The sequence below is a fragment of the Microbacterium sp. NPDC089186 genome (assembly GCF_040685115.1).
In the GTDB taxonomy this organism is placed as follows: domain Bacteria; phylum Actinomycetota; class Actinomycetes; order Actinomycetales; family Microbacteriaceae; genus Microbacterium; species Microbacterium galbum.
Genome location: NZ_JBFBHJ010000001.1, coordinates 1,092,179 through 1,206,545 on the forward strand (window position 1 = coordinate 1,092,179; position 114,367 = coordinate 1,206,545).

Consider the following 114,367-nt stretch of genomic DNA (forward strand, 5'->3'; position numbering starts at 1 on the left):
CCCCAAGCGCGGCAAGCCGCCGGTGCACCTCGCCGACCTGACCGCCGACGAGCGCGTCGCCAAGGTGAAGGAGCTCGGCCTGCCCGGCTTCCGGGCGAAGCAGCTCGAGAAGCACTACTTCACGCACTACACGTCCGACCCGGCCGCGATGACCGACCTGCCGGCATCCGGTCGCGAGGAACTCGTGGCGGGCATGCTGCCTCCGCTGCTCACCGAGGTGCGCCGGCTCGAGACGGACCGCGGCGACACCATCAAGTTCCTGTGGAAGCTGCACGACGGCGCCCTCGTGGAATCCGTCCTCATGCGCTACCCCGGTCGCATCACGCTGTGCGTGTCGAGCCAGGCCGGCTGCGGCATGAACTGCCCGTTCTGCGCCACCGGTCAGGCGGGGCTGACCCGTAACATGTCGGCCGCCGAGATCATCGAGCAGATCGTGCGCGCCAACGCGCTCATCGCCGCCGGCGGCCTGGGCGGCAAGAAGAGCTCCGACCACTCGCTCGACCGCGTCTCGAACATCGTGTTCATGGGCATGGGTGAGCCGCTCGCGAACTACGCGCGGGTCATGCAGGCCGTGCGCGTGATGGTCGACAAGGAGCACGGGCTCGGCATGAGCGCGCGCGGCATCACGGTGTCGACCGTGGGCCTGGTCCCGGCGATCAAGAAGCTCGCCGACGAGGACATCCCGGTCACCTTCGCCCTCTCGCTGCACGCGCCCGACGACGGCCTGCGCGACGAGCTCATCCCGGTGAACTCGCGCTGGAAGGTCGACGAGGCCCTGGATGCCGCCCGCGCCTACTTCGACAAGACCGGGCGCCGCGTGTCGATCGAGTACGCCCTGATCAAAGACATGAACGATCACGCCTGGCGCGCCGACCTTCTGGCCGACAAGCTCAACGCTCGCGGTCGGGGATGGGTGCACGTCAACCCGATCCCGCTGAACCCGACTCCGGGGTCGATCTGGACGGCATCCGAGGTGCCCGTGCAGAACGAGTTCGTGCGTCGTCTGAACGACGCCGGCATCCCGACGACCCTGCGCGACACCCGCGGCAAGGAGATCGACGGGGCGTGCGGTCAGCTCGTCGTGACCGAAGAAGACGAAGCCGTCGCCGAGGCGATGCCGGTCGGCTGAGCCGCGGTGCGGGGAGCGCTCGTCAGGCGGCGACGGCCGTCACGACGAGATTGTCGACATAGTGCCCGCTGGCCGGATCCCACGCCCCGGCGCACGTGACGAGCCGCAACTGCGGCGTCGGTGTGGGGGCGTAGATGGACTCGGTCGGGAAGCTGTCCTTCTCCACGGTCTGCAGGCCGGTGACGACGAAATTCGCCGTCGAACCGTCCGCGCGCTCGACCGCCACGGTGTCCCCCGGGGCGAGTCGGGGGAGGTCGATGAACACTGCCGGCCCGGTGGGGGAGTCGACGTGGCCCGCGATCACCGCCGGGCCCACCTCGCCCGGCAGCACGCCCTTCTCGTACCAGCCGACCGCGTCGTAGTCCGCGGGCGCTTGGATCCACCCGTCCTCGCCGCGGTCGAGGCCGACGAGGTCGCTGCTGACCCCGATGGAGGGGATGGAGATGTGCACCGGCGGCGCTGTGTTGGCCGACGAGGGAGCGACGGGGTCCTGGAACCCCGCCGCGGCACCGACTCCCGGCGCGGTCGTGCTCTGCACGGCCGCACCGCCGGCGTCGTCGGTGAGTGCCGGGCAGCCGCCCAGCACGTCACCCGAGAGCATGGCCGTGGTCAGGGCGTTCCACGCGGACCCGTAGTAGGTGGGGGTGGATGCCGCGGTGTCGGTCATACGCTCCAGGTCGGCGCGAGCGTCATCCGACCGTCCGTCCGCCGCCGCCGCGGCGGCCCGGGCGGCGTAGGCGACGGGGTGCTGATCGGTGGTGCGCGGCCCCGCGCCGGAGTCGAGCTCGGCGGGGAGGGCCTCGTCCTCCGGCAGGGCGGAGGAGACGCGTGCGGCCAGGGCGCGATCGGCGGGGTCGCAGGACTCGGCGAAACGGATCGCCGTGCGCGCCGCGTCGTAGCCGTACCCCGGTTCGCCGCCGCCTCCGGCGGATCCGGCGATCGCCACGGATCCGTCCGCGGCGACGGTGGCCCAGTCGGTGGGCAGGGCGTTGGCGTCCAGTAGCGCGGCGGTCGCGGCGCGACTGCCCTCGGCCAGCTCCGCCCACCGGGGATCGCCCGACGCCTGTTCGAGGACCGCGTATGCGGCCGGCGACGCGTACGACGGGTTGTAGGCGTGCGGGGAGGCCGTGGCCCACGGACCCGGGAGCAGGATGCGTCCGAGCGAGGTCTCGGCCGTCATCGCGTCGAGCACCGCCGCGCCCAGCGCCACGCCCTGCTCGCGCAGGTCGTCGCGGCCGAAGGCGTCGCCGGCGAGGACGAGGGCCCGCGCGGCGTCCAGATCGGCATCCGAGGCGGGTTGCTCGTCGACGACGCCGCCGTCCTTCCATTGCCACGAGAGGAGGAGGTCGTCGCGTCGGAGGTTCGCGGTGGTCCAGTCCCAAATGCGGTCGAAGCGCGCCGGATCACCCGCGGCCACCGCCAGGAGCATGCCGTAGGCCTGTCCCTCGCTCACCGTGTCACCGCCCTGGTCGGTGCGGACGACCCGTCCGTCCTCGACATAGGCGTCGAGGAACGCCGTCGCCGACGCGACGGTCGCATCCTCCGCGGAGGTGTCGGGTTCGGCGGGAACGCCGCACGCGGTCACCGTCACGACGACGGTGGCCGCGAGGGCAGCCCCGGCCAGGGCGCGGCGCGCGATGCTCACGCGCCCGCCCGCACCCGGCGACGGGCCAGGAGGCCGGCCACGGCGACCAGACCGAGCACGCCGGCGACGCCCGCCACCCCACCGAGGGGCGTGGCCGAGGAGGGCGCGGTACCGCCACCGCCGGTGTGGATGCCACCGACGGGCATGTCGGCGAGCGTCGCCGAGTCGGTGATGGCCTGCGCCGTCAGCGACCCCGTGGCGTCGTCGAGCACGAACACCGTCGACACGGAACCCGCGGGCAGGTCCACGGCCGAGGTGGCGGCCTCGTCGGCACCGGTGAGGGCGAGGTCCCACGAACCCGCGGGGACGGCGGCGTAATCGGTCGCGGCGCCGGCCGGCACGTCGCGCGCGATGACGCGTCCTTCGGCGGTGTCGACGTCGACGCTGGATTCGACCGTGGAGGCCTGCACCACGCGGACGCGTGCCTGGCCCTCCGCGGGCGCGGAGAGGTCGTCGTCGAAGACGGTGGTCTTCAGATCGGCGTTGCGGCCGTAGGCGGCTACGGTGAGGGGCTCGCCCTCGGCGATGTCGATCGACTGCTGCACGACGGGCTGGGTGCCGTCGGCCGCGTCGGAGGGGACCATCGACACGACGTAGGTGCCGTCGGCGAGGGGGATGTAGGGACTGACCGCGCCGTAGGCGACGTCGTCGAGTTCGTACACGACGGCGCCACCGGCGAGCGCGGTCAGCTGGACGCCGACGGACTTCGTGTCGGGCGAGAGGTGGGCCACGCGAGCCCATCCTCCCGGGGCGGAGTCGGCCGCGTGGGCTGCGGGGGCGACGGCTGCGGCGAGACCGGCGGCGACGAGGGCGGCCGTGGCTCCCGCGGCGATCCGTGTGACGCGGCGGCGGGGCGAGGTCGGTGAGGCGAAGCGGAACATGATGGTCCTTTCGTGGGGGGAGAAGGGGATCAGTCGGCGGGGCGGGGGAGGAGGTCGACGGGCTCGTCGGGCGAGAAGGTGATGACGACGCCCGCGTCGCCGCGTTCGACCGACACGGGTCGGAGGGGGCCGGTGAGAGATTCGTAGAAGCGCAGCAGGGCGTCGGCTCCGGCGGCATCCGCCCGAGCGTCCTGTCCGGCGTAGGAACTGACGATGAGTTGCCGATGCACGCCGGAGGGGTCGCCCTCGAGCTGCGTGATGTCGGCCACATCGACGCGCCCCGAGGCCGAAAGCTGGCCGAGGGTGAGCAGGATGCGACCGTCCACCACACCCGAGGTGAGCAGGTCCTGCTGCTCCGCGGGAACGCCGACGTCGGGATTCCTCAGCACCTGCTGGCCGGCGACCGACCGTGCGGCGTACAGACCGTCGTCGGCGGCCTGGGCCAGGGCGGCCTGGTCGGAGTCGACCAGGCGCACCTCGACCTTCTGGGCACCCTCGCCGAACGAGGCGACGACCGCGCTGTTCTCGATCGCCTGGCGCACGGTCGGGAATTCGGTGGGGAAGGTGCGCATCGAGTCGGTGGTGATGACGTAGTCGTAGTCGCGCCACCCGTCCGGGGCGAGCTCCTGCACGTCGGAGTCGGTGTCGGCCTTGTAGTACCAGACGACGTTCTCGCGCTCGAAGCCGGCGCGCACGAGGTCGACCCACATCGCATCGTCGACGAGCATGCGCGAGTCGGCGGGGGCGTTCTGGGTCATCCAGGACTCCGCGTCCCGGAGCGGTCGGTCGAGGTCGGCGAGCAGGAACCCGCGCAACTGCGCCGCCCATAGGGGACCCGCGGCGATGACGGCGACGACCAGCCCGGATGCCACGGCGACACCCCCGAGGCGGCGGAGGACGCCGTGCGCGCGGAGCGCCTCCACGGCGAGCTGTCCCATTCCCGCCACGACGATCGTGGCGAACGGCAGCAGCATGATCACGTAGGGGACGGGGAGGTACCCGCCGCGGAACATGAACGCCGTCAGGGCGAGCAGGGTGACGGCCCACGGGCGCAGGCGCCGGACGAGCAGGGCGGCGACCGCGGCGGCGAGGGCGGTCACGATGAGCACGGCGTCGAGCTGCCACCACAGACCCACGGTGCGCGACATGAGGCTCTCGGGGTCGAACAGCGAGCCGCTGCCCTCGCGCGACGCGAGCTGGAAGGCGAGGCCGTCCCACAGGCTCACGCGACCCGCTGCGGGCATGACCTCGCCCTTGACCGCGGCGAGGGCGACGTACGTGAGTCCGATCAGCCCCAGGACGGCGGCAGCGACCGACAGCGTGTACCGCCGCGTCGTGCGGTCCGCTCCTCGCCACATGAACCACGCGACGAGCGGCAGGGCAAGAAGGTAGGTCTCCTTGGTCAGCACGGCGACGCCGAAGGCCGCGGCCGCGCCGATGTAGCCGGCGAGCTGGGCGCGTCGGCTCAGGGCGAGCAGCAGGGCGGCGAGCAGCCACGCCGTCGCGATGTTGTCGAGGTACACCTGGCGGTGGAACTGCACAGCGAGCGGCGACAGCAGGAAGAGGGCGACCGCCACCGAGGCCGTGAGGCGTGCGAAGCCGATGCGCCGCACGAGGAACCACAGCAGCACCGCCGCGATCGCGCTGGCGACGAGCATCGCCTCGCGAGCGGCGATCACGGCCACGTCGTATCGGTTCCATGCGTCGGTGAGACCGGCCCACGCGGCGATCTGGATCCAGCCGAGCGGGGGATGGTCGTACCAGTAGGTGTAGTGCGTGAGCTCGCGCAGATTGCCGATGCTCCACGCCTGCGCGGCGTAGGTCCCCTCGTCGTCGATGCGCTGGGGCGAGCCGCCGAGGTTCGCGCCGTTGACGAGGAGTCCCAGGAGCAGGGGCGGCAACAGCCAGAGGGCGTCGCCGAGGCGCGATCGCCAGGCCGGAACGCGTCGACGCGCATGCGGGACGGCCCGGTCGTTGCGCAAGGGCGCCGCCGGGGAACGGTCGAGTGTCGCGGTCATCGGGTCGCCTCCGCAGCTGAGACGAGCTCGCGCTCGCCGGGTTCGGGGGTGGCGCCCTCGCGGTGGGCGCCGGTGTGCTCGGTCTTCTCCCAGCTGCCGTCACCGCGCAGCTGTCGAACGACGGAGCGCACGGCGGCCGCGGCGAGGAACACCTGGTAGGGCACGAGTCCGAGGACGAGGCGCACGTAGTCGCGCACGCGCACCTTCTTGCCGTACACGCGACCGAACTCCGTGAGCCCCGCGGCCTCCGCCACGAGGGTGATGACGGTGGGCACCAGCGGGAGGAAGGTGATGAGCGCCACGGGTGTGGGGACTTTGACCAGCAGGATGAACGCGACGGAGATCGGGATGAGCAGTCCCGTCGCCGCCTGCAGGAACGGCATGTTCAGCAGGTACCGGGCGTACATGCGCTGCTTGAGCGTGGGGAGTGCCTTCCACTCGCCCTTGCCGAGCACCTGCAGGAAGCCCTGGTTCCACCGTGTGCGCTGCTTGTACAGCGACTTCAGCGTCGGCGGGGTCTCCTCGCGCGTGACGTACTCGGGGTTGTAGGCGACGACGACCTTGGCGCCGTCGCTCGACAGGCGCACGCCCAGTTCGCAGTCCTCGGCCAAGCACTGGTCGTCCCAGCCGTGCGACCATTCGAGCCGGTCGCGAGTGACGAACACGGTGTTCCCGCCGAGGGGGATGAATTTCGAGCGCGCATGGAAGTGCAGGCGCGAGCGGAACCAGAAGTAGTACTCCAGGACATTGCGCAGCGACCACCAGCTGGTCTCGAAGTTCATCAGCTGCACGCCGCCCTGCACGACATCGGCGCCGGTCTCCTGGAACTTCGAGTCGACGACAGTCAGGAGCCCAGGGTGCACCTCGTCCTCGGCGTCGAACACGCCCACGACGTCACCCGTGGCGATCTGCAGGGCACGATTGAGCGCTTTCGGTTTGTTCTTGGGCACGCTGTCGTCGACGACGACCTTGATGAGCGCGGGATGCCGAGCGGCGGCCTGGCGCACGACCAGTTCCGTGCCGGGGTCGTCATGACCGACGATCGCGATGATCTCGAAGTCGGGGTGGTCCTGCTGGGCGAGCCGGTCGAGCGTCTGTCCCATCACCTCCTCCTCGTGGCGACCCGGGACCAGGAGGGTGAACCGGTGCCGCGCGGGGCGGGGTGTGGAGCTGAACTGCGTGGCCCGCAGGTCGTCGGCGGAACGCCACGCGTGCAGCATCCACCACAACGTCGTCGTGGCGACGATCGTCAGGGCGAGCGCCAGGACGATGATCCCGCTGTAGCCGAGCCACTCGCCCACTGACCAGTCGGGCAGGAATCCGCCCGACACGGTGGTCCCGGGCTGGGCGGGGAGGGGGACATCCGTGGTTCCCGCGGATCCCTGGCCGGGGGCCGGCGCGACGGGGGTGAGGAGCGGTTCAGGGGTGGGCTCGCCGGCGGCGGTGATCGGGTGCGCGTACGGGAACGACAAAAGTCAACCTCCAGCGTCCACGTGGACGGTTCGAGGGCGGTAAGGGGACGTGCGGAGACCGGGGGCGAATCTCCCCGCACGAGTGGTCATCCGAGGCGGGAAGGGGGGATGGTTTGGAGGAGTCAGGGTTCTCCCAGCCTGCTCTGCGGTGTTTCCCTGCCCTGCCCACGGGGGACGACGGGGCGTCGGGGGCGTCGCGACCGCCAGACTGGGCACATGAGCGATCACGTCGTGCGCGTCGAGAACCTGCGGAAGACCTACCGCGGCGGCGTCGAGGCGCTGCGCGGGGTCTCCTTCGACATCCGCCGCGGCGAGACGTTCGCGGTGCTCGGGCCGAACGGCGCCGGGAAGAGCACCGTCATCGAGATCCTCGAGGGCTACCGCGACCGCACGAGCGGCGAGGTGCGCGTGCTCGGCGTCGATCCGCACCGCGGCGGACTCGATTGGAAGGCGCGGCTCGGCATCGTGCTGCAGAACACCGGCGAGGCGCCCGCCGCCACCGTGCGGGAGATGCTCGCCCACTTCGCCTCGTTCTACCCGCGGCCCCGCGACGTCGACGAGGTCATCGCGTCGGTGGGGCTGACCGAGAAGGCCACGGTGAGTGTGCGGAAGCTCTCGGGCGGGCAGCGTCGTCGCGTCGACGTGGCACTCGGCATCATCGGTCGCCCCGAGCTGCTGTTCCTCGACGAGCCGACGACGGGCTTCGACCCCGAGGTGCGGCGGCAGTTCTGGGACCTCATCCGCCGTCTGCAGGGCGAGGGCACTTCGATCCTGCTGACCACCCACTACCTCGACGAGGCCGCCGAGCTCGCGGAACGAGCGGCGATCATCGTCGCCGGTGAGGTGGCATCCGTCGGCCGGATCGACGACCTCGGCGGTGCCGGGGCGCGCGTGCCGATCGTGCGGTGGCGCGAGGGCGGCGAGGTGCGCGAGGAGCGCACCCATGAACCCGGGGCGGTGGTCGCCGCGCTGGTCGCGCGCGGAGGCGAGCCCGAACGCCTCGAGATCGTGCGACCGAGCCTCGAAGACGTCTACCTGTCGTTCCTCGGCGACGAGGCGCGCCGCACGACCGCGGCCGGGGGCGCGGCATGAGCCGCATCCTGCGTCTGGGCGCCTCCCGCATCGCGTTCGAGGTGCGCTCGTACTTCCGCCAGGGCGACTCGGTGTTCTTCACGTTCCTGTTCCCCGTGATGATCCTGCTGATCTTCGCCGTCGCGTTCGACGCGCAGACCTTCGGTCCTCCGGGCGATGAGGTGGATGCCGCGCAGTTCTACCTCCCCGCGATGCTCGCCGCCGGCGTGCTGCTGTCGGGTCTGCAGAACATGTCGATCGACATCGCGATGGAGCGCAGCGACGGCACGCTCAAGCGCCTCGGCGGAACGCCGCTGAGTCCGGTGTCGTACTTCATCGGCAAGCTCGGCCAGGTGCTCGTCACGGGGTTCCTGCAGTCGGTGCTGCTCATCGTCGTGGCGGCGGTGTTCTTCGGCGTTCCCGTGCCGACCGAGCCCGAGCGCTGGCTGACGTTCGCGTGGGTGTTCCTGCTGGGCGTGACGACCTGCGCGATCCTCGGCATCGGCCTGTCGGCGCTGCCGCGCACCGGCCGCAGCGCGACCGGCGTCGTCATCCCGATCGTGCTGCTGCTGCAGTTCATCTCGGGTGTGTACATCAACTTCGCCGCCCTGCCGGAGTGGCTGCAGAACGTCGCGAGCGTGTTCCCGCTGAAGTGGCTCGCGCAGGGTTTCCGGTCGGTGTTCCTTCCCGAGGGCTTCGCCGCCGCCGAGCCGTCGGGATCGTGGGACCACCCGCTGATCCTGCTGGTGACGGCGCTGTGGCTGGTGGTCGGTCTCGCCGTGGTGCGGGTGACCTTCCGGTGGATCCGCAAGGACGCGTGAGGCGCCTCGCCGGCACCCCACTGATCGATAAACGCTCTCCGTGATGAGAAACGCCCTCCCTCCGCGTTTCTCATCACGGTTGGCGTTTATCGGGGGAGGGGGTGGACGCCACGGCCCCGGTGTCGGTGGCCGGGGCTAGCGTGGAGGGATGGTCGCTTATCGCTATCTCGGTAACAGTGGATTCAAGATCTCGGAGATCACCCTCGGCAACTGGGTGACCCACGGTTCGCAGGTCGGAGACGACGCCGCCATCAAGACCGTGCACGCCGCGCTCGACGCGGGGATCACGACGTTCGACACTGCCGACACGTACGCCAACACCGCGGCGGAATCCGTGCTCGGGAAGGCGCTCGAGGGGCAGCGGCGCGAGTCGCTCGAGATCTTCACGAAGGTCTACTTCCCCACCGGTCCCGGTGGCCCCAACGACACCGGCCTGAGCCGCAAGCACATCATGGACTCCATCAACGGGTCGCTGAAGCGCCTCGGCACCGACTACGTCGACCTCTACCAGGCGCACCGATTCGACTACGAGACGCCGCTCGAAGAGACCTTCCAGGCTTTCGCCGACGTCGTCCGCCAGGGCAAGGCGCTGTACATCGGCGTCTCGGAGTGGACCGCGGAGCAGCTGCGCGAGGGTCATGCGCTCGCGAAGCAGCTCGGCATTCAGCTCATCTCCAACCAGCCGCAGTACTCGATGCTGTGGCGCGTCATCGAGGGCAAGGTGGTGCCCACGAGCGAGGAGCTCGGCATCTCGCAGATCGTCTGGTCGCCCATGGCGCAGGGCGTGCTCAGCGGCAAGTACCTTCCCGGTCAGCCCGTGCCCGAGGGCTCGCGCGCGACGGACGAGAAGAGCGGCGCGAACTTCATCAAGAGGTTCTTGAACGACGACACCCTCGAGGCCGTGCAGCGCCTGAAGCCCATCGCCGACGAGGCCGGGCTCACGATGCCCCAGCTCGCGATCGCGTGGGTGCTGCAGAACCCCAACATCGCCGCCGCCCTGGTCGGCGCGTCACGTCCGGAGCAGCTGCAGGACACCGTCAAGGCGTCGGGCGTGACCCTGGATGCCGATTCCCTCGCCGCGATCGACGCGGCCCTGGGCGATGCCGTGTTCTCCGACCCCGAGAACACCTACGAGGTGTCGCCGAAGAAGCGCCTGGTCTGACGCGGTTCGCGCGGCGGGTCGGGCGTTCGCGCTCGGCCCGCTTTCGCGTGCGGCCCGCTCGGCGTGCCCGGCGCCCGGCGCCCGGCGCGGGCGGATCGGTCCGCGAGATGACCCGGGTTTCGCGAGAGCACACCCCATTCGGCGCAATCGCGGGTCATCTCGGGTGACACGCATCATGTCGGCGCGCGACGCGACAGCGGCGGCGGGGCGGAGGGCGGGTCGACCGGCCGGCAGGAGGTGCCCGCCGGAGCGCGGCCGGCGACGAGGGGCCGTGCCTCAGCCTGCGCACAGGAGAGGGCAGGGTCGACGTCGTACCCTCTGCGAATGTCCTTTTCCGCTCACCGACCCGGCCGTTTCGGCTCTGACGGTCGCATCGAGTTCACGACGGACGAGGAACGCGTGCAGTACCTCGACGACATCCTCGCCGCACAGAACGCGGCGAACCCCGACGCCGACGCGCGCGACCACACGTCCGAGCCGTGGGGCGCGCCGCCCGCCGACGACGAGTTGCGCGATCCCTTCCTCGACGACGTTGAGGGCGGAGTCCGTGGCACCGACCCCCACCGCGACCCGCGCGACGACGATCCGACCGACGCGCACGACACCCTCGTCATCGACCGTGCGCACGCCGACGCCGACGCCGAGACCGAGGTCGCCCCCGAGGCGGTCCTCGCGGCTCCCGCCGTGGCATCCATCCCGGTGACCTCCGAGCCCCGCCAGCCGCGCTTGCGGCGCCACGACCCCCGTCGACCGCGTCTGTCGCTGATCCGGCGCATGGCTGTGCTCGGCGGTGCCGACAACGACGTGCTCGACGAGGTGCCCGAAGAGGTGCCGCGCTTCGTGCAGATGTTCCTCGTGCTCGCCGGCACCGCGCTCGTGTCCGCGCTGTCGATGATGTTCGCGCTCCTCACGGGCGTTCGGGTCAGCATCCTGCTCGCGATCCCCCTCGCGATCGTGTGGGGCCTGATCATCTTCAACCTCGATCGCTTCCTGACCTCGACGATGCGCTCGACGAAGAACGTCTTCCGCCTGCTCGGGCTCGCGATGCCCCGCGTGATCATGGCGGCGCTCATCGGCGTCGTGGTCGCCGAGCCGCTCGTGCTGCAGATCTTCCAGAACGACATCAACCGCGAGGTCAACGCGACCAACATCACGCAGGCCCTGGGCGATCAGGATGCCGTGACCAACGGCCCCGAGAAGCAGGCCCTCGACGCGGCCACGGCCCAGGTCTCGGCGCTCGAGAACCAGGCCGCGACCGGCATCGTCACCGGCACCTCGTCGACCTCGGCCGAGTCGGCCGCCGCCCAGCAGACCGTCGACCAGCTCACGCAGCAACTCGCGGCGCAGCAGAGCGTGATCGACCAGGCGCGCGCGGTGTACCAGTGCGAGCTGACCGGGCAGGGCACCGGAACGGTCCCGGGCTGCACCGGTGTCGCCGGCGACGGCGCGAGCTCCGACGCCGCCCAGGCGCAGCTGCAGCAGGCGCAGACGGCGTACGACGCGCTGTCGACCCAGCTGCAGCAGGCGCAGTCGACGCTGGCCGCCGCCAACACCGCGGGCGCTGCGGCTGCGGCATCCTCCGCCGAGGCGAACAAGCAGCAGGCCGAAGACCAGCTGCCCGCCGCTCGCGCGCAGTACGAGTCGGCGCTCGCCGCGTACAACGCCCGGGCGTCGTCCGTCGCCGACGGCAACGCCGGCGCCGTGGGCCTGCTGAGTCAGATCACGGCGCTCGAGCGCCTGTCCGACCGCGAGCCGGTGCTGCGCTGGGCGCACTACCTCATCGCCGCGCTGTTCTTCATGATCGAGCTGCTGCCCGTACTCGTGAAGGTGCTGACCGGTTTCGGCGGCCCCTCGCTGTACGAGAAGGCGGAGAAGATGCGCGGGCAGATCGCCCTCGACCGGGTGTCGGCTCGCACCTTCCGTAAGCGCGCCGACATCATCGCCGACGAGGCCCACCGCGTTCCGGCGGTCACGGCCTGATGGTCGCCTGGAGCGCGGGGCTGCTGCTGTACCGCCTGAGCCCCGCGCCCCAGGTGCTCATCGCCCACATGGGCGGCCCGTTCTGGGCGAAGAAGGAGGCCGGCGCGTGGTCGCTCCCGAAGGGCGAGTTCGACCCCGCCACGGAGGGGGCGTTGGATGCCGCCCACCGGGAGTTCCGCGAGGAGCTCGGCATCGAGCCGCCCGAGACGGAGTGGGCGGAGCTCGGCACCTTCGCCTACAGCAGCGGTAAGAAGGTCGTCGTCTTCTGCGGCGACGGCGCCGGGTTCACGGCATCCGGAGACGACTTCGTCTTCGGGGAGTTCGAGATGGAGTGGCCACCGCGCTCCGGTCGCACGGCGTCGTTCCCCGAGGTCGACCGCGCCGAGTGGATGGGCCTGGATGCCGCGCGCGACGCGCTCGTGAAGGGCCAGCGCCCCGCGATCGACGCGCTCGAGAGGGCGCTGCAGGAACTCGCCGGCGCGTGACGCGCCTCTCCCGCTCCCGGGCCCGGCCCCCCGCGCGGCTGGTCGGGGCGCCGCTGCACCCGCTGTCGAGTGTCCAGAACACGCCGCTCCGCCTGGCGGGGCGCGGCGTGTCCTGGACACTCAACGAGGGTCGAGCCTCGCGGGGCGATGCGCTCAGGGGCGCAGCAGCACCTTGCCGACGCGGGGGGAGTCGCTCGCGCGGGCGGCCTCGCGGGCATCCTCGAGCGCGAAGGTCGCCGCGACCGGGAGGGTCAGGGTGCCGTCGGCGAGGTAGCGCGACAGCTCGCCGAACAGGGCGCCGCGGGTCTCGGCATCCATCGTCTTGCTGACGACGCTGCCCCAGAAGCCCTTCACGGTGGCCTGGCGGAAGATGATGTCGCCGGCCGAGAGCTCGAGTTTGCCGGCGCCCATCGAGCCGAAGATGACCAGGGTGCCGTTCTCGCTGAGCAACGACAGCACGTCGTTGCTGGCTGAGCCGCCGACCGAGTCGACGCCGGCGACGATGCGCGCGCCGTCGGCGAGGGCGAGCGCCGCGTCGCGCCACCCCTCGGCGTCGGTCGACACGACGTTGTCGATGCCCTGCTCCGCCAGCTCGGCGACCGCGCTCCGGCGACGCACGAGGCCGATCACGTGGATGCCGCGGGCCTTCGCGATCTGCGCGACCATGCGGCCGACGGCGCCGTTGGCGGTGTTCTGCACGATCCAGTCGCCCGCCTTCAGGTCGAGCGAGTGCAGCAGGCTGATGGCGCTGAACGGCATCGAGACCAGCTGGGAAGCGACCTCGTCGCTCAGTCCGTCGGCGACCGGGATGAGGCCGGCGGCCTTCGCGACGACCTGCTCCGCCCAGACGCCGAAGTTGCCGCCCGTGGCGACGCGCTGGCCGACGGTGAGGCCTTCGACGCCCTCGCCGAGCTCCTCCACCACGCCCACGGCCTCGGTACCGGCGCGCGCGGGCAGCTCGGGCTTGAAGCCGTAGGTGCCGCGGATGGTCCAGAGGTCGTGGTTGTGGATGGGCGACAGCAGCACGCGCAGGCGCACCTCGCCGGGGCCGGGGGTCGGGGTCTCGACCTCTTCGACGCCGAGGACGTCGGCGGGCTCGCCGAACTCGTGGTGGATCACTGCGCGCATGGAATGCCTCCGGTGGTTATTTTGTAACGACCGGTCTAATATAGACCTCGACGCTGCGAATGCAACCGGAAGGCGTCCGCGTCCGGTGGCTTCGACGGGCTCGGCCACCTCCGCCGGACGCCATCGCGAGGCACAGGGAGAGAACAGGGAACATGGGCAGGATGCCGAGCTTCGAGCGCTCCGCCGTCGTCGACGCCGCGCGCGACGTCTTCTGGCGCCGCGGCTACGCCGAGACCGGCATCGCCGAGCTCGAGGAGGCCACCGGGCTCACGCGCTCCAGCATCTACAACGCCTTCGGCAGCAAGCGCGGGTTGTTCGACGCCGTGCTCTCCGCCTACCTCGACGACGTCGTGCGCACGCGCCTGCGTCCGCTGGGCGGGGGAGATCCCGGCGCGCTCGAGGCGTACGTCGACGACATGCGCGCCGCCATCGACGCCGACGCCCCGCGCGCCCGCCTGGGCTGCCTGCTGCTCAACGCCGGGTCGTCGCCCCTCGCGAGCGACGATGCGGACGTGCGCGCCCTCGTGTCGGCTTACGCGGCCGAGATGCGTGCGGCCATCCGCGCCGCGGTCGCCGACCGGCGCCCCGACCTGACCCCGGATGCCGTCGGCGCCCTCGCCGCGGTCTGCGCCTCGCTCGTGGTGGCCGGCCTCACCCTCGCCCGCGCCGACCGCGACGCGGCGCTCGGCGCCCTCGCATCCATCCCGACGACCCTGGAGTCGTGGGGGCGCGCCTGACCGCGCGAGTCGCCGAGAATCGTCTCCTCGGGTGCGGTCCGGGGATGATCTCGGTATCTCTTTGTATACGTTCGTAGCGCTCCCGGGGGCGCAAACTATCCCTTGGGCGCCGCAGTGCATACACTGGGAAGGCGGCGAGGGAGGTGCGGCATGCGAGCGAGCGAACGCGCGTACGCGACCCTCCTCGACGAGATCCAGACCGGCGCCCTTTCTCCCGGCACGGTCCTCGGCGAGGTGGAGCAGTCCACGCGTCTCGGAGTGAGTCGCACCCCGCTGCGTGAGGCGCTGCGCCGCCTGGCATCCGACGGGCTCGTCGCCCAGGCCTCGCCGCGGGTGACCGTGGTCGCGGGCATCGACGCCGACGACATCCGCGCCCTGTTCGACCTGCGTCGCGCCCTCGAGACGGAGGCCGCACGGCTGGCCGCGCAGCGCGGCGACCGACGGGTCTTCCACGCGCTGGCCGCCGAGTTCGAGCGCGTCGACACCGCCGACGCCGACGACTACTACGCGCTGATCGCCCGGTTCGACGCGGCGATCGACGCCGCCGTCGACAACCCCTACCTCTCCGCGGCCCTGCGCAGCGTCCGCACGCACCTCGTGCGGGTCCGACGCATGGCCCGCGACAACCCCCTGCGGCTTTCCGCCTCGGCGCGAGAGCATGAACTGATCGCCCGCGCGATCGGCGGCGGCGACCCCGAACTCGCCGCCCACGCCACCCACGTGCACCTGCACAACGCCTTCACGACCATCCTCGAAGCCCTCACGGAGGACCCCTCATGACGATCACCCATCACGTGCGCGTGCACCGCAGCGACGAGAACCTCGCCCGCGAGGGCCAGCTCGCCTGGGCGCTCGCGCGCGTCGCGGTCGACCCGGTCGCGGTCGACGACGACGTGGTCGACATGATCGTCAACCGCCTGATCGACAACGCCGCCGTCGCCGCGGCATCCCTCACCCGTCAGCCGGTCAGCGCCGCGCGCCAGCAGGCGCTCGATCACGCGGTGTCGATCGGCGGACCCGGCGCGACCGTCTTCGGCTGCCTGCTCGAGCGGCGCACCAGCCCCGAGTGGGCCGCGTGGGCGAACGGCGTCGCCGTGCGCGAGCTCGACTATCACGACACCTTCCTCGCCGCCGACTACTCGCACCCCGGCGACAACATCCCGCCCGTGCTCGCGGTCGCCCAGCACACCGGTCGCGACGGCGCCGCCCTCGTGCGCGCCCTCGCCACGGCCTACGAGATCCAGATCGACCTCGTCCGCGCGATCTCGCTGCACAAGCACAAGATCGACCACGTCGCCCACCTGGGACCCGCGGCGGCCGCCGGTATCGGCACCCTGCTCGACCTCGACCAGGAGACGATCTACCAGGCCATCGGCCAGGCGCTGCACACCACCACCGCCACGCGCCAGTCGCGCAAGGGCGAGATCTCGACGTGGAAGGCGCACGCCCCCGCCTTCGCCGGGAAGATGGCGATCGAGGCGGTGGACCGCGCGATGCGCGGGGAGACCAGCCCCTCGCCGATCTACGAAGGCGAAGACGGCGTCATCGCGTGGATGCTCGACGGCCCCGACGCCTCCTACGACGTCCCCCTGCCCGGCGAGGGCGAGAGCAAGCGCGGCATCCTCGACTCGTACACGAAGGAGCACTCCGCCGAGTACCAGGCGCAGGCGTGGATCGACCTCGCCCGCCGCCTCGGCACGGACCGGCCCGATCTGCGCGACCCCGCCAACGTGGCATCCATCGTTCTGCACACGAGCCACCACACGCACTATGTGATCGGTTCGGGCGCGAACGACCCGCAGAAGTACGACCCGACCGCCTCGCGCGAGACGCTCGACCATTCGATCCCGTACATCTTCGCCGTCGCCCTGCAGGACGGCGCGTGGCACCACGTCGACTCCTACGCCCCCGCGCGCGCCGGCCGCGCCGACACCGTCGCCCTCTGGCACAAGGTGACGACGGCGGAGGATGCCGAGTGGACGCGCCGCTACCACTCCGAGGATCCGAACGAGAAGGCCTTCGGCGGCCGCGTGGTCATCACCCTCACCGACGGTTCGGTCGTCGAGGACGAGATCGCCGTCGCCGACGCCCACCCGCTCGGCGCCCGCCCGTTCGCGCGCGAGGACTACGTCCGCAAGTTCCGCATCCTGGCCGAGCCCGTGCTGCTGCCCGAGGAGATCGAGCGCTTCCTCGAGCTCGTGCAGCGTCTGCCCGAGCTGAGCCCGGCCGAGGTCATGCAGCTCACGATCGTCGCGAAGCCCGGCGTGCTGGCGCTGGCCCCCGCGCCGAAGGGGCTGTTCTGATGCTCTACGCCCAGAGCACCCCCCAGCAGAAGCGTCGCGCCCTGCGCGAGAAGCTGGCATCCGGAGAGCTCGTGCGGATGCCGGGAGCCTTCAACCCGCTCTCGGCCCGGCTGATCGAGCGCAAGGGCTTCGACGGCGTCTACATCTCCGGCGCGGTCATCTCGGCAGACCTCGGCCTGCCCGACATCGGCCTGACGACCCTCACCGAGGTCGCCGGACGCGGGCAGCAGATCGCACGGATGACGGAGCTGCCGGCGATCATCGACGCCGACACGGGATTCGGCGAGCCGATGAACGTCGCCCGCACGATCCAGACGCTCGAGGACGCAGGCCTCGCCGGCACGCACATCGAGGACCAGGTCAACCCGAAGCGCTGCGGCCACCTCGACGGCAAGAGCGTCGTGGATGCCGACACCGCGATCAAGCGCATCCGCGCGGCCGTCGACGCCCGGCGCGACCCCGACTTCCTCCTCATGGCGCGCACCGACGTGCGGGCGGTGGAGGGCCTGGATGCCGCGATCGACCGCGCGAAGGCGCTGGTCGACGCGGGTGCCGACGCGATCTTCCCCGAGGCCATGCGCGACCTCGGTGAGTTCGAGGCGATGCGCACGGCGCTGGATGTGCCGATCCTCGCGAACATGACCGAGTTCGGGAAGTCCGAGCTCTTCTCGACCAGGCAGCTGCAGGATGCCGGCGTGAACCTCGTCATCTGGCCGGTGTCGCTGCTGCGGCTCGCGATGGGCGCGGCCGGCCGGGGCCTGGACGCCCTGGCATCCGAGGGCCACCTGCGCGAGCAGCTCGGCGAGATGCAGCACCGCGCCGACCTGTACGACCTCATCGACTACGAGGGCTACACCCGCTTCGACGCCGACGTGTTCGACTTCACCGTCGAACGCTGAGGCCCCACCCGCACGTGCACGACTCGAAGGAGAGACGATGACCGACATCAAGAAGGGCCTCGCCGGCGTCACGGTCGACGAGACCGCGATCAGCAAGGTGAACCCCGACACCAACAGCCTGCTGTACCGCGGGTATCCGGTGCAGGAGCTCGCGGCGACCCAGCCCTTCGAGGCGGTGGCGTACCTGCTGTGGAACGGCGAGCTCCCGGATGCGGCGCAGCTCGCCGCCCTGCGCGAGACGGAGCGCGCGCATCGGGCGCTGACCGACGATGTCCGGGCCGCGATCGACCTGCTGCCCACGAGCGCCCACCCGATGGACGAGGTGCGCACGGCCGTGAGCGTCATCGGCGCGCGCGAGACCGCGGGCATCTCGAACGTGATGGATGCCGTCGGCACCCCCGAGGAGAACCTCGAGCGCAGCATCCGCCTGTGGGCGCAGCTGCCGGCCGTGGTCGCGTACGGCCAGCGCCGCCGCCGTGGCGAAGGGCTGATCGAGCCCCACGACGACCTGGACTACGCAGCCAACTTCCTCTGGATGACCTTCGGCGAGGAGGCCGACGAGGTCGTCGTCGACGCGTTCAACCGCTCGATGATCCTGTACGCCGAGCACTCCTTCAACGCCTCGACCTTCACCGCGCGCGTGATCGCGTCGACCCTCAGCGACCTGTACTCCGCCGTCGTCGGCGCGATCGGCGCGCTCAAGGGGCCCCTGCACGGCGGCGCGAACGAGGCCGTGCTGCACGTATTCACCGAGATCGGCTCGGCCGACAACGTCGGGCCCTGGCTCGACACCGCGCTCGCCGAGAAGCGCAAGATCATGGGCTTCGGCCACCGCGTCTACAAGCGCGGCGACTCGCGCGTCCCCACGATGAAGGCGGCCCTCGACACCCTCGTCGCGCACTACGACCGCCCCGACGTCGCCGCCCTCTACGACGCCCTCGAGTCGCAGTTCGTCGAGCGCAAGGGCATCTACCCCAACCTCGACTACCCCTCCGGCCCGGCCTACGACCTCATGGGCTTCGACACGCTCACCTTCACGCCCCTGTTCGTCGCCGCGCGGGTGACCGGCTGGACGGCGCACATCCGCGAGCAGCAGGCGGCGAACGCCCTCATCCGCCCCCTGTCGGCCTACGTCGGCCCCGACGAGCGCCACGTCGAGGGATACGTCCCGGATGCCGCCGACGTCGATGCCCAGGAGCGCCCCGAGGAGGCGGCGGGCTGATGTCCGAGCCGCGGATCGTCATCGTCTCGGGCGCCCGCACGCCCATCGGCTCGTTCGGCGGTGCGCTGTCGGGCGTCGACGCCCACGAGCTCGGGGCCGTCGCGGTCACCGAGGCGTTGCGCCGCGCCGGGGTCGACGGGGCCGACGTCGACGAGGTCGTCATGGGCTGCATCGCCCAGAACGGCCCCGACGCCTACAACGCCCGCCGCGTCGCACTCGCCGCGGGGCTGCCCACCCGTGTGCCCGCCTTCACCGTCAACCGCCTGTGCGGCTCGGGCCTGCAGGCGATCTGGTCGGCCGCGCAGGAACTGCGCTGGGGCGGCATCGACGTCGCCGTCGCGGGCGGTGACGAGAGCATGTCGCGCACGCCGTTCCTCGAGTACGGCGCCCGCGGCAACGCCCGTCTCGGCGACCGGACGCTCCTGGACGGCACGCTCGCGATCCTCACCGACCCCTTCAGCGGTCGGCACATGGGCACGACGGCCGAGGTCGTGGCATCCCGCTACTCCGTCTCGCGCGAGCAGCAGGACGCCTTCGCCGTCGAGAGTCAGCGGAGAGCGGCGACGGATGCCGCTCGCGCGGCCTTCGCGGAGGAAATCGTGCCCGTGACCACCCGGGGGCGGAAGCCGGTCGAGGTGTCGATCGACGAGCACCCCCGCCCCGGGACCACGATGCAGGCCCTGGCGGGGCTGCGTCCCGCCTTCGAGAAGGACGGGTCGGTCACGGCCGGCAATTCCTCGGGCATCAACGACGGCGCGGCGGCCACCGTGCTGATGCGCGAGGACGACGTGCGCGCGCGCGGGCTGACCGGGCTCGCGACGCTGGAGGCCGTGACCACGGCCGGCGTCGACCCCGAGATCATGGGCTACGCGCCGGTCATCGCGCTGCAGAGGCTGTGGGAGCGGACCGGGCTCACCCCCGCCGACGTCGACGTGATCGAGGTGAACGAGGCCTTCGCCGCTCAGGCGGTCGCGGTCATCCGCGACGCGGGCCTCGACCCCGAGAGGGTCAATCCGTACGGCGGGGCGATCGCCCTCGGCCACCCCGTCGGCGCGACCGGCGCGATTCTGACCGTGCGCGCGGCCCTCGATCTGCAGCGCCGCGACCTCGAGTACGCCGTCGTGACGATGTGCATCGGCGGCGGCCAGGCCCTCGCGGCGTTGCTGCGGCGGTACTGACCCCCGCCCGCGCGAGTCGCCAGGATGCGTCGCCCAGGGGCGTCCCGGAGCGACGAAAGCTGGCGACTCTCGCGAAGGCGGGCACCCGGGATACTGGGCCCATGAGTGTGTTCCTTCTCGGCGGCGGCCGCGATGTCGCCGTCTGCGCGTCGTTGCTGCAGGCCTTCGTGAGCGAGGCGCGGGAGCACGCCGCCGGTCGCGCGCCCGTGATCGCGCTCCTGCTCGTGCTCGAAGCCCACGACGACGCGTCGGTCGACCAGTTCCGCGGCGTGCTCGAGGCCGCCGGAGCGGCACCCGACGACATCCGGGTGCACGCGGTCGTCGAGGGAGAGACCTTCGCGGATGCCATGACGGACGCCGACGGTGTCTTCGTCGGCGGGGGTCTGACTCCGGCGTATCACGACGCGGTCCGCGGCATCCGGGAGGCGATCCGCGAACGGGTCGCGAGCGGCATGCCGTACGCCGGGTTGTCCGCGGGAGCGTCCATCGCCGCGGGTCCGGCGCTCGTCGGCGGGTACCGGGTCGGCGGGGTCGAGGTCGTGTCGGAGGACGCGGGCGAAGAGCTGGACGCCGTCGAGGTGCGCCCGGGCCTCGGGCTCCTCGACTTCGCCGTCGACGTCCACGCCGCCCAGTGGGGCACCCTCTCGCGTCTCGTCGCCGCGGTCGACGCCGGTCTCGTCACCGACGGTGTGGCCATCGACGAGAACACGGCCCTGGTGATCTCGGCGCAGGCGGCCCCGGCCGTGCGCGGCAGCGGTCAGGTCTGGCGCGTCGAGTCCACGGCATCCGGGGTGCACGTCCAGGTGCTCCGCGCATGAGGCGCCACCCCGCGTGAGGGGTCAGGAAGTATCGCCCGACGTGCTTCCCGGCGACGGCTTCCGACCCCCCACGCGAACGGGAACGGCCCCCACCCGCAGAGGTGAGGGCCGTTCCGGCGTCCGGCGTCAGACCGTGCGGCGCTTGCGCAGGGCGAACGCGAGCCCGCCCGCGACCACGAGGAACCCGCCCGCCAGGGCGACGCCCCACGGCGCCTCGACACCCGTGTTGGCGAGGCCGCTGCCGGGGCGCTCTCCCGCGGGCCGGCCGGGCTGGTCCGGGGCGGGAACCGGCGTCGGCTCGGTGCCGGGCTGACCCGGCTGCGGAGTGGCATCCGTCGCGAGGACCGCACGCCCGAGCGGCGCCGGATCGACCACGGGGATCGCCTCGAAGTACGACAGCGTCGCGTCGAGGTCGATCTGTCCGGTGTCGGTGCGGTCGGTGCCCGCGGCGAAGGTCGGGAAGCCGTCGCCACCGTTGGCGAGGAACGAGTTCGTCACGACCGTGAAGGTGTCGGTGTCGGCGATCGCGCGGCCCTGGTAGGCCATCGAGACGACCGCGCCCACCCGCGGGTTCGACGGGTCCTGCGTGTATGTGTACGTGAACCCGTCGGACACGCCCAGGTGCAGTTTCGGTCGGTCTCCCGTGGCCTTCCACTGCTCGTTCAGGATGCCGCGGAGCTGCTCACCCGTCAGCGTCACCGTCACGAGCGTGTTGGCGAAGGGCTGCACGAGGGCGGCCTCCTTGTAGGTCACCACCCCGTCGTCGCCCTTGAGCAGGTCGGCGCGGAGGCCGCCCGGGTTCATCAGCGCGATCTGGGCCTTCGCGCCGGCATACGCGGGGTTCTTCGACGTCGCCCAGAGGTACACGTCGGCCACCCAGTTGCCCATCGACGACTCGACGCCGCGGTCCGCTCCCGAGGGGGTTCCGCCGCGCAGGATGTCACCGCTGATCTCGCCGACCGGCTTCGCGCCGATGACGTCGGCCTGCGCGACGTACGCGGCGACCTTGGCCGCGATGTCGGCATCCGGAGCCGCCGCGCCCGCGAGCGGGAAGGTCGTCCCCGAGATGGATGCCAGGGAGTCGGTGCGCGTGTCCCAGCTCAGCGACAGCTGCCCCATGGCCTTGCCGTACTCCGAGGCCTGGATGACGGGGCGCGTCCGGTCGGTGCCGGCCACCGGCAGGTCGCACGCGTAGGTCTGGTGCGTGTGCGCGGAGACGACGGCGTCGATCTCCGGAGAGGCGTTGACCGCGAGGGCGCCGAAACCGGCCTGGTCGGCGGCGATGGCGGTGCAGTCGTTCGACGTCGCAGCCCCCGAGTGCGTCAGCAGCACGATGACGTCGGCGAGGTCGCCCGCCGTGATCTCGTCGGCCACGCGGTTCGCCGCCTCGAGCTGGTCGCCGAAGTCCAGGTCGGCGATGCCGGCCGGGTCGACCATGGTCGCGGTGTCGGGGGTCACGGTGCCGATGAAGGCGACGCGCACGCCGTCGACGTCCTTGACGGCGTACTCGTCGAGTACGGGCTCCTTCGTGCCCTTCTTGTAGACGTTCGCGCCCAGGCCGAACTCCCCGCCGCCGTACTCGGGGAGCACGCGGTCGGTCAGGTCGGCGAAGCCGCGGTCGAACTCGTGGTTGCCGACGGCCGAGATGTCGAGACCCGAGGCCTTCAGCGTGTCGATCGTGGGGGAGTCGTCCTGGATCAGCGAGGTGAAAGTCGACGCGCCGATGTTGTCACCGGCCGAGACGAACAGCGTGTTCGGGTTCGCGGCTTCCTTCGCCTTCACGGCGCCGGCGATGACGGCGGCGCCGGCCTCGCCCTGCGATCCCGCCTCGAGGCGGCCGTGGAAGTCGTTGATCGTGAGGATGTCGATGTCCTTCACGTTCGGGTTCTCCACCGCGAACACGGTGGTGGTGCCCGAGACCTCGTTGCCGACGGCCACGAGCGGTCGGCCCGTCGGAGAGTCGGCGGCGGAGATGAACTCCACGCCCTCGGGACCGAGGTCGCCGGCCTTCGCCAGCAGCTCGCGGTCGGCGGTCTCATCGCCGGTCAGCCGGTCTTCGACCGAGACCGAGAAGTCGCGGTTGTTGACGTACCCGGCGTAGGTCGCGTTCTTCGGGTCGGTGATGTCGTAGGTCATCACGCCACCGACACGCTCGAGGCCGATGAAGGCGTAGGTGCGCCCGTCGACCTCGCCGATCGCGAGGTTCTCGGGCTCGGGGCCCTTGTCGTCGCTGCGACCCTCCAGGTTCGACTCCGAGTGGTTCGAGTTGAAGAAATCGGGATTCGCATCGTGCGTGATGCGCTCGAAGTCGGAGCCCGAGTCGAAGACCTGCTCGCCCGCGGTGTTCCACACCGAGAACCCGCGCCCGCCGAAGGTGTAGAGCGCGGAGTAGCAGGTGCCCTCGGCGTTCAGGCCCATGTCGGTCGCGACGTTGAGGCGACCGAGGGCGGCGTCGCCGAGCGAGCCCGCGAGCGGGCTGTCGGCGCACACGGGCGCGAGACCGTCGGAGCCGAGATCCTTCACGCGGGCGGTGTCGGTGAAGTCGCCCCACTCGCGACCGTCACCCTCGTTGGCGGTGACGAGGTAGGTCTCGCCGCCGGACTGGTAGGCCTGGATGCCGTCGGGCATGTACATGCCGAACAGGCCGGGGTAGCTCTTCTCGTTGAAGGTCGGGGCATCCTTCGGGTCGCGGTCGCTCGCGTCGAGCGTCTCGACGCCGTAGTCCTTGAAGCCCAGGGACCGGATGCCGGTGACCTCCGCCGTCGCCAGGTCGACGACCGCGACGGCGTTGGCCTCCTGCAGCGCGACGTACGCCGTGGAGCCGGCGATCGCGACGTACTCGGGCTCGAGGTTGCGGCTCACGCGGTTGGCGGCGAGCGGCGTGGAGCCCTGGTCGGGGGCGGCGACATCGGGGCCGAAGACCCGGACGGCGGGGTCGAGGGACTTCGAGCCGCCCTGCTCGAAGGCTCCGAACCCGGCCGTGCGCACGGCATCCTGGGTCGGGGCGGTCTTGGTGCTCGGCAGCGCGACGACGCCGACGGAACCCTCGGGGTCGGTCGTGAAGTCATCGGCCGGCTCGCCCTCGTTCGCGACGACCGCGAAGGAGCCGTCGTCGCTGATCGCGACCATGTCGGGCAGAGCGCCGACCGTCACCTCTCCGAGGATCGTGGGCGCGGCGGCATCCGCGTCGAAGAAGACCAGACGTCCGGGCGCGGTCTTGTCGGTGCTTTCCAGGGCGATGACGCCCAGGCCGTCGGCGCGGACGGCGAGGGAGTTCGCGATCCCGGTGCCGGCGATCGAGTACAGCTTCGTCGGTGCGGCGGGGTTTCCGTTGTCGAGCACATCGACGGCCCCGGCCTGGGCGTTCACGACGAAGAGGCGGTTCTTGTACGCGTGCACGATCTCGGCGGCCGACTGGTCGAACACCCCGGTCTCGTACGTGCCGAGCGGACGCAGCGACACCGCGTCGTCGGCGGCGACGTCACGCACGGGATCGGAGACGAGAGCGGCGGATGCCGCGGTGGCGCTCGACAGAGCGAGAGCGCAGACCGCGGCGGTGGTCGCGCTGAACGCGACCGCGCGGCGGAGGAGGGGCGAAGGCATGGCTGTGTCCTCGGATGCAGGGGGGAGCTCGCGCGTCGAGAACGGCGCGAGGACGCCGCGGGGCGGCGATGGCGGCGAGTCTGCCCGCGGGCGGTGTCGCCCGAGTGAACGACGGGGGAACGGCGGACCCGCACGGCTCGTCGACGTCGACGCAAGGGCGTCCGGGTGTCGACGGCGGGGATATCCTCTCGCCCATGACCACCGCGAACGGCGCGCACACCGATGAACCGCACCGTCAGGGACTCTCGCAGCGCCTCAACTGGCTGAGGGCCGGAGTCCTCGGCGCCAACGACGGCATCGTCTCGACCGCCGCGGTCGTCGTCGGCGTCGCGGGAGCGACGAGCGGCACCGGTCCCGTGCTGATCGCCGGTCTCGCGGCCCTCGTCGGTGGCGCGATCTCCATGGCGCTGGGCGAGTACGTCTCGGTGTCGAGCCAGCGCGACAGCGAGCACGCGCTCATCCAGAAGGAGAAGCGCGAGCTGGCCGACGACCCCGAGGCCGAGCTCGCCGAACTGGTGGGCATGTATGAGGCGCAGGGCCTCTCGCGCGACACGGCGACGCGCGTGGCGACCGAGCTCACGGCATCCGATGCTCTCAAGGCGCATCTGGCGGTCGAGCTCAACATCGACGCCAACGACGTCGCGAGTCCGTGGGCGGCGGCTCTCGCCTCGGCGGTGGCGTTCACGATCGGCGCGCTGCTGCCGCTGGCGACGATCCTGTTCGCGCCCGTCGAGATCCGGGTGCCGCTGACCTTCGTCGCGGTGCTCATCGCGCTCGCGATCACCGGCTACGTCGCGGCGTACATCGGCGGGGCCCGGCGGGGGCGGGCGGTGCTGCGCACCGTCATCGGCGGGGCGCTCGCGCTCGCGGCGACGTACGCCGTCGGCGCGCTGTTCGGGGTGTCCGCGGGGTAATCGACCCCTCTACCATTTACTAGGACGTCCAGGTAATCTGAGCAGGCGACGACGCCGTCGCCTCACGAAGGAGAGCCGCATGGACACCACCCCTGCTCCCGCGCTCGACGCCTCACCGGTCAGCACCCTGTCGACAGATGAGCGCGCCGCGATCCTCGATGCCGTGCGCGATTTCGCCGCGACCGAGTTCGCCCCCCACACCCTCGAGTGGGATGCCGAGAAGCATTTCCCTCGCGACGTGCTGCGCCGCGCGGGGGAGCTGGGTCTCGGCGGCGTCTACGTCAACGACGACGTCGGCGGCGCCGGGCTGTCACGAGCGGATGCGGTGGCGATCTTCGAGGAGCTCGCCTACGGCGACCCCACGGTGACGGCGTACATCACGATCCACAACATGGTCGCGTGGATGATCGACACCTACGGCACCGCCGCCCAGCGCGAGCGGTGGTTGCCCTCGCTCGTGGCCATGGACGACCTCGGCGCCTACTGCCTCACCGAACCGGGCGCAGGATCGGATGCCGCGGCGATCGCCACCTCCGCGATCCGCCACGGTGACACGTACGTGCTCACGGGCGTGAAGCAGTTCATCTCGGGCGCCGGAGAGGCATCCGTCTACGTCGTCATGGCGCGCACCGGCGAGCCGGGGGCCCGCGGCATCAGCGCGTTCCTCGTCCCCGCCGACGCCGCGGGCCTGTCGTTCGGGCCGAACGAGAAGAAGATGGGCTGGAACGCCCAACCCACCCGCCCGGTGATCCTCGACGAGGTGCGCGTACCGGCGGAGAACCTGCTCGGCGGCGAGGGGCGCGGGTTCTCGATCGCGATGAACGCGCTCAACGGCGGGCGGCTCAACATCGCCACGTGCTCCCTCGGGGGTGCGCGGTGGGCGCTGGACCGGGCGGTCGCGTACGTGCACGAGCGGTTCACCTTCGGCGAGGCCCTCAGCGAGAAGCAGTCCGTGATCTTCGCCGTGGCCGACATGGCGACCGAGCTCGACGCCGCGCGTCTGCTCGTGCGCGACGCCGCCCGGGCCCTGGATGCCAAGGCGCCCGACGCCGCGACCCGCTGCGCGATGGCCAAGCGTTTCGCGACCGATGTGGGCTTCCGCGTCGCCAACGAGGCCCTGCAGCTGCACGGCGGCTACGGCTACCTGCAGGACTACGGCATCGAGAAGGTGGTGCGCGACCTGCGCGTGCACCAGATCCTCGAGGGGACGAACGAGATCATGCGCCTCATCGTCGGCCGCAGCGTCCTCGCGGCGTGACACCGCCTGAGAGGCTGGGGCTCGTGCGGGGCGACTCGGTGGGCGTGGCGCGGGCGCGGACGGGGCCGGCCCGATTCGGGGCGGAATCCGCGCGTCGGAGCGTACGTGCCACGCCCCGCAGCGCGAAGCGCGCGCCGGACTCGACAGCCTCGCGGCCCCGGCACGACGTCGACGGGCCGGCGGCGGAACCCCCTCGGCGGATGTCGGGGGCGCGTGCGAGCATGCCAGGAGCGGGGCCGACCGCGGTGACACGACGGGAGTGACATGACGGACCAGGATGCCGAGTACGAGACGATCCGCGTCGAGCAGCGGGGCCGCGTCGGGTGGATCACCCTCGACCGACCCGAGGCTCTCAACGCCTTGAACACGCAGACCATGCGAGACGTCGTCGCGGCGGCGGAGGCGTTCGACGCCGACGAGGGCGTGGGCGCGATCGTCGTCACGGGCAGCGAGAAGGCGTTCGCGGCCGGAGCCGACATCAAGGAGATGGAGCAGAAGTCGGGACTCGACATGATGCTCACCGACCACTTCGGGGCCTGGACGCGGTTCGCCGCGGTGCGCACGCCGGTCATCGCCGCGGTGTCGGGCTACGCACTGGGCGGCGGATGCGAGCTCGCCCTCATGTGCGACGTGATCCTGGCATCCGATCGCGCGAAGTTCGGCCAGCCCGAGGTGCAGTTGGGTGTCATCCCCGGAATGGGCGGGACGCAGCGGCTGGTCCGCGCGCTCGGGTACTACAAGGCCGCCGAGCTGGTGCTCACGGGGCGCATGATCGACGCCGCCGAGGCGGAGCGCGCGGGCCTCGTGTCCCGTGTGGTGCCGGCCGCCGAGCTGCTCGACGACGCCGAGAGCACCGCCCGCACCATCGCCGAGAAGCCCCTGCCGGCGCTCTACGCCGCCAAGGCGGCGCTCGATGTCGCTCTGGAGTCCACGCTCGCCGAGGGCGTGCGCTTCGAGCGGCAGGCGTTCGCCGCGCTCTTCGACACCGCCGACCAGAAGGAGGGGATGGCGGCGTTCCGCGAGAAGCGGTCGCCGTCGTTCACGCACAGATGAGCCCCGTCAGCCCGGCACACGCAGGCGATTACGTCGCCTCGCGTATCGGCGCGCCCGCGGGCGACCGGCGGCCGGGGGCGTGCGACGCGTCACCCGTCGGTGCTCAGAGCGGGTCGGGCACCGGGGCGGGGTCGGCGAAGTCACCGGCTCCCTTGCGGAAGCGCGCGATGATGCGCACGAGAGCCGTCGCATCGTCGTCGTCGAGCCCGAGGTCGGCGAACACGTCGTTGAGCGCGGTCGTCGCCTCATCGACCCGTCGTCGCCCGGCGTCGGTCAGCGCGAGCAGTGCGGCGCGCCCGTCGGTGGGGTGCGGCTCACGCGTGACGTACCCGTCGCGGGCCAAGCGCTCGACGGTGTTGGTCACGCTCGTCGGATGCACCTGCAGGCGCGCGATCGCGCTCGCCATCGGCATCCGTCCCTCGCGGGTGAAGGCGAGCAGCCGCAGCATCTCGAAGCGCGAGAACGACAGATCGAAGGGCTTCAACGCCCGGTCGATGGATGCCATGAGCAACTGGTGCGCCCGGATCACCGAGGTCACGACCGTCATGCCGTCGGCCGCGTCATCCCACCCGTGCGCGAGCCACTGGCGCTTGGCCTCGGCGATCGGGTCGACCGGCAGTCGTCGCGTCATGGATCCTCCTCGCCTGTCACGGTACCGCTCGGGCGGCGCGGCGGCCCGCTCTCCGCGGGGACGGCGGTGGCTGAGCCTTCCGAGGCCGGTCGATGCCTCTGCGCGACCCGGTCCCTTCGACGGGCTCAGGGACCTCCGCCTCGCCGGGGAGGGGCCGCTTCGCTGCTCGGCCGCGGGAAGGCGGTGGCTGAGCCCGTCGAACCCTCCGCGGGCTCGGTCCGGTCGGCGGGGTCGGCGACTCCCGGGCCCGTCCGTGAAGCAGTCATCCCGTCGCCGCGACGTCGCGGCATCCGTCCCCCGAACGAAGGAGCCGCGTCGATGAAGATCGTGGTGCTCATCAAAGAAGTCCCCGACACGTGGGGCGACCGTCGTCTCGACCTGGAGACGGGTCTGACCGACCGTTCCTCGTCGGCCCCGGTGCTCGACGAGATCGACGAGCGCGCGGTCGAGGCGGCGCTCGCGCACGCCGACGCGCACCCCGGCACCGAGGTCATCGTCGTCACGATGGCCCCCGCCTCGGCCACGGCGACCGTGCGCAAGGCCCTGGCGATGGGGGCGACCTCGGCCGTTCACGTCGTCGACGACGCTCTGCGCGGCGCCGATCTGCTGCTGACCGCCGACGTGCTCGCCGCGGCGATCCGCCGCACGGGCTTCGACCTCGTGATCGCGGGCAACCTCTCCACCGACGGCGGGGGAGGAGTCGTCCCCGCCATGGTCGCCGAGATGCTCGGCGTGCCGCAGCTCACGGCGTTGTCGAGCCTCGAGGTCACCGACGACTCCGTGTCGGGCGACCGCGTGAGCGATGCCGGGACGATGCGGGTGTCGGCATCCCTCCCCGCCGTGGTGTCGATCACCGAGGCGCTTCCGGAGGGGCGCTTCACGACCTTCAAGGGCATCATGGCCGCCAAGAAGAAGCCCTTCGAGACGTGGGATCTCGCCGAGCTCGGCGTCGAGGCCGACGACCCCGCACAGGCGCGCTACATCATGCTGTCGGTCACCGAGAGGCCCCCGCGCGCCGCCGGTACGAAGATCGTCGACGAGGGCGATGCGGGCGAGAAGCTCGCCGCCTTCCTCGTGGCCGAGGGGGTCGCGTGATGAGCGTCGCGCTGGTCCTGCTCGAGGTGCTGCCCTCGGGCGCACTCGCCGCCTCGTCGGCCGGGCTGCTGGCCGCCGCCGCGGAAGCGGGGGAGCCGGTCGCCGTCCTCGCGGCTCCCGCCGACGTGCTCGATCGCGCGGCGGAGCAGGCTGCTGGGTTCGGCGCGGTGCGCGTCCTCACCGCCGAGGTCGATCCCGCGGTGCTCACCGGCCCCGTCGTCGATGCGCTCGCCGCGGCGGTGGCCGCCGAGAGCCCCGACCTCGTGCTCGCCTCGAACGCGATCGAGTCGCGCGATGCCGCGGCCCGCCTCGCGGTGCGATTGCGCCTGCCGCTCGCGACCGACGTCGTCGGGGTCGGGCGCGACGACCTCGGCGTCGTCGCCCACCACGCGGCCTTCGGCGGTGCGTTCACGGTCGACGGGGCGCCGACCTTCGGTCCCCTCGTCGCGACCCTGCGCCCCGGGGCGGTGGACGCGCGCCTCGAGGCGCAGCCGCTCGCCGTGCGCGGCCTGCAGGTGACGGCATCCGGGGCTCCGTCCGCCCGGGCCGAGGACTTCTCGGAGACCGTGGCCCCCTCGACGCGGCCCGAGCTGCGCGGAGCGGGCGCAGTCGTCGCCGGTGGCCGAGGGCTGGGCTCGAAGGAGGACTTCGCGCTCGTCGAGCACCTCGCCGACGTGCTCGGCGCGGCCGTCGGCGCCTCGCGCGCGGCCGTCGACGCGGGGTACGCCCCCGCGAACACGCAAGTGGGACAGACCGGGGTGTCGGTCTCGCCGCGGCTGTACGTGGCCCTGGGCATCTCGGGGGCGATCCAGCACCGGGCGGGGATGCAGACGGCCGGCGTGATCGTAGCGGTCGACAAGAACCCCGACGCTCCCATCTTCGACATCGCCGACTTCGGTATCGTCGGAGACCTGTTCACCGTCGTCCCGCAACTCATCAGCGCGCTAGAGGCCCACAAGAAGTAGATGGCGTCCACACCCCGCACTCCGCGACGCGGGCTGCCGCGCGTCCCCGGTGGGGAGCCCTGGCCGCCCGCGGGGTCCGGCGCGTCCGTGCGAGACGGCGCGGATGCCGCGGTGGCTGCGGAGCAAGACGCGGGCTCTGCCGCGACCCTGCGAAGCGGTGCGGAGCTCGCAGACCCCGGGCCGCGAGATGCGGGCGGTGCGACGACGTCACAGGCGCGGACGGAGGATGCGCGCCCCGAGCCCGGCTCGCTCGAGGTGGGGGGCGCTGCGGTGCCGACGGTGCGCCGCGGTCTCCCCCGCGAGCCGGGCGGCGAGCCGTGGCCGCCGGCATCCGCCTCGCCGGGAACGCCCTCCACGGGATCCGCTCGGCGCAGCGGGATCGCAGCGGAGACGCCCTCCCCCGCGGATCCGGTGCTCGCCTCCGATGCCGTCGAACCCTCGGGCGGTACCAGCGACTCCGACCCGGCCGTCACGCCTCCGGTGACGGATGCCGCGACCGGAGGCGTGCGCCGTGGGCTCCCGCGCACGCCGGGCGGCGAGCCCTGGCCGCCGGCATCCGTCGCGGTGGGCACGCAGCCGACGCCGGAATCGGGCCGGAGCGACGGGATCGGATCGGGGGCGTCCGCGGGGCCGACGTCGCGGCAGTCGTCCGAGCCCGGCGTCGTGTCCGCGGCGGAGACGGCCGAGCCCGGGGCGCGCGCGACTCCCGCACCCCTCATGGCCTCCGCGCCCTCCGCGCCCGCGGCCCCGCGCCCTCCGCTCACCGTTCGCCGCACCGTCTGGCCCGGAGCCGCCGCGCGCCGAGCGGCCGCGGGACGCGACGCCGTTCCCGGAACGGCCGCCCGCGCGGCATCCGTCCCCGCCGGTGGCGCGGCCCGTCCGGCCGCGGCGTGGTCGCCCCCGGCCGCTCTGCGCGACTACTCGCCCGTGCAGCTCCTCGGCTCGGCCGCCGTGCTCGGCGTCTTCGCCCTCGCCCTCGTCGGCATCGTGGTGCTGCTCGCGCGTTTCGTGCTCGCGCTCGGGCCCGGACGGGAGTTCCTCGCGGCGTTCCCCGGCGAGTACCCCCTCCCCGCATCCGCGCCCGTCGGTCTGCCCGCGTGGCTCAACTGGTCGCATTTCCTCAACAGCTTCTTCCTGCTGCTGATCATCCGCACCGGCTGGCAGGTGCGTCGCGAGAAGAGACCCTCCGCCTTCTGGTCCCCGCGGAACAACCGGAAGCGGCGCATCAGCCTCGCCCTCTGGTTCCATCAGGCGCTCGACATCCTGTGGATCGCGAACGGCGTGGTGTTCGTCGTGCTGCTGTTCGTCACCGGGCAGTGGATGCGGATCGTGCCGACCTCGTGGGAGGTGTTCCCGAACGCCCTCTCGGCCGCGCTCCAGTACGCCTCGCTCGACTGGCCCACCGAGAACGGATGGGTGAACTACAACAGCCTCCAGCAGCTGTCGTACTTCGCCGTCACCTTCGTCGCCGCGCCCCTCGCGATCGTCAGCGGCGTGCGCCTGTCGGGCGTCTGGCCGAAGGATGCCGACAAGCTCGACCGGCTGTACCCGGCCGAGTGGGCGCGGAAGGTCCACTTCCCGACGATGCTCTTCTTCGTGGCCTTCATCGTGGTGCACGTCGCCCTCGTGCTCGCGACCGGGGCCCTGCGCAACCTGAACCACATGTACGCCGCCCGCGGGTCGGTGGACCCCGAGGCGTTCACCGGCGACCCGACCGGACTGCTGATCTTCGCGGCATCCCTCGTCGTGATGGCGGCGGCGTGGATCGCCGCGCGCCCCGCGGTGCTCGTGCCGATCGCCCGCCTGTTCGGCGAGGTGAAGCAGCGCTGACGCCGCGCCCCCCGCGCCCCTGTCGCCGAGACCGCGCCCGGTCGCCGAGACCGCGCCCGGTCGCCGAGACAGCACCCGGTCGCCGAGACCGCACGGGATCGGCAGCGAACGCATTCGGTCTCGGCGCGACCATGCGGTCTCGGCGCGACCACGCGGTCTCGGCGGAAGCCCGCGACCCGTGAGGAGGTCCCGGGCCCCGGCCCGGCGTGCCCTCAGACGCGCGCGCGGAGGCCGGCGACGATGAGCTCCAGGCCGAATGCGAAGTCATCGCCGGCCAGGCCCGCCGGTGCACCGGCGGAGCCCGCGGCGGCGCTGCCGGAATCCGCGGCGGCGCTGCCGGAACCCGCGGCGGTGCGATCGAGACCCGCGTCAGCGAGACCGGATGCCGCGGCGAGATCGGGACGCGCGCCCGCGCTGTCGTACTGCAGGCGCTGCTGTTCGTGCCAGACGAATCCGAGCACGTAGTGCAGCACGGTCGTCGCGACCCGACGAGCGGTGCCGGCGTCGAATCCGGCGCCGACGACGGCCGACGACAGGCGCTCGACCGCGACGGACGACCCCAAGCCCATGGCGAGCGTGCTCGAGACCACCTCGGCGCCGTCGCGATAGGCGAGCAGGGCGTCGCGAAGGGCGTGCGCCTCGCGGACGAGATCGACGGCCGCGCCGGATGCCATCCGCCCGACGATCCGATCCGAGAGCTCTGCGAGCAGCGACTGCTTGTTGGGGAAGTGCCAGTACAGGGCGCTCGGCTGCACCTCGAGCGCCGACGCGAGGCGTCGCATCGTCAGGTCGGGAAGGCCGTGGTCGTCGAGGATGCGCAGGGCCGTGCGGGCGACGTCGTCGGCGGAGTGTCCTCGAGGTGCCATGCGGATGAGTATAGTGAACGCCGTTCAAGTGAACACCGTTCAGGAAGGCTCCCCATGACTCGCACCCTCGACGCCACCGACCTCGCCCGCGTCGCCGTCTTCGCCGCCCTCATCGCCGCGCTCGGGCTCCCCGGGAGCTTTCCGGTCTTCGGCGGCGTGCCGATCACCGCTCAGACGCTCGGCGTCATGCTCGCCGGTGCCGTGCTCGGCCCCTGGCTCGGCGCGCTGTCGGTGACGGTGCTGCTCGCCCTGGTCGCGGTCGGTCTCCCGCTGCTCGCCGGGGGCCGAGGCGGGATCGGCGTCTTCTTCGGCCCCACCGCCGGATACGCGCTCGGGTGGATCCTCGGCGCGATCGTCATCGGCCTCCTCGTCCACGCGGGAGGTCGCCGCCCGGTCGTCTGGCGCACCGCCCTGGCGATGCTCGCCGGCGGCGTCGGAGCGATCTACGCCCTCGGCATCCCCGTCCAGAGCCTCGTCACCCGACTTCCGCTCGGGGAGACCGCCCTCTCCAGCCTCGTCTTCGTGCCCGGGGATCTGCTCAAGGCGGCGCTGGCCACGGTGGTGGTGACCGCCCTCGTGCGCACCTACCCCCGCGGCTTCCGTCGGGACTGGCGCGAGACGGCCCCTGCGCCGGTCGCGGTCGGAACCACGGCGTGAGCACGATCCGCTGCGACGGGCTGTCGGCCCGCCTCGGCGGACGCGAGGTGCTGCGCGACGTCACGCTCGACCTCACCGCCCGCACCATCGCCGTCGTCGGCGACAACGGTTCGGGCAAGTCCACGTTCGCGCGGCTCGTGGCGGGCCTCCTCCCGCGCTCAGCGGGAGAGCTGACCGTGCGGGGCCTCGATCCGGATCGGGATGCCGCCGAGTTGCGCCGCCGCGTCGCCCTGGTCCTCAGCAACCCCGACGCGCAGATCGTGATGCCGGTCGTCGCGGACGACGTCGGGTTCTCGCTGCGCACCGAACGCCTGTCGAAGGCGGAGCGCGCGGAGCGGGTGGCCCGCGCCCTGGCGCGATTCGCGCTCGCCGACGTCGCCGATCGGCCCGCGCACGACCTGTCCGGCGGGCAGAAGCAGCTGCTGGCGCTGTGCGGCGCGTTCATCCGCGAGCCCGACCTCGTCGTCGCCGACGAGCCCACGGCGTTCCTCGACGCCCGCAACGCGCGCCGCGTCGCCGGCCACCTCCTGGCCGACACCGGGCACGCCCTGATCCTCGTGACCCATGACCTGGCCCTCGCGCGACGGTGCGAGGCCGCCGTGCTGTTCGCGGAGGGGTCCGTGAGCGCCGCGGGCTCGGCATTCGACGTGGTGGACGCCTACGAACGGGCGCTGACGTGCTGAGCCTCTACCGGCCTGGCGGCGGCATCCTGCACCGGTTGCCCGCGGGCCCCACGATGCTCCTGCTCGCGATCGTCGCGATCGGGCTGGCGTCGCTGCCGAGCGCGGCGTGGGCCGCCGCCGTCTGCGGCGGAGCCGTGGTCCTCGCCTATGCCGTGTCCGGCCTCGGAGTGCTCGAGCTGGGGCGGCAGCTCCGAGGCCTGCGCTGGATCCTGGCGATCACCGCGACCGGCCAGCTCGTCTTCCTCGGCCCCGAACCCGCGTTGGCGAACACGGCGCGCGTCGCGGCGGCGCTGCTCATCGCGGCCCTGCTGCCGCTGACCACCCGCGTGGACGACATGCTCGACGCCCTCGAGCGCGGCCTCCGCCCGCTCCGCAGGATCGGGATGGATGCCGACCGCGCGGCGCTCCTGCTCGCGGTCACGATCACGACGGTCCCTGTCCTCGCGCGGCTGGCCGCCGAGGTGCGCGAGGCGCAGCGCGCCCGCGGCATCCGGCCGTCGCTGCGCGCGGGCATCCTCCCCTTCGTCGTGCTGTCGCTCCGGCACGCCGACCAGCTCGGCGAGGCGCTCGCCGCCCGCGGGGTGCGCTGACGTCGCCTCGTCCTCGCCGACGGCGTGGTTCGAGCGACTCGGCGCCCCGCTACGCCCCCGCCGCGCGGCCCGCCGCGAAGCCCTCGGCGTAGGCCTCGTCGGCGCCCTGGCGGAACATGTCGCGCACCGGGTCGCGCACGATCGAGCGCGCACCGGGAAGGTCGAGGTCTCCGACGAGGTCGGCGCGCCCGCGCACGATCGCGACGGGCCGGCGCGCGGCCTTGCCCTTGACCAGATCGGTGGCGGCGGCGATCTCGTCGGCCACGCACGGCAGGGTCACCACGAGGGGGCGGCCTTCGGCATCCACCGTTCCGCGGAGGTCTTCGAAGACGTGGATGCCACCGGCCCCGATCGCGTGATCGGTCTGGCCCTCGCGCCAGGCGCGGCCGAGCGTGTCGGTGATGATCACGCCCACGTGCGCGCCCGTCGCCGCGCGCAGCCCGGTGGCGAGGGCCCGCGCCGAGGCGTCGGGGTCGACGGGCAGCAGCAGCACGGTGCCCTCGGGGGTGTTGCTCGCGTCGACGCCGGCGGCGGCCGAGACGATGCCGAGGGGGTTCTCGACGATGCGCGTCACGTGTCCGGTGGGGGAGGTGCGGGAGGCCACGAGGCGCACGGTCTCGCGCGTGATCGCGTCTTCGCGGTCGGCGGCCTCGATGATGCGCCCCTCCGCCTTCGACACGATCTTGCTCGTGACGACGACGATGTCGCCGTCGCGCAAGGGTCCGTCGACGGCATCCAGGATCGCCCCGACGAGGTCGTCGCCGGGGGTGATCTCACGGATGCCGTCGAGGGCCCAGATCTGCAGCACAATCAGCGGACGAAGCGCACCTCGGTGAGCTCCTCGCCGAGGAAGGGCTCGGTGTGCGAGGCGCCGTCGAGAGCGAAGCCGTTGCGCGTGTAGAAGCGGTGCGCGCGGGGGTTGTCCTCGGCGACCCAGAGGTACAGGCCCTCGCCCTCCTCGACGGCGGCGTCGAAGAGCTGCTGGCCGATGCCCGTGCCGTGGTAGGCGTCGAGCAGGTAGATGAAGTACAGCTCGCGCTCGCGCGGGGCGTCGTCATCGCGCGCCGGACCCGAGCCGACGAAGCCGACGATCTCGCCGTTCACGAGGGCGGCGTGCATGCGGTATCCGTCGCCCTGGGCGGCCCAGTGGGTCCAGAGCTCGGCCATGCGACGCGGGGAGACGGCCTCGAGGGCCGCCTTGCTGATGAGGTGGTCGTAGGTCTCGTGCCAGCAGGTGGCGTGCACGCGGCCCAGGGCCTCGGCATCCACATCGCGCACCGGACGGACGACGATGTCGGTTCGGGTTTCCGCAGTCATGGCGCGACTCTACGCGCGGGCACGGCGGAGGTGAAATCGGGGTGAGCGCGCGAGGCGATGGGGTAAGAGAGGCGTCTGTCCGGCGCGGTGTGCCACGATGCGCGGGTGCCGGATCGTCGCTCGTTCACCCCCGTCGAGGCCCGCATCGACGCGGTCGCCAACCGTCTGCTCGCCGGCGCGCCCACCTCGGGGGCGCGGGCGCGGGCCGTGGAGTTCGCCGTCTTCGTGCTCAAGCAGGCGTGGGCCTGCGTGTTCGGTGCGGCCTTCCTGGTGGTCGTCCTCGCGGCGAAGCTCTGGCTCGCCGAGAACATCGCCACCTACGCGGGAGCCTGGCTCTACCCCTCGCAGGTGGGCGGGTGGCATCCGGTCGACGCGTCGAAGCTGTCGTCGTGGTTCCTGCTCATGATCGTCTCGGTGGTGCTCGTCACGTGGGTCTATCCGCCGCGCAGGCCGGATGCCGAGGAGCCGACGCCACAGGGATCGACCGGTCATCCTGTGGATATGTGACAACGCAATCGCCGATCCGTCGTCGACTCGCTACGCTCGCCCCTCGTGAACGTCCTCTGGCGCACGCTTCTCGTGCTCGTCCGTGCCCGCCGTCGTCTACGCCGCGAGGGGCCAATCGACCCGAACACGGTGGCGCGCCTGCGCATCCGCGTGCTGCCGACCGACATCGATCTACTGCGCCACCTGAACAACGGGCGGTATCTGTCGCTGTTCGACCTCGGGCGCTGGGACCTGCTGACCCGCGCCGGACTGATGTCGGCGATGACGACGCAGGGCTGGTACGCCGTGGTGGCGGCTGAGACCATCACCTTCCGCCGCTCGCTGGAGCTCTGGCAGCGCTTCGAGCTCGAGACGCGCCTGATCGGGCACGACGACCGCGCCGTGTACCTCGAGCACCGCGCGCTGGTGAAGGGCGAGATCTACGCCCGCGCGATCATCCGGGCACGCATCCTGCGCCGCACCGGCGGGACCGTCCCGCACGACGAGCTCTTCGCCGCCGTCGGTCGGCCGGAGGGGCTGCCCGACATCGAGTCGTGGGTGCACGACTGGGCCGCGGGTTCGTCGCTGCCGTCGACGAAGCGCCCGGCGCCGAGCGTCTGGAGCTGAGCGCCGACCCCGCAGCCGCCGCCGAGCGGCTCAGCGGCCGAAGCGCGCGTCGAGCCAGGCCACCTGCTTCATGAAGTGGCGATAGCCGCCGCCCTCGTGCCCGTTGTAGCGGTAGACCTCGATCGCGGTATCCGTGGATGCCAGCGCGTGGAACGACGCGAAAACGCCCGAGGGCAGCACGACGTCGTCCATCAGCGCGACCGAGAACAGCGCGGGAGCGGTGATGCGGCGGGCGAGGATCGCTCCGTCGACGTAGGAGAGGGTGCGCAGCACCGCGTCCTCGGCATCCCGGTGGACGGACAGGAACCGCGTGATCTCGGTGAAGGGGGCGAGGGGGGTGCGCACGATCGCCGACGGGAAGTCCGCGAGGAACGGCACGTCGGGCAGGAGCGCGGCCACCGCCTCTCCCGACAGCGCCGCGGCGGCGATCGAGAGTCCGCCGCCCTGGCTCCCGCCGGTCACGGCGATGCGCGAGGCGTCGACGCCCTCCATCCGCGAGACCTCGTCGACCAGCCGCACGGCGTCGGTGTACAGCCGGCGGTAGTAGTAATCGCGGGGGTCGAGGATGCCGCGGGTCATCACGCCCGGGAAGGCGGCGGCCGATCCGTGCGGATCGGGGGTGTCGCCGACGCTCCACGTCGACCCCTGGCCCCGGGTGTCCATGATGACGTGGACGTAACCCGCCGTCGCCCAGGCGGTCTTCTCGCCGGGGAGGCCGCGTCCGCCGCCGTAGCCGATGAACTCGACGACCGCGGGCAGCTCCTCGTCGCCGTGCGGGCGCACGACCCAGCCGCGGATCTCGTCGCCGCCGAAGCCGGTGAAGGTGAGGTCCTGCACGCGGAGGGCTCGGACGGGCGACGCGACCTCGGCCAGCCGGAGGGGGCGAGCGGCCGCCCGGGCCTCGGCGAGCGTCTCGTCCCAGAACGCGTCGAGGTCGTCGGGCGCGGTGAGCGCGGGACGGTACTCGCGGAGCAGCTCGAGGGGAAGGTCGGTGAAAGTCTGGGCCATGCGGATCTCCGTCGATGTGGGGGCTGCACCGACAGTAGCGAAGGAGACGATCCGGTGCCCGTCACGGTGTCATCGCATTGCGGCCGGTCGTGCGCGGGTCGTCATCCGAGTGGTGCGCGTCGGATCCGCCGCTTGCGCGGCGGGCCGCCGGGATGCCACGCGCGCGATGCCTAGGCTGGCGCTCATGAGCACGAACGACCCTCGCGCCACCGGTCCTGCGCTCTCCTCCGACGTCGCCGAGCGTGCCGCAGCGCGGATCGCCGCGTTCTCGCCGCGGCCCGTCGCCCCCGCCCGTGGCGGCGACCTCGCCACCGACGCTGAGGCCGCGGACTTCACCGCCGCAGCCGTCGACGGCGTGCTCCGGCCCGAGAGTCTCACCGCGTCGGCCGCGGCCCTGCACCGCCTGGCCGAGGTCGTGCCCTCCTCGCTCCCGTGGTTCGTGCGCGGGGCGCTCCAGCTCGGCGGCGCGGTCGCCCCGGTGATGCCCACGCCCGCCGTGCCCCTCGCCAAGCGCGCCCTGCGCGATCTCGTCGGCTCCCTCGTCGTGGACGCGCGTCCCGAGCGTCTCGCCGCCGACCTCGCCGCGCTCGCCACCGAGGGGGAGACCCCCGATCTCCGCCTGGTCGGACCCGCCGTCCTCGGTGACACCGCCGCGCGACGTCGGCTCGACGGCATCCGGTCGCTCGTCTCCCGCGACGACGTCGAACGCGTCTCGCTCCCGCTCGCCGACGCGGTGGCGGGTCGGTCGGCATGGGCTTTCGACGCCGAAGTCGAGCACGCGGCCGAGCGCGTCCTGCCCCTGTTCCTCGACGCGCTCGCCGCCGGCACGCACCTCACCCTCGTCGTCCGCGACCGCGCCGAGCTCGACGTGACCGTCGCCGTGCTCACCCGCGTGCTCGAGGAACCGCGTCTGACCGGCATGCGCGCGGGCATCGCCCTCCCCGTGGCCGTCTCCGAGACGGTCGAGGCCGCGCGGGAGCTCGCGGCGTGGGCACGGCAGCGCACGCACGATGCCGGCGAGCGCCTCACGGTGCGTCTCGACGACGCCCCGATCGAGACCCCGGATGCCGCGACCTCCGCCCGCCACGGATGGCAGGCGCCCGCGGTCACCGCGCGCGACGACGTCGACGCCGCCCTGGTGCGCGTCCTCCGCGAAGCGCTGAGCACGCGCGCCCGCGACGGCCTGCGGGTCGAGGTCGCCACGGCCGACCCGGAGCGCGCCGCCCTCGCCCTCGCGCTCGGCGATGACGCCGGTGCCGAGGTCGCACTCGTGCTGCCGCGGGCCACGCCGTGGATCCCCGACGCCGCCTGCGTCCGGGCGGTGGCGGTCGTGCACCCCGACGACCTCGACGCGGTCGCCGCACCGCTCGCCGCTGCCGCCGCCGCGATGGTCGCGACCACTGCGGGGCTCCCGCCGGCTGGGCCGACCAGCGCCTCCGGCGAGGCGTCGGGCGACGAGGACGAGCCCGACGCCGCGACACCGGAGACCGCCGCGGTCGCCGCCCGCGCGCGCCGCGCGCTCGCCGGAGCCGACGCACCGCCGCCCGCGGGCCGCCTGCCGCTGCGCGACGTCGCGCCGGAGCCGGCGATCCTGCGCGACCCCGCCGATGCCGACGCCGACGACCCGGGTCTCACGCAGGCCGTGCTCGGCATCGCGCGCGAGGCCGCGGCATCCGAGGACACCTCCGCCCTGGGCCCCGACGTGCAGCAGATGCTGTTCGGCGGGCAGGCGTTCGTCGACACCGCGGTGTTCTCGGCACGAGAGAGCGCGGAGCTCGCCGGGGGAGCCGCAGGCTTCCGCAACAGCGCCGACACCGACCCGACGGTCCCCGCTGACCGCTCCTGGGCCCTCGCCGTGCTCGACCGCGTCGGCGGCTCGACCGCGGGAGATGCGACGGCCGCCGCGGGGCGCATCGACGACGAGAGCGGCCTCGACGAGGCCGTGACGCGCGTGCGCACCGGTGCCCACGCGTGGGGCGCGTTGGCCGCCGCCGATCGCTCGGCCGTCCTGCAGGCGGCGTCGCGGACGCTCGCCGCTCGCCGCGCCGAGCTGATCGAGGTGCTCGCGTCGGAGGGTGGCGCGCTTCTCGCCGAAGCCGACGCCGAGGTGAGTCAGGCGGTCGACGCCGCCGCGTACTACGCCTCGACGGCGAAGGAGCTCGACCGGGTGCCGGGGGCCGTGTTCGTCCCCGATCGCCTCACCGTCGTCGCGCCCCGGTGGAACGCCTCGGTGGGACTGTGCGCGGGCGAGACGCTCGCCGCCCTGGCCGCGGGGTCGGGCGTCCTGCTCACGCCCTCGCCGCGGGCGCGCCGCGCGGGGGCGGTCGTCGCCGACGCGCTGTGGGCGGCGGGGGTGCCGCGCGACGTGCTCGCCTACGTCGACCTGAACGAAGACGCCTCGGGCCGGGCGCTGATCGCCCACCCGGGTGTCGACCGCGTGCTGCTCTCCGGTGCCCGGACCACGGCCGAGCGCTTCGCCGCCTGGCGTCCCGCGCTGGCGATGCAGGCGCTCACCGCCGGTCGCAACGCCGTGATCGTCGCGCCCTCCGCCGACCTCGACGAGGCCGTGGCCGACATCGTGACCGGCGCCTTCGCGCGGGCGGGGCAGGCGGCCACCGCGGTGTCGCTCGTCATCCTCGTCGGTGCGGCCGCGCGCTCCGCGCGGTTCACGGACCAGCTGAAGGATGCCGTGTCCTCGCTGCGCGTGGGACCGGCCGACGACCCGCTGTCCGATGTCGGGCCCCTGGTCGAGGAGCCGACAGGCGAGGTGCGGCGTGCCCTGACCGTGCTCGGCGACGGCGAACGGTGGCTCGTCGAGCCGCGGGAACTCGACCTCGGTCCCGAGACGGCCGGGCGGTTCTGGTCGCCGGGCGTACGCACGGGGGGCACCGCCGGGTCGCACCTGACTCGGGCCGCGGTGGCGGCTCCGGTGCTCGGCATCCTGCACGCCCCCACCGTGACGCGGGCGATCGAGCTGCAGAACGCGATCGGCTCGGGTTTCGTCGCGGGGCTGCACACGCGCGACGCGGCCGACCTCGACCTCTGGCTCGACACCGTGGAAGCCGCCGTGCTGCGGGTGAACCGCGCCTCGACGGGCGCGGTGGTGCAGCGCGAGCCGATCGGCGGGTGGGGCGAGGCCGCGGTCGGCGACGGTGCGATGTCGGGCGGGCCGAACCGGCTCGTGACGCTCGGCTCGTGGCGGCCCTCGACCGGCGGGGCGTCGTCGTCGACGCTGCACCTGCGCGGACTCGACAGTCGCATCACCGCGCTCATCGAGGCCGCGCAGCCGACCCTGTCGTACGAGGCGTTCGACTGGCTCCGCCGCGGAGCGCTGTCGGACGCCGTGGCGTGGGATCGCGAGTACGGCCGCGTGCGCGACGTCTCGCGGCTCGGCGTCGAACGCAATCTCCGCCGCTACCGTCCGGCCGACGTGGCCGTGCGGGCGACGGCCGATGCGTCGTGGCAGGCGGTGCTGCGCGTGCTCGTGGCGGCGGTGCGATCGGGCTCGACGTTCTCGCTCAGCACGCCGGTGGGGCTCCCCGCGGCCGTGCGGCACCTGCTCGGCGAGAGCGAGATCGCGGTGTCGGTCGAGAGCGACCAGGAGTGGCTGCAGCGCCTGGCGGGTGGCATCCCGGATGCCGAGACCGGCGGCGAGACGCCGATCGTCGCTCCGCGGCCGGGGCGTGTGCGCCTGGTGGGTCCCGCGGCGACGGTCGAGGCGGTGCGCGCGGCGGTCGCCGAGACGGTCGGCGCCGACGTGTCGCTCACCCTCTACGCCGACGAGGTGACGACGGCGGGTCGCCTCGAACTGCTGCCGTTCCTGCGCGAGCAGGCCGTGTCGATCGGCGCGTTCCGCTTCGGCCGCGTCGACCCCTGGAGCGCCGAGGTGATCTGAGGCGCGCTCTCGCTGCGCCCTGGGCGGCCCCTGCCCGGTGGTCGAGGTCACGGGTCGTGGCGCGCGTGTTCGCCCAGGTCGCGTGGTCTCGCGCCGGTGCGGGGCGCGAGCGCGCGACCGGGGCGTGCGCCCGCCGCGTCGCCGGCCGTGGGGTGGTTTCGAAAACCCTGGGCGGCCGCGACGCGGGCGGGTAGCGTCGGAGGCCGAACGCGAGGAGCACCGATGACCGCTGCCCGACTCACCGTCGACCCCCGTTTCCCGATCGGCCCCGTGCGCCGCCGGCTGTTCGGGGGGTTCGTCGAGCACCTCGGCCGCCACGTCTACGACGGCATCCACGAGCCCGGCCACCCCGAGGCCGACGAGCAGGGCTTCCGTCGGGACGTCCTGGAGCTCGTGCGCGAGCTCGGGGTGACGATGATCCGCTACCCCGGCGGCAACTTCGTCTCGGGCTTCCGCTGGGAGGACAGCGTCGGACCGCGAGACCGGCGCCCACGCCGCCTCGACCTCGCGTGGCATTCGACCGAGACGAACGAGGTCGGCTTGCACGAGTTCGCCGACTGGCTCGACAAGGCCGGCAGCGAGCTCATGCTCGCCGTCAACCTCGGCACGCGGGGCACGCTGGAGGCGATCGACCTGCTCGAGTACGCCAACCTCCCCGGCGGCACGGCTCTGTCGCAGCAGCGCATCGATAACGGCCGCGAGTCCCCGTTCGACGTGCGCGTGTGGTGCCTGGGGAACGAGATGGACGGCCCGTGGCAGCTCGGCCACCGCTCCGCCGACGACTACGGCAAGATCGCAGCCCGGACCGCGAAGGGCATGCGACAGCTCGACCCGTCGATCGAACTCGTCGTGTGCGGATCGTCGGGCGCCCAGATGCCGACGTTCGGAGACTGGGAACGCGAGGTGCTGACCCACACCTACGACGACGTCGACATGATCTCGTGCCACGCGTACTACCAGGAGCACGACGGCGACATCGACTCCTTCCTCGCCTCGGCGGTCGACATGGACCGCTTCATCGACGCCGTCGTCGCCACCGCCGACCACGTCGGCGCCGTGCGGGGCAGCGCGAAGAAGATCGACATCTCCTTCGACGAATGGAACATCTGGTACATGGACCGCGTCGAGTCCGTGAAGCCGACCGCGATCGACGACTGGCCCGTCGCCCCGCGCCTGCTCGAGGACGTCTACTCGGCCCTGGATGCGGTGGTCTTCGGCAGCCTCCTGATCTCGTTGCTCGCGCACGCCGACCGCGTGGCATCCGCCTCCCTGGCCCAGCTCGTCAACGTCATCGCGCCGATCATGACGGAGCCCGGCGGCGCGTCCTGGCGGCAGACGACGTTCTTCCCCTTCGCGATCACGTCGCGGCTCGCGCGGGGAGAGGTGCTCCGCCCGCAGGTCGAGGCATCGACGATCGACACCGCGAGGTACGGCACCGTGCCCGCGGTGGATGCCGTGGCCACCCACGACGCGGAGACCGGGGAGAGCGCCCTCTTCCTCGTCCACCGCGGGCGCGGCGACGCGGTCGAGCTCCGGATCGACGTGGCAGGTCTCGGAGACGTCGAGATCGTCGAGGCGCACGTGCTGCACGACGACGACCCGTACGCGAGCAACACCCTCGACGACCCCGAGCGCGTACAGCCCCGGACGCTCGAGACGCGCCTGACGGACGGCATCCTGCACGTCACGCTCCCGCCCATCGCGTGGGCCGCGGTGGCGCTGCGGCGGGGGTGACCGGCACAGGCCCACGCTCACGATCTCAGCGATCCGCACGAACTCAGCCGTCTCGAGAGGGAAGCGGCTGAGGGTGTGCGCATCACCGAGGTGCACGCGGCGGACGGGCCTGGCGCGTCGCTCACCGCGGTGACACGCGGAACGCCCGCCCCGCGGCATCCCGGATGCCGGTGAGGACGGGCGTTCCGGCGGCGTCAGGCCAGCTGCGCGCGGCGCTCCGCGAGCTGATCGAACGTTGCGAACGACTCGGCGATCGGGCTGCCGGTGAAGTGGCCGACCCAACCGTCGTCGTCGTGGAAGAAGCGCACGCTGACGTAGTGGGGGGAGGTGCCCATGTCGAACCAGTGCGTGGTGTTCGCCGGCACCGAGATGAGGTCGCCCGCCTCGCAGTACACCGCGTGCACCTTCTCGTTCGCGTGCAGGTAGAACACGCCCGCCCCCTTGGCGAAGTAGCGGTCCTCGTCGTCGTCGTGCGCGTGCTCCGAAAGGAACTTCTCACGGAACGGCGTCTTGAGGTCGTCGTAGTCGGCCTGCGCGGGGTCGAGGGCGACGACGTCGACGAGGGTGTACCCCTCGCGCTCCTTGACCTCTCCGATCTCGTCGGCGTACAGGGCGAGCACCTCGTCCTGCGAGGCGCCGGGGCCGACGTCCTTGACCTCCCAGCGCGAGAAGCGGGCGCCGAGTCCGGCGAGGGCGTCGCGGATCTCGGCCTCGTCGGTGGTCTCGAGGACGGGTGTGCTCGGGTCGGTCTCTTTCCAGACGGTCAGCAGGGTCATGGCCGCTCCTTTCGTGGGGTGTTCTCGGTGGGGTGGATGCCGGGCTCAGCGCGTCGCGACGGCGAAGCGCAGCAGCCACTCGGTGATCTCGAGGTGGCGACGCGCCGCGGCCACGTCGCTGCCCCAGGCGTACATGCCGTGATTCGCCACGATGAGCGCGGGCACCTCGGGCACCTCGGGGGTGGCGGGGCGGTACACCTCGTCGAACCATCCGGCTTCGACGCTCATGTCCTGGTGGTTGCGGATGACGGGGATCGTCACGGTCTCGTCGTCGGCGAGGTGGCCGATGCCCTTGAGCATCTCCATGTCGCGGATCTCCACGCCGCCCGGCCAGCGGTGCCCGGCGACGACCGCGTCGAACGCGTGCACGTGGAACACCGCGTTCGCTCCGGTGCGCGCGGCGATATGGGCGTGCAGCCCGGATTCGGCCGACGGGGGACGATGGTCGTCGGGGTCGATCGCCCGGCCGTCGGCGTCGATGAGCACGACGTCGGCGTCGGTGAGCAGCGACTTGTCGAGGCCCGAGGCGGTGACGGCCAGCACGAGCGGCTCGCGCTCGACGACCACGGAGAGGTTGCCCGAGGTGCCGCGCATCCAGCCGTATCCCGAGAAGCGGGAGGCTTCGGCGGCGAGGGCGGCACCGGCCTCGCGGACGCGGTCGAGGGAGGGGAGCGCGGTCATCGGGTCACCTCGATCTCGTCGAAGGATGCCACGGCGGGCGCGGCGAAGTCGGCCCCCGCCCACGGCTCGCCCGCGCGGTCGAGGGCGATCACCTGCCAGCCGGCCGCGAGGGCGGCCGAGACCTCGTCGGGGTGGTCGGTGAGGAAGAGGGCGCGTTCGGGGGCGACGCCGAGGGCGGCGGCGATGGTGTCGAACGACGCGCTCTCCTTCTTCGGGCCGGCCTTGACGGTGTCGAAGAAGTCCTCGACGAGCGGGGTCAGATCTCCCTGCGGCGCGTGGCGGAACCACGGCACCTGCGAGGCGACGGAGCCGGAGGAGTACACGGCGAGGCGGATCCCGACCTCGTGCCACGTGTGAAGACGCGGGGGCACGTCGTCGAAGAACTGCGAGTGGATCTCGCCCGCGGCGAATCCCTCGGCCCAGATGATGCCCTGCAGGGTCTTGAGCGGGGTCGACTTGACGTCCTGCGCCATGAGGCCGCGCAGCGCCTCCGCGATCTCGGCGTCGGAGGCATCGGCATCCAGGCCCGTCTCGGAGATCGCGTCGGCGCGGGCGTCGCGCACGGTGTCGTCATCGCGGCCGAGCACCTCGTCGAGGCGCGGGCGGGCGTAGTCGTAGAGGTCGCCGAGGATGAAGCCGGCGGCCGAGGTGGTGCCCTCGATGTCGAGCACGACGACGTCGGCGGTGGCGGAGATGGTCACTGGGAGTTCTCTCTTTCGGGGGCGGGGGAGAGGAAGGATGCCACGGCGGCCGCGGCGAGGCGGGAGTGCTCGACGACCACGTCGTCGGAGGCTCCGGCGATGTGCGGCGTCAGCGTGACGTTCGGCAGGCGCAGCAGCTCGTCGTCGCCGGCCAGCGGCTCGTCGTGGAACACGTCGAAGCCGGCACCGGCGATGCGCCGCTCGCGGAGCACCTCGAGCAGCGCGTCGCGGTCGACGAGGGCCGCGCGCCCGGCGTTGACGAGGTACGCGTCGGGGCGGAGGACGGCGAGCTCGCGCGCGCCGATCAGCCCGGTCGTCTCCGGGGTGAGCGGCACATGCAGCGTGACGATGTCGCTCGAGGAGAGCAGGTCGTCGAGGTCGAGGTGCGCCACGTCGTCACCGAGGGCGCCCGGGGCGAGGAAGGGGTCGTAGACGGCGATGCGCATGCCGAAGCCCTGCGCGCGGCGCACCACGCGTCGACCGACCGCACCGCCGCCCACGACGCCCAGCCGCCGCCCCGACAGGCCGATGCCGCGGAACCGCGCGTAGGGCTCGAACACGTCGTCCGCGCTCCAGTTGCCTTCGCGCAGCCACGCCGAGGCGGCGGGCACGTGACGCACGGTCGCGAGCAGCAGGGCGAGGGTGAAATCGGCGGTGACATCGGCGTTGCGACCCGGAGTGGTGCGTACCTCGACCCCGCGGGCGGCGCAGGCGGCCAGGTCGACGTTGGCGGGATTGGCGCGGCAGGCGACGACCAGCGACAGACGCGGGGCCGCAGCCAGCGCCGCCTCGTCGATGCGGTCGAGCTCGGCGATGACGACGTCGGCCTCGGCGAGGATCTCGGCGAAGACGGGGTCGGAGGCCGCGCGCGCTGCGAGCGACTGCCCCGTCTCGGCCTCGGATGCCGTGGCGACGTCGCCCGGCAGGTCGGCGGCGATACGCGGATCGAAGGGGGCGGTGATGACGATGCGGGTCACGCGGGGGTCCTCTCGGGGGCGGGGACGTCGACGAGGGTGGCGTCGAGGTGGGCAGCGGGGGCTGCGGCGTCGACGCGCTCCGCGGCGATGAGGGACTCATCGGGCGTCGGCGCTCCGACTCCGTCGGCGTTCGCGGCCGTTCGCGCGAGCGCCCGCAGGGCCGGCCACTCGGGACGCAGTGCCGCGCGTACCCGTGCGAACACATCGCGCGCCGCCGAGAGGGCGGGCGACGCGCGAGGTGCGAATTCGACGCTGCCGACGGGGAACACCCGCACCGCCGCCTCGAGGTCGGGGGCCAGGCCCGCCGCGACCACCGCGAGCGTCGCCGCTCCGCGCGCCCCGACCTCGGGGTCGGCGGTGCGGACGATCGTCCGCTGCGACACGTCGGCCAGCAGCTGGCACATCAGGTCGCTGCGCGCGCCGCCGCCGCACACGGGGACGCGATCTCCCGCGTCGAGGAGATCGAGGCACTCGGCGACCGAGAAGGCGAGTCCCTCGAAGACGCTCCGCAGCAGCTGTGCGGGGGTCGTCGCGACAGTGGTCCCGACCCAGGATGCCGAAGCCGCGGCATCCACGAACGGTGCGCGCTCGCCGCTCGGCGAGCCGTACGGGAGATACACGACGCCGCCGCTGCCGTCGGGCGCGGTGCGCGCGAGACGCTCGAGCTCACTCCACCCGCGGTCGGACAGGCCCAGCGTGTCGCGCGCCCAGTCGAGATTGGGCGTGCCGACCATCGACGACAGGGCCTCGAGCACCTGGGTGCCGCGCCCGGTGGGGATGAGGATGCCGATGCCGCTGTCGGCAGCCGCCCGGTCGACGCGGTTGACGGCCACCGTGGCGGTCGTGCCGAGCACGACCCAGCCGTCCTGATCGGAGAGGGCGCCGAGACCCACGGGGCACGCGGCGGAGTCGACGAGCCCGACCGCGACGGGGACGCCGGCGCGCAGCCCGAGTTCTTCGGCGGCGGACGCGGTGAGGGCGCCGCCGCGCTCGTGCGGGGCGCGGACGGGAGCGAGCAGATGCGCGAAGCGGCGGTGGCCGAGCGCGTCGATCATGTCGTCGGAGTAGGCCAGGGTGGCGGGGTCGAGGTAGGTGCGCGACGCCTCGGAGGGGTCTGTCGCGATCTCGCCGGTGAGGCGCTGACGCACGGCGTCTTTGCAGTTGAGGTGGTGCGCGGCACGGGCGAGCACGTCCGGCTCGGTATCGGCGAAGACGTCGAGCAGCACCGGAAGGGTGCCGGGGAAGCTCGCCGATCCGGTCGCGGAGACGACCGCGGCATCCCGTCCGTCGTGCTGCCACGCCGTGACCCGGTCGGCGCCTCGACCGTCGAGCCACAGCGCTGCCGGACGCACGGGACGACCCTCGGCATCGACGAGCCACGCGCCGTCGCCCTGGCCGGTCACGCCGACGGCGACGACATCGGGGCCCGCGCTGCGGGCCTGTGAGAGAGCCTGCCGGACGGCGCCGACCACGGCCTCCCACACCAGGTCGATGTCGCTCTCGGCCCCGCCGTCGGCGGTGCGCACGACGGCGACCGAGCGGTGCCCGGCGGCGAGGGTCTCCCCCTCGAGCGAGTACAGCACGGCCTTGACCGCGGTGGTGCCGGCGTCGATGCCGAGCACGGCGGGGGTCATGTCCCGCCTCCCGGAGTGGTGTCGCCGAGCTTCGGACGCGTCGCCGTCGCGGCCCCGGCCGGCGCGACCTCTTCTGCGGGGGCGCCGTGCGGGCGCTTCGCCGCGGGCCTGCGCTCGGCGGCCGCCCGCGCGCGCTGCGCGACGGTGTAGGCCAGCACGAGCGCGACCAGCAGCACCACGCCCTGCACCGCCGCCTTGACGTTGAAGTCGAGACCGAGCAGGTCGAGCCCGTTGGCCAGCACGCCGAGGAACAGCACCCCCACGACCGTGCCGGGCACGTTCGGGCGCGAGCGCGGGTGCATCGACGCGCCGATGAACACCGCGGCGATGGCGTCGAGCAGGTAGCTGAACCCCGCGAGCGGGGTGTACAGCCGCAACGACGCGCTGAGCAGGATGCCGCCCGCCGCGCACAGCACGCCGGCGCCGACGTACACCAGCACGCGGATCCGTCGGGTGCGCAGTCCCGCGACGACGGCCGCGCGATCCTGCAGGCCCATCGCCTGGATGCGCACGCCTGCCGGCGTGCGGTGGAGCAGAATGCCGATCCCCACCGCGGCGATCGCGGCGATGATCACCGGCACGCCGATCCCCAGCACATCCCCCGAGCCGAGGAAGGTGAAACCCTCGGGCGCGGCGCGGAAGCTGACGCTGGCGCCGCCGTTCGTGCCGATCTGCTGAGCGCTGCGGCCGATGAAGAATGTGCCGAGGGTCGCGAGGAAGGGCGTGACGCCGAGTCCCACGATGAGGAACGCGTTCAGTGCGCCGATGAGCGCCCCGCCGAGCAGACCGAGCAGGACGGCCACCGGCCACGGCATCCCGAACGACATCATCGACACGATCGCGAACCACGCGCCGAAGTCGACGGCCACGGCGGCCGACAGGTCGATGCCGCCGGAGGACACCACCACGGTGAGGGCGAGGGCCACGAGCACCAGGATGGCGACGCCGTCGAGCACGTTGAGCAGATTGCTGGGACGAAGGAACGCGTCGCTCGCGACCGAGAAGAACACGATCAGCAGCGCGAAGGCGGCGACGAAGCCGTAACGGGTGACGGTCGCCGCTGCGGAGCCGGCGACGCCGGACCACCGCGGGCGGGGCGCGGGGATGCTCACGCGCGGGCCTCCTCGTTCTTCCGGGCGGCGGCGGCGGCCACCACGAGCAGGATCAGCACGCCCTTGAAGCCGTCGACCCACGCGTTCGCGACGCGCGACAGGATCAGGCCGTTCGACAGGAGGGCGACGAACAGCGCGCCCAGCACGGAGCCGAAGACGGTGACCGTGCCGCGCCGCGTGAAGGCGGCGCCCAGGAACGTCGCGAGCACCATGTCGACCATGAGCCGCTCGTCGATCCCGGGGCTGCTGCCGGAGCCCCGCGCGATGAGCAGCAGGGAGCTGAGGCCGGCGACCGCGCCCGCGATGACGAACGTCGACATGATGTAGCGCCGGGTCGGGATGCCGGCGAATGTCGCGGCATCCCGATTCCCGCCGACGGCCTGCAGACGGAGGCCGTACGGCGTGCGCGCCATGACGAAGACGAGCACGGCGGCGACGAGGAGCATGAGCACCGCGGCCAGGGGGATGCCCGCGACGCGCGTGTCGCGCACCGCCACGACGAGGGGATCGGCCACATCGATGCGGCGATTGCCGCTGACCACGCGCGTGATGCCGACGACGGCGACGTAGACGGCGAGCGTCGCGAGGATCGACGACAGCCCCACCCACCCGACCAGGACGGCGTTGAGCAGGCCGAACGCCGTGGTGACCAGGATGCCGAGGGCGAAGGCGACAGCGAACGGGGTGCCGAAGGTGGTCAGCTGATCGCTCACGATCGCGGTGGCGAGCGCCGCGGTCGCGGGGATCGACAGGTCGATGCCGCCGACCACGACGTCGTCGCCGCCCCCGATCACGACGATGGCGAGACCCATCGCCACGAGGGCCACGGGGGCCGCCTGCGTGAGGCTCGCCGTCACGTTGGCGACGCCGAGGAAGCCCTTCGCCGTGACGGCGAGGTACACGGTCATCGCCAGCACGACCAGCAGTGGGCCGCGGCGGGCCAGCAGGCTGCGCACGCGCGGGACGAGGGCGGGGCGCTCGATGGTCGCTGCGCTCACGCGGCACGTCCTTCGCTCGGTCGGGCACCGCTTCCGGTGATGAGGGCGTTCACGCGGCATCCCCCTCCGCTCGCTCGTTCGTGCTTCCGGTGACGAGGGCACTGAGATGCGCGAGGGTGAGCCCCTCCGTCGTCACCTCGTGTGCCACGCGCCCGCGCTCGAGGACGACGACGCGGTCGCTCAGGCCGAGGACCTCGGCCGGGTCGGTCGAGACGACCACCACCGCGGTCCCGGATTCCGCGAGCTCGGACAGCAGGCGGTAGATCTCCTGCTTCGCGCCGATGTCGACGCCCACGGTGGGCTCGTCGAGCACGATCACGCGGGCACCCGCGGCGAGGCTGCGGCCCAGCACGACCTTCTGCTGGTTACCCCCGCTCAGCAGGCGCGTCTGCACGCTGGTGTCACGCGGCCGGATGTCGAGACGATCGGCCAGCTCGGCGGCGCGAGACCGGGACGCGGCGTCATCGAGCAGCCCCGCCCGGGTCGCCTCGGCGAGGGTCGAGAGCGTGAGGTTGCGCTGCGTCGAGAAGTCGAGCACGACACCGTCGTGGCGGCGATCGCGCGGAACGAGCACCACGCCCGCCTCGAGAGCTGCGGCGGGGCTCGACGGCCGGAACCGGCGCGCGTCGAGCGAGAGGTCGCCGGTGTGACGGTGGAGGCCGACCAGGGCCTCGGCCAGTTCCGACGCCCCCGAGCCGAGCAGTCCCGTGACCCCGAGGATCTCTCCGGGGCGCACATCGAGGTCGACGCCGTGCACGGCAGACCCGACGCGCAGGCCACGGGCGCGCAGGACCGGCTCGGCGGTGACGGCGGGGCGACGGGTGGGATAGAGGTCGTCGATCTCGCGCCCGATCATCAGGCGGATCATCTCGCGGCCGCTGTCGGGGCCCATCGCGTCGATGCGTCCGACGTCGAGCCCGCCGCGGAGCACCGTCACGCGGTCGCAGATGCGGGTGACCTCGCCGAGGTAGTGCGAGATGTACAGGCTCGAGATGCCGCGGTCGCGCAGGCGCCCGATGATCCCGAGCAGCTGCTCCGCCTCCGCGCTGGCGAGAGGGGCGGTGGGCTCGTCGAAGACGATGAGGCGCGCGTCGTCGTCCACGAGCGCGCGAGCGACCTGCACCAGTTTGCGCTCGGCGGGACCGAGGTCGCGCACGAGTCGAGCGGGCGAGAGGCGGATGCCCAGCACCTCGTGGAGCACCTCGGCGACGCGGGCCTTCATCGCTCGAGCCCGCAGCAGCCCGCGCGCGCTCTGCTCGTTGCCGAGCCAGATGTTCTCGGCCACCGTCATGTCGGGGACGAGCTGGAGCTCCTGATGCACGAAGCGGATGCCGGCGGCGTGCGCGTCGGCGGACGTGAGACGCCCGGCATCCGCACCGTCGATCGCCACCGCACCGCCGTCGCGCTCGTAGATCCCGGCGAGGATCTTGATGAGTGTGGACTTGCCCGCGCCGTTCTCGCCGACCAGGCCGTGCACCTCGCCCGGACGCACGTCGATCGAGGCGCCCCGGAGAGCCGGGACGCCCGCGAACGCCTTCGTGACGCCGGTCATCTGCAGGACCGGCGTCACGAGGGGGGAGGAGCTGATGGTCACTGGGTGTAGCCCAGCTCCTTCGAGACCTTCTTCGCCTCGTCGGGGCCGGCGACCGGGATGGTGTCGACGTAGCTGACCTTCTCGACCTCCTCGCCGAGGAAGTACTTGCCGACGTTGTCGGCCGAGATCGTCGCGATCTTGCGCGGCAGCTGCGCGATGTTGCCCACGAACGGGCTGTTGGGCTCGCTCATGATCTCGAGGGTGTCGGGGCCGGCGTCGAACGCCGTGACCTTGACGTCGGTGCGGCCCGAGTCCTCGATCGCCTGCACGACACCGATCGCGGGCTGGTCCCAGCACGCGACGTGGATGTCCTGGATCGTGCCGACCGGGTACTTCTCCAGCAGCGCGAGCGTCTGCTGACGCGCGTCGTCCGGGGCGTTGGCGAACTGCTCCGCGAGCTCGGGCTCGATCAGCGTGATGTTCGGATAGTTCGTCGACAGCTCGTTCTTCCACGCGTCGTAGCGCTCTCCGCAGAACGACAGGCTCGAGCCGAAGGCGTTGAAGACGGCGATGTTGCCCTCTCCGCCGAGGGCCTCACCGGTGATCTTGCCCAGGGCCGTGCCGCCGACCTGGTTGTCGGACTGGGCGTTGTTCACCGCGTACTCCGAGGCGTGGTCCACCCCGAAGACCGGGATTCCGGCGTCGTGCAGCTGCTGGAGCTTGGGGTCGACCGACGCGTCGCCGAGGATCGTGATGACGGCGTCGACGTTCTGCGCGAGGAAGATGTCGTGGTTCTGCGCGTGCAGGGTGTTGTCGCGGTTGCCGTCGGTGGTCAGCGGCGTGCCGCCGAGCTTGGTGACCTCGTCCACCGCGCCTTGGAAGGCCTCGCGGTCCCAGAAGTGCTGCGTGCCGACGACGGCGATGCCGATCGTCTTCCCCGCCAGCGGCTGGTTCGGATCGACGCCGTCGCCGTTCGGGGCGGCGTCGCCTCCCGAGGAGACGGTGGTGCACCCGGCGAGGGCGAGGCCCGCCGCGACGACGAGCGCCGGAAGGGCGAAGAGGGACTTTCTCACGGTGGGCTCCTGTGGGGCCGGTGGGCGCTCGCGTCGGTGCGCGCGTCGCCGCGGATGCTGTGTGGGGACCGCCGGGCAGCGGTCTCTCGAATCGTAGGGAGGGGTCATCACGGCGTTCGACTTGGGCGTCACACGGTGAAATGAAGCCGTCACCGATGTGCCCCTCAGTAGGCTTCGCCCGTTCGCCCACCCGAGGAGACCCATGCCCCAGCCCGCCGCTCGCGTCGTCACCGTCGGACTCCACGTCGCCGACGTCCTCGGCCGCTACGTCGAGGCCATCCCGCCCGGACAGGGGCTCGCTCTGCTCGACGAGATCCGCCTCACCGTCGCCGGGACCGCGGCGGCCACCGCCGTCGATCTCGCGCGCCTGGGCGTCGCCGTCGCGACCGTCGGCGCCGTCGGCGACGATGCGCTGGGCGTATTCCTGCGGTCGACGATGGCCGCGGAGGGCGTCGACGTCACCGGGCTCGCCGTCCGGCCCGAGCGTCCCACCTCGGCGACGATGCTGCCGATCCGACGCGACGGAAGCCGCCCTGCGCTGCACGTCATCGGCTCGAACGCCGCGGTCCGACCCGAGGACCTCGCCTCCCTCGCTCTCGACGGCGTCGCCGTCCTCCACCTGGGCGGCTCCTGCCTGCTCCCGGGGATCGACGGACCGCCGAGCGTCGACCTGCTGCGTCGTGCACGCGAGGCCGGGATCGTGACGACGATGGATTTCATCCCGACCGGGGGTGCGGGCGATCGCGACGCGGTACTCCCGTGCCTGCCGTTCGTCGACTATCTGTTCCCGAGCGAGGAGGACGCCCTGTCGTTCGCCGGGACGCAGGCGCTCGACGAGGCCGTCGCGTTCTATCTGGACGCGGGCGTGCAGACGCTCGTCGTCACCCGTGGCGCCGCGGGGGTGAGCATCAGCACGCGTGAGGAACGCGATATGCGCTTTCCGGCATATGCCGTCGACGTCGTCGACACGACCGGGTGCGGCGACGCGTTCAGCGCGGGATTCATCTGGGGTCTCCTGGACGGCGCGGGCGTCGGGGAAGCCGCGCAGCGCGGTCTCGCCTGCGGGAGCCTCGTCGCCACCGGCCTGGGCTCCGATGCGGGGATCCACTCGGCGGCCGACGTCGCCCGGCTGCGGGCGGAGGGCGTCCACGGGGCCGTGTGAGTCGGCATCCGGTGTCGTCCCTCGAGTGCGCGTCAGCCGGGCGCAACCTCGATCCGAGGGGAGGGATGCCGCGTGTCGGCCGCGCATCGGCGAAGTCGCCGGGGCTGCGCGGCGGCCTCGTGAGACAATGACCACGGCGTGCTCGGACCGACCTTTCCCCGCACGGCGTCCCATGAACTTGATGAGCGCCGCACGGGTCGAAGGGCCACCGAGCCCCAGGACAGCGTCCGCCGCACCTTTCCTCCGAGGAGCAGAGATGTCCGCTACCCCCGCCACCGCCGCCGAGGCGACGACCGAGCGCGTCCAGCAGCACCGCCGGTACCTGATGTGCAAGCCCTCGCACTTCACGGTGAGTTACAGCATCAACCCGTGGATGGAGCCCTCGCGTCCCACCGACACGGATCTCGCCGTGCAGCAGTGGCAGGCGCTCTACGACACCTACATCGAGCTCGGTCACGAGATCGACCTGATCGACCCGCTCGAGGGGCTGCCCGACATGGTCTACACGGCCAACGGCGGGTTCGTCATCGACGGGGTCGCGTACGGCCCCAAGTTCCGCTTCCGCGAGCGGGCCGCCGAGGCGCCCGCGTTCATCGAGTGGTTCGCCGCCAACGGCTTCGAGGTCGCCGAGCCCGTCGAGGTCAACGAGGGCGAGGGCGACTTCCTGCTCGTCGGCGACACGATCCTCGCGGGCACCGGCTTCCGTTCGACGGGCGACAGCCACCGCGAGGTCGGCGAGGTGTTCTCGCGCGAGGTCGTGTCGCTGACGCTCACCGACCCGCGGTTCTACCACCTCGACACCGCGCTCGCCGTGCTGGACCCGGTCGAGGGCCCCGGCGGCGTCGACAAGGCGAACGTCGCGTACCTGCCGAACGCCTTCGACGAGCACAGCCAGGCGATCCTGCGCGAGCGCTTCCCCGACGCCATCCGGGTCTCGGATGCCGACGGCTCGGTGTTCGGTCTCAACTCCGCCAGCGACGGAAAGAACGTCATCATCTCGCCGCGCGCGAAGGGCTTCGAGGCGCAGCTGCGCGAGCGCGGGTACACGCCCGTGCTCGTGGATCTGTCCGAGCTGCTGCTCGGCGGCGGCGGGATCAAGTGCTGCACGCTCGAACTGCGCGGGGGCACCCGATGAGCACCGCCGTCGACGACCTCGGCGCGCAGCTCATCGCCGCCGAGGGGGCGCACCTCGCACACAACTACCACCCGCTGCCGGTCGTCGCCGCGCGCGCCGAGGGCGTCTGGGTCACGGACGTCGAGGGCAAGCGCTACCTCGACCTGCTGTCGGCGTACTCCGCGCTGAACTTCGGCCACGGGCACCCGGCGATCCTCGCCGCCGCCCGCGAACAGCTCGACCGGCTGACGCTCACGAGCCGCGCGTTCCACAACGACAAGCTCGGCCCCTTCGCCACGGCGCTCGCGCAGTTGTGCGGCAAAGACCTGGTCCTGCCGATGAACACCGGAGCCGAGGCCGTCGAGACCGGCATCAAGGTCGCGCGCGCCTGGGGCTACCGCACGAAGGGCATCGCCGCGGACGCCGCGACCATCATCGTCGCCACCGGCAACTTCCACGGTCGCACCACGACGATCGTCGGTTTCAGCGACGACCCCACCGCGCACGACGACTTCGGCCCGTACGCGCCCGGTTTCGTGCACGTGCCCTACGGAGACGCGGATGCCATCGCCGCCGCGATCGACGAGAACACCGCCGCGGTGCTCCTCGAGCCCATCCAGGGCGAGGCCGGCGTCGTCGTCCCGCCGGAAGGCTTCCTCCGTCGCGTGCGCGAGATCTGCACGGAGAACGACGTGCTCTTCATCGCCGACGAGATCCAGTCGGGTCTCGGCCGCGTCGGAGAGACGTTCGCGTGCGACCGAGAGGGCGTCGTGCCCGACGTGTACCTCCTCGGAAAGGCGCTGGGCGGCGGCATCCTGCCGGTGTCGGCGGTCGTCGCGAACGAGGACGTCCTCGGCGTCATCCGTCCCGGCGAACACGGCTCGACGTTCGGCGGAAATCCGCTGGCCGCGGCCGTCGGCTTGCGCGTGGTCGAGATGCTGGCATCCGGGGAGTTCCAGACCCGCGCGAAGGCGCTGGGCGCGCACCTCGAGCAGAACCTGCGGACGCTCGTGGGCCAGGGCGTCACGGCCGTGCGCATCGCGGGGCTGTGGGCCGGTGTCGACATCGACCCCGCCGTGGGCACCGGTCGCGAGATCGCGGAGAAGCTGCTGGCCCGCGGCGTCCTGGTGAAGGACACGCACGGCCAGACGATCCGCATCGCGCCGCCGCTCACGATCCGCGCGACCGAGCTCGACTGGGCCGTCGAGCAGCTCAAGCACGTGCTGGCGGCCTGACCGCACTCGCTCTCGCGTGAGGTGCCGGATTTCGTCTCTTCGGAGTCCGCTCCGGCGACGAATCCTGGCATCTCGCGCGTGAGCGTCACGCGACCGAGATCGTCGCCTCGTCCCAGCCGGTCGCGCCGTCGGGGGCGGGAGGGGCCTGGTCGGACGTCTGCGTGCTGCCGTCGGCCGAGATGGCGCGGCAGCGCGCGGTGTGCAGGCCGCTCGTCGCCTCCCACGGCAGGCTCCACTGCACCCACGTGTCGGCGGAGATGGCCGTCGCCAGCGTCGCCGGCTGCCACGGGCCGTCGTCGACCTGCACCTCGACACCGGCGACGCCGACGTGGTTGTGCCAGGCGACCCCGGCGATGACGGTCGAGCCGGGCTCCACGCGTGCACCCGCGCGGGGGACGTCGATGCGCGACTGCAGCTTCACCGGTCCGCGCTCCGACCATCCGCGCGGGGTCCAGTACCCCTCGGCGCGGTCGAAGCGCGTGACCTCGAGCTCGCTCACCCATTTCGTCGCGGAGACGTAGCCGTAGAGTCCTGGCACGACCATGCGCACCGGGAAGCCGTGCTCGATCGGCAGCGGTTCGCCGTTCATGCCGATCGCGAGCAGCGCGTCGCGGTCGTCGGTGAGCGCCTCCAGGGGACTGGATGCCGTGAACCCGTCGACGGAGCGCGAGAGAACCATGTCGGCCTCGGCGGTCGGCTTCGCCCGCGCGAGGATGTCGCGGATCGGCACGCCGAGCCACCGCGCGGTGCCGATGAGCGAGCCGCCGACCTCGTTCGAGACGCAGACCAGGGTGGCCACGGTCTCCTTCTGGGGGAGGGCGACGAGGTCGTCCCAGCGCAGTACCACCTCCTGCTCGACGAGGCCGTGCACGCGCAGCGTCCAGGTCGCGGGATCGACCTGGGGCACGACGAGGGCGGTGTCGATGCGGTAGAAGTCCGCCGACGGTGTGATGACGGGGGAGAGGCCGTCGATGCCGAGGTCGGCGGCATCCGGAACCGTGGTCGTGGTCGCGGGCTGCGGCAGGCGCAGGGCGGAACGCACGGCGCTGATCGCCCGCGCGCCGCCGCTCAGCGCCACCGAACCGAAGGCGGCGAGGGCGCCGGCCATGACGGCGACGCCCGAGAGGGCGAGCACGCCGCGACGGGTGACCCCCTCGTCCGCGCGCGGATCGGCGACGGGCCGCCGGGGCGGACGACGGAGGCGGCCGACCAGCAGGGCGCCCACGACCGCCGCCCCCGCTCCCGCGATGAGCGACGGCACCGGAGACAGCAGTCCCGCATCGGCGCGCGTCAGCGACACGACGGCGCCGAGCGCGCCGAGACCCGCGAGCACCACCCGGCCCCACGGCGGACGACGGTTCTCGAGCGCGCCGGCCACCCCGGCGACCACCATCAGCAGGACGGCGATGCCGACCAGCAGCGCGGCCTTGTCGCCCGTGCCGAATAGGTCGATGGCCAGGTCCTTCGCCCACGCGGGGGCGAGATCGATCATCGCGCCCCCGATGACCGCGAAGGGACTCGCGGAAGGGGCGACGAGCGCCGCGGCGAGTTCGCCGAGACCCGCCCCGAGCACGGTCGCGGCGATCCCCGCGACGACGGCCGGGAGATCGCGCAGGCGGGAGGGAGCGGGGGTCACCTTCGGAGCATAGGGAGCGCCGAGCGCGCTGGTGCCGGCGGGGGCGGAACTCACAGCCAACCGGAACCGTCCGCGCGCATCCGGGCCCACCCACGCCCCGCAGCGGTAGCGTTCCCCCATGCGCGAGAGCCTGCGGCACGTCCGGCGCCCGGCGGCCGACGGCGCGCCCGCCTTCGACCTGGCGTACGTGCGGACGGGACCGCGCGGCGCGACCCCTGTCGTGATCGTCCCCGGGGGCCCGGGACTGGCGTCGGTCCTGCCGTACCGCGGCCTGCGGCGACGGGCGGCCGGCGGCGGGCTCGATGTGATCATGATCGAGCACCGCGGCATCGGGCGCTCCCGCCGCGACCTCGACGCCCGCCCGCTCCCTCCCGCGGCGATGCGCATCACCTCCGTGCTCGACGACGTCGCGGCGGTGCTCGACGCGGAGGGCGTCGATCGGGCGGTGATCGTCGGCTCCTCCTACGGCAGCTACCTCGCGATGGCGTTCGGGGCGCGGCATCCGGAACGGGTCGCGTCGATGCTGATCGACTCCGCTCTGCAGTCGGCCCACGACATCGACATCGAGCGCGCTGCCGTTCGAGGATTGTTCTGGGATGCCGACGACGACATGGCCCGCGGGGTGCGGCGTCTCGTGACGGCGGGGGTCTCGGAGCGCATCGTGCTCGACGTCGTCCGCGCCGCGTACGAGCTCGGAGGGACCGACCTCGTCCACCCGCTCGTGCGTCACGAGCCCGGTCTCGCGTGGCGGGCGCTGACCGCCTACGCCACGCGCGACGCCGAGATCGCCGACATCCCGCGCATCTACGAGTTCGATCTGGTGGGCACGATCGCGTTCCGTGAGCTGGGGTACGGGGGCGCCCTCGACGGGCACCCGCTCGACCCGGTGCGCACCTACCTGCCCCTCGCCCCGCGCTACCCCGCCTTCGCGGGAGAGCCGTACGACCTGCTCGAGGCCGTGCGCGCGTTCGACTGGCCGCTCGTCGTGCTCTCGGGCGATCGCGACCTGCGCACCCCACCCGAGATCGCCGAGCGGGTGGTCGCGTCGGCTCCGGATGCCACCCTCGTGCGCCTCCACAACGGTCACAGCGCCCTCGACACCCATCCGATGGCACTCCTGAACGCCATCCGGCGGCTCGTGCGTGGGCAGCAGGCGGCTCTCCCCGGCGATGAGCCGGCGCTCGACCGGCTGCCGCGCACCGGTGTGTCGGCGTCGTTCCCGTCGCTTCTCGTGCAGATCGCGCGGCTGGACGCCCTGGTCCGCCGCCGCGTGCTCCGCCGCCGCTGAGCCGCGGCGCCGACGAGCGGCATCCGCTGTCCGTCGGCGGGTCGGTGTCAAGGCTCTGTCGTGAAACGTTCCCCGCGCCGAGGGTGGGCCGGTGACAGACGGCGACCATCCCCGCTTCCCCCTGCTCCTCGCGCCCGGCGCGGTCGATCTCGACGGCGTCCGTGAGGCTCTCGAGCGGGCGGATGCCGTGCAGACCCTCGGCACCGATCTCGCCGCCACGCTCGCCTGGGCGACCGGGGTCCCCCGGCCGCGGTCGCTCGCGGCGACCTGGGAGCTGCTCGCCGGGGTCGCCGCCCGCGACGTCGCCGCGGCCCGCATGCTCGAGCCGCATCTCGATGCCCTCGCCATCCTCGACGAGGCGGCCGCCGACGGGATCGTGCTCGACACCGAAACGGACGGTTCGTGGGGGGTCTTCGCGGCCGAGGGGCCGGGCGCGCGCCTCGAGGCGCGACGGGATGCCGGCACCTGGACCCTGCACGGGACGAAGCCCTGGTGCTCCCTTGCCGCCGACCTCGACCACGCGCTCGTCACAGCCTGGGTCGACGACGACCACCGGCAGCTCTTCGCGCTCGACCTGCGCGGCCCGGCCGTGTCGGCGCGCTCGGGACCGTGGCACGCCCGGGGCCTCGACCGGGTCGTGAGCGCCCCGATCGACGTCGACGGCGCGATCGCCGTCCCCGTCGGCGATCCGGGCTGGTACCTGCGCCGACCCGGATTCGCGCACGGCGGGGTCGGTGTCGCGGCGTGCTGGTGGGGCGGGGCGATGCCCCTGCGCGACGCGCTCGCCGCGGCCGCCGCGGGGGAGCGGGCCGATCAGCTCTCGCGCGTGCACCTGGGACGCGCCGATGCGGCCCTGTGGGCGGCGCGCGCCGTCCTGGTGGAGACGGCGACGGTGTTCGACGGCGGCGGGTCGGCATCCCCGGGTCTGCGCGCCACCCGCGCGCGCACGGTCGTCGTCGACGCCGTCGAGCAGACGATCGCCGCGGCCGCGCACGCCCTCGGACCGGCGCCGCTCGTCGCCGACGAGGCGCATGCCCGGCGGGTGGCCGACCTCCAGGTGTACGTGCGTCAGCATCACGCCGAGCGGGACCTCGCCCGCATCGGGTCCGACGTCGCCGCGGGGGACGGAGGGTGGTGAGCTTCGACCACCGCGATCCCGGGACCGCCGAGAGCGTGTGGAGCCCCGCCCTGCGGCGCGAGCTCCCGGCGCTCGCCCTCGACGTGGACCGGGTCATCGTCGTGGCCGCGCATCCCGACGACGAGACCCTCGGCGCCGCCGGCGTGATCGCGACGGCCGCCGCCCGCGGCATCCCGGTCGACCTCCTCGTCGTGACCGACGGCGAGGGGTCGCACCCCGACTCGCCCACGCACAGCCCCGCGACCCTCGCCCTGGCCCGCCGCCGCGAATTGCGGGAGGCCGCGTCGATCGTGGGGATCGAGAGCGAGCCGGTGTTCCTCGGACTCCCCGACGGCGGCACCGACGACCACCGCGACGCCATCGCCGCGGCGGTGCTGCGCGCGGTCGACCGTGAGCCCTCCGACCGGGTGCTCGTGCTCTCGCCGTGGCGCGGGGACGGACACCGCGACCACCGGGTGGTCGGCGAGATCGTGGAGGACGTGTGCGCGGCGCGCGGGGTGCGTTCGCGCTCCTTCCCGATCTGGCTCTGGCACTGGGGCGGCGTCGATGACGTGCCGTGGGAGCGCGCGGAGCGCCTCGCCCTCGACGCGGCGGCTCGGGATGCCAAGACCCGCGCCCTCGACACGCACGCGAGTCAGCTCCAGGCGTTGTCGCCCGCGCCCGGCGACGAGCCGATGGTGCACGTGGGCATGCGCGCGCACTTCGAGCGCGACGGCGAGGTGTTCTTCGCCCCGGAGCCCGTCGCAGAACCGACCGCGCGGGACGCGGTGGCGATGCCCGCCGCGCCCTCCGTCGGGCAGGACTACTTCGACGACATGTACGCGCGCCACGACGATCCGTGGGGGTTCGATTCGCGCTGGTACGAGCACCGCAAGCGCGCAGCGCTACTCGCGGCGCTTCCGCGCCGGCGCTACCGGGCGGTGTTCGAGGCCGGCTGCGCGACGGGCGCGCTCACCGCCGAGCTCGCCGATCGCGCGGACCGCGTCATCGCCGTCGACCTCGCCTCCGCTGCGCTCGAGCGCGCTCGCGCGCGCCTCGCCGACCGTCGGAACGTCGAGCTGCGGAGAGCGACGCTGCCCGCCGACTGGCCGGAGGGGGCGTTCGAGCTCATCGTGCTGTCGGAGGTGGCGTACTACTGGGCGGGCGACGACCTCGAGCGGGGGCTCGCGGCGGCCGTGTCGACGCTGAGCGCCGACGGGCACCTCGTCGCCTGCCACTGGCGGCATCCGGTCGCCGAATACCCGCGGAGCGGCGACGAGGTGCACGCCGCGATCGGCGCCCGACCCGACCTCGTGCGCCTCGTGCGGCACGAGGAGGAGGACTTCCTGCTCGAGGTGTTCGGGCGAGCGGGTGCCCGATCGGTCGCGGCCGAGGCGGGCCTGCTCGCGTGACGGCGCTGGCGGTGGTCATCCCGGCCCACGACGAGGAGGCGCTGATCGGTCGGTGCCTGGCCTCGGTCGAGCGGGCGGTGGCGCACGCGCGCGAGCGGGACCCCGGGCTGTCGGCGGTGGTCGTGGTCGCCCTGGACGCCTGCACCGACACCACGGCGGCGCAGGTGCGGCGCCGCGGGATCGAGGCGATCGAGCTGACGGCGCGGCGCGTGGGCACCGCCCGCCGCCTCGGCGTCGAGCGGGCCCTGAGCCTTCTCGGGAGCGACCCGGTGCACACCTGGATCGCGATGACGGATGCCGACACCACGGTGCCCCGCGACTGGATCACGCACCAGCTCGAGCTGATGGATGCCGGTGTCGATCTCATCCTGGGCACGGTGCGTCCCGACTTCGCCGATCTCAGCGCGCGGCATGCGGCGTACTGGCGTGCGACGCACCGGCGCGGTGAACCCGCCGGCAACGTGCACGGCGCCAACCTCGGCGTGCGCGCGAGCGTCTACGCGCGGGCCGGCGGGATCCCCGATCTCGCCGAGCACGAGGACGTCGCCCTGGTCCGCGCGGTGCGGGCCATCGGGGCGACGGTGCGCGCGAGCGACACCCACGAGGTCGAGACGTCGGGGCGGTTCACGGGACGCACCCCGGCGGGATACGCCGCGTTCCTGCGCCGCGTGCACGCGTGGGTGGACTCCCCACCACTGGCCGAGACCGGCGCCTGACCCACGAGACGGGGGTTCGTCAACCACCTCGGCGGTCTTCCGGTCTCGCCGCAGACTGGCCGTCCCCGGAACGAGAGGCATCACCATGAAGGCACTGACCTGGCAGGGCACCCGCAACGTGAGCGTCGAGGAGGTCCCCGACCCCGAGATCCTCGAGCCGACCGACGCGATCGTGAAGATCACCTCCACGGCGATCTGCGGCTCCGACCTCCACCTCTACGAGCTCTTCGGCCCCTTCATCGACAAGGGAGACGTGCTCGGCCACGAGCCCATGGGCGTCGTCGTCGAGGTCGGCTCGGCCGTGACGAACCTCGCGGTCGGCGACCGCATCGTCGTCCCCTTCAACATCTCGTGCGGGCACTGCTTCATGTGCCGCCGCGGTCTGCAGTCGCAGTGCGAGACCACGCAGGTGCGCGAGTACGGCAGCGGCGCGGCGCTCTTCGGCTACACCAAGCTCTACGGGCAGGTCCCCGGCGGTCAGGCCGAGTACCTGCGCGTGCCGCTGGCCGACTACAACCACATCCGTGTCGGCGACGACCTGCCCGACGACCGCTACCTGTTCCTCAGCGACATCGTGCCCACCGCCTGGCAGGGCGTGAAGTACGCGAACGTCCCCGAGGGCGGCACGCTCGCGGTGATGGGTCTCGGCCCGGTGGGGCAGTTCGCCGCACGCATCGGCGTGCATCTGGGCTACCGGGTGCTCGCGATCGAGCCCGAGCCGGAGCGCCGCGCGATGGCCGAGCGTCACGGCATCCTGACCTACGACCTGACCGACACCGTCGTCGACGAGCTCATCGACCTCACCGAGGGACGCGGGGCGGACGGCGTGGTGGATGCCGTCGGCATGGAGGCCCACGGCAACGGCGGCATCAAGCTCGCGCAGAACGCCGTCGGGCTGCTCCCCGACGCCCTCGCGCAGAAGCTCATGGACAAGGCCGGCCTCGACCGCCTCGCCGCGGTCTACGCCTCGATCGACCTGGTGCGCCGCGGCGGCACGGTGTCGCTGAGCGGGGTGTACGCCGGCGAGGCCGACATCCTGCCCATGAAGACGATGTTCGACAAGCAGCTGAACCTGCGCATGGGCCAGTGCAACGTCAAGCGCTGGATCGATGACCTGCTGCCGCTCGTCGAGGACTCCGCCGACCCGCTCGGCGTGATGGATCTGGTCACCCACCACGCCCCGCTGGAGGACGCCCCCGGTCTCTACGAGACGTTCCAGAAGAAGGAGGACGGCTGCATCAAGGTGGTGCTCCGCCCCTGATCCCGGGCGCGTGAGTCGCCAGGATCTGTCGCCCTGGACGCACCGGAAACGACGATTCCTGGCGACTCGCGTGCACGTATCGCGGATGCCGGAGGGTCAGACCCGACCGGCGTGCACCGCCTCGAGCGCCTCGGCGTCCGCCGGGGTCATCCCCTCGATCGGCTCGCCGTTCCACACGATGTCGTCGCCGAGGGCCGCGAGGATCTCCTTGCGATCGCCGTGCGAGATCTTGGCGCCGTGGACGATGGTCGCGGGGCTCCACAGCATCGCGGCGTCGTCCCACCACCCCGCGCCCACGTCACGGACGTGCAGCAGGTCGTGCAGCGTCTTCGGCAGGTGCTTCAGCGGCTCCGTGAACGCGTCGGCGAGCACGGCGAGGGTGATCTGCCGCTCCGTGCCGGGCACGGCCACGACCGGCTCGGCGAGCTCGCCCTGGATGGCCTTCGACACGTCGTCGGCCTCGAGCAGGATGACGCCGTTCGTCGGCCGCGGGTTGCACTCGATGATCTTGTAGTCGGGGGCCGCGGCGCTGCCGTGGTCGACGAAGTCGAACGAGATCTGTCCGGTGAAGCCCGGGTCGAGGGTGTCGACGAGCTGCTGCGTGTAGCGGAGCGTGTCGGTGCTGTCGACGGCGATGAACGCGATCGCGGTGGAATGCGCCCACTGCTCGGCGGCCTTGTACGTGGTGTGCGCCTGGACCTTGCCGTCGACGACGACGCTGTAGGTGCACACCATCGGTCCATCGACGAAGGGCTGCACGAGCCACGGCTGCTCGGGCGTGGGGACGCACTCGTCGACCGGGATCTTGCCCGCGAGCGGACCGGTGTTGGTCAGCAGGCCGACGCCGCCGCGCGAGAACGCCGCGCGGGCGAAGTAGCGCGGGAACGAGGCGATCGCCTCGCGCAGCTCCTCGGGCGAGATGACGACCACCGTCTCGGGGATGGGCACCCCGGCATCCTGAGCCAGGCGCTGGAAGCTCGCCTTGTCGTGCAGGCGCGCCAGATCGGCGAAACTGCCGGCGTACAGGCGCACGCGCGCGGGAAGGTCGGTCACGCGGGCGGCGAGGTAGAAGACCTCCTCGAACGTGGGGATGATCACGTCGATGTCGTGCTTCTCGACGTAGTCGCTCACCGCGGCGATGAAGGCGTCGGTCTCGAACCGCGGCGACGGGGTGGCGAGGTGTCCGGAGAGGAAGCGCGAGTGGTTGCCCACGGCGCCGTCGTAGGTGTCGCTCGCGAACACCGTGTGCCCGACGCTGCCGAGCTTGCGGATCAGGTCGAGGGCGAAGGTGTTACGGGAACTGGTGACGAGCACGCGCATGGAGGCACCCCTGGTCGTTGCGGCGGACGGTGGGCGTCACTCTATCCATCGGCTGTGCGGACGTGGGAGAGGTGTGGGGGAAACGTTCCCGCAACACGGTGCTGAGTAGAGTCTCAGCATGGGTGACCTGTTCGACGGTTACGGCTCCACGCTGGCGCCGCGCAAGACCGCATCCGGCATCCCGGCGTACGACGAGATGTTCGGCGTCCCGGCCTCGCCCGGAGACGCCGCCCCCTCTCGCGAGGCGTACCGGGAGCTGTACCAGACGCTCGCGCAGATGACCCAGGAGGAGCTGCGCGGCCGCACCGAGTCTCTGGCGAGCTCGTACCTGGCGCAGGGCGTCACGTTCGACTTCGCGGGCGAGGAGCGGCCCTTCCCCCTGGATGCCGTGCCCCGGGTCATCGCCTACGACGAGTGGTCGCGCATCGAGGCGGGCGTGAAGCAGCGGGTGCGCGCCCTCGAGGCCTTCCTCGACGACGCCTACGGCAACCAGCACTGCGTGCGCGACGGCATCCTGCCCGCGGGTCTCATCTCGTCGTCGCAGTACTTCTACCGCCAGGCCGCCGGCATCCGCAGTGCCAACGGCGTGCGCATCCAGGTGTCGGGCATCGACCTCATCCGCGACGAGCACGGCGAGATGCGCGTGCTCGAAGACAACGTGCGCGTGCCCTCGGGTGTCTCATACGTCATCTCCAACCGTCGGGTCATGGCGCAGACGCTGCCCGAGCTGTTCGTGTCGATGCGCGTCCGCCCCGTCGGCGACTACCCGAACAAGCTCCTCGCCGCGCTCAAGGCGTCGGCCCCGCCCGGGATCGACGACCCGAACATCGTCGTGCTCACCCCGGGTGTCTACAACTCGGCGTACTTCGAGCACACGCTGCTCGCGCGTCTGATGGGCGTCGAGCTCGTCGAGGGACGCGACCTGCTGTGCATCGGCGGCAAGGTCTTCATGCGCACCACGCGCGGACCGCAGCGCGTCGACGTCATCTACCGCCGCGTCGACGACGACTTCCTCGACCCGCTGCAGTTCCGCGCCGACTCGATGCTCGGCGCCCCCGGCCTCATGCTCGCGGCGCGCCTGGGCAATGTCACCATCGCCAATGCCGTGGGCAACGGCGTCGCCGACGACAAGCTGCTCTACACGTACGTGCCGGATCTCATCCGCTACTACCTCGCGGAGGAGCCGATCCTCAAGAACGTCGACACCTGGCGGCTCGAAGACCCGGGCGCGCTCGAAGAGGTGCTCGATCGCCTGCCCGAGCTCGTCGTCAAGCCGGTCGACGGCTCCGGCGGCAAGGGGCTCGTCGTGGGCCCCGACGCCTCGCCCGCCGAGCTCGACGCGCTGCGCAAACGCCTGCTCGCCGATCCCCGCGGCTGGATCGCGCAGCCGGTCGTCATGCTCTCGACCATCCCGACGCTGGTGGAGGACGGGATGCGACCGCGGCACGCTGACCTGCGTCCCTTCGCCGTCAACGACGGCGACGACATCTGGGTGCTGCCCGGCGGCCTGACCCGCGTGGCCCTCCCCGAGGGTCAGCTCGTGGTCAACTCGAGCCAGGGCGGTGGCTCGAAGGACACGTGGGTGGTCGGCGGATCCGCGCCGTCTCACGTCGAGTACGGCCAGGGCAACGGCGTCTCGGGTCTCGTCGCCGACCAGGCGGCGGTGACCGAGGCGATCCCGATCATCTACGACGGTCAGCCCGCGCCCACCACCTCCCCGCGCGACCCGCGCCCGGGCTCCGGCAAGGAGCAGCAGGAACAGCAGCAGCAGGATGCCGGGGTGCAGCACGGCCCGCAGGCGGAGCAGCAACAGCAGGCGCGCGAGGGGGTACCGGACCCCTCGACACGCTCAGGGTGCTCGGTGCGCCCAGGGTCCTCTGTGCGCTCGGCCGCGCCCGCTGGTGACGGAGGGGAGCGGGGATCATGCTGAGCCGCATCGCGGAGAGCCTGTTCTGGATCGGGCGCTACATCGAGCGCAGCGACGGCACCGCGCGCATCCTCGACGTGCACCTGCAGCTGCTGCTCGAGGATCCCTGGATCGACGAGGACACCGCGTGCCGGTCGCTGTTGAGCGTGATGGGCTCGGCCTGGCCCGAGAACGTCGACTCGGTGCGCCGCGACGACGTGCTGGCCCGCCTCGCGGTCGACCGCATGAATCCGTCGAGCATCGCCTACTCGCTCACCGCGGCCCGCGAGAACGCCCGCCGCGCGCGCGAGATCGTCTCGACCGAGCTGTGGGAGATCCTCAACACCACGAATTCGCGGATGCCGCGGCGGCTGCAGACCGACAAGGTGCACGAGTTCTTCCAGTGGGTGCGCGAACGCGCCGCCCTGGCGATCGGCATCGTCGACTCGTCCACCAACCGCGACGAGGCGTGGCAGTTCTTCACCCTCGGCCGCAGCATCGAGCGCACCGACATGACGGCCCGCCTGCTCGCGACCCGGTCGCTCACCGAGGTGTCGGGGCCGTCGTGGACCACGATCCTTCGGTCGTGCGGCGCCTACGAGGCCTACCTGCGCACCTATCGAGGCATGCCGAGCGCCCGCAACGCGGCGGAGTTCCTGCTGCTCGACCGCCTGTTCCCGCGCTCGATCATCTACTCGATCCAGCGGGCCGAGGACTGCATGAGCGCGATCGACCCGCGCGCCGACCGTGTCGGGCACTCCAACACCGTGCTGCGGGCCCTCGGTCAGATCCGCAACGACCTCGAGTACCGGCCGGTCAGCGACGTGCTCACCGACCTGCCGGAGCACATGCAGCGCGTGCAGACGGTCACGCGCGAGGCGTCGGAGGCGATCCGCTCGCGGTTCTTCCCGACGCAGGCCGAGCCGAGCTGGATCGGGGAGATCTCATGATGGATGCCATGACCGCGGCGATCGCGACGACCCCGGGGGGTCTGCGATGAAGCGCCTGCGCATCGAGCACCAGACCGGCTTCGTGTACCCGGGCGACGTCGTCGCCTCGTACAACGAGGCGCGCATGCTCCCGCACTCCACCGACAGCCAGTTCGTGCTGAGCTCGTCGCTCGACATCGAGCCCTCCACCTCGGTCAACCAGTACGTCGACTACTTCGGCACGCGGGTCGCGGCGTTCGACGTCCTCTCGCCGCATGCCGCGCTCACGATCACGGCGCGCTCCTTGGTCGAGGTGCGCCCTCGACCGATCGAGCACGCCGACATCACGTGGGAGCAGCTCGCCGCCGAGGCGGACCGATCGATCTCGACGGTGGAGCAGTTGTCGCAGACCCGCCGCACCACCCCGCACGCCGAGGTGGCCGAACTGGCGCGGTCCATCGCCGCCCAACACGACCGTCCCGGCCCGGCCGCGCACGCCATCGCCGAGGCGATCGGGAACGCGATCGAGTACATGCAGGGCGTCACGGGCGTGACCTCCACGGCGATCGACGCGTGGGAGGCCCGTAAGGGCGTGTGCCAGGACATCGCGCACGTCGCCATCGGAGCGCTGCGCGAGGTCGGCATCCCGGCCCGCTACGTCTCGGGCTACCTGCACCCGAAGCCGTCCGCGGAGGTCGGCGAGGCGGTCACGGGCGAGTCGCACGCGTGGGTCGAGTGGTTCGCGGGCGACTGGCAGGGCTTCGACCCCACGAACAACATCGAGATCGGCGACCGTCACGTGCTCGTCGGTCGCGGCCGCGACTACAACGACGTCCCTCCGCTGCGGGGCGTCTACGCCGGCCCCGGCAAGAGCAACCTCAAGGTGAAGGTCACGATCACGCGCGAGACGTGACCGCCGCGGTCGTGTCGGCGAGTCAGACGGCGTCCGCCAGCCGGGCCCGCACCTCGCGGTGCAGACCTTCGAGCGTGCTCGCCTCGCCGCGGTCGTAGCGGCGCGCCCACTCGTCGAGGGTCGTCCGCATCTCGAGGCCGGCCACTCCGAGGGCCGTGCGCACGTCGAGCTCGGCGAGCCCGACCCGTTCGGCGATCTCGGGGACGAAGCGATCGGCCGAGGTGACCTCCCGGCGCACGGCGGCGCCGAGCAGGGCGGGCTCGTGGGCGATGAGTCGCCGCACGCGCAGGTACCGTTCGCGCGCCCGGGCGTCGGCATCCAGGAGCTGGAGTTCACGGGCAAAGACGTCGCGCAGAGCCGAGAGGAGGGCGCGGATGCCGTCGCCGGAGTCGCCGACCCCCGCGAGGGCGTCGGCGAAGCGGCCGTCGTCGATGAAGACCGCGTCTTCCTTCGTGCCGGCGAGGCGGAAGAACGTGCGTGCGGACACGCCCGCGCGCGCGGCGATCTCGTCGACCGTCGTGCCCTGCACCCCCTTCTGTTCGAAGAGGTCGAGAGCGGCGGCGCAGATCTCGACGGCGGTCTCGCGGCGGCGGCGGTCGCGCAGGCCCTCGACGGGGGCCGCGGGGGTGCTCATGTCCGATACAGTAGTCCATGTCTTATTGGCAGTAACTGCCAACTTGTCGGAACCTGCTCAGATTGGTCGCCCATGGTCTCCACCGGAACCGTCCCCACCACCGCCACGCCGCCCGGCAGGAGCGACGTCCGCCCCGGTGCGGTCATCGCCCTCCTCGTGGTCGCCGCCTTCGTCGTCATCCTGAACGAGACGATCATGGGCGTCGCCCTGCCCGAACTGATGCGCGAGCTCGACATCGCCGCCGCCACCGCGCAGTGGCTCACCACGGCCTTCCTGCTCACGATGGCCGTGGTCATCCCCACCACCGGGTTCCTCATCCAGCGCTTCCCGCTCCGCACGCTCTTCTTCACCGCGATGGGGCTGTTCACCCTCGGCACGGTCGTCGCCGCCGTCGCGCCGGGCTTCGGTGTGCTGCTGCTCGGGCGCATCGTTCAGGCGTCGGGCACGGCGATCATGATCCCGCTGCTGTTCACGACGGTGCTCAACGTCGTCCCCGCCCACCGGCGCGGGCGCATGATGGGCCTCATCTCGATCGTCATCTCGGTGGCCCCGGCCGTGGGGCCCACCGTGTCGGGACTCATCCTGTCGGTCTTCCCCTGGCGTGCGATGTTCGTCGTCATGGTGCCGATCGCCCTCGTCGCGATCGCGCTCGGCGCCCGCTGGGTGCAGAACCTCACCGAGACCCGGCGCGTCGCCCTCGACGTGCTCTCGGTGGTGCTGTCGGCCCTCGCCTTCGGCGGCATCATCTTCGGACTCTCCAGCATCGGCGAGGCCGCCGGCGGACACGCCCTCGTGCCCGTGTGGATCCCCCTCGTGGTCGGTGCGGTCGCGCTCGCCGCCTTCGTCGTCCGGCAGGTGCGGCTCGGCGCGACCGAACGCGTCCTGCTGAACCTCGCCGTCTTCCGCCACTCGACCTTCACCGTGGCCGTGATCCTGGTCGTCGTCGCCATGACCACCCTCTTCGGCGTGCTCATCCTGCTGCCGCTGTACCTGCAGAACGTCCTGGGCCTGGGAACCCTCCCCACCGGCCTCATGCTGCTGCCGGGCGGACTGCTCATGGGTCTCATGGCGCCGATCGTCGGCAACCTCTTCGACCGCTTCGGCGCGCGCCCGCTGGTGCTCCCGGGCGCGGTCGTCGCGAGCGTCGCGCTGTGGGGCTTCGCGACGCTCTCGGCCACGACGCCGATCGGCTTCGTCATCGCCGTGCACTGCGTCCTCAGCCTGGGCCTGGCGTTCATGTTCACCCCGCTCATGACCTCGGCGCTCGGCTCGCTGCCGCGTGCGCTCTACCCGCACGGCTCCGCGATCGTGTCGACCGTGCAGCAACTCGCGGGAGCGGCGGGCACCGCGGTGTTCGTGACCCTCATGACCGTCGGCGCCGCGTCGGCGGCCGGTGGGGGAGCGGGTGCCGTGGATGCGACGGCCTCCGGCATCCACACCGCCTTCTTCGTCGCGGCGTGCCTGTCGATCGCGGTGGTCGTGCTCGCGGCGTTCGTGCGGACGCCGAAGCAGGCCGAGGCCGTGGAGGGGATGCCGGCGCACTGACGCCGGCGCGGGGGCGTCGGGCTACGGCGCCCCCGTGGACGCTCGGGCGACGAGCTCCGGCGCGAACACCGTCTGCCGCGTCGGGCGCCCGGGATCGTCGGCCTCGTCGAGCAGGATGCGCATCGCCGTCCCCCCGATGAGCGCGCTCGGCTGGCGGACGGAGGTGAGCGGCACGGCCGCCGCGGCGGCGAAGGGGATGTCGTCGAAGCCGACGACGGCGATCTCGTCCGGCACGAGCATGCGGCCGTCGACGACCAGGCCCTGGAGGAGTCCGAGGGCGAGCAGGTCGTTGGCGGCGAAGACCGCGTCGGGGCGATCGGCGCGGTCGCGGGCCAGGAGCCGCCGCCCGGCGGCCACTCCTTCGTCGACCGTGAGCGCGTGGGTGGGGACGACTTCGAGCGTGGCGGGGTGGGCGCTGTTCTCGACCGCGCTGCGGGCTCCGGCGAGACGGTCCGTGACCTGACGGATGTCGAAGGAGCCGCCGACGAAGGCGATCCGGCGACGACCGCGCGAGAGCAGGTGCTCGGCCGCCAGTCGTCCACCGGCCACGCTGTCGACCGAGACCGACGAGAAGCGTCCGTCGCCGGAGAAGCGGTCGATCAGCACCGACGGGATGCCGCGGGCGCGAAGCCGCGTGAGTCGCGCGGTGACGTCGCCGAACGGCGCGATGAGCAGGCCCCGCACCATCTGCTGCTCGAACAGGTCGATGTACAGCGTCTCCCGGGCGGCGTCCTCGTCGCTGTTGCCGTGCAGGACGGCGAGACCGCGCGCGGTGGCCTCGTGTTCGGCGCCGCCCACGACGTCGGCGAAGAAGGGGTTGCGGCCGTCGAGTGCCACGAAGCCGACGGTCGTGCTCACTCCCGCGCGCAGTTGGCGCGCCGCGTCGTTGCGCACGTAGCCGAGCTGCTCGATCGCACTGTTGACGCGTTCGACCGACGAGGCGGAGACGGCGTCGGGGCGGTTGAGCACGTTCGAGACGGTCCCGACCGACACGCCCGCCAGCGTCGCGACATCGCGGATGCTCACCGACACGGCGCCTCCTCACGTCACGATCCGGTCTCGACGCGATCCCGACTTGACCACGTCGTCGGGCTCACCCTACAGTGACTGGCATCCGATCTGAAACGTTTCAGATTCGACCCGGGAAACCGGACCGACCCTCAATGAGGAGGCCGCATGGCTGACGCGATGGACGCGACCCACGCCCCGTCCGACCACGCCCTCGAGCTGCGCCGCGTGATGAAGTCCTTCGGCCCCGTGGTGGCCCTGCGGTCGGGGAGCCTCGTGCTCGACCGTGGTTCGATCCACGCGCTGATCGGCGAGAACGGCGCGGGCAAGTCGACGCTCGTGAAGATCATCGCGGGCCTCTACCGTCGCGACGACGGCGACTTCCTGCTCGACGGCGAGAGCGTCGATTTCGTCAGCACCGCCCAGTCGAAGGCCGCGGGGATCGCGGTCATCTACCAGGAGCCGACGCTGTTCCCCGACCTGTCGGTCACCGAGAACATCTTCATGGGCCGCCAGCCCACCGGCCGTCTCGGACGCATCGACCGCGCCGCGATGCGCGAGGAGGCGACGCAGATCTTCGCCCGCCTGGGCGTCGCCCTCGATCCCGATCGGGTGACCGAGGGGCTCTCGATCGCCGACCAGCAGATCATCGAGATCGCCAAGGCCATCTCGCTCGACGCTCGGGTGCTGATCATGGACGAGCCCACCGCGGCGCTCAGCGGCGTCGAGGTCGAGCGGTTGTTCGCGGTGGCGCGGAGCCTGCGCGACGAGGGCCGCGCCCTGCTGTTCATCTCGCACCGCTTCGACGAGGTCTTCGCCCTGTGCGACACCGTGACCGTCATGCGCGACGGGGCATACGTCCACACGACGCCCCTGGCCGACACGACGGTCGACGACCTCGTGCGGCAGATGGTCGGCCGCGACGTGACCGAGCTCTTCCCGAAGCTGCCGTCCACCCCCGGCGAGGTCGTGCTCGAGGTCGAGGGGCTCACCCGCAAGGGCGTCTTCCGCGACATCTCGTTCACGCTGCGCGCCGGCGAGATCGTCGGTCTCGCCGGACTCGTCGGCGCCGGGCGCAGCGAGGTCGCCCGCGCGATCTTCGGCGTCGACCCCTACGAATCGGGCACCGTGCGCCTCGCGGGCAGCATGCTGCCGAAGAACGCCGTGCGTCAGGCGACGGCACGCGGCCTCGCGCTCGTGCCCGAAGACCGCCGCAAGCAGGGGCTCGTCCTCGACGAGGGCGTCTCGCGCAACATCACCCTCGCGATCCGACAGAAGCTCTCGCGCTGGGGACTCCTGCGCAGCTCCGATGAGAACCGCGCGGCGCGCGAATGGGCGAGCCGCCTCGAGGTCAAGACGGCGGCCCTGGATGCCACGACGGGAACGCTCAGCGGCGGCAACCAGCAGAAGGTCGTCATCGGCAAGTGGCTCGCGACGCAGCCCAAGGTGCTGATCGTCGACGAGCCCACCCGCGGCATCGACGTCGGAACCAAGAGCGAGGTGCATCGCCTCCTCTCCGAGCTCGCGCAGCAGGGCCTCGCGATCCTCATGATCTCGAGCGAACTGCCCGAGGTCCTCGGCATGGCCGACCGCGTCCTCGTCATGCGCGAAGGACGACTGACGGGGGAGTTCGCGCGAGCGGATGCCACCCCCGAGGCCGTCATGTTCGCCGCGACCGCCGAGGCGGGGGCATCGCTGTGAGCGCGGCATCCTTCCTCCCCGTCCCGACCACCCCTGAAGCGGAGAGCCTCCGATGAGCACCGCCACCCCCGTCCGTCCGGGCACCAGCCCCGCGGCGAAGCTCGTCTCGCACGTCGCCACGGCGCGCGAGAGCGGCATCGTCCTCGCGCTCGTGCTGATCATCGTCGTGGCGACGCTGAACAACCCGACGTTCCTCTTCTCGCCCGACGGCTTCCGCGACCTGCTGCTCACGCCGTCGCTGCTGCTGCTCGTCGCCGTCGGGCAGGCGATCGTCATCATCACGCGCAACGTCGACCTGTCGGTCGGCTCGGTCGTGGGGCTGACCGCCTATCTCACCGGACGCCTCTTCATCGACGTGCCCGGGCTGCCGCTGGTGGTCGTCTTCCTCGCGGGCATCGTGGTCGGCGGCATCCTGGGCTTCGTCAACGGCGCGCTCGTCGCCTACGCGAAGGTGCCCGCGCTGGTCATCACCCTCGGCACGATGTACATCTACCGCGGGATCAACGTCGCGTGGGCGGGGAGCAACCGCGTCAACGCCTCCGACCTGCCCGCCGACTTCCGCGGGCTCGGGACGGGCCAGATCCTCGGCATCCCGATCCTGACGATCCTCGCCGTCGTGGTGCTGATCGTCGCGGCCTGGTACCTGCGCAACCTCCGCAGCGGGCGCGAGCTGTACGCGATCGGGTCCGACCCGGCCGCCGCCCACCTGTACGGCCTCAAGGTGAACCGCCGCATCATCGGCGCGTTCGTCACCAGCGGCGCCCTCGCCGGTCTCGCGGGCGTGCTCTACGCCGCCCGGTACGGCACCGTCGCCTCCAACGCCGGTTTCGGCTGGGAGCTCCAGGCGATCGGGGCGGCCGTCATCGGCGGCGTCGCGATCTCGGGCGGCGTCGGCACCGTCTGGGGTGCGGCCATCGGCGCCTACCTGCTCCTCACGATCAACCGCGCGCTGCCGATCCTCGGCATCGACGACTTCTGGCAGCGCGCCGTGGTCGGCGCGCTCATCCTCGGCGCCATCGTGCTCGACCGCGTGCTGGCCGTCCGGCAGTCCCGCAAGCTCACCGCAGAGAGGGAGACGGGTCGATGACCTCCACCACCGTCGACGAACGCGCCCGCACCTACCGCGCGCACGGACGCCCGTTCTGGCGTCGCGCCCTGCTCACGCGCGAGGCCGCCATCATCGGCATCCTGCTGCTCGTGATCGTCGTCTCGCTGGCGACGGTGCGCAACTTCGACAGCCCGCTCACCGTCACGTACCTGCTGCGCGACATCGCACCGATCCTGTTGATCGCGCTGCCGATGACGCTCATCATCATCACCGAGGAGATCGACCTCTCGGTCGCGAGCATCGTCGGTCTCTCCAGCGTCACCGTCGGCGTCCTCACGCAGGCGGGCTGGCCGTTCGAGGTCGCCGCCCTCGCGGCGATCGTCGTGGGCCTGGTGGCCGGGGCGATCAACGGCTTCCTCGTGACGGTCGTGGGACTGCCCTCGCTCGCCGTCACGATCGGGACGCTCGCGCTCTTCCGCGGCATCGCCGTGGGCCTCCTCGGCACCGAGGCGGTCACGGAGTTCCCCGAAACCTGGACCGACCTCGCCAAGGCGAACATCCCCGGAACGCCCCTGCCGCTGATCATGATCCCGTTCGCGGTGCTCGCGATCGTGTTCGCCGTGCTGCTGCACCTCACCCCGTTCGGGCGGTCGCTGTACGCGATCGGCCTCAACAAGGAGGCCGCGCAGTTCTCCGGCATCGACGTGGCCCGCACGAAGTTCGTCCTGTTCGTGCTCAGCGGCACGGTCTCGGGCTTCGCGGGGGTCTACTTCACCCTGCTCTACAGCAACGCCCGCGGCGAGAACGCCATGGGCATGGAGCTGCAGATCATCGCCGCAGTGCTGCTGGGCGGCGTGTCGATCTTCGGCGGCCGCGGCGCCCTCCACGGCGTGATCGCCGGCGTGCTGCTCATCGGCACCCTCGGCAGCGCGCTGCGGCTCGCGGGGGTGACGAGCGACATCATCAACGTCATCACCGGCGTGCTCCTCGTGCTCTCCGTCGTGTCGGCCAGCCTGCTCGCCTGGGTGCAATCCCGCCGAGCGGCCGCCCTCGGCAAGCGCAGGAACGCGCGTGCCTCCGCCCCCGCCGCCACCGTCTGACCTGCTCACCACACCCGCATCACGAAAGGAAACAACGATGTTCGCATTCACGCGCAAGACCCGCGTCGGCACCGCTGCCGCCGCTCTCGCCCTGGCGGTCACCCTCGTCGCCACCGGCTGCTCCAGCGGCTCCGGCGGAGGCTCCGGTTCTGGGGGCGACGGGGGCAATCTCGCGATCACCTTCCTGCCGAAGAACCTCGGCAACCCGTACTTCGAGACCTCGAACAAGGGCGGCGAGGAGGCCATCGGCGAGTTCGGCGGCACCTTCGAGCAGGTCGGTCCGAGCGAGGCGACGCCCACGTCGCAGGTGCAGTACATCCAGACCGCGGCTCAGCAGGGCGTGGGCGGCCTCGTCATCTCGGCGAACGACCCCTCGGCCATCTGCGACGCGCTCGACGAGGCACGCAGCGCCGGCGTCAAGGTCGTCACGTTCGACTCCGACACCGACGCGAAGTGCCGCGACCTCTTCATCAACCAGGCGACCGCCGAGGGCATCGCCAAGGTGCAGGTCGACCTCGTCGCGAAGCAGATCGGCGACGCCGGTCAGGTGGCGATCCTGTCGGCCGCGGCCAACGCGACGAACCAGAACGCCTGGATCGAGCTCATGAAGGCGGACTTCGCCGCCAACCACCCGAACATCGAGCTCGTCGACGTCGTCTACGGCGACGATGACGACCAGACCTCGTTCGACCGCACCGCGGCCCTGCTGCAGACGTACCCGAACCTCAAGGGCATCGTCTCGCCGACCACCGTCGGCATCGCCGCCGCCGGTCGCTACCTCTCGACCTCGGAGTACAAGGGCAAGGTCGCGCTGACCGGTCTCGGCACGCCCAACCAGCTCCGCGAGTACGTGCAGGACGGCACCATCACCGCGTTCGCCCTGTGGAACCCCGCCGACCTCGGCTACCTGTCGGCGTACGCGACCAAGGCGCTGATCGACGGCACCATCACGGGTAAGGAGGGCGACTCCTTCGAGGCGGGCAAGCTCGGCGAGTTCACCGTCGGCGCCGACGCCACGGTCCTCCTCGGTGACCCCTACGTGTTCGACTCCTCGAACATCGCGGACTTCGACTTCTGAGTCGACGCCCCGCATCGGCCCCGGCCGCCCTCGTGGCGGTCGGGGCTTCGGCGTTCCGGGGGCTTCGGCGTTCCGGGGGCGTCGGTGTTCCGGGGTGTCGGTGTTCCGGGACGTCGGCGTTCCGGGTCCGCGGTCGGCCCCGGGCCTCGGCGGTTCCGCGGCTTCCCCGCCCCGCGGCGGCCGGCCCCGCGAGCGTCCACGAATCCCGGATGCTGTGGAGGCGGTCTCCGGGTGTCTCAGACACTCGACCGGGGGGGCTTCCCGTTGAGCGTCCAGAACACGCCGCGTCCGCGGGGCGGTGCACGGCGTGTTCTGGACGCTCAACGGTGGGAGCGGAGGCGCCTGACGGGGCGGGCCGACCGGCTCGCGGGAGCGCACCTGGCCGCGCGACGGGACGGACGGACCGGCTCGTGGGAACGCACCCGGCCCGCGCGACGGCGCTAGCGGCTCGACGCCCGCACGACGAGCTCGGGTCGGAAGCGCACCTGGCGCTCGGCGGGGTCGAGCTCGCCGTCGAGCTGGCGCAGCAGCAGATCGACGGCGGTCGAGCCGATCTCCTCGGCGGGCTGACGCACCGAGGTGAGCGGCACGACGGTGGCGGCGGCGAAGTCGATGTCGTCGTATCCGACGAGGGCGATGTCGTCGGGCACGCGGATGTCGCCGAGCATCGTGAGCGCCTGCAGCACCCCGACGGCGAGCAGGTCGTTGGCGGCGAAGACGGCGTCGGGGCGGTCGGAGCGCTCGCGCAGCCCCTCACCGGCCGCGCGGCCGGCGAGGACCGTCATGGCGGCCGTCTCGATGATCTCCAGCGTGGCGCCCTCGACCTCCGCGACCGCGCGGCGCGCGCCGGTGAGTCGATCGGCGACCTGGCGGGTGGCGAGGGGGCCGGCGACGAAGGCGATGCGTCGCCGCCCCTGCGCGAGCAGGTGGGCGACGGCGAGGTGGCCGCCCTCGACGTCGTCGACCGAGACGGTGCACACCTCGCCCGCGGTGGCCTGTTCGTCGACGAGCACGACCGGGATGCCGGCCGACGCCAGGTGCTCCACGACGTCGCCGTCGGCGTCGGCCGGGGTGAGCAGCACGCCCGCGACGCGCTGCTCGCGGAACTGGTCGAGGTAGAGGCGCTCGTGGTCGCCGTCCGCACCGCTCGAGCCGAGCAGCACGATGTACCCGTCGGCCGCGGCGCGGGCCTCGGCCCCGCGCGCCACCGCGGCGAAGAAGGGGTTGCCGACGTCGAGCACGATGAGCGCGAGCGATCGGCTGCGTCCCGCCCGCAACTGCCGGGCGGCGTCGTTGCGGACGTAGCCGAGGGCGTCGATCGCGGCGCGGACGCGCTCGACGGCGGCGGGCGAGACGGTCGCGCGACCGTTCAGCACGTTCGAGACGGTCCCCACCGAGACACCCGCGTGCGCCGCGACGTCCTTGATCTTCACCGCCATGATCCGTTGACGATATCGCACCGTCCGACGCGCTGTGGTATCGTGCGATGAAACGATTCATTCTCGAGGGAGAGAAGACCCACCCCATGTCCGCACAGACCACGCGCGTCTGCTTCGAACTCCGTGTCCACCCGGAGCGGGTCGACGAGTACGTCGCCCGGCACACCCCGGTCCGCGCCGACATGCTCGCCGAGATCGCCGCAGCCGGTCGTCGCAACTACTCCCTCTTCCTCGGTGCGGGCGGACGCCTCATCGGCTACTACGAGACCGACGACGACGCGGCCGCGCAGGCCTATCTCGCCGCGTCCCCGGTCGCAGCCGCATGGGAGGCCGAGATGGCCCCCTTCTTCCTCGGCCTCGACGGGCGCCCCGACCAGGCGGCGGCCACGCTCACCGAGGTGTTCCACCTCGCCGACCAGCTCGCCGCGGCCGCGCCCGCGGCATCCGTTCCCTCCGTCAACGCCGAGTCCTCGGCATCCGCCCCGACCGAAAGCACCCGCCCATGACGACGCTGTCTCCCGAGATCCTCTCCACCCTCGAAGGCCAGGCCATCGAGCTGCCCTCGTGGGCGTTCGGCAACTCCGGCACGCGCTTCCGCGTGTTCCCCACCGCCGGGACGCCCCGCGATCCGTTCGAGAAGATCGCGGATGCCGCAGAGGTCAACCGCCTGACGGCGCTCGCCCCCTCGGTGGCCCTGCACATCCCGTGGGATCTCGTCGACGACTTCTCGGCCCTCCGCCGCCACGCCGAGGACCTCGGCGTGAAGCTCGGCACGGTGAACTCGAACACCTTCCAGGACGAGGACTACAAGTTCGGCGCCCTCACCCACCACGACGAGCGCATCCGCCGCAAAGCCATCGACCACCACCTCGCCTGCATCGACGTCATGGATGCCACGGGCTCGCGCGACCTGAAGATCTGGCTCGCCGAGGGCTCGAACTACCCCGGCCAGAACGACATGCGCGGCCGCCAGGACCGCCTGCAGGACTCGCTGCAGCAGATCTACGCGCGCCTCGGCGACGACCAGCGTCTCGTGCTGGAGTACAAGTTCTTCGAGCCGTCGTTCTACCACACCGATGTTCCCGACTGGGGGACCTCCTACGCCCAGGTCGCCTCGCTCGGCGACAAGGCGATGGTGTGCCTCGACACCGGTCACCACGCGCCGGGCACGAACATCGAGTTCATCGTCATGCAGCTCCTGCGCCTCGGAAAGCTCGGTTCGTTCGACTTCAACTCGCGCTTCTACGCCGACGACGACCTCATCGTGGGCGCGGCCGACCCGTTCCAGCTGTTCCGCATCCTCACCGAGGTCGTGCGCGGCGGGGGCCTGAACAACCCCGACGTGGCCTTCATGCTCGACCAGTGCCACAACATCGAGGACAAGATCCCCGGGCAGATCCGCTCGGTGCTGAACGTGCAGGAGATGACGGCGCGCGCGCTCCTCATCGACCGTGCCGCTCTGGATGCCGCGCAGCAGGCGAACGACGTGCTCGGCGCCAACGCGGTGCTCATGGACGCCTTCTACACCGACGTGCGCCCGGCCCTCGCCGAGTGGCGTGAGTCGCGCGGGCTTCCCGCCGACCCGATGGCCGCGTTCGCGGCATCCGGCTACCTGCCCCGCATCGCCGAGGAGCGCGTCGGCGGCACCCAGGCCGGCTGGGGCGCCTGATCGACTCCCGGGGCGGCGCGTCACCCGCTGCCCCGGGCCTCGAGGCGGCCTCACCACCGTCTCGACCCTCCTCCCACCGTCGGCCCGCCGACGGTCCTTCGACCACCGGGGCGGTGGGCCCTGAATCACCGCCGCCCCGGTTCTCCTTCCCGTCGCTCTCACCCGTGAGGAACGTCATGACCAGCTCCACCGCCGCCGACCTCGTCGCGCGCAGCAACCGCCTCGGCTCCGACCCGAAGGTCACCAACTACGCCGGCGGAAACACCTCCGCCAAGGGCACCGACATCGACCCCGTCACCGGGGAGCCGGTCGAGCTGCTGTGGGTCAAGGGTTCCGGGGGAGACCTCGGCACGCTCACCGAGAAGGGCCTCGCGGTGCTGCGGCTCGACCGCATGCGCGCGCTCGTCGACGTCTACCCCGGCATCGAGCGCGAAGACGAGATGGTCGCGGCCTTCGACTACTGCCTGCACGGCAAGGGGGGCGCCGCCCCCTCGATCGACACCGCGATGCACGGACTCGTGGATGCCGCCCACGTCGACCACCTGCACCCCGATGCGGGCATCGCGATCGCGACCGCGGCCGACGGCGAAGAACTGACGACGACCATCTTCGGTGACAAGGTCGTGTGGGTGCCGTGGCGTCGCCCGGGCTTCCAGCTGGGTCTCGACATCGCCGCGATCAAGGAGAAGAACCCGCAGGCGATCGGCACGGTCCTGGGCGGTCACGGCATCACGGCGTGGGGCGACACCTCCGAGGAGGCCGAGCGCAACAGCCTGTGGATCATCGACACCGCGCAGGCCTACATCGACGAGCACGGTGCGGCCGAGCCGTTCGGCGGGGTGCGCGCGGGCTTCGCCGCCCTGCCCGAGGCCGAGCGCCGCGCGAAGGCCGCGGCCCTGGCCCCCACCATCCGCGGTCTCGCCTCGACCGACAAGCCGATGGTCGGTCACGTCACCGACTCCGACGTCGTGCTCGACTTCCTGGCATCCGAGAAGGCTCCCGCCCTCGCCGCACTCGGCACGAGCTGCCCGGATCACTTCCTGCGCACCAAGGTCAAGCCGCTGATCCTCGATCTGCCGGCCGACGCCTCGGTCGAGGATTCGATCGCGCGCCTGGAGGAGCTGCACGTCGCGTACCGCGAGGACTACCAGGCGTACTACGACGCGCACGCGGATGCCGACAGCCCCGCGATCCGCGGTGCGGACCCGCTCATCGTGCTCGTGCCGGGCGTGGGCATGTTCTCGTACGGCGCGAACAAGCAGACCGCGCGCGTGGCGGGCGAGTTCTACGTCAACGCGATCAACGTCATGCGCGGCGCGGAAGCGCTGTCGACCTACGCTCCGATCTCGGATGCCGAGAAGTTCCGCATCGAGTACTGGGCGCTGGAAGAGGCCAAGCTCCAGCGCATGCCGAAGCCGAAGACGCACCAGGGGCGCATCGCCTTCGTCACGGGAGCGGCATCCGGAATCGGCAAGGCCATCGCGACCCGCCTCGCCGCCGAGGGCGCGTGCGTCGTCGTCGCCGACCTCGACCTCGAGAAGGCCCGGGCCGTGGCCGCGGAGCTCGGCTCGACCGACGTCGCCATCGGGGTCGCCGCGAACGTGGCGGATGCCGAGGGCGTGCAGGCCGCGATCGACGCCACGGTCCTCGCCTTCGGTGGCATCGACCTCGTCGTGAACAACGCGGGGCTCTCGCTGTCGAAGCCGCTGCTGGAGACCACCGAGAAGGACTGGGACCTGCAGCACGACGTCATGGCCAAGGGGTCCTTCCTCGTGTCGAAGGCGGCGGCCAAGGCCCTCATCGAGCAGAAGATGGGCGGAGACGTCATCTACATCTCGTCGAAGAACAGCGTCTTCGCCGGCCCGAACAACATCGCCTACTCCGCGACGAAGGCCGACCAGGCGCACCAGGTGCGACTCCTCGCGGTCGAACTCGGCGAGCACGGCGTGCGCGTGAACGGCATCAACCCCGACGGCGTCGTGCGCGGCTCGGGCATCTTCGCCGCCGGCTGGGGCGCCAACCGCGCCGCCACCTACGGCGTCGACGAGAAGGACCTCGGTCAGTTCTACGCCAACCGCACGATCCTCAAGCGCGAGGTCGTCCCCGAGAACGTCGCCGACGCGGTGTTCGTGCTCACCGGACCCGAGCTCTCGCGCACGACCGGCCTGCACGTGCCCGTCGACTCGGGCGTCGCCGCGGCCTTCCTGCGATGAGCGGGGAGACCGCGGGCTCCCCGGCGCGCGGCGGCATCCGCGCCGTCGCGGCCGTCGATCTCGGCGCGACGAGCGGTCGCGTGATGATCGGCCGGGTCGGCGACGGCGTGCTCGAGCTCGAGCAGGTCGCGCGCTTCCCGAACGGTCCGGTGCAGCGCGCCGACGGCTGGCACTGGGACGTCGAGGCCCTGTGGGGTCACGTGCGCGAGGGGCTCGCCGAAGCGCGGCGCCGAGAGCCGTCGATCGAGAGCGTCGGCATCGACTCCTGGGCGGTGGACTACGGCCTGCTCGGCCCGGACGGATTGCTCGCGGAGCCCTTCCACTACCGCGACGAGCGCACCGCACGCGGGGTGGATGCCGTGCACGCGGTCGTTCCGTTCGAGGAGCTCTATCGACGCAACGGTCTGCAGTTCCTGCCGTTCAACACGCTCTACCAGTACGCCGCCGACCCCCGCGTCGTCGACGCCGAGGCGAGCCTGCTCATCCCCGATCTCCTCGCCGCGCGGCTCACCGGCCGACGCGTCGCGGAGCGCACGAACGCCTCGACGACCGGACTGCTCGACGTGCGCACGGGGGAGTGGGATCTCGCCCTCGCCGAGGCGCTCGGCATCCCGTCGTCCGTTCTACCTCCGCTCGTGGACCCGGGTGAGACCATCGGGGTCGCCGGCTCGGGAGCGCCGGGCCTGCCCGTGGTCGCCGTCGGATCGCACGACACGGCTTCGGCGATCGTCGCCGTGCCGCTGTCGACGCCGCACGCTGCCTACATCTCGTGCGGCACCTGGGGGCTCGTCGGTCTGGAGCTCTCCGCGCCGATCGTGACGGATGCCGCCCGCGCGGCGAACTTCACGAACGAGGGCGGGGTCGACTCTCGCGTGCGGTTCCTCCACAACGTCACGGGACTGTGGCTCCTGAGCGAGACGGTGCGGGCCTGGTCGGAGCACGACGGCGCCCCGGTCGACCTGCCGGACCTGCTCGCCGAGGCCGCGACCGTCTCGGCGCCCGCGCGCCTGTTCGACGCCGACGACCCCTCGCTCGCCGCCCCGGGTGACATGCCGGCGCGCATCGCGGCCCTGCTCGGGATGCCGGAGCCCCGCGCCGAGGCACGCGCGGCGTTCGCGCGGGTCATCGTCGAGAGCATCGCCGACGCCTTCGCCCGCGCCGTGCGCACCGCGGGCGATCTGGCCGGACGCGAGGTCGACGTCATCCACCTCGTCGGCGGGGGTGCGCTCAACGCGCTTCTCTGCCAGGCGACGGCCGACCGCAGCAGCCTTCCGGTTCTGGCCGGTCCCGTCGAGGCGACCGCACTGGGCAACGTGCTCGTGCAGGCGCGCGCCCTGGGCTGCTTCGGCGGCGACGCCTCGCTCGACGACCTGCGTCAGCGCGTCGCCGACGCCTTCCCTCCGCGGCGGTTCGCTCCCCGCCCCTGAGCCCCCTTCCCGCCCGCGAGGGTGGGGCGTACTATGTGGTCAGACCACACGAAAGAGAGATCTCCATGGTGCAGCGACAGCTCCCCAAAGTCGGCGAGCTCCTCGAGCTCATGCAGTTCAAGAAGCCCGAGCTCGACGCGCGCAAGCGCCGCCTCGACGCGGCGCTGACGATCGCCGACCTCCGCACGATCGCGAAGCGTCGCACCCCGAAGGCGGCCTTCGATTACACCGACGGCGCCGCCGAAGGCGAGCTCTCGCTCGACCGGGCGCGCCGCGCGTTCGAGGACGTCGAGTTCCACCCCGACATCCTGCGTCCCGCGGCGGACGTCGACACCTCGTGCGAAATCCTCGGCGGCCCCTCGGCGCTGCCCTTCGGCATCGCGCCCACCGGCTTCACGCGCCTGATGCAGACCGAGGGCGAGACGGCGGGGGCGTCGGCTGCGGCGGCCGCCGGCATCCCGTTCACCCTGTCGACGCTCGGCACCACCTCGATCGAGGGCGTCAAGGCGGCCAACCCCGTCGGGCGCAACTGGTTCCAGCTCTACGTCATGAAGCAGCGCGACATCTCGTACGGCCTCGTCGAGCGCGCCGCCAAGGCCGGCTTCGACACCCTGCAGTTCACCGTCGACACCCCCATCGCCGGCGCCCGCCTGCGTGACAAGCGCAACGGCTTCTCGATCCCGCCGCAGCTCACCGTCGGCACGATCGTCAACGCCATCCCGCGCCCGTGGTGGTGGATCGACTTCCTCACGACGCCCAAGCTCGAATTCGCCTCGCTCAGCACCACCGGTGGCACCGTCGGCGAGTTGCTGAACGCCGCCATGGACCCGACGATCAGCTACGACGACCTCGACGTCATCCGTGGCATGTGGCCGGGCAAGATCGTCGTCAAGGGCGTGCAGAACGTTCAGGATGCCGCGCGCCTGGTCGACCTCGGTGTCGACGGCATCGTGCTCTCCAACCACGGCGGGCGTCAGCTCGACCGCGCGCCGATCCCGTTCCACCTGCTGCCGCAGGTCGTGCGCGAGGTCGGGAAGGATGCCACGGTCATGGTCGACACGGGCATCATGAACGGCGCCGACATCGTGGCATCCATCGCCCTGGGGGCCAAGTTCACCCTCATCGGGCGCGCGTACCTCTACGGCCTGATGGCCGGTGGACGTCAGGGCGTCGACCGCACCATCGCGATCCTGCGGAGCGAGATCGAGCGCACCATGACGTTGCTCGGCGTCTCGTCGCTCGAGGAGCTCGAGCCGCGCCACGTGACGCAGCTCACGCGCCTGGTCCCGGTCGGCGACCAAGCGGTCGACGCGCGCGTCTGACCGACCGCGCGACGTCCGAGCCGAGAGCGATGCGGGGGCGGAGTTCGCCTCCTCCCCCGCATCGCCGACGAATCGGGAGAAAGTACTTGCCATAAGGGAAAGTAATTGCAAGACTGAAGGAGTCGAAAGGACTCCCATGGACGCCCACCCCGCGGTCACCGCTTCCGAAGCCCGAACCCTCCTCGCCCGCGCGGAGCGCCTCAGCAGGTCCGCTCACGACGCGACCCGCTGGCCCTACATCACCTTCATCGTGGCGCTGGGCGTGGCGACGTCCATGGGGACCTTCGCCATGGCCCTCGCGACGGGCGATGCGTTCGGTCTCGCCTACGTCGGCACCCTGGCCGTGACGTTCGCACTGCTGCTCTTCTTCGTCATCAGCATCCAGGGGCGTGCCGCGTTCGCCCGCAGTCGTCGGTGGACCGCGTACATCGCCGCGTGGTTCGCCTCCTACGCGATCGCCCTGGCCGTCGTCATCTGGGCGCACGGGTCCGTGCTGCTCGCGGGCGTGGCATCCGGAGTCGTCCTGCTCGTCTCCCTCGTCTGCGCGGCGCGCGAGGCTCGCTCATGACCACGGCTGCCCGGCATCCACGGCACCGTCTCGACGACCTGCTCCAGAACTCCGTGCGCTTCTCGATCATGGCCGCCCTGGACCGCGCGACGACCCTGAGCTTCAAGGAAGTGCGCGATGCCGTGGAGATCACCGATTCCGCGCTGAGCAAGCAGGTGTCGGCGCTCGAGGCGGGGGGATACCTCTCGGTCGGGAAGTCGTTCGCGGGCAAGATGCCGCGCACCTCCCTGACCATGACCGCGGAGGGTCGCACGGCGTGGCGGAGTCACCTCGCCGTCCTCCGTGAGATCGCCGGCGTCGACGCCTGATCCGCGAGCGCCGGGCGAGCTCGCCACGCGCTCACGCCCTCTCGTCGATCCTCTCCTCCGCGCCCTCGCGACGCCGCGCGCCCGCCCCGAGCGTCGCCGTCGAGGCGAGCCCGAGCACGAGGAAGCCCGCCGCCGTGAAGGCGGCCGCGCGGGTGCCGTCGCTGAACGCGGCGCGGGCATTGATCGCGAGGTCCTGCGTCTCGGGCGACGCGGCCAGGCCCGCGATCGCCGCGCCGGCGCTGTCGACCACCTGCGACACGACCTGGTCGCGTTGGGCGGCGGGGATGCCGCGATCGTCGAGGGTGGATGCCAGCACCCCCGCCGTGGTCGAGAAGAGCACGGTCCCGAGCACGGCGACGCCGAGGGCCGCCCCGAGCTGCCTCGAGGTCGATTGGGTGCCCGACGCCTGCCCGCTGGCCGACGGGGGCACCTCCGCGAGCACGACACCGGTCAACTGCGCGGTGGCGAGGCCGACACCGACCCCGTACACGAAGAGGAAGGGGATGAGCGGGCCCCAGGTGGCATCCGGGCCGATCGTGAACGCCACCCCGGCGACGCCGATGATCTCCGCCAGCAGGCCTCCGCGCACGATCCAGACCGGGGCGACGCGCCCGCTCAACGCCCCGGCGATGCCGCTCGCGACGAACGAGCCGATCGCGAGGGAGAGCAGCAGCAGGCCCGTCTGCAGCGCGTCGAAGCCCACGACGAACTGCAGCCAGAGCGGGAGGGCGAGGATGATGCCGAACTCGCCGAGCGAGACGACGGCTGCGGCGATGTTGCCGTTGCGGAACGAGGCGATGCGGAACAGCCCGAAGGCCAGCAGGGTCGGCTCTCCGCGGCGCTGTCGCCGCAGGCCCCACGCGATGAACGCCACGAGGGCGACGAGGGCCAGTCCGAAGGCCAGAGGAACCGGTGACAGGGCGAGCGGCCAGGTCCAGTCGCCGATCGTCGGTGCGGAATCGAGCGTCCACCATCCGTAGGTGCGCCCCTCGATGAGCCCGAAGACGAGCGGGGCCATCGTCAGCACCGACAGCAGCGCACCCACACCGTCGATGCGCTCGACGCGATCGCTGCGCGACTCGGCGACGGTGAACAGCACGCCGATGACGATGAGCAGTCCGAGCGGGATGTTGATGCCGAACGCCCACCGCCACGAGAACGCGGTGGTGAGCCAGCCGCCCAGCAGCGGGCCGACGGCCGCCATGCCGCCGATCGTGGAACCCCACACGGCGAAGGCGATGCCGCGCTCGCGCCCGCGGAAGGTGGCGTTGATGATCGACAGCGTCGTCGGGAGGATCATCGACCCGCCCACGCCCTGGATGAGGCGGGCGAGGATGAGCAGACCGCCGGTCGGCGCGAGGGCGGCGGCGATCGACGCGACGGCGAAGACGACGACGCCCAGGAGCATGAGCCGTCGTCGACCGAATCGGTCGGCGAGGCTGCCGAAGACCAGCAGCAGCGAGGCGAAGACGAGGGTGTAGGCCTCTTGGACCCACTGCACCTCGGTCGAGGAGATCTTCAGTTCCTCCACGATCGAGGGCACGGCGACGTTGACGATCGTCGAGTCGACGATGATCAGCGAGACGGCGATGCTGATGAAGACAAGGCCCGCCCAGCGGCGCCCGTCCGGGTTTCCGTTCATGTAGCTAGATTATCTAGCTAGATTATCGAGGGAAAGGGCTTGCGTCGATCCGTTCCAGCCTCGCCGGCGCGTGTCCCTCGCGGGTCGGTGGATCCCCTGTCCCTGTCCGCGCCGTCGGGTGCAGCCGACCGGGGCGGACAGGATCCCTTCGGCGAGCAGGGGCAGGGGGGCGCGCGGCTCGGCGGATCAGGCGCCGTGGCGCGGGCGGAGGGCCGATCGTTCGCCCGGCGGGAGCGGGATGGGCGTGGTCCCGGCGATCTCGTCGCTGAAGTCCTCGGGCTCGGGGTTCACGACGGCGATGGGCCGTGTCTCGTCGACGGTGAGGCGGAAGCGCTTCGTGTCGTGCCGGTGCACGCGCCCCGAGGCGAGGGTCCACGTGACACCGATGCCGCACGCGACGAGGGCGACGCCGGCCGCGAGCGCGATGGCGGCACGCGGGCCGAACTCGGCGGCGACGGCGCCGACGATGGGGGCGCCGACGGGGGTGCCGCCGAGGAGGATCGCCATGTACAGCGCGAGCACCCGCCCGCGCAGGGCGGGGTCGGTCGTCGTCTGCACGTAGCCGTTGGCCGTCGTCAGGGTGGTCACCACGCAGAAGCCGGTCAGCACGAGGGTCGCCGCGTACGTCTCGTACGAGGGGGCGAAGACCGAGAGGGCGGATGCCACGGCGAACCCGCCCGCGCCCAGGATCACCACGCGCATACGGGCGCGTTCACGGCGCGCTGCCAGGAGGGCGCCGGTCAGGGAGCCGATCGCGACGAACGAGCTCAGCAGGCCGAAGCCGTCGGCGCCGCGCCCGAAGGCGAGGGCCATCGTGGAGGCGAAGATCGGGAAGTTCATGCCGAACGCGCCGAGCAGGAACACCATGATGAAGATCACGACGAGGTCGGCCCGGTGGGCGACGTAGCGGAAGCCGTCGGCGAGCCGCGCGGGCCCGCCCCGGCGGTGGTGCACCACGAGCTCGTGGGGTCGCATGATCAGCAGGGCGGTGATCATGGCCAGGAACGTGAACGCGTTGACGAGGAACACCCACCCGGTGCCGATCGCGACGATCATGACGCCCGCGACCGCCGGACCGATCAGGCGTGCGGTGTTGAACGACGCCGCGTTCAGGGCGACGGCGTTCGAGGCGTTCTCCTGGGCGACGACGTCGGACACGAACGCCTGCCGGGCGGGGTTGTCGAACGCGGTCACGACGCCGAGCGCGAGGGCGAAGCCGAACATCATGGGCAGGGTCATCACCCCGGTCAGCAACAGGATGCCGAGGGTCACGGCCAGCAGCAGCAGCGCCGACTGCGTGCACATGATGAGCTTGCGGCGGTCGAAGCGGTCGGCCACCCACCCCGTCACGCTCACGAGCAGGAGCGGTGGCGCGAACTGCAGCGCCATGGTCACGCCCATGGCGGCCGCGTCGTTGTCGGTCAGCTGGGTGAGCACGACCCAGTTCTGGGCCGTCGCCTGCATCCAGGCCCCGACGTTGGAGACGAGGGCGCCGATGAACCAGACGCGGTAGTTGAAGATCGACAGCGACCGGAACATCGACGAGCTCATCTGTCGGCCACCTTCCTCATGATCACCGCGGCGCGGGCCAACGTGTCGCGTTCCTCGGGGGAGAGCTCGGCGAGGGCCTCCTCCACGAAGGCGTCACGGCGTCGGACGGTCTCGTCGACGATCGTGCGCCCGAAGTCGGTGAGGTCGATCGTCACGCGGCGACGATCGACCTCGTCGGGGATGCGGCTGATGTAGCCCGCCTCCTCGAGCAACGACACCGTCCGGTTCATCGACGGGGCGGTGACGCGCTCACGATCGGCCAGCTGGCCGAGCGTGTGCGCACCGTGCACCGTGAGGGCGGCGAGGACGGCGAACTGCCCGTCGCTCATGGTGTCGACGGCCCGCTGCGCCCGGAGGCGACGGGCCAGACGGAACGTGGCCATGCGCAGCTCGGAGGCCGCGGCGCTGAAGTCATGACTCAGGTCGGGAAGGGGGGATTCGTCGACGCGATCATTCATGTTCCTGCGTTCGAGGGTAGCTCATTAGTCTTGCTAACGGAATGGATGCCGTGCTTCGCGGCCGCGCGGCCGCGCGTTCCGGCCGCACATCGAGCACGCGTCGCCCCTAAACTCGGCGCATGCCCGAGTTCGTCGACGCCTACGGCATCCCGATCGTCTATGACGTCCACGAGGCCGCCGAGCCGCGGGCCGTGGTGCAGCTGCTGCACGGCGTCGGTGAACACGCGGGTCGCTACGGCGCTCTCATCGACGCCCTCGTCGCCGACGGCTACACGGTCTACGCCGACGACCATCGAGGACACGGGCGCACCGGGCTCCGCCAGTGGGCCGGCGACCACCGGCGGCTCGGACGGCTCGGCCCCGGCGGTCTCGGTGCCGCGCGCGACGCGGTGTGGACCCTCACGCAGCTCATCCGCGAGGCGCATCCCGACCTGCCGCTGGTCCTCCTCGGCCACTCGTGGGGGTCTTTCCTCGCGCAGATGCTGCTGGACCGGCATCCGGACGCCTACGACGCCGTCGTGCTGAGCGGGTCCGCCCTCCGCTGGCCGGGGGCGCTGAACGCCGGCGACCTCAACGCCCCGTGGAAGCACGTGCGCGGGTCGGGGATGGAGTGGCTCTCGAGCGACGAGCAGGTGGGCCGCGACTTCGTCGCCGACCCCCTGACGACCTCGGAGCCGCTGATGAAGCTCTTCGGACCCCTCGAGGCGGCCAAGCTCTTCGGTCGGCCGCGGCGCGATCTCGGCCACGACGTGCCGATACTGCTCATGGTCGGTCGCGACGACACCGTGGGCGGTCCGCGCAGCGTCCACCGGCTGGCGGACGCCTACCGCGACCGGTCGGGTCTCACCGACGTCACGACGCTGGTCTATCCGGGCGCGCGGCACGAGATCTTCGCGGAGCGGGAGCAGGATGCCGTCCGCGCCGACCTCCTCGCGTGGCTCGACCGGCGGCTGCCGGCGAGGGGCTGAACCGCGCCCCCTCACGGACGACGGATGAACGGCGAGGGCCGTTCGGCGGGGGTCGAGTCGTCGCGTGCCGTCGACACGGCAGTGCTGAGGGAGCTCGCCCGCCGCGGCTGAGCGCTGACCGGATCGGACGACGGGCGTTCCGGGCGACGCGGCGCACCTGCTGTTCGCTGAGCGATTTCTGCATACGCACGAAGCATCTTTTGGTTGCCATTCCGCAAAAGCCCGGATACTGTCGGAAGAGCCAGGACACCTCGACGACGAGTACACCCTCACCACCCCGGGTCGCCCTCCATCCCCCTCGGAGCGCCCCGCTCGAACGGCCCCTCACCCCGGGGCCGTGCCGTCGTGTGCGCCCGGCCATCACGTCCCTCAACGAAGAACGGACCACACGAGTGAACACTTCGGATACCCCCCACGCCCCGGAGGTCGGCGCCTGGTTCATCGGCGCGCGCGGCTCCCTCGCCACCACCGCGACCCTCGGCATCCACGCTCTCGCCCTCGGTGCGGCGGCGCCGGTGGGGCTCACCACCGAGACCGACGCCGTGCGGGTCGAGGAGTTCCCCGCGATCGGCGGGATCGTCGTCGGCGGCCACGACATCTCGACGACCCCGCTCGAGGAGCGGGCGGCCCAACTCGCCGCGGGCGGAATGTTCCCCGCCGCCCTCGTCGAAGCGACGCGTGGCCGCCTGCGCGAGACGGAGGAGAACCTGCGCCCCGTGCCGACCCTCACCACTACGCAGCAGGAGGAGATCGATCTGCTCGCGGCCGACATCATCGACTTCCGCGACCGGCACGGCCTGCGCGAAGTCGTCGTCATCGACGTCTCGTCGACCGAGCCGCTGCCGCCGGACCACCCCTGCTTCGACGACGACGACCTGCTGCAGACCGCCCTCACCACGCCCGGCGTGCGGGTTCTGCCGCCGAGCTCGCGCGCGGCCCTGGCCGCGATCGCGGCCGGCGCCGCCTATGCCGCCTTCACCCCCTCCGCGTCGCTCACGCTCCCCGTGCTGCGCGAGCGCGCCGACCGCGCCGGCATCGCCTACGCCGGTCAGGACGGGAAGACCGGCGAGACGCTGCTGCGCACGGTGCTCGCTCCGATGTTCGCGGCGCGCGGGTTCCGTGTGCAGTCCTGGGCCGGTACCAACCTCCTCGGCGGAGGTGATGGGGCCACCCTGGCCGACCCCGAGGCGGTGCGTTCCAAGCTCGTGTCGAAGAACCGCGGACTGCACGCCCTCGTCGGCGACGACGTCGTGGCCCCTCTGCACATCGACAACGTCCCCGACCTCGGCGACGTCAAGACCGCGTGGGACCACGTCAACGCCACCGGCTTCCTCGGCAGTCGCGTGACCTTGCAGACGACCTGGAGCGCATACGACTCCGCCCTCGCCGCCCCGCTCGTGATCGACCTGGTCCGTTCGCTCTCGCTCGCCACCCGCGCCGGCCACGCGGGGGTCGTGCCCGCCCTGGGCTGCTTCTTCAAAGACCCGTGGGGCAGCGACGTGCATGGTTTCGGTGACCAGACCGCGCAGTTCGTCGCCTGGGTGCACGAGACCGCCGCCGCCGTCGCGGCGGCCCGGGTCGCCGCGCCGTGACGCGCGTCGCGGACTACCTCGACCTGGTCCGCGCCCCCGCGTCGCTCACCGTGCTGGGCGACGCGCTCATCGGGGCGCTCGCCGCGCGCGGTCCGGGCGCCGGCGGAGCGGCGCGCGGGGCGGCGCTCGCGGCCTCGTCGGTCTGCCTGTACAGCGCGGGCATGGCCGTGAACGACTGGGCGGATGCCGACCTCGATGCGCTCGAGCGGCCGGAGCGCCCCATCCCCTCGGGGCGTCTCAGTCGTCGGCGCGCGCTCGCCGTCGGGGCGGGGCTGACGGTGACCGGGGTGGGGGCAGCGTTCGCGGCGGGCCGCGCGTCGGGCATGGTGTCGCTCGTCCTCGCGACCACGCTCTGGGCCTATGACGTGGTGCTCAAGCCCACGGCCGCGGGGCCGGTGGCCATGGCCGTGTGCCGCGGACTCGACGTGGTCCTGGGCGCCGCGGGGCCCGGCTGGCGTGCGGCGCTGCTTCCCGCGGGAGCGGTGGCCGTGCACACGGTGGCCGTCACCGCCGTCTCGCGGGGCGAGGTCTCGGGTTCCACGCGTGGCACCGGCGTCGCCGCGGTCGGGGCCAGCGTCGCCGTCGCGGTGTCCACTCTCGTCGGGCGCTCGAATCGCCCCGCCGCGCTGCTGGGGGCGACCCGCTACCTCGCCGCGGTGCTCCCCGGGCAGATCGCCGTCGCCCGCCGACCCGGCGCGGCCGAGGCCCGTGATGCGACCAGGGCCGGCATCCGTTCCGTCGTGCCCCTGCAGTCGGCCCTCGCGGCTCGCGCGAGTGCGCCCCTCGCCACGGCAGCGCTTCTCGGCGTCGAGGGGGCGGGCCGCCTCCTCGGACGCCGCCGATCCGGAGGAGACATCACATGAGCGTGGACTGGACCTGGGGCTACGGCACGAACGGTTTCACCGACCACCCGCTTCCCTCGGCGCTCGATGTGCTCCAGCACCACGGCTATCGTGCCGTCGCCCTCACGCTCGGGCATCCCCATCTCGACCCCTTCGCCGCCGACTGGCGTGAGCAGACCGAGGCCCTCGCGGTCGATCTGCGCCGCCGGGGGCTGCGCGTCGTCGTCGAGACCGGGACGCGCTATCTGCTCGACGCGTTCCGCAAGCACCGTCCGACCCTCGTCGACCGCGAGGCGGGGCCGCGCATGGACTTCCTCCGTCGGGCGATCGAGATCGCGGCGATCCTCGACGCCGACTGCGTGTCGCTGTGGAGCGGCGTGGTGCCCGACGACGTCTCGACCGAGGCGGCGCGCGTCCTGCTCGACGAGCGCCTCCTCGCTTTGACCGCGGATGCCGCGGCAGCGGGGGTGACCCTCGCGCTGGAGCCCGAACCCGGGATGCTCGTCGAGACCGTCGCCGATGCCCTGGCCGTGCGCGCTCGCCTCGGTCATCCCGCGGCCCTCGGCGTGACCGTCGACCTCGGTCACTGCGTCGTCGTCGAACCCGACGGCGTCGTCGGCGCCCTCCGCGCCGCGGGATCGCTGCTGTGCAACGTCCAGGCCGACGACATGCTCCCCAGTGCCCACGAGCACCTCCCTTTCGGCGACGGCGAGCTCGACCTGCCCGCGGCCCTCGCCGTCCTCCGCGAGATCGGTTACCGCGGTGTGGTGGCCGTCGAACTGCCTCGTCACGCCCACGCGGCCCCCGAGCTCGCCCGTGCGAGCATGGCGGCGCTGCTCGCGGCGTCCGAGACACCGCCTCGCACGGTCGCCGCAGGTCCGAACGAGGGAGGAGCCGTCGCTCCGGGGCGACCCTCCGCTCTTCCGACGCCCGTGCCCCACCCCTGGACCACCCGCGCCGTCGAGGCGGTGCAGACGGATGCCGCCCGCGCGGCGCGCCTGTTCGCCTCGGCCGGACGCGAGGTGGGGCGAGAGCCGCTGTCACCGGAGCCGTTCGCCCCCACCGCCGACGACGTGTCGCGGGCCGCGATCGTCGCGGCACTCGCCGACTCCGGAGCCGACCCCGATGTGGTCCGCGCTCTGTACCGCCGGGGTGACGATGCGGAGCGCCGGGGAGTGCTGCGCGGTCTCGACGCGCTCGCCGCGCCGTCCCCGGGCTGGCGCGAAGCGGGCCTCGAACTCGTCGTCGACGCCCTCCGCGCCAACGACACCCGTCTCGTCGCCGCCGCCCTGGGCCGGTTCGCCGCCGCGCACCTCGACGACCCCGCGTGGCGCCACGGCGTGCTCAAGTGCGTGTTCCTCGGCATCCCGCTCGTCGTCGTCGCCGGCCTCGCCGAACGCGCCGACGACGAGCTCGCCGCCATGGGTGCGCGCTTCGCCGAGGAACGCCGGGCGGCGGGCCGCTCCGTGCCGGCCGACCTCGCTCTCCTCTCACGCTCCACCGATCACCTCCTCGCCGAAAGGGCCTGACATGCGCATCTTCGACCCCCACATCCACATGTCCGCCCGCACGACCGACGATTACGAGGCGATGTACGACGCGGGCGTCCGCGCCCTCGTCGAACCGGCGTTCTGGCTCGGTCAGCCCCGAACCAGCGTGGGGTCCTTCCTCGACTACTTCGACGCCCTGATCGGCTGGGAGAGATTCCGCGCCGCGCAGTTCGGTATCCGCCACCACTGCACGATCGCGCTGAACCCCAAAGAAGCGAACGATCCACGGTGCCGCGAGGTCATGGCCGAGCTGCCGACCTACCTCGCCAAAGACGGCGTGGTCGCCGTCGGCGAGACCGGATACGACTCGATGACCCCCGAGGAGGACGAGATCCTGCGCGGACATCTCGCCCTCGGCATGGAGTTCGACCTGCCGGTCCTCGTGCACACCCCACACCGTGACAAGGCGGTGGGCACGCAGCGTACCCTCGACGTCGTCGCCGAGTCCGGCATCCCGATCGAGCGCGTCCTCGTCGATCACCTCAACGAGACCTGCGTCGATGCCGTCGCCGACAGCGGGGCGTGGATGGGCTTCTCGATCTACCCCGACACGAAGATGGACGAGCGGCGTGTGGTCGCGATCATGCAGCGCATCGGCCTCGACCGCGTGATCGTCAACTCCGCGGCCGACTGGGGCCGATCCGACCCGCTCAAGACGGCCAAGACGGGCCTCGCGATGCTCGACGCCGGCTTCAGCGACGACGACGTCGACCGCATCCTGTGGCGTAACCCGCGCGACTTCTACGCGCAGAGCGGTCGGGTGAACACCGACCCGATCGAGGGGTTCGCCCCGGCGAACCAGGGCCCCGACGTGTTCGAGGGCAACTCGGTTCTGCGCGGCACGGCCACGCGTCAGGGGGCGTGATGCACCTCTCGTACTGCACCAATGTCCACCCGGCGGAAGACCTGCCCGGCATCGTCCGCCAGCTCGACGAGAATGCCGGCCCGGTGCGGCGAGAGGCGGGTCTCGACCGTCTCGGCGTGGGATTGTGGCTACCCGTCGGCACGGCGTCGCTCCTCGCGCGCGACGGCGAGGCCCGGGCGACGCTCGCCGCCGCACTCGAGCGCAACGGCCTCGAGCTGCGCACGATCAACGCCTTCCCCTACCGCGGGTTCCACGACGACGTCGTCAAGCTCGCGGTCTACCGCCCCGACTGGACCACGAGAGAACGCCTGGACTACACGCTCGACTGCGCACGCGTGCTCGCCGCGCTCCTGCCCGACGGCGCGGACGGCAGTATCTCCACGCTCCCGCTGGGATGGCGGGATGGGTGGGGCTCCGCCGACGACGACGCCGCCGAGGCCTCGCTCGTCCGACTCGTCGACGGACTCGCCGCGCTCGAGCGCGAGACGGGGCGCACGGTGCGCGTGGCCATCGAGCCCGAGCCCGGCTGCATCCTCGACGACGTCGCCGACATCGTCGCCTGGCTGAGCGCGCGTCCGCGCCTCATCGCCGACGGCCGGATCGGCCTGTGCCTCGACACGTGCCACCTGGCCGTTTCGTTCGCCCCTCCCGCCGAGGCCGTCGCCGCCGCGGTGGCGGCCGGCATCAGGGTGGTCAAGGTGCAGGCCTCCGTGGCCCTCGAGGTGCCCGACCCCTCGGATCCCCGCACGGAAGCCGCTCTCCGTCCCTTCGCCGAGGAACGCTACGTGCATCAGGTGCGCGAGGCCGGGGGCACCCGCGCAGCCGACGACCTGCCCGAGGTCCTCGACGCCGCCGAGGCGTGGCCGAGGGATCGCGCGTGGCGGGTGCACGTCCACATCCCCCTGCACGCCCGTCCCGCGCCGCCCCTGCGCGCGACCACTGAGGTCCTGGAAGCTGCCGTCGAGGCGGTGCTGTCCACCCCCGACGGCGACCGGGCGCACCTCGACGTCGAGACGTACACGTGGTCGGTGCTCCCCGACCAGATGCGACCCGGCACCCTCGTGGAGGGCATCGCCGCCGAACTGCGTTGGGCGCTCGAGAACCTTCCGCGCGCACTCGCCGGGGCCGCGGCCGCCACCGCCGCGGATGGAACCCGCGCATGAGCAAAGTCCTCCTCCTCGACATCGTGGGCCTCACTCCGCGCGCACTCGCCTCGATGCCCCGCTTGAGCGCGATCGGACGCGTCGGCGGGCAGATGGGGCTCGACACCATCCTCCCGGCGGTCACATGCAGCGTTCAGTCGACCATGCTCACCGGGCTGGCGCCGCGCGAACACGGAATCGTCGGCAACGGCTGGTACTTCCGCGGTCTCGGCGACCCCCTGCTCTGGCGCCAGCACAACAAGCTGGTCGCGGGTGAGAAAGTGTGGGACACCGCGCGCCGCGCGCGACCCGGGCTCACCGTCGCCAACCTCGGTTGGTGGTTCGCGATGGGGGCGACGACCGACGTCACCGTCACCCCACGGCCGATCTACCACGCCGACGGGCGGAAGAGCCCCGACGCGTACGTCCGCCCCGCGGTCCTGCACGACCAGCTCGTGGGGGCGCTGGGGGAGTTCCCGCTGTTCCAGTACTGGGGGCCCACCGCCACGATCCGCAGCAGCGCGTGGCTGGCCGAGGCGACGCGCGGCCTCGTCACCGGGCGCTGGGGGCCGTCCCCCGATCTCGCCATGGCCTACCTCCCGCACCTCGACTACGACCTCCAACGCTTCGGCCCGAATGCGCCGGAGGCCGACCGCGCCGCGCGGGAGTTGGACGACGCCATCGCGCCGCTGCTGACCGACGCCGTCGACCGCGGCTACTCGGTGCTGGCCGTGTCGGAGTACGGCATCGAGGAGGCCTCGCGACCGGTCGACATCAACCGTGCGCTGCGCCGTGAGGGTTTGCTCGAGGTGTATGTGCAGGACGGGCGGGAGCAACTGGACCCCTGGACCTCACGTGCGTTCGCCGTCGCCGACCACCAGGTCGCGCACGTCTACGTTCCGGATGCCGGCGACCTTCCGCGCGTCCGCTCACTGCTACAGGGGCTCGACGGGGTCGACGACGTGCTGGACCGTGAGGCGCAGGCCCGCTACGGCCTCGATCACGAGCGCGCCGGCGAGCTCGTCGTGGTGGCCGAGCCGGGGGCGTGGTTCACCTACTATTTCTGGCTCGACGACGCTCGCGCGCCCGAGTACGCCCGGGGCGTCGATATCCATCGCAAGCCCGGCTACGACCCCGCCGAGCTGTTCTTCGACCCCGCCGACCGCCTCGCGAAGGCCAAGGCGGGAGCGAACCTCGTGAAGAAGAAGCTCGGCTTGCGCTATGCGATGAGCACCGTACCACTCGATCCCACGTGCGTGCGCGGGACCCACGGGCGCCTGCCCTCCTCGCGCGCGGACGCCCCGATGATCATCAGCAGCGACTCCGCGCTGCTTCCCGATGTCGAGTCGCTGCCCGCCGCGGGTGTCCGTGATCTGGTGCTCCGCGGCCTGCGCGTCTGACGCGGGGCACGCGTCCAGAACAGGCATGCCGCGGGGCGGGCTGTTCGCAGCGGAGACGACCCCACCCGATGGCATCCCTCCTCCGCGGCGGCCGCGGACGCACGGAGGGCCGGACGCCTCACGCGCCCGGCCCTCCTCTTCGCTTCCGGCTGCTCGCACCGATCAGCGCCGGCTGAACGCCGCGTCGAACGCCGCCCCCGACGGTTCGTACGACGACAGCTTCCGCACGAAGCCGAGCGCCTCGGGCGCTCCGACCAGGCGGTCCATGCCGGCGTCCTCCCACTCGACCGACAGTGGACCGTCGTAGCCGATCGCGTTCAGCATGCGGAAGGCGTCCTCCCACGGGACGTCGCCGTGGCCGGTGGAGATGAAGTCCCAGCCGCGACGGGGGTCCGCCCACGGCAGGTGCGACGACAGGCGGCCGTTGCGGCCGTTCGACAGACGCTTCTTCGTGTCCTTGCAGTGCACGTGGAAGATCTTGTCCTGAAAGTCCCACAGGAACGCGACCGGATCGATGTCCTGCCACACCATGTGCGAGGGGTCCCAGTTCAGCCCGAACGCCTCGCGGTGCCCGATGGCCTCGAGCGCCCGCTTCGTCGTCCAGTAGTCGTAGGCGATCTCCGAGGGATGCACCTCGTGGGCGAAGCGCACGCCGACCTCGTCGAAGACGTCGAGGATCGGATTCCACCGGTCCGCGAAGTCCTGGTACCCGGCATCCACCATCTCCTCGGTGGCGGGCGGGAACATCGCGACGTACTTCCAGATGCTCGACCCGGTGAAGCCGGTGACCGTCTTCACCCCCAGCGCGGAAGCCAGGCGGGCGGTGTTCTTCAGCTCCTCGGCGGCGCGCCGGCGGACGCCCTCGGGGTCACCGTCGCCCCACACCCGGTCGGACACGATGTCGCGGTGGCGCTGGTCGATGGGGTCGTCGCAGACGACCTGGCCCTTGAGGTGGTTGGAGATCGTCCACACCTTCAGGCCGTGGCGTTGAAGCACGTCGAGCTTGCCCTGGACGTACTGCTCGTCGTCCCAGCGCCAGGGGTCGAGGTGATCGCCCCAGCAGGCGATCTCGAGGCCGTCGTAGCCCCACTCGCCGGCGAGTCGGGCCACCTCCTCGAACGGCAGGTCGGCCCATTGGCCCGTGAACAGGGTGATCGGTCGCGTCATCGCGGGGAACCTCTCATCGGAAGGGAACGGGGAATGTTTCAGGATGCCGCGTACGCGCGGTCGGGAACGGTCGACGGTGCGAGGGAGGGTTCGACGCCCGTCCAGACCCCGTCCGCGTCGGAGCTGCGGGCCACGGCATCCAGGACCTCCTGCACGTGGAGACCGTCCGCGAAGGACGGGCGCGGATCCTCGTCGGCCGCGACCGCCTCGACGAAGTCCTTCGCCTGGTGCGAGAAGCCGTGCTCGTAGCCGAGCATGTGACCGGTGGGCCACCAGGCGCCGACGTAGGGGTGCTCGGGTTCGGTGACGAGGATGCGGCGGAACCCCTGCTCCGTCGCGGGCAGCGTGGCGTCGTAGAACTGCAGCTCGTTGGGACTCTCGAGGTCGAACGACAGCGAGCCGAGGGAGCCGGAGATCTCGACGCGCAGGGCGTTCTTGCGGCCGAGACGGAATCGCGAGGCCTCGAACGAGGCGAGGCCGCCGTTCTCCAGCCGACCCGTGAAGAGGGCGAGGTCGTCGACCGTGACGGCGCCGCGCCCGGCGCCGGCCGAGCCGGAGAGGCCGGAGGCGGAGTCCAGCACGGGGCGCTCCGACACGATCGTCTCGAGCAGCCCCGCCACCCGCGTCACCCTCAAGCCGGTCATGAACTCGGTGATGTCGACGGCATGGGCGCCGATGTCGCCGAGCGACCCGGAGCCGGCGCGATCCTTCTGCAGGCGCCACGTCAGCGGCGCGTCGGCGTCGCTGAGCCAGTCCTGCAGGTACTCGGCGCGCACCTGACGGATGTCGCCGAGGCGGCCGGTCGCGATGAGATCGCGGGCGAAGGTGGTCGCAGGCAGGCGTCGGTAGGTGAAGCCGACCATCGAGCGGATGCCGTATCGCTGAGCGGATGCCGCGGCCTCGGCCATGCGGCGGGCTTCGTCGACGGTGTTGGCGAGGGGCTTCTCGCACAGGACGTGCTTTCCCGCCGCAAGCGCGGCGATGGCGATCTCGGCGTGGGAGTCGCCGGGGGTGACGATGTCGACGACGTCGATGTCGTCGCGTTCGAGCACCTCGCGCCAGTCGGTCGAGCTCTCGGCCCACCCCCAGGTGTCGGCCGCGGCCCGGGTGCGGGCGGCGTCGCGTCCGACGAGGACGCTCATCTCGGGGGCGAGGGGGAGATCGAAGAAGCGGGGTGCGACGCGCCATCCCTGGGAGTGCGCGGCGCCCATGAATCCCGCGCCGATCATGGCGATGCGGAGGTGCTGGGTCACGATGAGGGTCTTTCTGTGGGGGATGGAGGACGGGGCGCCCACGGCGACCGTGGACGCCCCGAACCGATCAGGACTCGAACGACAGATCGATGAAGGACGCCACGTTGTCCTTCGTCACGACCGGGGCGTCGAGCACGATGCGGTTGGGCACGCTGGGGGTGATGAGGTCACCCGCGGTCTTGCCCTGCGCGATCAGGCGCGCGAGCGCGATGCCGTCGGCCGCCTGCGTCGACGGGTAGATGACGGTCGCCTGCAGGGGAGTGTCGCCGGCCTCGATCGCCTCCATGGCGTTGCGGCTCCCGGCGCCGCCGACCATGAAGAACTCGTCACGGCCCGAGGCCGTGATGGCGGCGAGCACGCCGATGCCCTGGTCGTCGTCGTGGTTCCAGATGGCGTCGATCTTCGGGTTGGCCGAGAGCAGCTGCGATGTCGCCGACTCCCCGCCCTGGACGGTGAAGTCCGCGGCCACGCGGGGACCGACCTCGAGGCCGCAGTCCGACAGCGCGTCGGCGAAGCCCGCCGAACGATCCTGCGTGAGCGGGAGGGAGTCGATGCCGGCGATCTCGGCGACGACAGCGCTGCTGTTGCCCTCGAGCTGGTCGCAGACGTAGGTTCCGGCGCTGACGCCCATCCCGTAGTTGTCGCCGAGAACGGTCGAGCGTGCGGCGAAGGGGCTGGAGAACTCGCGGTCGACGTTGATGACCGGGATGCCGGCGTTCATCGCCTTGATCGCGACCTCTGTGAGGGCCGCGCCGTCGCTGGGCAGCAGCACGATGGCGTCGACCTTGTTGTTGATGAAGGTCTCGACGGCGGCGATCTGCGCGCTGACGTCGTTGGTTCCCTCGGCGACCTGCAGATCGACGTCGGGGAAGCTCTCGGCCGCGGCCAGGGCGCCGGAGTTGATGGCGCCGAGCCACCCGTGGTCGGCGGCGGGACCGGAGAAGCCGATGGTGACGGTGTCGCCGGTGGCGGCGTTCTCTTCGGCGCTGGTGCCCTGATCGACGACATTCTGGGCGTCGTCGTTCGAACCGGTGCAGCCGGCGAGCAGGCCGACCGACGCGAGGACGGCGACCCCCGTGAGAACCAAACGGGAGCGCGTCTTCATCTGTGAGCGCATGTACTTCCTCCTTGAATGTGATGCAGCTGGGGTCATGGCAGCCCCGGGTCATCCCGAAGGAAGGGTCCGCTCTGACGCCGCTCACGCTAGCAGAAGTGGCAGTGCGGTAGTCAACTTTTGATAACAGACCGATAAAAGTGAGCGACGCCTCTCCGAAGCGCCCGATAGCCGGTCCAGCAGGGCACGTGTCGGGGCGGGGGTTTTGCGCGATCTCCGCATTATCGAGTGTCGCGCGCCAAGCGGGCGGCGTGTTATGTTCGCCACGTGATCAAAGTTGACCATGCTTCGTCATTACTCGACGTCCGCGGAGTGACCAAGTCCTTCGCCGGCGTGCAGGCCCTTCGCGGCGTCGACCTCGAGGTGCGGGCCGGCGAGGTCCACTGCGTGCTCGGCCAGAACGGGGCGGGCAAATCCACCCTGATCAAGACGCTCGCCGGGGTCCACCGCCCCGACGGGGGTGAGATCAGCTGGCAGGGGGAGACCGTGGAGATCGCCGGTCCCCAGGCCGCCATCGACCTCGGCATCGCCACGATGTACCAGGAGCTCGATGTCGTGGACGGGCTGACCATCGCGGAGAACATCTTCCTCGGGCACGAGCTCGCCCGTGGCGGCTTCACGAAGAGGTCCGCGGCGGCGCGACAGACCACGGAGCTGCTCCGCCGCCTCGGTCACGCGGGCCTCTCCCCGCACGCCGAGGTCGGCACGCTCAGCGCCGCCAACAAGCAGATCGTCAGCATGGCGCGCGCGCTCTCGCACGACACCAAGCTCATCATCATGGACGAGCCCAGCGCCGTGCTCGACAGCGAGGAGGTCAAGAACCTGTTCGCCGTCGTCCGGGAACTCACCGCCGAAGGCATCGCGGTCGTCTACATCACGCACCGCCTCGAGGAGATCCGGCAGATTGGCGACCGCATCACGGTGCTCAAGGACGGTCGTACCACCGCGGTGGGTCTGCCGGCCGCCGAGACCCCCACGCCGGAGCTGATCCGGCTCATGACCGGACGCGAGATCACCAACGTCTTCCCCGAGCGCGTCCCGGTCGCGCCCGACGCCCCGGTCGTCCTGGAGGTGACGGACCTCTCCCTCACCGGTGTCTTCTCGGATGTGTCGTTCTCCGTGCGTGCAGGAGAGGTGGTCGGCCTCGCCGGGCTCGTCGGCTCCGGCCGGTCGGAGATCCTCGAGACCGTCTACGGCGCTCGTCGCTCGTCGGGCGGCAGCGTCAGCGTCAGAGGTGTGGCGCTTCCCCGCGGGTCGGTGTTCGCCGCCGTCCGCGCCGGCGTCGGACTCTCGCCGGAGGAGCGCAAGAGCCAGGGTCTCGTGCTGGACGAGCCGATCTTCGTCAACGCGACGATGGCGTCGATGTCACGCTTCGCCAGAGGCGGCTTCCTCGACGATCGCTCTGCGCGCCGGGTGGCGCAGGAGCAGATCGAGGCTCTCGAACTGCGGCCCGCCGACCCCGACCGTGCGGCCCGGACGCTCTCCGGCGGCAATCAGCAGAAGATCCTCCTCGCCCGATGGCTCATCCACGGCACCGAGGTGCTGCTGCTCGACGAACCCACCCGCGGCGTCGACGTCGGCGCCCGCGCGGAGATCTACACCCTCATCCGCGACCTGGCCGCCGCCGGGAACGCGGTCGTCGTGGTCTCCAGTGAGATCGAAGAAGTGCTGGGCCTGGCGGACGTCGTGCTCGTCGTGTCCGACGGCCAGATCCTCCGTACGCTCCCCTCCCACCAGATCGACGAGCACGGTGTGCTCGACCTCGTCATGAAAGGATCCGCCGCGTGAGCGAGCCGACCACCCCGACCCGTGCGCGCACGGTTCCCGCCGAGGCCGGCACGGCCCCGGTAACCTCCACCGCGGCGTCGCCCGTGAAGGCCTTCTTCTCCGGCTCCGCCGGGCGCAACGTCGGCCTCGTCGTCGCCCTCGTGGTGATGCTCATCGTCGGCGCCATCACCGCTCCGGGGACATTCCTCACGGTCGACAACATCTTCGTGATCCTCCGACAGGCATCGATCACGGGGGTCGTGGCCATCGCCATGACGCTCGTCATCATCGCCGGTGGAATCGACCTCTCGGTCGGATCGGTCGTGGGCCTCGCCTCCGTCGTCGGCACCCTCGCCGTCGTGCAGGACCTCGCCGATTCGATGCATTGGATCGTGTTCGTCGTCTTCGCCCTCGCCGTCGGTGCGGCCGCGGGCCTCCTCAACGGCATCGTGATCGCGTACGGCAACGTCGTGGCGTTCATGGCGACCCTCGCGATGCTCGTGGGTGCGCGCGGTCTCGCGGAGATCCTCGCCGAGCGTCGCACGCTCGTGGTCGAGGACCGCAGCTTCATCACCTTCATGAACGCCGACATCCTGGGCGTGAACATGCTCATCTGGATCTTCCTGATCGTCGCGGTGCTCGGATGGGTGCTGCTGAACCGCACCACGTTCGGTCGTCGCACGGTCGCGATCGGCGGCAACCGCGAGGCGGCGCGGCTGGCGGGCATCAACGTCAAGCGCCATGTCATGTGGCTCTACGTTCTCGCCGGTCTGGCCTCCGGTATCGCCGGCGTGATGTTCCTGGGTCGCACCACGGCTGGAAGCTCCACGAACGGCCAGCTCCTCGAACTCGATGTCATCGCGGCCGTCGTGGTCGGGGGGACCCTGCTCGTCGGCGGCCGCGGCACGATCGCCGGCACCGTCTTCGGAGTGCTCATCTTTGCGACGCTGACGAACGTGTTCATTCAGAACAATCTGTCGTCTTCGGTTCAAGCCGTGGCGAAAGGTGTCATCATCGTGGTCGCGGTGCTTCTCCAGCAGCGCTTCTCCCGCCCACCCGGGCGGGGCTGACGACTTCCCCTGCCGACGGCGGCTGCGTGATCCGCGTAGCCGCCGTCGCCACGTGGATGGAACAGAAGATAACTAGTGGTGTACTGAGGGCGTGAAGAGGATGACGACAGATTCGATGCAGTCGGTCAACGGCGTGAGCCAGTTGTTCCAGCTGCTGCGAGACGGCGTTCCGCGCACCCGCGCGGAGCTGGCGAAGTCGACCGGCCTGGCTCGATCCACGGTCGCGATGCGCGTGGACGAGCTGATGCGCATGGGTCTCATCACCCCCGTGGCGGATGCCGTGTCGACGGGCGGTCGCCCGCCCTCGCAGTTCGCGATCAATCCGGCGGCTAAGGTCGTCGTGGCCGTCGACCTCGGCGCCTCGCACGGAACGGTCGCCATCGCCGACCTCACCGGCAAGGTCCTTTCCGAGCGGACCGGCGACATCGACATCGCGCAGGGCCCCGAGCCCGTGCTGACCTGGCTGGTCGAGACCGCCTCCGCACTGCTGACGGAATCGGGCCGCTCGGTCTCCGACGTGGCGGCGATGGGAATCGGCGTCCCCGGTCCCGTCGAGCACTCCACCGGCCAACCGGTGAACCCCCCGATCATGCCGGGCTGGGACCGCTTCGACATCCCCGGCTGGATCTACGAGCACATGCCCGTGCCCGTCCTCGTCGACAACGACGTGAACATCATGGCCCTGGGCGAGCGCAGCGTCGCGTGGCCCAGCGTCGACCACTTCATGTTCGTCAAGGTGGCCACCGGTATCGGCACCGGCATCATCTCCGACGGCCGCCTCCAGCGGGGCGCTCAGGGCATCGCCGGCGACATCGGTCACGTCCAGGTCGCCCGGGGCGCGGACATCCCCTGCCAGTGCGGCAACCGCGGGTGCCTCGAGGCTCTGGCATCCGGTCCGGCAATCGCCCGCGCCCTCCGGGCGCAGGGCATCGACGCCCACACCGGTTCCGACGTCGTCGACCTCGTCAAGCGCGGCAACATCGACGCGATCCAGGCCGTGCGTCAGGCCGGACGCGACATCGGCGAGGTGCTCACCACCTGCGTGAGCCTCATGAACCCCTCGGTCATCGCGATCGGCGGGTCGATGGCGCGCGTCGGCGAGCATCTCATCGCCGGAGTACGCGAGGTCGTCTACACGCGGTCGACGCCGCTGGCGACCGAGTATCTGTCGATCGTGCAGTCCATGGCGGCGGAGAAGGCCGCCGTGCTCGGCGCGAGCATGCTCGCCGTCGAGCACGCGCTCGCGCCCGAGTCGCTGAACGCGGCATTCCTGCGCGTCTGAAGCCATACGCGCTCCGCCGCCCCGAGTGCTCGGGGACCGGGGAGAAGATCCTCCCGCTGTCGCGCTGAGAGGGCTCGCGGGGTCCGTCCGAGCGGCTGGCCCGGCCTTCGGTGACGGGCCGGCGAACACCCCTGCCGCTCTCTTGGGGTCGTGTCCGTAGCGCATCCTTTCCCCTCCGGAGCACGCGTCGGATCGGTGGGCTGCGCGTGCGAGCGTCGACTCGCGCAGACCGCCCTTCGCCATCGCGCAGAACGCCCGCCATCTCGATGGCGGGCGTTCGTGATCATCACCCGCGGCGCAGGGTGTCCCTCCCCGCGCCGCGGGCGGTCTCACGGGGCGCGGCGCGCGGACCGCGTCGACGGGTCGTCGAGCCCGGGCGCGGAGGGAGACTCCACTGCGCCGGCCGCGACGAGCGCGGTGGTCCCGCCCGCCTGGGCCGTCGCCGCGGCCACGGCGGATGCGATCTCTCGGGCGTGGGCCGCCTTGCGGCGGCGGGCGGCGACGATGCGCCAGACCACGATCAGGGCGAGGACGGCGAGGATCGCCATCGCCGTCCACGGCATCGCGGCGGTCGCGGCGGTCGCCTGCGACACGAGGGGATCGAAGGTCGACGGCTCCGTACCGGCGAGCGTCCGCGTGACGACCTGCGAGGTGGCGGTCACTTCGGCCGCCAGCAGACCCAGAGGAGCGACGCCCGCGACCTCGACCGTGCGTTCGAGCGAGCTGCCGGGAAGGAGTTCGGGTGCGTCGTCGGCGGCGGTGACGCGGGCCCAGCCGAGCGGGCCGCTCAGGGCGACGTCGACGTCGGGGTCGAGGCGCGCGTTTCCGGCGTTGGTCAACGTGTAGCGAACGGTCGCGGAACCCGCCTCGAGCGGGTTGGCGGTGCCGTGATAGTCGACCGAGACGCCGTCGACGGTGAGCGCGGGGGCGAGATCGCCGAGCACACGCAGGTGCATGCGCGAGCCGAGACGGCGCTCGGTGACGGTCCCGGTGTCGGAGGTAACCGACATGGATGCCACGATCCCCGCGGCGTAGTCGCCGGGTGGGGTGTCCGAGGGCACAGCGACGGTGAACGGCACCTCGGCGTCCGCGCCGCTGTCGAGCGTCAGCTCCGTGGTCTCGATCGAGACCCAACTGCCCAGGTCGGTCGACGCGGAGCCTCCCGCGAGGATGTCGAGCGCGCCGTCCTCGGTGAGGAAGCCGTCGGCGGCGTATACCTGGAGCGTGATCGGCTCCGCGCTGCGGTTGGCGACGTACAGCGCATCCCCGACCGTGCCCCCGGGGGCCAGGTCGTAGGCGTAGTTGGGCCGGTCGCGCCCTTGCGCGGTGTCGGCGGGTTTCACGCTCCACGTCACGGTGGTGTCGGGCGCGGCCGCGGCCGACGCGGCGACGGGCGTGCCCAGCGCGAGCGCGAGGCCCGTGATGAGCGACAGGAGGAGACGGAACGGACGGGGGGACATCGCCGGGGACATGGGCGGGGCTTCCTGTGAGAAGGGAGGGACCGTCGGGGTCGCGGCGGTCAGACGGCCGCGACCCCGACGGGTGGGGATCAGCTGAGGGCGGTCAGCGTCACGGTCGCGGTATAGGTGCCGCGGGGGGTCTCGAGCGGGAGCTTGAGATCCAGGTCGGCGCCCACGAGCGAGGAACCGCGCTCGTGGCCGTCGTTCGCCTGTGCGAGGGTGCGCGCGACGGACAGGCCGCGACCTTCGTCGAAACCGGATGCCACGGGGGCGCCCGCGACGGCACCTCCCTGCGTCTCCACAATCTCGGGCGTCCAGCCGAGGTACTTGCTCGACACCTCCTGGCCGCCGGCGGTGAAGTTCGACACCTGTGCGGTCAGCGACCATCCCGGGTTGCCGGCGCGGGTGTCCTGGATACGGATCGGCACGATGGCGCCGTTCGCGGCGTAGTGGTCGAGCGCCTCGCTCGCCACGCCCAGGTCGACGAGGGCGGAGGTGCCCTCGATCGACCACGTCAGCTCACCCGAGCCCTGCTCCGGCACGGTGACGGCGATCGACTGGTCGCCCGCCGGCGGCTCGGCCGGGGCGGTCCCGGTGTAGTCGCCGGACGTCGTGCCCGCCCGTACGCCTTCGCCGAACGCCGCAGCCGGGCTGTTGCCGTCGAGAGCGAGTGCCCCGTACACGGTGGTGGCGGCGACACGGAGGTTCGCGTTGTTGCCGGTGAGCGACAGGCCGCCTCCGATGGTGTTGGCGAACGCGTCCACGCCGCCGTCGGCGGTCGCGCCGATGAGCACATCGCGGCCGCTGCCCGCAACGGTGACGTCGCCCTTCACGATCGCGCCCGTGACCGAGACGCCCCAGGCCGAGCCGTCGACGCTCACATCGGCGCCGACGGAGGTGCGCACGATGTCGACGTAATTCGCCTGCCGGGTGCTCAGCGAACCGGTGATCGAGCTGTCGACGACCTCGACGTCGATCCCGCCGGCGTCGACCGAGCCGCCGACCCGCAGGTCGTTGACGTAGAGGAAGCCCACGGTCGTGTCGACGGAGTAGGCGCTGACGTCTCCTGCGTCGGTCGTGCCGTCGAGCGAGACGCCGTACGCGTCGGTGGCGACGACGTCGCCGGTCACGGTGACCGAGGTCGCATCCAACCACCCGCCGGCTTCGACGATGACGTCGCCCTCGACGGTCGCGCCGCCGAGCACGCAGTCAGCGCCCCCGGGAACGACGAGGTTCCCCGAGATGGTCTGGCTGCCGAGATCCTCCGCGCACGTCAGATCGGCGGCGTAAGCGGGGACGGCCACGACGCTGCCCCCGATGACGAGGAGCCCGACAGTGGTGAGTTTCGTGATTCTGTTCATCTGTTCTTCCTCGTTGCTCAGCCGCGCAGGGCTGCGATGTTGTCGTAGCTGCGGTCGGCGTTCGCCAGGGAGTCGCCGGGATTGACCGGCACCGTGGAGGCGTTGTCCTGCTCGAACATGCCGAAGCGCTGGCCGCGGTCGCGCAACTGCGACAGGAACGCCGTGTAGTCGATGTTCCCGGCGCCGAACTCGACGATGTCGTAGCCGTTGGCGCTGTTCGGGTTGAGCTTGCCGTCCTTCAGATGGAGGATCGGGAACCGCCGGGGGTCACGTTTGATGTAGTCGATCGGCTCGAACCCGGGGTACAGGTGCTTTCCGACGTGCGCCCAGTAGACGTCCATCTCGAAGAACACCGTCTCGGGGTCGAGGTTCGCCCAGTAGAGGTCGTAGACGCGCTCGTTCGTGTCGGTGGTGAAGCCCCACTCCTGAGCGTGGTTGTGCAGATAGAGCTTGATGCCGGCCGCCCGGCCCTTCTCGCCCATCTGGTTCCACGTGCCGATGGCCTGCATCCAGGGATCTTTTGCGAGAGGTCCGCCGTACCCGCCGGCGATCGGTCCGCCCTGGCCGAGGTGCGGCATGCCCAGCACGTGCGCGATCTCGAGCTGCTGGTCGATGTTGGCCGGGGTGAGGTTGACGTGCGCGCCGGTCGCCCGCAGGCCGTTGTCGTCGAGCAGCTGTCGGATCTCCTGCGGCGTGATGGCGCCGAGGTTGCCCTGGGTGTAGCCCGCGAACTCGATCTCCGAGTAGCCGATGCGGGCGAGCTCCTCGAATACCGCGCGGAAGCCCAGCGAGCTGACCTTGTCGCGGACGGTGTAGAGCTGGATGCCGATGCGGTTGACGGGGACGAGACGCTTCCCGGCGCTGACCGGGGGAGCGGCCGCCGCGGCGCGCGCGCCGAAGGCGGTGGATGCCGAGGCTGCCGCGGGCATGGCGGCGGCGCCGATGCCGACGGCGACGGACGACGCCGCCAGGGCCTTGAGCAGGGTGCGCCGGCTCATGGGCCGATCCGGCACCGTGGGGTGTGCGTGGTCGTGGTGGTGACTCATGACTCTCCTTCGAGGTGGGTCCGCCCCGGGCCGGGGACGACCGTGAGGGTGGTGGGGGCCGCGGTGCGCGACCCCCACCCGGGTATTACTTCTTGACGGTCAGGTTCGCGCTGCCGCTGCTCTTCGCGATCCCGGTCGAACCGGTGTACGACGCCTGCACCTGGTAGGCGCCCTCCGCGCTGAGCTTGGGCAGGGTCACCTGGGCGGTGCCATCGGCGCCGAGCGTGCCCGTGAGGGTGGCGACGACCGTGTTGTTGCGACGGATGGTCACCGTGGCGTCGCCGGTCGGGACGATGCCCGTCGACGAGGCCACCTGGACCGTGGCGGTGGCCGCCACGGCGGGCTTGACCGGCGTCGGCGAGACGGCGACCGAGGTCGCCGACTTCGCCTGCGACACCGTGAGACGACCGATGCCGGCCGATCCCTTGAAGGTCTCGTCGGCCCCGTAGGTGGCCCGCAGGGTGTGCGTGCCGACCGGCAGGTCCGCCGGGAGGGCGACGACGGCGTTGCCCTCGGCGTCCAGAGTCGCGCGACCGAGCTCGGTGTCGCCGACCGTGAGCGCGACCTCGCCCGTGGGGGCGCCGCCCTCTCCGCGCACCGACACCGTCACGTCGCCCGGGGCGCCATAGGTGACGCGCGGGGAGCCGAGCGAGACGAGCGTGCGGGTGTCGACTGTCGGCTCGTCGGGAGCATCGAGGTCGATCGTGAACGACACCGAACCGAGCTCCGACACGTTGCCGCCGGTGTCGGTGGCCCGGTAGCGGATGTCGTAGGCGCCGTCCTGATCGAACGTCACCCCGTACTGCTGGTTCGCCGCCAGGTTCTCCCAGGTCGCGCCGTTGTCGCGCGAGTACTGGACGCTCGCGAGCGTGCCGTTGTCGGCGGCCTGCACCGAGAAGCGCACGGGCTCGTTGAACACGCCGCCCGCACCTGTCGGGGTGGCGGGGTCCAGCGTGTGCGCGACCGTCGGCGGTGTGACGTCTCCGACGCCGTCGCCGACCATCGTCAGCGCATCGACGGCCAACTCGTCGGCCGAGGTGACGTAGAGCGCTCCGGTGCCCTCGGGGGCCTCGAAGGCGATTTCGACGTCCTGCCAGCCGGCGCCCGCGGGGATGGTGGCGGTCGCGAAGGGCTCGGCGTCGGCGGCGCCCCAGCGCAGCTGGACCTCACCCGCGCCGTTGGCGCGGACCACGGCACCGTCGATTCCGGCGAAGTTCACCGGGTCGTAGGCGAGATAGTCGCCTGCTCCGAGTCCGCTCACGGCGTTGCCACCCGAGGCGTCGGCGTCGGCGTACGTGGTGACGCCCTCACGACGGATCGCGTGCTCGGCCTGCTGCTGCTTCGGATTCAGGCGAACGGTCGCCTCGCCCGTGGCCGCGGGCAGACCGTTGGCGCCCGCATCCGTGTAGGTGACCACGACCGCGCCGTAGAGCAGGGCACCGGGGCCGTGCTCGGGCGAGTTCGGGTCGGTGCGGAAGACACCCGTGCAGCCCGTGCCCGAGACCTCAGGGTGGGCGTGCTCGTCGTGACCGAGACCATAGGTCCAGCTCACGCGCGAGCATTCCGTGGCGTCGCCGTCTTCGGCATCCGTCGTCGTGACCTGGAACGGGATCGCTTGACCCCAGTCGAAGAACGCGCCGTCGCCGGGGAAGGCCACGGTCACCTCGGGCGCCTGGTTGCCCACCGAGATGGTGCGCGAGGTCAGGCCGAAGCGTCCACCGGGGTCGGACACGCGCAGGCGGGCACTGTACGTGCCCAGTTCGGTGTACGTGTACGAGGCGGTCGCGCCGGTCGCGTCGTAGGTGCCGTCACCGTCGAAGTCCCACTCGTAGGTGAGGGTGTCTCCGTCGGGGTCGGTCGAGGGCGACGCGTCGAACTCGACGGTCAGGGGGGCTTGCGACGACGAGGTGGGCGTCGCGGTGAAACGCGCCTGGGGCGACTTGTTCCCGGCGACGTAGTCGATGCGATACAGACCGGCATCGGGGTTGGCGCGGAAGAAGCCGTCGCCGTAGTCGAGCACGTACATCGAGCCGTCGGGCCCGATCTCCATGTCCATGGGGTTGTCGTGCGGCGGCTGACCGAGGGTGCTCAGGGCGGCGTTGGGCAGGAAGTCCTCGATCCCGCTGACCTCGAAGGTGTCCCAGTCCAGTGTGAAGGCGGCGATGTAGTCCTGCGAGAACTCACCCATGAACGCCTTGCGATCCCAGTGCGGGGGGAGCTTCGTGGGCGAGGGGTTGTTCTCGTCGTAGTGGTAGACGGGTCCGCCCATGGGGCCCTGGCCGTTGCCGGCGCCGAAGTCCACCAGTTCGTCCCACGGCTGGTCGCCGGGGTTGTCGCCGTACCAGAGGGTCGCGGGCTGCGCGGGGGGCAGGTCGGTGAGGCCGGTGTTCCAGCGCGACTCGTTCTTGAGGTCGGTCGGGTCGAAGAACGCACCCGGCGTCGCCGTGGCGAAGTCCCAGTCGTTGTACGCCTGGTTGTCGGCGTGCACGTAGGGCCAGCCGGCGTTCTGCGGCTCGTCGAGGCTGATGGCGTTCCACTCCACCAGACCCATGGGTCCGCGCCCCGCGGTTTCGGCGACGGCCTTCGTCGCGTCGGGGCCGTAGTCGCCCCACGACAGCGAGTTGGTCTCGACGTCGACCTCGATGCGGAACGGGTTGCGCACGCCCATGACGAAGATCTCCGGGCGGGTCAGCTCGGTCCCGGGGGCGAAGAGGTTGCCCTCGGGGATCGTGTACGAGCCGTCATCCTCGACGTGGATGCGCAGGATCTTGCCGCGAAGGTCGTTGGTGTTGCCGGCACCGCGCCGCGAGTCGAAGCCGGGGTTGTAGCCGGGGGCGTCGTTGTTGGGCGCGAAACCGTTGGCTCCCGGGGTGGATGCCGGGGTGTTGTCGCCAGTGCTCAGGTAGAGGTTGCCCTCGCCGTCGAAGCCGATGTCGGCGCCGACGTGGCAGCACTGTCCGCGCTGGACTTCGATGTCGAGGATGGTCTGCTCGGTGGACAGATCGAGCTGGTCGCCGTCCCACTGGAAGCGGGCGAGACGGTTCACACCGACCCACTGGTCCCAGTACGACTCGTCGGCGCCCGCGGGCAGCGTGTTGGGGGAGTTTCCCGCCGGGGTGTCGGCCACGCCGTCGCCGTCCGCGTCGCGGGGCGAGTACACGAGGTAGACCCAGTTGTTCTCGGCGAAGTCCGGGTCGAGGGCCACCGTCTGCAGGCCGTCTTCCGAGTTCGCGTAGACGTCGAGCGTGTTGGTGACCCGCGTGACGCCCGTGGCGGGGTCCGTCAGGCGCACGTCGCCGTTTCGCGCGGTGTGGAGCACGCGCTTGTCGGGGAGGACGGCGAGGTCGATCGGCTCGCCGACGTCCTTCGTCAGCAGCACGCGCTCGTAATTGCTCCAGTCGAGGGCGCCTTCGCCCTCGCCCGTGTCGCCGGGGTCGGGCGTTCCGGGATCGGTGGGATCGCCGTGATCGCCGCCCGGGTCGGTGGTTCCGTGGTCTTCCCCCTCATGCGCGAAGGCGGGGGCGGGCACAGCGGCGAAGACGCCCAGTCCCAGTGCGGTGGCCGCGAGGGCCGCCGTCAACCGGGACCGGACAGCCGGATGCCGAGAAGTAGAGTTCATCGTGAAACAGCTCCTGTGAATGCGTTCGAGTTGTTTTCACCGGGTCGCCACGTGTCGCTGCAACGACGTCTGTGGCGGCCCGGGCTCTTCAGCGGTGGCGGTCGGCCACGCGCGATCTGCTCCTCCGCTCTTCGTCGAGTTCGGATGGGACGCCGAGCACCGCTCGGTGCGGCGGTGGTTGGGCGAGCCTCGGGGGGATGAGCGCCCCAGGGGGTGGGCGATTGCTCTGGTCGTCATCTTGACCGATGTTTGTCCATAGGTCAATCAAAAGTTGCGTACGTAACGACCAACAAAAGGACGATGGTCCTGGGTCTTGTGATGCGCCGCCGATGAGGGCTAGCATCGCCGAACGATCCCACTCGCCGACGACGACGCCGGCACGGCCGAGGAGGCCCCATGTTGCACGGACTGACCGGATGGCATCTTCTGATCGTGCTCGCGGTGGTGGTTCTGCTGTTCGGCGCGGCCAGACTGCCCGCTCTCGCCAAGAGTGTGGGCCAGT

The 114,367-nt window shown here is 71.8% G+C and carries 95 protein-coding genes (2 of these 95 cut by a window edge); 60 read left to right on the forward strand and 35 right to left on the reverse strand.

All coding sequences use genetic code 11. The features are described 5' to 3' along the window. A protein-coding gene (gene rlmN / locus AB0N82_RS05190) for a 23S rRNA (adenine(2503)-C(2))-methyltransferase RlmN (protein ID WP_363388915.1) crosses the window boundary here: on the forward strand, positions 1 to 1,129 show its 3' portion. It extends 176 nt beyond the left edge of the window; 1,129 of the gene's 1,305 nt are visible here — the last part of the coding sequence; the start codon falls outside the window, past its left edge; the stop codon is at positions 1,127 to 1,129. Positions 1,130 to 1,151: 22 nt separating this feature from the next. On the opposite strand, the gene AB0N82_RS05195 is transcribed toward rlmN, so the two are convergent. From AB0N82_RS05195 to AB0N82_RS05210, 4 genes are read right to left on the reverse strand one after another with little or no spacing between them, the layout of a single operon-like run. Next, the gene (locus AB0N82_RS05195) at positions 1,152 to 2,774 is read right to left on the reverse strand and encodes a class F sortase (protein WP_363388918.1); all 1,623 of its coding nucleotides are present in this window, start codon (positions 2,772 to 2,774) and stop codon (positions 1,152 to 1,154) included. Next, positions 2,771 to 3,655 carry a DUF4397 domain-containing protein gene (locus AB0N82_RS05200; RefSeq protein ID WP_363388921.1) on the reverse strand — a complete coding sequence of 295 codons (885 nt, stop codon included), beginning with the start codon at positions 3,653 to 3,655 and terminating at the stop codon, positions 2,771 to 2,773. The genes AB0N82_RS05195 and AB0N82_RS05200 overlap by 4 nt, the downstream gene beginning before the upstream one ends. A gap of 29 nt (positions 3,656 to 3,684) precedes the next feature. Continuing rightward, on the reverse strand, positions 3,685 to 5,673 hold the full coding sequence (locus tag AB0N82_RS05205; RefSeq protein WP_363388924.1) for a glycosyltransferase family 39 protein: 1,989 nt from the start codon (positions 5,671 to 5,673) through the stop codon (positions 3,685 to 3,687). After that, positions 5,670 to 7,145, reverse strand: coding sequence for a glycosyltransferase family 2 protein (locus tag AB0N82_RS05210; protein ID WP_363388927.1), 1,476 nt, complete (start codon positions 7,143 to 7,145; stop codon positions 5,670 to 5,672). The genes AB0N82_RS05205 and AB0N82_RS05210 overlap by 4 nt, the downstream gene beginning before the upstream one ends. Positions 7,146 to 7,361: 216 nt before the next feature. Here AB0N82_RS05210 and AB0N82_RS05215 point away from each other — a divergent pair, with 216 nt between their 5' ends. The 5 genes from AB0N82_RS05215 (at position 7,362) to AB0N82_RS05235 (ending at position 12,664) form a co-directional block, all read left to right on the forward strand. After that, complete coding sequence (locus AB0N82_RS05215) at positions 7,362 to 8,237, forward strand: ABC transporter ATP-binding protein (protein ID WP_363388930.1); 876 nt, start codon at positions 7,362 to 7,364, stop codon at positions 8,235 to 8,237. Beyond that, positions 8,234 to 9,037, forward strand: coding sequence for an ABC transporter permease (locus tag AB0N82_RS05220; RefSeq protein WP_315994368.1), 804 nt, complete (start codon positions 8,234 to 8,236; stop codon positions 9,035 to 9,037). Before AB0N82_RS05215 ends, AB0N82_RS05220 begins: the two co-directional genes overlap by 4 nt. Before the next feature lie 148 nt (positions 9,038 to 9,185). Continuing rightward, the gene (locus AB0N82_RS05225; protein ID WP_363388934.1) at positions 9,186 to 10,199 is read left to right on the forward strand and encodes an aldo/keto reductase family protein; all 1,014 of its coding nucleotides are present in this window, start codon (positions 9,186 to 9,188) and stop codon (positions 10,197 to 10,199) included. A 324-nt stretch (positions 10,200 to 10,523) separates the two neighbouring features. Then, on the forward strand, positions 10,524 to 12,179 hold the full coding sequence (locus tag AB0N82_RS05230) for a DUF4407 domain-containing protein (RefSeq protein WP_363388937.1): 1,656 nt from the start codon (positions 10,524 to 10,526) through the stop codon (positions 12,177 to 12,179). Beyond that, on the forward strand, positions 12,179 to 12,664 hold the full coding sequence (locus AB0N82_RS05235) for an NUDIX domain-containing protein (RefSeq protein ID WP_363388940.1): 486 nt from the start codon (positions 12,179 to 12,181) through the stop codon (positions 12,662 to 12,664). The genes AB0N82_RS05230 and AB0N82_RS05235 overlap by 1 nt, the downstream gene beginning before the upstream one ends. 153 nt (positions 12,665 to 12,817) lie before the next feature. On the opposite strand, the gene AB0N82_RS05240 is transcribed toward AB0N82_RS05235, so the two are convergent. Continuing rightward, on the reverse strand, positions 12,818 to 13,792 hold the full coding sequence (locus AB0N82_RS05240; protein ID WP_363388943.1) for a zinc-binding dehydrogenase: 975 nt from the start codon (positions 13,790 to 13,792) through the stop codon (positions 12,818 to 12,820). A 161-nt stretch (positions 13,793 to 13,953) separates the two neighbouring features. Between AB0N82_RS05240 and AB0N82_RS05245 the strand changes: the two genes are divergently transcribed. From AB0N82_RS05245 to AB0N82_RS05275, 7 genes are all read left to right on the forward strand, one after another. Beyond that, positions 13,954 to 14,529, forward strand: a complete 576-nt coding sequence (locus tag AB0N82_RS05245) for a TetR/AcrR family transcriptional regulator (protein ID WP_363388946.1) — start codon at positions 13,954 to 13,956, stop codon at positions 14,527 to 14,529. Positions 14,530 to 14,679: 150 nt separating this feature from the next. Continuing rightward, entirely contained in the window at positions 14,680 to 15,309 is a 630-nt protein-coding gene (locus AB0N82_RS05250; RefSeq protein ID WP_315994374.1) for a GntR family transcriptional regulator, read from the forward strand. After that, a complete protein-coding gene (locus AB0N82_RS05255; protein WP_363388950.1) occupies positions 15,306 to 16,832 on the forward strand; it encodes an MmgE/PrpD family protein in 1,527 nt (508 codons plus the stop codon). Before AB0N82_RS05250 ends, AB0N82_RS05255 begins: the two co-directional genes overlap by 4 nt. After that, positions 16,832 to 17,731: a methylisocitrate lyase gene (gene prpB / locus AB0N82_RS05260; RefSeq protein ID WP_315994376.1), complete on the forward strand. Its 900-nt coding sequence runs from the start codon at positions 16,832 to 16,834 to the stop codon at positions 17,729 to 17,731. Before AB0N82_RS05255 ends, prpB begins: the two co-directional genes overlap by 1 nt. A 37-nt stretch (positions 17,732 to 17,768) precedes the next feature. Next, entirely contained in the window at positions 17,769 to 18,953 is a 1,185-nt protein-coding gene (locus tag AB0N82_RS05265) for a bifunctional 2-methylcitrate synthase/citrate synthase (protein ID WP_363388954.1), read from the forward strand. Then, a complete protein-coding gene (locus AB0N82_RS05270; protein ID WP_363388957.1) occupies positions 18,953 to 20,131 on the forward strand; it encodes a thiolase family protein in 1,179 nt (392 codons plus the stop codon). The genes AB0N82_RS05265 and AB0N82_RS05270 overlap by 1 nt, the downstream gene beginning before the upstream one ends. 101 nt (positions 20,132 to 20,232) lie before the next feature. Then, positions 20,233 to 20,949 carry a Type 1 glutamine amidotransferase-like domain-containing protein gene (locus AB0N82_RS05275; protein ID WP_363388960.1) on the forward strand — a complete coding sequence of 239 codons (717 nt, stop codon included), beginning with the start codon at positions 20,233 to 20,235 and terminating at the stop codon, positions 20,947 to 20,949. A gap of 126 nt (positions 20,950 to 21,075) precedes the next feature. Here AB0N82_RS05275 and AB0N82_RS05280 read toward each other — a convergent pair whose 3' ends face one another. Then, positions 21,076 to 24,552, reverse strand: a complete 3,477-nt coding sequence (locus AB0N82_RS05280; RefSeq protein ID WP_363388963.1) for a choice-of-anchor I family protein — start codon at positions 24,550 to 24,552, stop codon at positions 21,076 to 21,078. 194 nt (positions 24,553 to 24,746) lie between these two features. Between AB0N82_RS05280 and AB0N82_RS05285 the strand changes: the two genes are divergently transcribed. From AB0N82_RS05285 to AB0N82_RS05295, 3 genes are all read left to right on the forward strand, one after another. Further along, the gene (locus AB0N82_RS05285; RefSeq protein WP_363388966.1) at positions 24,747 to 25,466 is read left to right on the forward strand and encodes a VIT family protein; all 720 of its coding nucleotides are present in this window, start codon (positions 24,747 to 24,749) and stop codon (positions 25,464 to 25,466) included. A 79-nt stretch (positions 25,467 to 25,545) separates the two neighbouring features. Next, complete coding sequence (locus AB0N82_RS05290; protein WP_363388969.1) at positions 25,546 to 26,724, forward strand: acyl-CoA dehydrogenase family protein; 1,179 nt, start codon at positions 25,546 to 25,548, stop codon at positions 26,722 to 26,724. 264 nt (positions 26,725 to 26,988) lie between these two features. Beyond that, positions 26,989 to 27,777: an enoyl-CoA hydratase-related protein gene (locus AB0N82_RS05295; protein WP_315994383.1), complete on the forward strand. Its 789-nt coding sequence runs from the start codon at positions 26,989 to 26,991 to the stop codon at positions 27,775 to 27,777. A 103-nt stretch (positions 27,778 to 27,880) separates the two neighbouring features. Here the strand turns inward: AB0N82_RS05295 and AB0N82_RS05300 are convergent, their stop codons facing one another. Next, entirely contained in the window at positions 27,881 to 28,408 is a 528-nt protein-coding gene (locus AB0N82_RS05300) for a MarR family transcriptional regulator (RefSeq protein WP_315994384.1), read from the reverse strand. A 318-nt stretch (positions 28,409 to 28,726) separates the two neighbouring features. Here AB0N82_RS05300 and AB0N82_RS05305 point away from each other — a divergent pair, with 318 nt between their 5' ends. The 3 genes from AB0N82_RS05305 (at position 28,727) to AB0N82_RS05315 (ending at position 32,298) form a co-directional block, all read left to right on the forward strand. After that, a complete protein-coding gene (locus AB0N82_RS05305) occupies positions 28,727 to 29,503 on the forward strand; it encodes an electron transfer flavoprotein subunit beta/FixA family protein (RefSeq protein ID WP_363388973.1) in 777 nt (258 codons plus the stop codon). Next, the gene (locus AB0N82_RS05310) at positions 29,503 to 30,468 is read left to right on the forward strand and encodes an electron transfer flavoprotein subunit alpha/FixB family protein (protein WP_363388976.1); all 966 of its coding nucleotides are present in this window, start codon (positions 29,503 to 29,505) and stop codon (positions 30,466 to 30,468) included. The genes AB0N82_RS05305 and AB0N82_RS05310 overlap by 1 nt, the downstream gene beginning before the upstream one ends. A gap of 279 nt (positions 30,469 to 30,747) precedes the next feature. Next, on the forward strand, positions 30,748 to 32,298 hold the full coding sequence (locus AB0N82_RS05315; protein ID WP_363388979.1) for a cytochrome b/b6 domain-containing protein: 1,551 nt from the start codon (positions 30,748 to 30,750) through the stop codon (positions 32,296 to 32,298). A 212-nt stretch (positions 32,299 to 32,510) separates the two neighbouring features. On the opposite strand, the gene AB0N82_RS05320 is transcribed toward AB0N82_RS05315, so the two are convergent. Beyond that, on the reverse strand, positions 32,511 to 33,164 hold the full coding sequence (locus AB0N82_RS05320) for a TetR/AcrR family transcriptional regulator C-terminal domain-containing protein (protein ID WP_363388982.1): 654 nt from the start codon (positions 33,162 to 33,164) through the stop codon (positions 32,511 to 32,513). 54 nt (positions 33,165 to 33,218) lie between these two features. On the opposite strand from AB0N82_RS05320, the gene AB0N82_RS05325 reads away from it, so the two are divergent. Genes AB0N82_RS05325 through AB0N82_RS05335 form a run of 3 tightly spaced genes read left to right on the forward strand, consistent with a single transcriptional unit; the run spans position 33,219 to position 35,094 of the window. Next, positions 33,219 to 33,821, forward strand: a complete 603-nt coding sequence (locus AB0N82_RS05325; RefSeq protein WP_363388985.1) for a biotin transporter BioY — start codon at positions 33,219 to 33,221, stop codon at positions 33,819 to 33,821. Beyond that, positions 33,818 to 34,504 (forward strand): ABC transporter ATP-binding protein, encoded by a 687-nt coding sequence (locus AB0N82_RS05330; RefSeq protein WP_363388988.1) that lies wholly within the window; start codon positions 33,818 to 33,820, stop codon positions 34,502 to 34,504. The genes AB0N82_RS05325 and AB0N82_RS05330 overlap by 4 nt, the downstream gene beginning before the upstream one ends. Then, a complete protein-coding gene (locus AB0N82_RS05335) occupies positions 34,498 to 35,094 on the forward strand; it encodes an energy-coupling factor transporter transmembrane protein EcfT (RefSeq protein ID WP_363388991.1) in 597 nt (198 codons plus the stop codon). Before AB0N82_RS05330 ends, AB0N82_RS05335 begins: the two co-directional genes overlap by 7 nt. 49 nt (positions 35,095 to 35,143) lie before the next feature. On the opposite strand, the gene cofE is transcribed toward AB0N82_RS05335, so the two are convergent. Together cofE and AB0N82_RS05345 are read right to left on the reverse strand one after the other, a co-directional pair. Beyond that, a complete protein-coding gene (gene cofE / locus AB0N82_RS05340; protein ID WP_363388994.1) occupies positions 35,144 to 35,902 on the reverse strand; it encodes a coenzyme F420-0:L-glutamate ligase in 759 nt (252 codons plus the stop codon). A gap of 2 nt (positions 35,903 to 35,904) precedes the next feature. Further along, positions 35,905 to 36,411 carry a GNAT family N-acetyltransferase gene (locus tag AB0N82_RS05345; protein WP_315994393.1) on the reverse strand — a complete coding sequence of 169 codons (507 nt, stop codon included), beginning with the start codon at positions 36,409 to 36,411 and terminating at the stop codon, positions 35,905 to 35,907. Positions 36,412 to 36,516: 105 nt separating this feature from the next. Between AB0N82_RS05345 and AB0N82_RS05350 the strand changes: the two genes are divergently transcribed. Next, entirely contained in the window at positions 36,517 to 36,918 is a 402-nt protein-coding gene (locus AB0N82_RS05350) for a DUF817 family protein (RefSeq protein WP_363388997.1), read from the forward strand. Between the two features lie 45 nt (positions 36,919 to 36,963). After that, the gene (locus AB0N82_RS05355; protein WP_363389000.1) at positions 36,964 to 37,524 is read left to right on the forward strand and encodes an acyl-CoA thioesterase; all 561 of its coding nucleotides are present in this window, start codon (positions 36,964 to 36,966) and stop codon (positions 37,522 to 37,524) included. A 30-nt stretch (positions 37,525 to 37,554) separates the two neighbouring features. Here the strand turns inward: AB0N82_RS05355 and AB0N82_RS05360 are convergent, their stop codons facing one another. Then, positions 37,555 to 38,532, reverse strand: a complete 978-nt coding sequence (locus tag AB0N82_RS05360) for an acetylxylan esterase (RefSeq protein WP_363389003.1) — start codon at positions 38,530 to 38,532, stop codon at positions 37,555 to 37,557. 184 nt (positions 38,533 to 38,716) lie between these two features. Here AB0N82_RS05360 and AB0N82_RS05365 point away from each other — a divergent pair, with 184 nt between their 5' ends. Together AB0N82_RS05365 and AB0N82_RS05370 are read left to right on the forward strand one after the other, a co-directional pair. Continuing rightward, the gene (locus tag AB0N82_RS05365; protein ID WP_363389007.1) at positions 38,717 to 42,427 is read left to right on the forward strand and encodes an aldehyde dehydrogenase family protein; all 3,711 of its coding nucleotides are present in this window, start codon (positions 38,717 to 38,719) and stop codon (positions 42,425 to 42,427) included. Between the two features lie 222 nt (positions 42,428 to 42,649). After that, the gene (locus AB0N82_RS05370; RefSeq protein WP_363389010.1) at positions 42,650 to 44,161 is read left to right on the forward strand and encodes an alpha-L-arabinofuranosidase C-terminal domain-containing protein; all 1,512 of its coding nucleotides are present in this window, start codon (positions 42,650 to 42,652) and stop codon (positions 44,159 to 44,161) included. 194 nt (positions 44,162 to 44,355) lie between these two features. Here AB0N82_RS05370 and AB0N82_RS05375 read toward each other — a convergent pair whose 3' ends face one another. Genes AB0N82_RS05375 through AB0N82_RS05415 form a run of 9 tightly spaced genes read right to left on the reverse strand, consistent with a single transcriptional unit; the run spans position 44,356 to position 53,647 of the window. Then, positions 44,356 to 44,937, reverse strand: coding sequence for a cupin (locus AB0N82_RS05375; protein ID WP_315994399.1), 582 nt, complete (start codon positions 44,935 to 44,937; stop codon positions 44,356 to 44,358). A 45-nt stretch (positions 44,938 to 44,982) separates the two neighbouring features. Further along, a complete protein-coding gene (gene mtnB, locus AB0N82_RS05380; RefSeq protein WP_315994400.1) occupies positions 44,983 to 45,618 on the reverse strand; it encodes a methylthioribulose 1-phosphate dehydratase in 636 nt (211 codons plus the stop codon). Continuing rightward, complete coding sequence (mtnC, locus tag AB0N82_RS05385; RefSeq protein ID WP_363389015.1) at positions 45,615 to 46,319, reverse strand: acireductone synthase; 705 nt, start codon at positions 46,317 to 46,319, stop codon at positions 45,615 to 45,617. The genes mtnB and mtnC overlap by 4 nt, the downstream gene beginning before the upstream one ends. Continuing rightward, a complete protein-coding gene (locus AB0N82_RS05390; RefSeq protein ID WP_363389018.1) occupies positions 46,316 to 47,296 on the reverse strand; it encodes an NAD(P)-dependent oxidoreductase in 981 nt (326 codons plus the stop codon). The genes mtnC and AB0N82_RS05390 overlap by 4 nt, the downstream gene beginning before the upstream one ends. After that, a complete protein-coding gene (locus AB0N82_RS05395) occupies positions 47,293 to 48,930 on the reverse strand; it encodes an FGGY-family carbohydrate kinase (RefSeq protein WP_363389021.1) in 1,638 nt (545 codons plus the stop codon). The genes AB0N82_RS05390 and AB0N82_RS05395 overlap by 4 nt, the downstream gene beginning before the upstream one ends. Then, entirely contained in the window at positions 48,927 to 50,042 is a 1,116-nt protein-coding gene (locus AB0N82_RS05400; RefSeq protein WP_363389024.1) for an ABC transporter permease, read from the reverse strand. Before AB0N82_RS05400 ends, AB0N82_RS05395 begins: the two co-directional genes overlap by 4 nt. Next, positions 50,039 to 51,040 carry an ABC transporter permease gene (locus AB0N82_RS05405; protein WP_363389027.1) on the reverse strand — a complete coding sequence of 334 codons (1,002 nt, stop codon included), beginning with the start codon at positions 51,038 to 51,040 and terminating at the stop codon, positions 50,039 to 50,041. The genes AB0N82_RS05400 and AB0N82_RS05405 overlap by 4 nt, the downstream gene beginning before the upstream one ends. A 49-nt stretch (positions 51,041 to 51,089) precedes the next feature. After that, the gene (locus AB0N82_RS05410) at positions 51,090 to 52,634 is read right to left on the reverse strand and encodes a sugar ABC transporter ATP-binding protein (protein ID WP_363389030.1); all 1,545 of its coding nucleotides are present in this window, start codon (positions 52,632 to 52,634) and stop codon (positions 51,090 to 51,092) included. Further along, entirely contained in the window at positions 52,631 to 53,647 is a 1,017-nt protein-coding gene (locus tag AB0N82_RS05415) for a sugar ABC transporter substrate-binding protein (RefSeq protein ID WP_315994407.1), read from the reverse strand. The genes AB0N82_RS05410 and AB0N82_RS05415 overlap by 4 nt, the downstream gene beginning before the upstream one ends. Before the next feature lie 202 nt (positions 53,648 to 53,849). On the opposite strand from AB0N82_RS05415, the gene AB0N82_RS05420 reads away from it, so the two are divergent. The 3 genes from AB0N82_RS05420 to rocD all read left to right on the forward strand — a co-directional run bounded on the left by AB0N82_RS05420 (position 53,850) and on the right by rocD (position 57,158). Next, positions 53,850 to 54,809 carry a sugar kinase gene (locus tag AB0N82_RS05420; protein ID WP_363389033.1) on the forward strand — a complete coding sequence of 320 codons (960 nt, stop codon included), beginning with the start codon at positions 53,850 to 53,852 and terminating at the stop codon, positions 54,807 to 54,809. A gap of 256 nt (positions 54,810 to 55,065) precedes the next feature. Further along, a complete protein-coding gene (gene ddaH, locus AB0N82_RS05425) occupies positions 55,066 to 55,944 on the forward strand; it encodes a dimethylargininase (protein WP_363389036.1) in 879 nt (292 codons plus the stop codon). Further along, a complete protein-coding gene (rocD, locus tag AB0N82_RS05430; protein WP_315994410.1) occupies positions 55,941 to 57,158 on the forward strand; it encodes an ornithine--oxo-acid transaminase in 1,218 nt (405 codons plus the stop codon). Before ddaH ends, rocD begins: the two co-directional genes overlap by 4 nt. Positions 57,159 to 57,243: 85 nt before the next feature. Here rocD and AB0N82_RS05435 read toward each other — a convergent pair whose 3' ends face one another. Beyond that, positions 57,244 to 58,794, reverse strand: a complete 1,551-nt coding sequence (locus tag AB0N82_RS05435; RefSeq protein ID WP_363389040.1) for a molybdopterin-dependent oxidoreductase — start codon at positions 58,792 to 58,794, stop codon at positions 57,244 to 57,246. Positions 58,795 to 58,912: 118 nt separating this feature from the next. Between AB0N82_RS05435 and AB0N82_RS05440 the strand changes: the two genes are divergently transcribed. The 5 genes from AB0N82_RS05440 (at position 58,913) to AB0N82_RS05460 (ending at position 64,588) form a co-directional block, all read left to right on the forward strand. Continuing rightward, positions 58,913 to 60,082 (forward strand): alpha/beta fold hydrolase, encoded by a 1,170-nt coding sequence (locus AB0N82_RS05440; RefSeq protein ID WP_363389043.1) that lies wholly within the window; start codon positions 58,913 to 58,915, stop codon positions 60,080 to 60,082. Positions 60,083 to 60,173: 91 nt separating this feature from the next. Next, on the forward strand, positions 60,174 to 61,220 hold the full coding sequence (locus tag AB0N82_RS05445) for an acyl-CoA dehydrogenase (RefSeq protein ID WP_315994413.1): 1,047 nt from the start codon (positions 60,174 to 60,176) through the stop codon (positions 61,218 to 61,220). Beyond that, a complete protein-coding gene (locus AB0N82_RS05450) occupies positions 61,217 to 62,611 on the forward strand; it encodes a bifunctional PIG-L family deacetylase/class I SAM-dependent methyltransferase (protein WP_363389046.1) in 1,395 nt (464 codons plus the stop codon). Before AB0N82_RS05445 ends, AB0N82_RS05450 begins: the two co-directional genes overlap by 4 nt. Further along, positions 62,608 to 63,327 carry a glycosyltransferase gene (locus AB0N82_RS05455; protein WP_363389049.1) on the forward strand — a complete coding sequence of 240 codons (720 nt, stop codon included), beginning with the start codon at positions 62,608 to 62,610 and terminating at the stop codon, positions 63,325 to 63,327. The genes AB0N82_RS05450 and AB0N82_RS05455 overlap by 4 nt, the downstream gene beginning before the upstream one ends. Before the next feature lie 85 nt (positions 63,328 to 63,412). Next, positions 63,413 to 64,588, forward strand: a complete 1,176-nt coding sequence (locus AB0N82_RS05460; RefSeq protein ID WP_315994416.1) for a zinc-dependent alcohol dehydrogenase — start codon at positions 63,413 to 63,415, stop codon at positions 64,586 to 64,588. A gap of 96 nt (positions 64,589 to 64,684) precedes the next feature. On the opposite strand, the gene AB0N82_RS05465 is transcribed toward AB0N82_RS05460, so the two are convergent. Beyond that, positions 64,685 to 65,908 carry a carbamoyl-phosphate synthase large subunit gene (locus tag AB0N82_RS05465; RefSeq protein ID WP_363389052.1) on the reverse strand — a complete coding sequence of 408 codons (1,224 nt, stop codon included), beginning with the start codon at positions 65,906 to 65,908 and terminating at the stop codon, positions 64,685 to 64,687. A gap of 118 nt (positions 65,909 to 66,026) precedes the next feature. Here AB0N82_RS05465 and AB0N82_RS05470 point away from each other — a divergent pair, with 118 nt between their 5' ends. Genes AB0N82_RS05470 through AB0N82_RS05480 form a run of 3 tightly spaced genes read left to right on the forward strand, consistent with a single transcriptional unit; the run spans position 66,027 to position 69,656 of the window. Further along, positions 66,027 to 67,838: a circularly permuted type 2 ATP-grasp protein gene (locus AB0N82_RS05470; RefSeq protein WP_363389055.1), complete on the forward strand. Its 1,812-nt coding sequence runs from the start codon at positions 66,027 to 66,029 to the stop codon at positions 67,836 to 67,838. Beyond that, positions 67,832 to 68,764 carry an alpha-E domain-containing protein gene (locus tag AB0N82_RS05475; protein WP_315994419.1) on the forward strand — a complete coding sequence of 311 codons (933 nt, stop codon included), beginning with the start codon at positions 67,832 to 67,834 and terminating at the stop codon, positions 68,762 to 68,764. The genes AB0N82_RS05470 and AB0N82_RS05475 overlap by 7 nt, the downstream gene beginning before the upstream one ends. Positions 68,765 to 68,810: 46 nt before the next feature. Further along, positions 68,811 to 69,656, forward strand: a complete 846-nt coding sequence (locus AB0N82_RS05480; protein ID WP_315994420.1) for a transglutaminase family protein — start codon at positions 68,811 to 68,813, stop codon at positions 69,654 to 69,656. A gap of 22 nt (positions 69,657 to 69,678) precedes the next feature. On the opposite strand, the gene AB0N82_RS05485 is transcribed toward AB0N82_RS05480, so the two are convergent. Next, the gene (locus AB0N82_RS05485) at positions 69,679 to 70,290 is read right to left on the reverse strand and encodes a helix-turn-helix domain-containing protein (protein WP_363389059.1); all 612 of its coding nucleotides are present in this window, start codon (positions 70,288 to 70,290) and stop codon (positions 69,679 to 69,681) included. Positions 70,291 to 70,362: 72 nt separating this feature from the next. Between AB0N82_RS05485 and AB0N82_RS05490 the strand changes: the two genes are divergently transcribed. Beyond that, positions 70,363 to 71,835 (forward strand): MDR family MFS transporter, encoded by a 1,473-nt coding sequence (locus tag AB0N82_RS05490; RefSeq protein WP_363389062.1) that lies wholly within the window; start codon positions 70,363 to 70,365, stop codon positions 71,833 to 71,835. Positions 71,836 to 71,856: 21 nt separating this feature from the next. Here the strand turns inward: AB0N82_RS05490 and AB0N82_RS05495 are convergent, their stop codons facing one another. After that, complete coding sequence (locus AB0N82_RS05495) at positions 71,857 to 72,867, reverse strand: LacI family DNA-binding transcriptional regulator (protein ID WP_363389065.1); 1,011 nt, start codon at positions 72,865 to 72,867, stop codon at positions 71,857 to 71,859. A gap of 144 nt (positions 72,868 to 73,011) precedes the next feature. Between AB0N82_RS05495 and AB0N82_RS05500 the strand changes: the two genes are divergently transcribed. Genes AB0N82_RS05500 through rhaS form a run of 4 tightly spaced genes read left to right on the forward strand, consistent with a single transcriptional unit; the run spans position 73,012 to position 77,770 of the window. Next, positions 73,012 to 74,544, forward strand: a complete 1,533-nt coding sequence (locus AB0N82_RS05500; RefSeq protein ID WP_315994424.1) for a sugar ABC transporter ATP-binding protein — start codon at positions 73,012 to 73,014, stop codon at positions 74,542 to 74,544. Positions 74,545 to 74,596: 52 nt separating this feature from the next. Continuing rightward, the gene (locus tag AB0N82_RS05505; protein WP_315994425.1) at positions 74,597 to 75,631 is read left to right on the forward strand and encodes an ABC transporter permease; all 1,035 of its coding nucleotides are present in this window, start codon (positions 74,597 to 74,599) and stop codon (positions 75,629 to 75,631) included. Beyond that, on the forward strand, positions 75,628 to 76,692 hold the full coding sequence (locus AB0N82_RS05510) for an ABC transporter permease (protein WP_315994426.1): 1,065 nt from the start codon (positions 75,628 to 75,630) through the stop codon (positions 76,690 to 76,692). The genes AB0N82_RS05505 and AB0N82_RS05510 overlap by 4 nt, the downstream gene beginning before the upstream one ends. A 37-nt stretch (positions 76,693 to 76,729) precedes the next feature. Further along, on the forward strand, positions 76,730 to 77,770 hold the full coding sequence (gene rhaS / locus AB0N82_RS05515) for a rhamnose ABC transporter substrate-binding protein (protein ID WP_363389070.1): 1,041 nt from the start codon (positions 76,730 to 76,732) through the stop codon (positions 77,768 to 77,770). Between the two features lie 440 nt (positions 77,771 to 78,210). On the opposite strand, the gene AB0N82_RS05520 is transcribed toward rhaS, so the two are convergent. Further along, on the reverse strand, positions 78,211 to 79,209 hold the full coding sequence (locus AB0N82_RS05520; protein WP_363389073.1) for a LacI family DNA-binding transcriptional regulator: 999 nt from the start codon (positions 79,207 to 79,209) through the stop codon (positions 78,211 to 78,213). Positions 79,210 to 79,295: 86 nt separating this feature from the next. Here AB0N82_RS05520 and AB0N82_RS05525 point away from each other — a divergent pair, with 86 nt between their 5' ends. From AB0N82_RS05525 to AB0N82_RS05555, 7 genes are all read left to right on the forward strand, one after another. After that, complete coding sequence (locus tag AB0N82_RS05525; RefSeq protein WP_363389076.1) at positions 79,296 to 79,715, forward strand: L-rhamnose mutarotase; 420 nt, start codon at positions 79,296 to 79,298, stop codon at positions 79,713 to 79,715. After that, entirely contained in the window at positions 79,712 to 80,878 is a 1,167-nt protein-coding gene (gene rhaI / locus AB0N82_RS05530; RefSeq protein ID WP_363389079.1) for an L-rhamnose isomerase, read from the forward strand. Before AB0N82_RS05525 ends, rhaI begins: the two co-directional genes overlap by 4 nt. 176 nt (positions 80,879 to 81,054) lie before the next feature. Further along, complete coding sequence (locus AB0N82_RS05535) at positions 81,055 to 83,091, forward strand: bifunctional aldolase/short-chain dehydrogenase (RefSeq protein WP_363389082.1); 2,037 nt, start codon at positions 81,055 to 81,057, stop codon at positions 83,089 to 83,091. After that, complete coding sequence (locus AB0N82_RS05540) at positions 83,088 to 84,518, forward strand: rhamnulokinase family protein (protein ID WP_363389085.1); 1,431 nt, start codon at positions 83,088 to 83,090, stop codon at positions 84,516 to 84,518. Before AB0N82_RS05535 ends, AB0N82_RS05540 begins: the two co-directional genes overlap by 4 nt. 65 nt (positions 84,519 to 84,583) lie before the next feature. Beyond that, positions 84,584 to 85,840: an alpha-hydroxy acid oxidase gene (locus AB0N82_RS05545; protein ID WP_315994433.1), complete on the forward strand. Its 1,257-nt coding sequence runs from the start codon at positions 84,584 to 84,586 to the stop codon at positions 85,838 to 85,840. Between the two features lie 136 nt (positions 85,841 to 85,976). Next, a complete protein-coding gene (locus tag AB0N82_RS05550) occupies positions 85,977 to 86,408 on the forward strand; it encodes a chemotaxis protein CheY (protein WP_315994434.1) in 432 nt (143 codons plus the stop codon). Continuing rightward, the gene (locus tag AB0N82_RS05555) at positions 86,405 to 86,716 is read left to right on the forward strand and encodes a transcriptional regulator (protein WP_315994435.1); all 312 of its coding nucleotides are present in this window, start codon (positions 86,405 to 86,407) and stop codon (positions 86,714 to 86,716) included. The genes AB0N82_RS05550 and AB0N82_RS05555 overlap by 4 nt, the downstream gene beginning before the upstream one ends. A 31-nt stretch (positions 86,717 to 86,747) precedes the next feature. Here AB0N82_RS05555 and AB0N82_RS05560 read toward each other — a convergent pair whose 3' ends face one another. The 3 genes from AB0N82_RS05560 to AB0N82_RS05570 form a co-directional block, all read right to left on the reverse strand. After that, positions 86,748 to 88,358, reverse strand: coding sequence for a DHA2 family efflux MFS transporter permease subunit (locus AB0N82_RS05560; RefSeq protein WP_363389090.1), 1,611 nt, complete (start codon positions 88,356 to 88,358; stop codon positions 86,748 to 86,750). Between the two features lie 186 nt (positions 88,359 to 88,544). Continuing rightward, positions 88,545 to 89,909, reverse strand: coding sequence for an MFS transporter (locus AB0N82_RS05565; protein ID WP_315994437.1), 1,365 nt, complete (start codon positions 89,907 to 89,909; stop codon positions 88,545 to 88,547). Next, positions 89,906 to 90,367 (reverse strand): MarR family transcriptional regulator, encoded by a 462-nt coding sequence (locus AB0N82_RS05570; protein ID WP_315994438.1) that lies wholly within the window; start codon positions 90,365 to 90,367, stop codon positions 89,906 to 89,908. The genes AB0N82_RS05565 and AB0N82_RS05570 overlap by 4 nt, the downstream gene beginning before the upstream one ends. A gap of 119 nt (positions 90,368 to 90,486) precedes the next feature. Between AB0N82_RS05570 and AB0N82_RS05575 the strand changes: the two genes are divergently transcribed. The 7 genes from AB0N82_RS05575 (at position 90,487) to AB0N82_RS05605 (ending at position 98,726) form a co-directional block, all read left to right on the forward strand. After that, positions 90,487 to 91,335, forward strand: a complete 849-nt coding sequence (locus AB0N82_RS05575) for an alpha/beta fold hydrolase (protein ID WP_363389095.1) — start codon at positions 90,487 to 90,489, stop codon at positions 91,333 to 91,335. Positions 91,336 to 91,727: 392 nt separating this feature from the next. Then, entirely contained in the window at positions 91,728 to 92,927 is a 1,200-nt protein-coding gene (locus AB0N82_RS05580) for an inositol-3-phosphate synthase (protein WP_363389098.1), read from the forward strand. Then, entirely contained in the window at positions 92,924 to 93,790 is an 867-nt protein-coding gene (locus AB0N82_RS05585) for an SCO3242 family prenyltransferase (protein ID WP_363389101.1), read from the forward strand. The genes AB0N82_RS05580 and AB0N82_RS05585 overlap by 4 nt, the downstream gene beginning before the upstream one ends. Beyond that, complete coding sequence (locus AB0N82_RS05590; RefSeq protein WP_363389104.1) at positions 93,787 to 95,298, forward strand: EboA domain-containing protein; 1,512 nt, start codon at positions 93,787 to 93,789, stop codon at positions 95,296 to 95,298. The genes AB0N82_RS05585 and AB0N82_RS05590 overlap by 4 nt, the downstream gene beginning before the upstream one ends. 1 nt (position 95,299) lies before the next feature. Continuing rightward, complete coding sequence (locus tag AB0N82_RS05595; protein ID WP_315994443.1) at positions 95,300 to 96,184, forward strand: TatD family hydrolase; 885 nt, start codon at positions 95,300 to 95,302, stop codon at positions 96,182 to 96,184. Further along, positions 96,184 to 97,347, forward strand: coding sequence for a metabolite traffic protein EboE (gene eboE / locus AB0N82_RS05600; protein ID WP_363389107.1), 1,164 nt, complete (start codon positions 96,184 to 96,186; stop codon positions 97,345 to 97,347). The genes AB0N82_RS05595 and eboE overlap by 1 nt, the downstream gene beginning before the upstream one ends. Beyond that, positions 97,344 to 98,726: a nucleotide pyrophosphatase/phosphodiesterase family protein gene (locus AB0N82_RS05605; protein WP_363389110.1), complete on the forward strand. Its 1,383-nt coding sequence runs from the start codon at positions 97,344 to 97,346 to the stop codon at positions 98,724 to 98,726. The genes eboE and AB0N82_RS05605 overlap by 4 nt, the downstream gene beginning before the upstream one ends. A gap of 162 nt (positions 98,727 to 98,888) precedes the next feature. On the opposite strand, the gene AB0N82_RS05610 is transcribed toward AB0N82_RS05605, so the two are convergent. From AB0N82_RS05610 to AB0N82_RS05620, 3 genes are all read right to left on the reverse strand, one after another. Then, positions 98,889 to 99,893, reverse strand: coding sequence for a sugar phosphate isomerase/epimerase family protein (locus AB0N82_RS05610; protein WP_315994446.1), 1,005 nt, complete (start codon positions 99,891 to 99,893; stop codon positions 98,889 to 98,891). A 38-nt stretch (positions 99,894 to 99,931) separates the two neighbouring features. Continuing rightward, complete coding sequence (locus AB0N82_RS05615) at positions 99,932 to 101,122, reverse strand: Gfo/Idh/MocA family oxidoreductase (RefSeq protein WP_363389431.1); 1,191 nt, start codon at positions 101,120 to 101,122, stop codon at positions 99,932 to 99,934. Between the two features lie 91 nt (positions 101,123 to 101,213). Then, entirely contained in the window at positions 101,214 to 102,263 is a 1,050-nt protein-coding gene (locus AB0N82_RS05620; protein ID WP_315994447.1) for a substrate-binding domain-containing protein, read from the reverse strand. Positions 102,264 to 102,572: 309 nt separating this feature from the next. Between AB0N82_RS05620 and AB0N82_RS05625 the strand changes: the two genes are divergently transcribed. From AB0N82_RS05625 to AB0N82_RS05635, 3 genes are all read left to right on the forward strand, one after another. Then, the gene (locus AB0N82_RS05625; protein ID WP_363389434.1) at positions 102,573 to 104,048 is read left to right on the forward strand and encodes a sugar ABC transporter ATP-binding protein; all 1,476 of its coding nucleotides are present in this window, start codon (positions 102,573 to 102,575) and stop codon (positions 104,046 to 104,048) included. Then, the gene (locus AB0N82_RS05630; RefSeq protein WP_363389114.1) at positions 104,045 to 105,097 is read left to right on the forward strand and encodes an ABC transporter permease; all 1,053 of its coding nucleotides are present in this window, start codon (positions 104,045 to 104,047) and stop codon (positions 105,095 to 105,097) included. The genes AB0N82_RS05625 and AB0N82_RS05630 overlap by 4 nt, the downstream gene beginning before the upstream one ends. A gap of 100 nt (positions 105,098 to 105,197) precedes the next feature. Next, positions 105,198 to 106,379, forward strand: coding sequence for an ROK family transcriptional regulator (locus AB0N82_RS05635; protein ID WP_315994449.1), 1,182 nt, complete (start codon positions 105,198 to 105,200; stop codon positions 106,377 to 106,379). A gap of 329 nt (positions 106,380 to 106,708) precedes the next feature. Here AB0N82_RS05635 and AB0N82_RS05640 read toward each other — a convergent pair whose 3' ends face one another. The 4 genes from AB0N82_RS05640 to AB0N82_RS05655 all read right to left on the reverse strand — a co-directional run bounded on the left by AB0N82_RS05640 (position 106,709) and on the right by AB0N82_RS05655 (position 113,865). After that, on the reverse strand, positions 106,709 to 107,851 hold the full coding sequence (locus AB0N82_RS05640; protein WP_363389118.1) for an NEW3 domain-containing protein: 1,143 nt from the start codon (positions 107,849 to 107,851) through the stop codon (positions 106,709 to 106,711). 77 nt (positions 107,852 to 107,928) lie between these two features. Next, entirely contained in the window at positions 107,929 to 109,200 is a 1,272-nt protein-coding gene (locus AB0N82_RS05645; RefSeq protein WP_363389121.1) for a hypothetical protein, read from the reverse strand. Between the two features lie 17 nt (positions 109,201 to 109,217). Next, positions 109,218 to 110,198 (reverse strand): TIM barrel protein, encoded by a 981-nt coding sequence (locus tag AB0N82_RS05650; protein ID WP_363389124.1) that lies wholly within the window; start codon positions 110,196 to 110,198, stop codon positions 109,218 to 109,220. A 133-nt stretch (positions 110,199 to 110,331) separates the two neighbouring features. Continuing rightward, positions 110,332 to 113,865 carry a PQQ-dependent sugar dehydrogenase gene (locus AB0N82_RS05655; RefSeq protein WP_363389127.1) on the reverse strand — a complete coding sequence of 1,178 codons (3,534 nt, stop codon included), beginning with the start codon at positions 113,863 to 113,865 and terminating at the stop codon, positions 110,332 to 110,334. Positions 113,866 to 114,261: 396 nt separating this feature from the next. Here AB0N82_RS05655 and AB0N82_RS05660 point away from each other — a divergent pair, with 396 nt between their 5' ends. Then, positions 114,262 to 114,367, forward strand: partial view of a twin-arginine translocase TatA/TatE family subunit gene (locus AB0N82_RS05660; protein ID WP_315994454.1) — the 5' end (the start) only. 134 nt of this gene lie beyond the right edge of the window; only the first 106 of its 240 coding nucleotides appear in the window; its start codon is at positions 114,262 to 114,264; its stop codon lies off the right edge, out of view.

What these genes read in the sequence shown, in the direction of transcription:
- AB0N82_RS05565 (WP_315994437.1), bottom strand. Translation starts at nt 89,909, where the DNA reads ATGAGCTCGTCGATGTTCCGGTCGCTGTCGATCTTCAACTACCGCGTC.
- AB0N82_RS05285 (WP_363388966.1), top strand. Translation starts at nt 24,747, where the DNA reads ATGACCACCGCGAACGGCGCGCACACCGATGAACCGCACCGTCAGGGA.
- AB0N82_RS05480 (WP_315994420.1), top strand. Translation starts at nt 68,811, where the DNA reads ATGAAGCGCCTGCGCATCGAGCACCAGACCGGCTTCGTGTACCCGGGC.
- AB0N82_RS05230 (WP_363388937.1), top strand. Translation starts at nt 10,524, where the DNA reads ATGTCCTTTTCCGCTCACCGACCCGGCCGTTTCGGCTCTGACGGTCGC.
- AB0N82_RS05505 (WP_315994425.1), top strand. Translation starts at nt 74,597, where the DNA reads ATGAGCACCGCCACCCCCGTCCGTCCGGGCACCAGCCCCGCGGCGAAG.
- AB0N82_RS05420 (WP_363389033.1), top strand. Translation starts at nt 53,850, where the DNA reads ATGCCCCAGCCCGCCGCTCGCGTCGTCACCGTCGGACTCCACGTCGCC.
- AB0N82_RS05540 (WP_363389085.1), top strand. Translation starts at nt 83,088, where the DNA reads ATGAGCGGGGAGACCGCGGGCTCCCCGGCGCGCGGCGGCATCCGCGCC.
- AB0N82_RS05520 (WP_363389073.1), bottom strand. Translation starts at nt 79,209, where the DNA reads ATGGCGGTGAAGATCAAGGACGTCGCGGCGCACGCGGGTGTCTCGGTG.
- AB0N82_RS05500 (WP_315994424.1), top strand. Translation starts at nt 73,012, where the DNA reads ATGGCTGACGCGATGGACGCGACCCACGCCCCGTCCGACCACGCCCTC.
- AB0N82_RS05370 (WP_363389010.1), top strand. Translation starts at nt 42,650, where the DNA reads ATGACCGCTGCCCGACTCACCGTCGACCCCCGTTTCCCGATCGGCCCC.
- AB0N82_RS05590 (WP_363389104.1), top strand. Translation starts at nt 93,787, where the DNA reads ATGAGCGTGGACTGGACCTGGGGCTACGGCACGAACGGTTTCACCGAC.
- AB0N82_RS05525 (WP_363389076.1), top strand. Translation starts at nt 79,296, where the DNA reads ATGTCCGCACAGACCACGCGCGTCTGCTTCGAACTCCGTGTCCACCCG.
- AB0N82_RS05320 (WP_363388982.1), bottom strand. Translation starts at nt 33,164, where the DNA reads ATGGCACCTCGAGGACACTCCGCCGACGACGTCGCCCGCACGGCCCTG.
- rhaS (WP_363389070.1), top strand. Translation starts at nt 76,730, where the DNA reads ATGTTCGCATTCACGCGCAAGACCCGCGTCGGCACCGCTGCCGCCGCT.
- AB0N82_RS05280 (WP_363388963.1), bottom strand. Translation starts at nt 24,552, where the DNA reads ATGCCTTCGCCCCTCCTCCGCCGCGCGGTCGCGTTCAGCGCGACCACC.
- AB0N82_RS05470 (WP_363389055.1), top strand. Translation starts at nt 66,027, where the DNA reads ATGGGTGACCTGTTCGACGGTTACGGCTCCACGCTGGCGCCGCGCAAG.
- AB0N82_RS05220 (WP_315994368.1), top strand. Translation starts at nt 8,234, where the DNA reads ATGAGCCGCATCCTGCGTCTGGGCGCCTCCCGCATCGCGTTCGAGGTG.
- ddaH (WP_363389036.1), top strand. Translation starts at nt 55,066, where the DNA reads ATGTCCGCTACCCCCGCCACCGCCGCCGAGGCGACGACCGAGCGCGTC.
- rocD (WP_315994410.1), top strand. Translation starts at nt 55,941, where the DNA reads ATGAGCACCGCCGTCGACGACCTCGGCGCGCAGCTCATCGCCGCCGAG.
- AB0N82_RS05610 (WP_315994446.1), bottom strand. Translation starts at nt 99,893, where the DNA reads ATGACGCGACCGATCACCCTGTTCACGGGCCAATGGGCCGACCTGCCG.
- AB0N82_RS05615 (WP_363389431.1), bottom strand. Translation starts at nt 101,122, where the DNA reads ATGATCGGCGCGGGATTCATGGGCGCCGCGCACTCCCAGGGATGGCGC.
- AB0N82_RS05460 (WP_315994416.1), top strand. Translation starts at nt 63,413, where the DNA reads ATGAAGGCACTGACCTGGCAGGGCACCCGCAACGTGAGCGTCGAGGAG.
- AB0N82_RS05225 (WP_363388934.1), top strand. Translation starts at nt 9,186, where the DNA reads ATGGTCGCTTATCGCTATCTCGGTAACAGTGGATTCAAGATCTCGGAG.
- AB0N82_RS05535 (WP_363389082.1), top strand. Translation starts at nt 81,055, where the DNA reads ATGACCAGCTCCACCGCCGCCGACCTCGTCGCGCGCAGCAACCGCCTC.
- AB0N82_RS05485 (WP_363389059.1), bottom strand. Translation starts at nt 70,290, where the DNA reads ATGAGCACCCCCGCGGCCCCCGTCGAGGGCCTGCGCGACCGCCGCCGC.
- AB0N82_RS05290 (WP_363388969.1), top strand. Translation starts at nt 25,546, where the DNA reads ATGGACACCACCCCTGCTCCCGCGCTCGACGCCTCACCGGTCAGCACC.
- AB0N82_RS05275 (WP_363388960.1), top strand. Translation starts at nt 20,233, where the DNA reads ATGAGTGTGTTCCTTCTCGGCGGCGGCCGCGATGTCGCCGTCTGCGCG.
- AB0N82_RS05345 (WP_315994393.1), bottom strand. Translation starts at nt 36,411, where the DNA reads ATGACTGCGGAAACCCGAACCGACATCGTCGTCCGTCCGGTGCGCGAT.
- AB0N82_RS05235 (WP_363388940.1), top strand. Translation starts at nt 12,179, where the DNA reads ATGGTCGCCTGGAGCGCGGGGCTGCTGCTGTACCGCCTGAGCCCCGCG.
- mtnB (WP_315994400.1), bottom strand. Translation starts at nt 45,618, where the DNA reads ATGACCGCGCTCCCCTCCCTCGACCGCGTCCGCGAGGCCGGTGCCGCC.
- AB0N82_RS05305 (WP_363388973.1), top strand. Translation starts at nt 28,727, where the DNA reads ATGAAGATCGTGGTGCTCATCAAAGAAGTCCCCGACACGTGGGGCGAC.
- eboE (WP_363389107.1), top strand. Translation starts at nt 96,184, where the DNA reads ATGCACCTCTCGTACTGCACCAATGTCCACCCGGCGGAAGACCTGCCC.
- AB0N82_RS05310 (WP_363388976.1), top strand. Translation starts at nt 29,503, where the DNA reads ATGAGCGTCGCGCTGGTCCTGCTCGAGGTGCTGCCCTCGGGCGCACTC.
- AB0N82_RS05300 (WP_315994384.1), bottom strand. Translation starts at nt 28,408, where the DNA reads ATGACGCGACGACTGCCGGTCGACCCGATCGCCGAGGCCAAGCGCCAG.
- AB0N82_RS05640 (WP_363389118.1), bottom strand. Translation starts at nt 107,851, where the DNA reads ATGTCCCCGGCGATGTCCCCCCGTCCGTTCCGTCTCCTCCTGTCGCTC.
- AB0N82_RS05250 (WP_315994374.1), top strand. Translation starts at nt 14,680, where the DNA reads ATGCGAGCGAGCGAACGCGCGTACGCGACCCTCCTCGACGAGATCCAG.
- AB0N82_RS05635 (WP_315994449.1), top strand. Translation starts at nt 105,198, where the DNA reads ATGACGACAGATTCGATGCAGTCGGTCAACGGCGTGAGCCAGTTGTTC.
- AB0N82_RS05440 (WP_363389043.1), top strand. Translation starts at nt 58,913, where the DNA reads ATGCGCGAGAGCCTGCGGCACGTCCGGCGCCCGGCGGCCGACGGCGCG.
- AB0N82_RS05545 (WP_315994433.1), top strand. Translation starts at nt 84,584, where the DNA reads ATGGTGCAGCGACAGCTCCCCAAAGTCGGCGAGCTCCTCGAGCTCATG.
- AB0N82_RS05650 (WP_363389124.1), bottom strand. Translation starts at nt 110,198, where the DNA reads ATGAGCCGGCGCACCCTGCTCAAGGCCCTGGCGGCGTCGTCCGTCGCC.
- AB0N82_RS05255 (WP_363388950.1), top strand. Translation starts at nt 15,306, where the DNA reads ATGACGATCACCCATCACGTGCGCGTGCACCGCAGCGACGAGAACCTC.
- AB0N82_RS05215 (WP_363388930.1), top strand. Translation starts at nt 7,362, where the DNA reads ATGAGCGATCACGTCGTGCGCGTCGAGAACCTGCGGAAGACCTACCGC.
- AB0N82_RS05490 (WP_363389062.1), top strand. Translation starts at nt 70,363, where the DNA reads ATGGTCTCCACCGGAACCGTCCCCACCACCGCCACGCCGCCCGGCAGG.
- AB0N82_RS05325 (WP_363388985.1), top strand. Translation starts at nt 33,219, where the DNA reads ATGACTCGCACCCTCGACGCCACCGACCTCGCCCGCGTCGCCGTCTTC.
- AB0N82_RS05560 (WP_363389090.1), bottom strand. Translation starts at nt 88,358, where the DNA reads ATGAACGGAAACCCGGACGGGCGCCGCTGGGCGGGCCTTGTCTTCATC.
- AB0N82_RS05555 (WP_315994435.1), top strand. Translation starts at nt 86,405, where the DNA reads ATGACCACGGCTGCCCGGCATCCACGGCACCGTCTCGACGACCTGCTC.
- AB0N82_RS05550 (WP_315994434.1), top strand. Translation starts at nt 85,977, where the DNA reads ATGGACGCCCACCCCGCGGTCACCGCTTCCGAAGCCCGAACCCTCCTC.
- AB0N82_RS05270 (WP_363388957.1), top strand. Translation starts at nt 18,953, where the DNA reads ATGTCCGAGCCGCGGATCGTCATCGTCTCGGGCGCCCGCACGCCCATC.
- AB0N82_RS05245 (WP_363388946.1), top strand. Translation starts at nt 13,954, where the DNA reads ATGCCGAGCTTCGAGCGCTCCGCCGTCGTCGACGCCGCGCGCGACGTC.
- AB0N82_RS05395 (WP_363389021.1), bottom strand. Translation starts at nt 48,930, where the DNA reads ATGACCCCCGCCGTGCTCGGCATCGACGCCGGCACCACCGCGGTCAAG.
- AB0N82_RS05570 (WP_315994438.1), bottom strand. Translation starts at nt 90,367, where the DNA reads ATGAATGATCGCGTCGACGAATCCCCCCTTCCCGACCTGAGTCATGAC.
- prpB (WP_315994376.1), top strand. Translation starts at nt 16,832, where the DNA reads ATGCTCTACGCCCAGAGCACCCCCCAGCAGAAGCGTCGCGCCCTGCGC.
- AB0N82_RS05575 (WP_363389095.1), top strand. Translation starts at nt 90,487, where the DNA reads ATGCCCGAGTTCGTCGACGCCTACGGCATCCCGATCGTCTATGACGTC.
- AB0N82_RS05465 (WP_363389052.1), bottom strand. Translation starts at nt 65,908, where the DNA reads ATGCGCGTGCTCGTCACCAGTTCCCGTAACACCTTCGCCCTCGACCTG.
- AB0N82_RS05205 (WP_363388924.1), bottom strand. Translation starts at nt 5,673, where the DNA reads ATGACCGCGACACTCGACCGTTCCCCGGCGGCGCCCTTGCGCAACGAC.
- AB0N82_RS05655 (WP_363389127.1), bottom strand. Translation starts at nt 113,865, where the DNA reads ATGAACTCTACTTCTCGGCATCCGGCTGTCCGGTCCCGGTTGACGGCG.
- AB0N82_RS05375 (WP_315994399.1), bottom strand. Translation starts at nt 44,937, where the DNA reads ATGACCCTGCTGACCGTCTGGAAAGAGACCGACCCGAGCACACCCGTC.
- AB0N82_RS05360 (WP_363389003.1), bottom strand. Translation starts at nt 38,532, where the DNA reads ATGGCCCAGACTTTCACCGACCTTCCCCTCGAGCTGCTCCGCGAGTAC.
- AB0N82_RS05295 (WP_315994383.1), top strand. Translation starts at nt 26,989, where the DNA reads ATGACGGACCAGGATGCCGAGTACGAGACGATCCGCGTCGAGCAGCGG.
- AB0N82_RS05605 (WP_363389110.1), top strand. Translation starts at nt 97,344, where the DNA reads ATGAGCAAAGTCCTCCTCCTCGACATCGTGGGCCTCACTCCGCGCGCA.
- AB0N82_RS05475 (WP_315994419.1), top strand. Translation starts at nt 67,832, where the DNA reads ATGCTGAGCCGCATCGCGGAGAGCCTGTTCTGGATCGGGCGCTACATC.
- AB0N82_RS05265 (WP_363388954.1), top strand. Translation starts at nt 17,769, where the DNA reads ATGACCGACATCAAGAAGGGCCTCGCCGGCGTCACGGTCGACGAGACC.
- AB0N82_RS05200 (WP_363388921.1), bottom strand. Translation starts at nt 3,655, where the DNA reads ATGTTCCGCTTCGCCTCACCGACCTCGCCCCGCCGCCGCGTCACACGG.
- rhaI (WP_363389079.1), top strand. Translation starts at nt 79,712, where the DNA reads ATGACGACGCTGTCTCCCGAGATCCTCTCCACCCTCGAAGGCCAGGCC.
- AB0N82_RS05595 (WP_315994443.1), top strand. Translation starts at nt 95,300, where the DNA reads ATGCGCATCTTCGACCCCCACATCCACATGTCCGCCCGCACGACCGAC.
- AB0N82_RS05620 (WP_315994447.1), bottom strand. Translation starts at nt 102,263, where the DNA reads ATGCGCTCACAGATGAAGACGCGCTCCCGTTTGGTTCTCACGGGGGTC.
- AB0N82_RS05510 (WP_315994426.1), top strand. Translation starts at nt 75,628, where the DNA reads ATGACCTCCACCACCGTCGACGAACGCGCCCGCACCTACCGCGCGCAC.
- AB0N82_RS05365 (WP_363389007.1), top strand. Translation starts at nt 38,717, where the DNA reads ATGAGCACGAACGACCCTCGCGCCACCGGTCCTGCGCTCTCCTCCGAC.
- AB0N82_RS05240 (WP_363388943.1), bottom strand. Translation starts at nt 13,792, where the DNA reads ATGCGCGCAGTGATCCACCACGAGTTCGGCGAGCCCGCCGACGTCCTC.
- AB0N82_RS05645 (WP_363389121.1), bottom strand. Translation starts at nt 109,200, where the DNA reads ATGAACAGAATCACGAAACTCACCACTGTCGGGCTCCTCGTCATCGGG.